Origin of the sequence: Micromonospora terminaliae (genome assembly GCF_009671205.1) — a bacterium.
GTDB lineage: Bacteria > Actinomycetota > Actinomycetes > Mycobacteriales > Micromonosporaceae > Micromonospora > Micromonospora terminaliae.
Window position 1 is genome coordinate 2,221,723 of sequence record NZ_CP045309.1, and the last position, 112,511, is coordinate 2,334,233.

The window sequence follows — 112,511 nt, forward strand, 5'->3', positions numbered from 1 at the left end:
TGAGCGCGACCGGGACGCCCTTGAGCGACGACGTCACCGCGAGCGAAGGTCAGACGCGCCTTCTCGCCCACGACCCGCACCGTCGCCTCGTACGCGCCCACCTGGGTCCGCCGGCTCCCGGCGGAGTCGAGCCCGTGGTCGTCGACGGCGAGTTCCATCACCTCACTGAGTGACCACCCCCGCAGGGCGCCCAGGCGGGCCAGCGCGGACTGCACCCGACCGCGCACCGCCTTGTTCTTCACGGTCACCGCGAGCCGCGCCAAAGTCCGCACCGGCGCCTCACCGTCGCGCCCCGCGAGCAGTTGCACGGCCGCGATCGCGGTGCGCTGGGCGTGCGGGAAACCGGACGCCTGGCGGGGCGCGGCCGAGGCGGTGGCGGTGACCCTGGCCAGCAGGTCCGTCGCCGCCTCGTCCGACTCCCGCGACAGCGCCCACACCAGGCCACGGAGGAGACGGTCCGAGTCGTCGTGCACGGAATGCCGGTGGGCGGCGAACGCTTCCAGGATGCCGCGAACTGCCGTCTTCCCGTCGGTCGTGAGGAGCTCGTCGAGGAGGCGCAGCCATTTGGCCGGTGCCGCCGGCTTGTCGAGCGAGGCGCAGTGCGCCAGCAGCTCGGGCACACCCGGCGCGGCGAGGACGTCCCCCAAGGCGGCGCGCACGAGCGGACCGAACTCGTCCCCGTTGTGCAGCAACCAGGACGGCACGCGGCGACCGGTGGCGCGGTCGAGCGCCTGCCCGATCAGCACGGCGACGCGCCGCCGCGGCCCGGCTGCCATGAAGTCGTCCTCGGCGATCTCGTCGAACAGGGCCGAGAGCGCCGGCGCCAGATCGGCCAGGTCCGCGGGAGCCAGACGCACGGCGATCGTCGCCGGCAACTCCAGGTGGGCGCCGTTGTCGTAGCCGTGCCCCCGTCCGGCAACCTCCAGACACCACAGGAGATCCGCCCGGGTCCAGTCGTGCTCGCCGTCGGCGAGACTCCGCAGGACGTCGTTCAGCGCGGAAGGGATCGAGCCGGCCGCGGCCTCCAGGTGCACGGCCAGCGCGGCGCGGCGGCGAAGCTCCGCCGGCCACGACTCGGTGACGGCCCACTCGGGCGTGCGGGTCACCGACGACGTCCAGTAGTAGGTGGTTGTTGTCCGGAGCAGCGGCCGAACCTGGGCATCGGCTTCGGCGATCCCGGTCTCCACCTGCCGGCGATCCGCCGCGCTCAGCGCGGGAAGCAACCGCGTCCAGTCACCCACGTCAGCCACCCACCAGGGGAACGAGCCGCACGAAGGCCACCTCGGGATCCCCGAACAGGTCGATCTCCTCGTTCAGATCCTCGACCTGGCGGTCACCCACCAGCAGCACGAAGCCATTGCGGGCGAAGGCGGCACACGCCGCGTCCGCCTGACGCTCCCAGTCCAGCCGCCGGCCGCGACCGACCCGATAGCCGTTCAACGTCGCCTCCGCGTCGGTCGGCCGCACCAGACCCCGGAAGACGTCGGCCTGGCCGGCATTGAACCGCGCCACCTCCTCGCGGACGCGCAACCGGACCAGCTCCCGCGCGGAGATGCGCCCCGGCAGACCGGTCAACGGCCACTGATCGATCGCCCTGCCCGTCGCTGTCTCGTCCCGAACCGTCACCGTGGCCATTCCGCCGTGCTCCTTGCCTTGAGGTGAGCGGCATCATGGCACGACGGTCCGACGGAACCGTTCGTTCAGCCGCCTGGGCAGCGGGTGTCACCGCCGCTGTGTTCCACGCAGTGCCCCGGCGGGCCGGGCGTCGTCACGGCCGGCGCCGGATCGAGGTCCCGGCCGGCGAGCAGGGCGAACGGTACGGCGGGCACGGCGATCACGACGGCCAGCACCAGGAAAACGACCGCGGTGCGTACCAGCCGCAGTTGGTACGCCACGAGCGCGATGAGGGCCGGCCCGGCGGTCGCCACCAACGCGGCGACCAGCACCGCCACGTTCGCCCGACGTCTGAGGTCCTCGAACTCGCCGGGCTGGTCGCCGTAGCTGACGCTCCACTGCTCCAGGCCGATGCCCACCCACCACACGGCCGCCGTGATCAGCCCGCAGACCCAGAGCAGGAACAGGAATCCCACGATCGGGCCACCCCGTCGACCTGTGCCGACCGCTTCAGACGTCATGCGGTCAGCGTGGACGGCCTAACCCCGGCCGAGCATGAGTCGGCGTACTCAGGTTCGCTCGGATCCCGGCCACTGACCCGATCTTCACCACAACCTGCTTCCACTCGTCCCGGAGGGGTTGCCCGGTCGCAGCGTTGTGCTGGTCGCTCACTGCACGGCGCTCGAAGCGCGGGCCGAAGCTCAGTACATCAGTTCCCAGCCTGGCTGGTGCACTCCTGGCGGCCAAGATGGCCGGCCACCCGCACGTGATTACCGACGGCACGCTGATCGAGACCGACCGCTGCCAGACCCTTGGCCCGACCCCCGGAGTCGACCTGTGGTGGCCGGGCGAACACAACAACCACGGCGGCAATGTGCAAGTACTCACCATGCCCGACGGATGGCCACTGTGGACCTCCGACGTATGCCCCGGCCGCGAACACGACACCACCTGCCTGCCCGCCCACACCGAACTATTGCCGTCCATCCAGGCCTGGGTCAGCGAGGACCTGGCCACGCTGAGCGACCTCGGTTACGAAGGCGAAGCCGACACGATCACCGTGCCGATCAAGAAGCCACAGGGCGGCAAGCTCACCGAGGATCAGAAGGCTCACAACCGTGACCACAGCCGCAAACGCGGACCGGGTGAACGCGGAAACTCCCTGCTCAAGATGACCTTCAAGGCACTGCGCAACGTCAGCGTCAGCCCGTGGGACATCGGCGACATCACCCGCGCGGCGCTCGTGCTCCTGCACATCGAATACGGACGAACCGCATGATCACGAACCGTCACCGAGGAGTTTGCTCGGAATAGCTCACTGCTTCGCGGCCTACAGAACTCGTCGTGTTGATCTAGGGTGATGCGATGACCGCCAAGCCCGTGACGACAGTACTGTTCGACTTCGCCTGGACTCTGTTCGCCAGCGACTCGAAGCGCTGGGTGGGCAACGCGGTGGCGTCGATCGACCGGACATTGGCTGCCGGCGAGGCGCACCGTATTGCTGGCGACTTCGCGGAACTGTTGCGGGCGACGGCCACGGATCCGGCCCACATCGCCCGGGATCTGGATCCGCGAGTCTGGGATCGGGCGATCCTCGCCGTGCTGGAACAGATTCCTGGGGTGGACCAGGCGCTGGCATCGGTCTTGCACGAAACACGCGCCGAAGCGATCGAGCCGTACGCCGACACCGTCGCCACCCTGTCCGCATTGCGTGATAGCGGTGTTCGCATCGGCGTCGTCAGCAACGTCGGCTGGGACATCCGCAAATGCTTTGCGCGGCACGGACTCGAAGGCTATGTCGATGCGTTCGTGCTGTCCTACGAGGTCGGCTTCGTCAAACCGGACCCTCGGATCTGGGGCGCCGCCCTCGAAGCCCTCCATGCCGCACCGGGCCAGACCCTGATGGTCGGTGATCATCCCGCCGGCGACGGCGGATCGGTTTCCGCCGGCATACCAGCGCTGATCCTGCCAATGGTGGATTCGCCCGCGCAGAAACGCGGCTTCGAATGCGTGCTCAGGCTTGCCCAGGTTGCGTCCTGACAGGTCTGTCGCTGGCATTCACGTGAAGCTCCTTGTGAAGTTGATCTCTCGGCAGAGACCTTCTTCATTTGGGAGCTTCACTCATATCTGTTGCAGCCGACCACGTCGGCGTGTCGTGATAGGACATCCAAGAGCGTCACAGACCGCGATCACCACGTTGCGCGGAAAGGCTACTTCCTCGCCGAAGGCACGGCGCTGGCCTTGCGAGCACACTTGCTTGCCACGGCTCGCCCGGAGCTCCTGGTAGCCGCAGACGTGAAGCGACACGGCGGCCCCGGACCTGGTGTGCTGGCAGTGGCAGCCCGGCCAGGTCTGGGTCTGGCAGCTCCGCTACCTGCACGACCCTGGAACACCACAGCACTGGCCCCCCGCCGCTGTGCTCGCCGCAGTTGTCGCCGACCCGCTGTCGGCCGGCCTCGAGCTCGACGAAGCCTCAGCTGCCGTCCACGAGGCCGAGGCCGGCCTGCCGCGCCCGAATGATTGCCTGGGCCCGGTCCGCGACCCGCAGTTTGGCGAAGATGTTCGTCACGTGGTTGCGGACGGTCTTGTCGGACAGGTTCAACCGCCGGGCGATTTCCCGATTTCCGAGCCCCGCCGCGATCAGGTCGAGGACCTCCCGCTCGCGATCGGTGAGCATCGGGAACGGTCGGCCGGGCCGGTCCCCGCGGCGGTGGGCTGCGAGGACGCGCAGGACGCCGGCCGCGATGCCGGAGCCGAATAGCGCCTCGCCGGCCGCCACCGCGCGGATCGCGCCCACGATCCGATCTCCGTCCGCACCCTTGACCACATAGCCTCTGGCACCGGCGCGCAGCGCCGCGATGACGGACTCGTCGTCGTCGAACATCGTCAGCACCAGCACGGCGACCTCGGGTGCGGCGGCAACCAGTCGTCGGGTCGCCTCGACGCCGTTGACGACCGGCATGTGCAGGTCCATCAGCACGACGTCCGGACGCAGCCGTACGGCGAGGTCGAGGGCGTCAGCTCCGTGCTCGGCTGCGGCGAGCACCTCGATGTCGGGGGCGTCCTCGAGCACACCGGTCAGGCCCGCACGGAAGACCGGGTGGTCATCGGCGATGAGTACGCGGATCACGATGCGACCACCGGGAGGACTGCCTCCACCTGAGTTCCCTGCCCCTGCCGGAACGTCACTGTGCACCGCCCGCCCAACTCCTCGGCGCGTTCCCGCATGGAGGCCAGACCGACGCCGAACGCCGCCGGAGCCACCCCGCTGCCGTCGTCCCAGACAGTGATGAGCAGCGCGTCGTGCTGGCTGACCGAAACCCGGCAGGTGCGGGCACCAGCATGCCGGACCGCGTTGGTCATCGCCTCCAACGCGATCCGGTAGGCCGCCACCTCCACTGCGGCGGGAAGCCCGTACGGCCTTCCGGGCAGATCCTCCTCCACCAGCACGGTCGGCGCCGTGGTGGCCGCGTTGAACACCTCGGCGTGGCGGCGCAGCGCGTCGACCAAGCCGCCCTGGTCAAGGGTGGGCGGGCGCAGATCGGCAACGATCCGCCGGACCTCCTCGACGCACGCCGCGCACTGTTCCCGCAGCTCCGCGAGCAGGGGCCCCGCTTCGGGCCCGTCGCGGTGCGCGCGCCGCGCCGCGGTCTCCAGGCCGAGGGTGATGCCCGCCAGCGCCGGCCCCATGCCGTCGTGCAGCTCGCGACGGATGCGCAGGCGCTCCTCCTCGCGGGCCATGATGACCCGCTCGCGGGAGCGGCGCAGGTCCCGGGTCACGCGGACGCCGTGGGCGGCGACCCCGGCCTGGCGGGCAAACGCCTCCAGCAGCCGCCGGTCCGCTGGCGACAGGTCCTGCTCACCACGGCGAGGTCCGACAATGAGTACGCCGACCGGCTCGCCGGAGTAGGTCAGCGGGAACTCGACGGTGCCGGCGATTGGCTCGCCGGCCGTGTAGGCCGGGGTCGCCTCGGCCGTCAACCGCACGGCCGCGTACGGCAGCCGCAGCGTCGCCCGTACGGTGTCCACGACCGCCGGCAGCACGGCATCGACGTCCATCGTCTGGGCCAGCCGCTCCCCGAACGACGTCAGGGCGGCCAGCGGGTCGTCTCGCCGCCCGTACAGCAACCGCTCCACCGCCAACTGCACCCGGTGCCGCACCCCGGCCAGCAGCAGCGCGGCGACCGCCGCCACCAGGGCCGGCCCGACACCGGGGCCCAGGTTCGCCCCCAACGCCGCCGCGGCCAGCAGGTACGCCGCCAGAGCCACACCGGTCAGCAGTGCGTAGACCAGCGCGCGGGACAGCACCGTCTCGATGTCGAAGAGTTGGTGCCGGACGACGCCCACCGTCAACGCGGCTACCGCCGCGACGTGCAGGGCGAACGTCACCACGTCCGACCACGGGCCCTGGGTGGCGGTCAAGATGAGGGCGAGCGCTGCGACGAACCATGCGTCCTGGCGCCGCCGCGCCGGCTCGGCGCGGCGCATGCCCAGCACGACGGCGACGACCGCCACCGCCCCGACCGCAACCGCCACGAAGAACGCCACCAGCACGACCGTCAGCTGCGGCCCGTCGGGTAGCGGAAGGTCGAGCGGATTGTGGTACGCCCCGCCCGTCTCACCGGCGACGACCTGATCGACGGTGGCGATTCCCACGATGGCCACCGTGCCGCTCGTAAGCGCCACCGCGGCCGGCGCCCGCCAGCCTGGCGAGCGTAGCCGTCCGTCCGGGAACAGCAGCGGAAGCGCGACCACCATCAGCAGGAACGCGGGCAGCCACAGCCAGACGGCCAGTGCGGCGACGCCCGCGCCGGGCAACGCGCCCGGCCGGGTGAACAGCGTGTACGTGACGTACTCCGCCGCCGTCGAGCTGGCAGCCGCGCACAGCCCGGCGGCCCCGAGCACCCAACCCAGCCGGTTGGCCGGCTGGCGACGCAGCACCAACGCGCCGACCACGCCGAACGCCAAGCCGGCCACCCAGGTGTTGGCCTGGTTTCCGGACAGGAACGAGGCTAGCCGGCCATGGCTGCTCCAGACCCCCCACAGGGTCATCGTGGAGAGCATGACCGTGACTCCCGCGACGACGGCGGGAGCCACCAGCGGACGTCGCAGCCTCATTGTTTCCTCATTCTGCCGCGCGGCGCGTCCGCGTAGCTAGGCGCTCCGGCGCCGCTCGGGCGCTGTCCTGGCCGCAAGTCGGGACCACGCTCCCTGTAAACCGGGACACGAGGCGACAGACGCTGCCCCCGTGAACCCCAACAGATGACCCGGACGCAACGAGCGCGCCTGAAGCTCGTGCCGCGTGCCGAACCGGGTCAGGCTGAAAACCGAGTCGGTCACATGCCGGCGCGGGACCTCGGCAACCGGTACCCGGGACAGGGGCTTACGCAAGCTCACTAACGGTTCTTATCGTCCGGAGGAGCCGATAATGATCAAGCGACTGTCCACGCTCGCCGCCGCCGTGCTCGCGGCGGCGGTGGCGACCCCGTCCATCGGGGCACACGCCGATGGACGGGGAAGCGCCCAACCGACCCTGCTTGGTCGCGCCGTGCTGCCGGTCGAGACGTACGCTCCCGGCCCGCCCTCGGGGACCCTCTTGCCTCCCGGGACCGTCAACGGGATCACGTTCCCGCTGCCTGCGCAGCCGGTCGAGGGGTTCTCGGCAATCGTCGACGGCCGACACCCGGGGGAATACCTCGCCATGCCAGACAACGGGTTCGGCGGCAAGGCGAACTCGACGGACTTCCTCATCCGCGCCTACTACATCCGGCCGGACCTGAGGACCGCCAAGGGCGGGAGCGGCGAGGTCGAGGTCGATTTGAACGAGTTCATTGAGTTCCGTGACCCGGACGGTCTGATCGGCTTCCCGCTTGTCAATGAGGGGACGACCCAGCGGTTGCTGACCGGCGGTGACATCGATCCCGAGTCCCTGCAGCGCGGCAGAGATGGGGACCTGTGGGTCGGCGACGAGTTCGGGCCGTGGGTCCTGCACTTCGACGCCACCGGCAAGCTGCTCGATCCGCCCTTCGCGGCTCCGGGGGGCCTTCGGTCGCCCAACAACCCCCACCTCGGCGGGGCGGCGGCAACCCAGCCGAACAGCCGCGGCTTCGAGGCCATGGCCATCAGCCCGGACGGCAAGTACCTGTATCCGGCTCTGGAGGGCGCGACGGTAGCCGAGCTCGGTACCACGCGGCGCTACATCTTCGAGTTCAGCGTGCGCGACGAGGCCTTCACGGGGCGCGTCTGGCTGTACCAGACCGAGCAGCCCGGATACTTCGTCTCTGACATGGCTGCCCTCGACCGGCACCACCTCGTGGTGATCGAGCGTGACGGTGGTCTCGGACTGAACGCGCTGTTCCGCACGGTGTACGCCGTCAACCTCGCCGATGCCGATGCCGATGCCGGCGGGTCTCTGGTGAAGACGGAGGCTGTCGACCTGACGGCCGTGCCCGACCCGGACCTGCTTTCCCTGCCCCCAGTCCACGACGGCGACGTGGGACTCGGCAACCCGTACCGCGTGACGTGCGAGTCGATCGAGGCCATCCATCAGATCGCCGGCAACCAGTTGCTGCTCGGCTGTGACAACAATTTCCCCAACGTAGGCCGCAACCCTGGCCGCGCAGACGACAGTGAGTTCATTGTGGTGAAGCTGCCGGGCCTCCGCGGCGAGTAGAGAGAGCAGAGCTCGCAGGTCCTCGGGCAGGCAGGACGCTGCCGGGACCGGTGACGGTCCCGGCGGCACCATCTCATGAGGGGCGTAGCGCAGAGACAGACCAATCGCCATCGATTGCGCTCGCAATTCTTGGTGGCGCGTTCGCTTCGCCGAAAAGGAGGCAAGTCATGCGGTTCAGCCCACTGATCACAGTGATTCTCCTCGCTCCCATGGCAGCGCTCGCGGGCGCCGTCGGCAGCGGTCCCGCCGACCACGAGGAGACTCTGCGGCTGCTGGACACCGGTGCCACCATCGACGCGTTCCTCAACGGTGGCGAGCCGAGCCACACCGGCGACCGGGAGGTCTTCCGCGACACGCTTGTCTGGGCCAAGGATCAGAGTCCTGCGGGCAAGGCGGAAGGCCATTGCACAGTGATCGAAGCTTCCACCGCGACGACGACCTGCACGATCGTCACCACCTTGCAACATGGCACTATTACCACCGAAGGTGTTGGCATTTTCGTGCCAGGCGCCACCAGCATCGCGGCGGTAACCGGGGGCACCGGCGCCTACGAAGGCGCCAAGGGCCATGCCACCTTCCTGTTCAACCCGGCCGCAAATTCGCCGGTGACCTTCGTGCTGTCCCGGCGCTGACTGGGTTCACCGCGTATCGCAGTCCGGGCCGACCTGTGGCTCCGCACGCCCATCGGCAGGTGTGGCACCGGATGAAGAAATGGCCGCCGCAGCGGCACAGCCACCGGTCGCGCAGCGGCGTGGTCGTCGAGCCGCCGGCGTAGCCGTGCCCGTTGTGGCATCCCCGCGGCCTGTCGCCGACCAGCTCGCGGACCTGGTCAGGCCACCCCGTTGTGGATCGGCTGGGGTTCGGCCGGTAGGTGATCGAGAGGATCGCGGAGTTTTGCGCAACTGGCGGCGACGTGGCCGGCCCTGGCGTGCGGATCGACGCGGACGGCTCGCTCGTCGCCACGGCGACCGCCGAGCAGGTGTGCGGGAGTGTTGGGTCGGCCGATCAACGAGGCATCCGACATAGACGGCAGCCTCACCGCCGCCGGGACCAACCACATCCGCGCCGACCTGCGGCAGAACAGCGACAGCCCGGGTTCTCCGGGCTGCCGCTGCTGTCGCCAGTCACGCAGTTCGCGGCCGAAGGCCGGTCACAGGGTGACGACCGCGTCCTCGGCGAAGGTGAACAGGCCGGCGTCGAAAGTGATCGTCTTCAGCTTCGTGCCCTTCGGCACGTCGAAGTAGACGTTCGCCTTCACCGAGTTGCCAGGGTTGATCTCGTCGAGGAAACCCTGCCCGTCGGTGTTGCCGTAGATCCCGGCCTCGCCGTCAGCCTCGTACTCCCGGCCCGTGGCGTCCTCGGCGGTGAGGGTGCCGTCGGCGTGGAAGGTGTGCGCGCTCTTCGTGACGTTCTTGACGGTCACATTGACCTTGCAGAAGGTGCCCTGCGCCTTGGTGTTCAGGAACTGGCTGCCCACCTGGGAGATCCCACACTTCACGCTGTTGACCGTGAACTCGAAGTCACCGCCGCGCACCTTGTCGCCGACGCCAAAGGTCTTCGGCTTGGCGGAGGCCGGCGCCGCAGTCGTCTTCGCCGGCTCCGGCTTGACCGATGCGGGCGCCGACATGCTCGGGGCGACGGCCGCAGGGGCGGAGGTGCTGGGGCTGGCAGCGGGGATGTCACTGCTGGCGGACACACCGGACTTCTTGTCGTCGCCGCTGACCAGGCCGATCACCATCGAGCCGCCGCAGCACAGCACCACGAACGCGCCGACGCCGATGAGGGTGGGAATCAGCCAGGGCCGCTTGCGGGCGGCGGGCGCCTGCGCGCCGGGCGGCGGCGGGAACTGGCCGGGCTGCTGAGCGAACTGCCCGGGCGCCGGCGGCGGGAAGTGACCGGCCGGCACCTGCGGGAACTGAGCGGTGGGCGGCATCGGCTGCTGGCCGGCCGGCGGCTGGTTCTGGGCAGGGTCGTAGGGGGTGGTCATTGAGTGGTGTTCTCCCAGGTCTTGATTCGCGCTGCCCCGTTAGTTGAGCGCAATAATTTCCACCCTGGCACATTTTGCCTCAGGCAACTGTCCTCCGGCTGGCCTGACCCACACGCCCGGTCAGCGCGAGAAACCCCCGATCTTGGTGACCCGGTCGTCAGCCGTTGAGCCACCAACTTGTTCACGCCCCGGCCGCGGCGTCCCCGGTGGCTCGGGTCGGTCCAACTGCCCGCTCCAGCTTGCGGGCAGCGGCTGTGGCCAGGAATGCGCGATGATGCCCCGGAGCTGTCGGGACAGCAGCGGCACGCCCCCCGACGCGGGGCGCCGCCAGCGGGTGGGTGCGGCGCATCCGGATGAAGACGGGCGCTGACCCCACGATCGGGGATGCTCAGGATCGAGACCCCAGCGGCCCTGGTGCTTCTGACACATAAGTCCGGGTCGTTGAGTTGCCCGAGCTGCACGCCGCAGCGAGACCAGGTCCACCTCGGGGCCGTGCCGCGGCGGTGAACCTGGTCGTCGCGAGGCCGAGTTCGGACCGCCGCTTCCGCCGAACGAGCAGCCGGAGATCCACGGCGTCCTCGTCGGTCCGCCGGTTCCTTGGGCCGGCCTCGACGCCTGACTTCAGGGCGCTCGGGTCGTGCACGGGTTGGTTCGGGCGGATGGAGGCGCCTCGGATGGCCGCCCCGCTAGAAGATCAGTGGAGACGGGCCCGTAGGTCGGCGATCCGATCCGCCGCTGCGATGAAGCCGGCGGTGTCGAGCTTGCCCCCGGTCTGCGCGTCGACCAGGGCGGCCGTGGCGGCTTCGCCCTGACTGACATCACGGGCGGAGCACAGGATGAGATCCATGCCGGCGGTCGCGGCGGCGACCGCGCGCTGGCCGGTGCTGCCGTAGGCAGCCAGCGCACCGGCTTCCAGGGCATCGGTGACGGTTACTCCGGTGAACCCGATGCGACCGCGCAGTTCCTGCCTGACCACGGTCGGCGACAGGCCGGCCGGGCGGTTCGGGTCCAACGCCGGGTAGACGGCCCAGGACAGCATGACGAGGTCGACGCCGCTGGCGACGGCGGCCGGGTACGGGAACTCGTCGGTGCCGCGCATCGTGCCCAGCGACTGGGACAGGGTGACCGGCCGGGTGTCGGTGTTCTGTGCCGTTGCCGCCCGCCCGAGTCCGGGGAAGTGCTTGGCGGTGGCGGCCACGCCGGTGCGCTGCTGGGCGGTGATGAACGCCCGCCCCAGGTGCGCGACGGTGGAGGGGTCCGCGCTGTAGGAGCGCTGATACTGGTCGATGAAGTTGCCTGCAGTGGCATAGACGTCGAGAACCGGGGCGAGGTTGACGTTCATGCCGACCGCGGCGAGGGTGCGGCCGGCTCCGGTGCCTGCCGCGGTCGCCGCGGCCACCGGATCGGCGGACTGGCCGATCCGCTTCGCCGACAGCGCGGGCGCCCCCGGTAGCCGCCGGATCAGGCCACCCTCCTGGTCGACCATCAGCAGCAGCGGCACGTGGACCGGGCTTTGCGCCTGGGCTCGTCGTAACTGGGCGATCACATTGCTGATCTGGGCGATGCTGGCGATGTTCTCCCCGAAGAAGATCACCCCGGCGGCCTCACCGGCGCGGATGATCCTCAACAGGCTCGCCGGTGGTGTCAACCCGGGATAGGAGTAGATGATCCGCTGCCCGGCCAGTTGCCGCCTGGTCAGGCCGGCCGACCTGGTCGGCGCCGGCACGGACGGTACCGGCGCGGGGGACGCGCCCGGGGCCGTCGTGGGCGGCGTGATCGACATGGACGGCGATGCCATCCGTCCACCACCCGACCCACCAGACGCGGACCAGGTGGAGCGTGCCGCATCAGGGGCGGGCGGCCCCGGCGTGGGGGTGCGCGAGGACTGGCAGGCGACCATGGCAAGGCCGAGCGTCCCGGCCGCGAGTACGACGCGCACCTTCGCCGCTGGGTACATGGCCACCTCCCCACAGCCCACACCGATCCCGGCGCGCCTGACAGGAACCGGCAACCAGTCGACGGTGACCAGTCCGCGGTGTCCCGATCTCATCCGCCGGCGACGATGAACGGTGCATCCGCTCCCGCGGCGATCGCCAGCGATGCGCCTGCCGGTATGGGTGCCTCCCTGCGTCACCGGACCTCGTGCGGCGGCTCTATCAGCAGTATGTGCGCGACATTCGTCGGTGACTAGTCGCCCACATCATCGCGCGACCGGCCATTGACTAACCTTCCCCCGGCTCCGGACTCTTTGGCGATGACGGCCCTCTGGCCTGCGATGATGGGGGCGAGCGGGCCTGCATCACCTTCCAGAGAAGACCGAAGAGGTCACCGCGCGGACCGCGTCGGTGCAGCTGTCGGCTGTACACCCGCCTCGGACGCGGTACCGGCGGCGCCGCGCGGTGGGCAGGCCGACCTCCAAACGTGGTGCGCCCTGGGATTACGTGGTGCGCGCACATGTCGTCGACCGCGCGCTGCGATCCGTCAGGGTCGCGCGGACTGCGCCGCCCGTTCGTGTCGAGGTGAGCGTGCCGCGATCTCGAGCGCCGGACACTAGATTCACTCCATGTACTCGACCCAGGTATCCCAACTCATCAAGGCACCGCGCTCAGCCGTCTATCGGGCACTGCTGGACCCGGCCGCGGTCGCCAAGTGGCGCGTCCCAACCGGCATGAGCGGGCATGTTCATGAGTTCGACGCGCGCGAGGGTGGCAGGTTGCGCGTCTCGCTCACCTACGAGGCACCGGACAACACCGGCAAGTCGACAGCACACACCGACAGCTACCACGGCAACTTCGTCAAGATTGTGCCCGACCAGCAGGTGGTCGAGGTGATCGAGTTCGAGACCGACGATCCTACGTTGCGTGGCGCGATGACCATGATCACGACGCTCACCGACGTGGACGGTGGCACCGAAGTCGTCGTTGTGCATGACGGAATTCCCGACGCCATCCCGGCCGAAGACAACGAGATGGGTACGCGCATGGCCCTGGCGAACCTCGCCAGCCTCGTTGAACTCGGCTAGGGCCCGTGTCAAAGGCCCAGCCGGCCGGGGCGACGATGTGCCAAGCGCCTGGCCACCGAGGTTGGCGGGCAGGGACAGCTCCAGCTGCCCCGACCAGACGCCGGCAATGGCTCCGGCCACGGATGCACCACCACCATCACCCCGAGACCTACGCCGACTGCTCCGTCGCCGGCAGCCTTCTTGTCGACCAGCCGCTTGTCCCGCCGTGCTAACCAAGAGGCGTAGGCGCTGGCGCTGAACGGATCGGGTACTGCGGCTGGCCTACTTCCCGAAGGGCTGGTGGTACCAGGTGAGAGCAGTGGTGTACGACCGGTACGGGCCCCCGGATGGGTTGCGGATCGAGAACCTCCCCAAGCCTTCCCCTGCTGCCCGACAGGTGCTGGTCAAGGTTGCGGCGACCTCGGTGAATCTGAGCGATTGGGAGACTCTGCAAGGCTCGCCACTGTATTCGCGCATCGGTGGGCTGCGCTCCCCGGCACACCGGACCCTCGGCTCGGACATCGCCGGATGGGTCGACGCGGTGGGTCCCGCCGTCACTCGGTTTCGACCCGGTGACGAGGTGTACGGCGACAACCTCGTGCTCAAGGGCGGTTTCGCCGAGTACGCGATCGCGCCCGAATCGGTCCTGGCCCGCAAGCCCGCCGCCCTGACCTTCGCCGAGGCGTCGGCGATCCCGCAGGCGGGCGTGATCGCCCAGCAGGGCACCGCGGGCGCCGCAGCTGGCAGCCGGGTCCTTATCAACGGCGCCGGCGGGGGATCCGGCGCATTCGCGATCCAGCTAGCCAAACGACTCGGCGCTCAGGTAACCGGCGTCGACAACGCGAGCAAGCTCGACTTCATGTGGTCCGCCGGCGCGGATGAGGTGATCGACTACTGGAGCCGGGACTTCACCCGCAGCGGCCCGTACGATCTCATCCTCGATCTGGTCGCGCACCGATCGGTGTTCGCCTACCGCCGGGCACTGGCCCCCGGCGGCCGCTACCGGTGCGTCGGCGGATCGGTCCCGGCGCTGCTGCGCGTCCTGACGATCGGCGCGGTGGCCGGCCGGCTCACCCACCGCCGGCTCGGCGTGCTCGCCGTCCGGGAAGGCCCGACCCACTTCGAACCGGTGGCCGATCTCTGCGTGGCGGGTGACCTCGTCATCCACATCGACCGGGCCTTCACGCTCGACGAGACGCCCGAGGCGTTGGCCCACGTGGGTAAGGGACGCGCCCTTGGAAAGGTCGTCGTGAACGTCAACTGACCAGCGACCGCAGATTCACCGCGGCCGGTGGAGTCGACGGGCGTTAAGGCGCCGAGCGGGCGCCCGGCGCGGTCGCTGCTCTGCAATGCTCTTGTACCGTGACTTCTTTTCGCCGCTTGGTGACTTCAGGATCACCGCTGGAACCGGAGATCGGCTTCTCACGCGCCGTGCGGATAGGGCGGTACGTATCCGTGGCCGGCACCGCGCCGATCGCGGACGACGGTGCCACGGCCGGTCCGGGAGATGTGTACGCGCAATCCGTGCGTTGCCTGGACATCGCCGAGCAAGCGCTGCGCGAGGCCGGCGCAACGCTGGCAGACGTCATCAGAACCAGGGTCATGCTTGTTGACATCGCCCGTTGGCGAGAGGCGGCGCGCGCACATGGCGAACGGTTCTCTCAGGTGCGACCGGCGTGTACCTTTGTAGAAGTATCGCGTTTCATCAATCCAGAGTGGTTGGTGGAGTTCGAGGTCGACGCCGTCGTCGCAACAACCGACCCGGGAGACTCCGTTACTCACGAAGGACCGTGAGGCGGTCGTGCGGATTGGTGTCTCGAATCGTGTCGCGCCAGCATCCTGATGTGCCGCCTAGCGCTCGTCACGCAAGGTAACCAGTTCACGGTGCACCACTGTCGGGTCGGCGCGCACCATCGCCAGTTCCTCGGCCGACAATCTGCGTCCGATCAACACCATGCCCACGCAGCGGTCCTCTTCCCGTCGGGGGTGTGCCGTTCCGCGCTCACCGTTTTCGTGACGCGGACCGTGCCGCAACCGGCTCTCCGCCGGGGTCCGGCTGTCCTGCTGGGCTTCGTTCTCAGGGTTGCAGAATGCGGAGCGGGCCGGCCGGGACCGGCGGGTGGCCGTCCCGACCGGCCGTCGACTCAGCTCACCTGCTCAGGAGTGGTTGCCAGCCGCCGCGGTAGCGCAGGCCGCCAGGTTGCAGCCGGATCTGGTCGTGCACTGTTCCGGAGACCCGCTCGGTTCGTATCGCCTCGGGCCGGTCCACCACGACGCAGACGTCCTCGCCGGGCCACCACCAGCCGCAGGAGCGAGCCAGATCGGCCCAGGCGTTGAGGTGTTCGGCCTCGTCCGGCCCGTACCGGGCAAGGCCGAGCCGGTGCAGCACGTCGTAGTAGGCGATCCAGGAGGCGTCCTGCTGCCCGTACCAGCACACGGGTACCGGGCCGTCACCCGCGAGCGCCGCACGCACGGGCAGGTAGTACCCGTGTGCGAGGCTGCGGTGCAATGCCGTGCGTACGCCCTGGTGCAGCACGACAGCGAGCGGGACGCCGCTGTCGAGCCCCTGCAGAGGCGCCAGTTCGGGCCATGGCTCCTTGGTCTTGCTCGTACGCACGGGTGACAGCTCGGGATCGCTGTAAGTGACACCCGCACTCAGCGCGCCGCGCAACCGGGAGGCGATCATGGCGATGTCGCTTGCCAGCGGTGGCATCCCGCGCGGCCGCGGATCCCGGATGCACTCGTAGAGCTGATCGAGGGTGGGCCAGCCGGTGATCAGGGGGCGCGCCTTGTCGGGCGAGTCGACCCATTCGAACCGGGGTCGCGGCCGAGACGCTCTGGCGTAAATGGCGGTCAGGACGCGCTCGGCGGTCGACTTGTCGGCCGGCTGCGTGGACAGGGCGTGGTCGAGCCATTCCTGGCGGATCGGGATGGCCTGCTGCCACAGGTCGTGAGGCTTGCCGCTGCGACCGGCCTGGGAAGATGTCGCGGCGTCGTTGCGCCGCGCGGGGGCGCTCATCGCGCCAGGGCGTCGCCGCCCTTCCGGTACGAGATCATGGAACGACTATGGCCCTCACCGCGGCACCGGCGCAAGGCAGTTCTCCAGCTGCAGCGCCTCACTAGCGGCGTGACAGGACGCCGAGGCGCTGGTCACTGGTCGTCGACCGATCCCGATCGCTTTCGAGAGCAAGCGGGCGAGAACCACGTCCCGCTGACCGACCCCGGACATCACCGACAGCACAGAGGTGGCCCGGCTCCGGCGGGATCCTGACGCGGGCTCCTACGGCCCGGTTTGGCGCGCGCCGCGGTAGGGAAGGTTCGCGGTCACTTCGATGAAGGAGGCTGTATGGAGACGTCCGCTAGCGTCGGGCGCAGTTACCGACAGTCGACACGCCTATGCGGGGCTGCGCCCGTTGCAGCGCCGACCGCGAGGGGGCGAGCCTGATGGCTCGCGTCGGTCGCTACGGAATCCCAGGGTTCGTGTGGTTCCTGATCTGGCTCGTCGTCTGCATCTTGATCGTCATCCTGTTGGCAATGGTCATTCACCACTTCGGAGGCGCCTCGCTCTCGCTCAAGCTCGGCCACTTCTACCTGAACATCGGGGTCACCTGACCTGCCGCGTCGTCGACACTTCGGCGCCGGTATTGCACAAGCCGGGTTGGCCGTCACCGCCGGTGACGGCCAACACCGCTTGGAAGCGAGCATGGGTTGGCAAAGAAGTGTTGGCCAAGATATGTTGGCTACATGTCGTCCGGTCAGAAGAAGCAACTCACCGATCCGCAGGCGCTGCGGGCGCTCGCCCATCCCATCCGGCTCAAGCTTCTCGAACTGCTCACTGTCGACGGTCCGGCCTCCGGGCGACAGCTGGCCGACCGGACCGGCGAGTCCACGGCATCCATCAGCTATCACATCGGCCAGCTGGCCAAGTGGGACCTTGTCGAGCCCGCACCCGAACTGGCTGAGGGACGCGAACGGCCATGGCGAGCAACCAGCCGAGGGATCACCTGGTCAGCGACCGGTGACGGCTCGCCGGAGTTCGTCGCCGCCTCCCGGGCGCTGCGAGAGCAGTTCATCGCCCAGCGGCTCGCCGCCCTCGACGCCTACCAACGCCACCAGGCGGACTTCGACACCGCCTGGCAGGAAGCGGCCTGGGTCGGCGAAGACATCGGCTACCTCGACCCCGACGAGCTGGTCGAAGTAACTGAGCGCATCAAAGCCCTCATCGGCGAGTACACCGCCACCACACGGCCTCGCACGGCGAACGCCCGCCGCGTCGCCTTCTTCGGCTACGCCGTCCCCACGCCCGACGGTCCGAGCTGATGCTGCGCACACCAGGACTGCTCGCCCTGTTCGTCGCGAAGTTGTTGTCCACCTTCGGCTCCTGGCTCACCCTCCTGGCGCTGCCGTGGTTCGTTCTGGTGACCACCGGTTCGCCGGTGAAGATGAGCGCGGTCCTGGCCGCAGAGTTTCTTGGGGTCGTGACCCTGGGCCTGCCCAGCGGCAGGGTCGTGGCCCGGCTGGGCGTGCGGCGCACCATGCTGATCTGCGACGCGGCGCGCGTACCGTTGATGGCGCTGATTCCGCTGCTGCATCAGGCGGGATGGCTGAGCCTGCCGGCCCTGCTGGTGGTCTCGTTCAGTCTCGGTGTGTTCACTGCCCCTTATGTCTCCTCGCAGCGGCTGATCCTGGCCGACCTCCTCGGCCCGACGCGGGGCACCGACGAGAAACTTCTCGCCCGGGCCAACAGCCTGATCGACGGTGCGACCCGGGTCGCGGCCCTCGCCGGACCCGCCCTGGGCGGCCTACTCATCGCCCTGCTCGGGCCGGCCCAGGTCCTCTGGATCGACGCCGGCACCTACCTCATCTCCTACCTCATCCTGGCCTTCTTCGTCCGGCCGCCCGCTCCTGTCGTGGCCGATACGAACAGGGCGTCTCCTCGTGCGAGCGACGAGCGGGCTGCCACGTTCGCGGGCCTACGCCACGCGCTGCGCCATCGAGCACTTCGGCTCTTCGTGCTCGCCCTGACGTTGGTGACCACCTCGGTCCCCGCCGTGTTCATCTGCCTGCAAGTGCTGGTCATGGATGAGCTGGGAGGCGATCCTCGAACGCTGGGCCTACTCACCGGGGCAAACGGCGCCGGCCTCGCCATCGGCAGCCTGGTGGCCGTCGCTGGCCTCGGGCGGATGAACAACACCGCCCTCACCGGAGCCGCCATGCTGCAGTGCGCCCCGCTGTGGCTGCTACTCGTCGATCACGCCCTCGCGGTGGCCGGCGGACTGTTTCTGGTCGGACTGGCCACGCCGTTGCTAGCCGCAACTGTCAACACCCGCGTCACCCTACGCACCCCGGCACCTATCCGACCTCACGTGATGACCGCAGTGACAACCACCGAAAACCTGGCCGCATTCGTCGGATACACCGCCGCCGGACCGGCGTTGCAACTCAGCGGGCTGCGCACCGTCCTCGCCGTCATCGCAACCCTGGCCGCCCTCGGCGCGATCACCTTCGCCATGGCCCTACGCGCCGACGACTCGCCACCGGCCTTGCCGAATCAGCGCCCCCGGGAGCCCAGACGACACCGTCGCACCCCGGCGATCCACGAACCCGCGACCGGGACGGAACGCAATCCATGACCCGGCACGACGCCCGCACCTGCGAGGGTAGTGGTTCGCGTCGCCGCAGGTCCCTTGCCGTAACGGCGTATGCCCGTCAATCGATCGGTGTCACGGCCGTGCCGTGAGGAATCGCGTGATTGCCGCAGCGACGGCCTGGTGGTCCTCGAGCATCGGTAGGTGCCCCGTGTTCAGGTCGTTCTGCCAGGTGGCGTCTAGTCGCTGGGCGCATCGCTGTTGCAGCGTCATCGGCAGCTGATGGTCGTCGGTGGTCCGCAGGTAACCGCGCCACCCGCTCCACGAGCGGTGCGCGGTCCGGTCTCGGTAGAGGGCGGGGGACTCGGGGGTGAAGTCGGCGATGATGCGGTTCGCGACCTCTTCGTTCAGTCCGCGGGTGAGGCCACGTCTGATCGCCGAGTCCGGCGGCCGGGTCCCGGCGATTCGCATCGCGGCACTGAGCGCCCACCGGTTCGGCGCCGGCATCGCCGAGATGAACGATCCTCCCGGCTGCGGGATCACGGCACTGATCGCCAGGAAGGCGCTGACGCGTTCGGGCGCGAGCCGGGCAACTTCGGCGCCGATCACACCGCCGGCCGAGTGAGCGACGATCACGTAGCCGCCCGGCGGTGCGGAGTCGATGACCGCCTGGGCGTAGTCGCGCAACCGGGCTCGGCCGCTCTGCGGTCGGGAGGCGACACAGGTCTGCTGTCCTTCGCCGAGGTCGCGGCGGACGTCATCCCAGATCCAGGCGGGAAGCCCGGCGCCGCTGAGGAACATGATCGGATCGCGTGACGTGCTCATGACACCATCGTCACCCCCACCGATGTCACCGGCATGTCACTATTTATTGGATGAACCGCACCGACCGTCTCTACGCCCTACGTGAGGAACTACGGCGCGCCGGGCCTGCCGGGCGCACGGCGGAGCGACTCGCCGAGGTCTTCGAGGTCAGCGTCCGCACGATCAAACGAGACATTTCGGCCCTGCAACACGGCGGCTTCCCGGTCTGGGCTCGACCCGGCCCCGGGGGTGGCTACGTCGTTGACGCCGCCGCGACCCTCCCACCGGTGAACTTCACCGACGCCGAGGTCTCCGGCCTCGCCGCCGCCGTGGCCGCCCACCGCGGACAGCCCTTCGACAGCCACGCCCGCGCCGCCCTCGTCAAGGTACTCAGCGTGATGGACACCCGCGCACGAGAAAACGCCACCGCGTTGAACGGTCGTGTCTGGATCGATCACACCGACACACCCGGCGACGCCCGGACTCGACGCGCGATCGAGCAGGCACTCCACGCACAACGCGTCCTCGTCGTGGACTACCGCGACCGGCATGGCACGCCCACCACCCGGCAACTCGATCCCGTACTCCTGGCCCGCACCCGTGGAAACTGGTACCTCATCGCGCACTGTCGCACCCGTCAAGCGATCCGCTGGCTCCGCCTCGACCGCGTCAGCGCCGCCCACCTCACCACCCAGCCCGCCGCTCATATCCCCATCGAAGCCATTGGCACACCGCCCACCACCGCCGAAGCCATCGCCGACCTGTGACGCCACCCGCCATCGCCGACCGGCGGCCGTGGCCGTCGCCGAAACCCATTGGCCCGAGCCGTCCGGCTGTTCATCGCCGAGGACCTGGACCTAGTGACCGGCCAGGTCGGCTACGTCACCGGCGGCCCGCACGGCTGACCGCGCACGCTGCTCAGGACGCACGGCCCGCTCCGGCCGGCGCCGGGTGGCGATGGCGTAGCCCGTGGTGGTGACGCCCAGTGCCACTCCCCAGCAAAGGAACACCAGCAGGGTGCCGGTCACCGCCCACCCCTCACGCACCTGCGACCAGTGCGTCTCGCCGCGGAGAACCTGCCGCACGAGCACGGCGACGCTCAGGATGCCGTAGGTGACCAGCGCGAGCGCCACCACCCCGGCGGGGACCACCGCCAACAGCGGGGGAACCCGTCTGTCGCGCAGCCCCGGCAGCCAGTGCGGGAACCGCTGCCCCCAGCGCTGCACCAACCCGAGTACGAGCAGGCCGGCCAGCGGCGGGACGAGGGTGATCGCCACGCCCGTCCCCGTCGAAAGGCTCCGGTGGATGTCGTCCAGCTCCCGCTGCGGGATCCCGAACGGAACGCCAAGCGCCCACAGCCCGTGCGGCACCGCCCAGCCGGCCACCGGCAGGGCCACCGTCACGTACGCCCAGCGGCGGGTCCACCGCGGCACCGGCTGGTAGCCGGCCGCCTGCGCACCGCGCCGCGGAGCGCAGGCGTTCGTGAGCCCGGCGAACAGCAGACCGCCGGTCGCCAGCACGAGGCGCGCGCCGAGATCGCGCCAGTCCGAGGGGCGTCCCACCAACGCCGCAGGGATCTCGAAGAGCAGATGCAGCGGGAAGGACAGGACCAGGAGCAGCGCCGCGGCCGCCCCACCACCGGCGACCGAGTAGCGGCCGGGGAACCGGACCAGCCACACGACCAGCACCGCGAGGACGGCGCCCACTCCCACCGCTCCCCACCCCGCCCGCAACGGCAGCGTCTCGACCAGATCCGCGCCGCACCCGCCGGTCGGGTCGACCAGATGGGTGCGGTCGCAGGCCGTGTACCCCCACCGGCCCCCCGAGATCCAGTACGCCCGCACGGTCACCTCGACGACGACGAACACGACGCAGGCCACCGCCCACCGCCGGACCCGAGCAGCGGCAGCCGAACGGGAGGAACGAGCCGAAAGACCGGACCTGCCGACCGCCTGCGGAGCGGCGCGGCGACGTGCGGGACCGGTTGCCACGCCGTCCGGGACCTGGACCCGCTGGGGCCGTTGCCGCCACGTCATCGCGTGACCCTCTCGGCCACGGCCGGTGTGCGCAGCCCGGGACGGACCGGACAAGGCTTGTTGCTCATGAGGCCATGCTCCGTGCCGACCCGCGGGGCTGTCCTCCCACCGCGGCGGGACCCCGTTCCCTCCACCGGGGGAGTGCACACTGTTAGGAGGTGCAGTCCGGTGCGAGCGAGCAGATCGCCGCGGACATGGTCATGCCCGGGCCGACGTGGCCGGTGCCGCCCAGCCGGCCGAGACCTACCTGCGCCGCGCCGCCCAGGTGGAGCCGGGTTCGGGCACCAGGAAGATCCGGTTACGGCGATGTCGAGGGCTTGGCCTTCTGCGGATGGATGGTCTCGTGGCGGGCCAGCATGGCGACGAACTCGGCGATCTTCCGCTGGCGGGTCTCTGCTCGTTTGACGGCGTTGACGCGGTGGATGAGAGAGAACCGGTTGGTCTTGGTGAGGACGTCGAACATGGCCTGGGCGTCGGGGTCGGCGGCGATGGCGGCCAGCAGGTCGTCCGGCACCTCGGCTTCCGACGGCGGGGCGTAGGCGGCCGCCCACCGCCCGTCCGCCTTCGCGGCTTCCACCGCGGCGCGACCCGGCGGCAGCATCCGGCCCTCCGCCTCCAGGCGGGCCACGTGGGCGACGTTGCGCTGCGACCAGGAACTGCGGGCCCGGCGCGGGGTGAACCGGATCCAGGAGGTCTCCTGGTCTCCTCTCCGGGCCTGACCGTCGATCCAGCCGAAACACAGGGCCTCGTCGACCGCCTGCTGCCAGGTCAGCGTCGTGACCGTGCCGCCCTTCTTGGTCAGGGCCAGCCAGACACCGGGCGACGTGTCGTGGTTGGCCGACAACCACGCCCGCAGCGCGTCGGCATCCGCGACGATCAACTCATCCAGTTCGGCGCTCCCCATGACGGCAGGCTACCGCCCGGCCGTTGCCGTGGCCTCCGCCTGTCGCGCACAGCGTCGACCCTCGGCCGGACCGGCTGGTGAACACCGTCAGCACAGCGGGGGAGTGTCGTGCTTCGGCCGGGGACCGACGGCGGGCGTGGCTACCGGAATGCGGGCCAGTGCTCCGGCCTTCAGGCCGGGGGTGAGGGCCCGCGCTGGGAGGGCCGCTGGGCCCGAGCAGTGCCTTGACCGGGACGGTTCTGCTGCTCGATGTACTGCTTCACGACGCTCAGCGGTGCCCCGCCGACGGACCCGGCGAAGTACGAGCCCGACCACAGCTTGTTGGCCCGGTAGTAATGATGCACGAGGTCGGGGAACTCCTGCCGCAGCCGCCGTGAGGAGACGCCCTTGAGGCTGTTGACCAGCCGGGCCACCGCGACTTTGGGTGGGAAGTTGACCAGCAGGTGCACGTGGTTGTTCTCGCCGTTGAACTCGACCAGCTCCGCCTCGAAGTCGGTGCACACGTCCCGCATGATCGCCTCCATCCGGGTCAGATGCCGGTCGGCGAACACCTTGTGCCGGAACTTCGTCACGAAAACCAAGTGGACGTGCATTGCGAAAACGCAGTGCCTGCCAGTGCGAATGCCTTGAGATTCGGCCATAGCCCAACATGATACCGTGTGCCTTTGTGCAGCTCCGTTACCAGTTCCGCGTGTATCCGACGCCCGGCCAGCAGATCGAGCTGGCTCGGGCGTTCGGGTGCGCGCGGGTGGTGTTCAACGACGGGCTGCGTGCACGGCAGGAAGCCCGCGAGCAAGGCTTGCCGTACGTCTCGGACGCCGAGCTGTCCAAGCGGGTCATCACGCAGGCCAAGGCGACCCCGGAACGGGCGTGGCTGGGCGAGGTGTCGGCCGTGGTGTTGCAGCAGGCTCTCGCGGACCTGAACACCGCGTACCGCAACTTCTTCGCCTCGATCACTGGCAAGCGCAAGGGCCGCAAGATGGCCCCGCCCCGGTTCCGGTCCCGCAAGGACAACCGGCAGGCCATCCGGTTCACGAAAAACTCCCGGTTCAAGGTGCTCGACAACGGCCGCCTGCGGCTGCCGAAGATCGGCGACGTGACGGTGCGCTGGTCCCGGTCGCTGCCCTCGGACCCGTCCAGCGTGACGATCATCCGGGACGCGGCCGGGCGACACTTCGCCTCGTTCGTCGTCCAGACCGGGGACGAGCTGCTGCCCGAGCTGGACTCGGAGGTCGGGATCGACCTGGGCCTGACGCACTTCGCGGTCCTCTCGGATGGCACGAAGGTGGCCGCTCCGAAGTTCCTGCGCCGCGCGGCCCGCAAACTCAAGCGGCTGCAACAGGACTTGTCCCGCAAGCAGCGGGGCAGCAGCAACCGCAAGAAGGCCGTCGTGAAGGTCGCCAGGGCACACGTCCGCGTGGCCGACACCCGGCGCGACTGGCAGCACAAACTGTCCACGGCGATCATCCGCGAGAACCAAGCGGTGTACGTCGAGGATCTGTGCGTCGCCGGTCTCGCCCGGACCCGGCTGGCCAAAAGCGTCCACGACGCCGGGTGGGCCAGCTTCACCGCCATGCTGGAGTACAAAGCGGCCCGGCACGGGCGCACCTTCGGGCGGGTGAACCGATTTTTCCCGTCGACCCGCATGTGCTCCCAGTGTGGCCGAATCAACGACAAGATGGCACTCAACGTCCGAGCGTGGGACTGCCCCTGCGGAGCAGCCCACGACCGAGACGCCAACGCCGCCATCAACGTGCTCGCCGCCGGACAGGCGGAGAGTCGAAACGACCGTGGAGCGCAGGTAAGACCGGGTCTCCTCCCGGCACCGCGTGGCGAAGCGGTAACCCACCCGGATGCCGCGCGGTCCACGCGCAGCATGGAGGGAATCTCCGCCCTTTAGGGCGGAGAGGATGTCAAGATCAGCCGGTCGCCGGGGGTCACCGGCACGAGGGAGGCCACGTTGAGCCCGAGCACCGCGCCGCGGACGGTGGGAGACGCGCGGCGCGCCGGCCGGGACTGGCGACGCCAGGTGCCGCGGGCCTTCGCGACGCTTCTCTGGGTGGTCGCGGTGGTCTGCGCGCTGGCCGCGCTGAGCAGCGCCGTCCGCTCCGACATCCAGCCGGTCCGCACCGCCATCGACGCCCTGCTGCTGCCCGCCCCGGCGAACCTGGCGTACGCGGTCTTCCTCGGCACCCTCGCCTCGGCGGTGCTGCGCCGCAAGCGGCTGGCGTACTGGGTGCTGCTCGTCTACTTCACCCTCACCCTGGCCGTCGGCGTGCTGGCCGGCGTGCTGCTGCTGGTGATCGGCAGCAACGACCTCACCGACGACGCCGGCGAGCGGCTGTTCACCTCGCTGGAGACGGTCGGGGTCTGGGTCGGCATCGCCTTCGCCGCCGGGGCGCTGGCCCTGCTGCTGGCCGCCCGCCGGGAGTTCTACGCCCGGGTGCGCAGCGGCAGCCTCTGGCGGGCCCTCGGGGTCTTCCTCGGGCTGGCCGCGGCCGCGGTCGGGCTCGGCTACCTGCTGCTCCTCGTCGAGCCCGGCAGCCTGCGCACCTGGGTGGACCGGCTCGGCTACGCCGTCGAGAAGGTGTTCGGCGGGGCCGTCACCCTGGACGTCACCCGGCAGGGACAGGCGCCCGGCTGGGTCAACCTGCTGCTCGGCGCCTTCGGCGGGATCGCCTTCGTCGCCGGCCTGTTCACCCTGCTCCGGTCGCAGCGGGCCGCCGCCGTGCTGCACCCCGACGAAGAAGAGCGGATCCGGGAACTGCTCGCCCGGCACGGCGGGCGCGACTCGCTCGGCTACTTCGCCACCCGCCGGGACAAGGCGGCGATCTTCTCGGCCAGCGGCAAGGCGGCCATCACCTACCGGGTGGTCAACGGGGTCAGCCTGGCCAGCGGCGACCCGGTGGGGGACCCGGAGGCGTGGGGGCCGGCCATCGAGGCCTGGCTCGAACAGACCGGCGCGTACGCCTGGACCCCGGCGGTGATGGGCGCCAGCGAGGCGGGCGCCAGGGCGTACCACCGGCACGGGCTCAAGGTGCTGCACCTGGGCGACGAGGCGATCCTGCTGGCCCGCGAGTTCGACCTGGACGGGCGGGACATGCGCCCGGTCCGCCAGGCCGTGCACCGGGTGGAGCGCGCCGGCTACACGGCCCGGGTGCGCCGGCACGCGGACATCCCGGCGGGGGAGCTGTCCGAGCTGGCCAGGCTGGCGACGACCTGGCGGGACACCGAGCACGAGCGGGGCTTCTCGATGGCACTGGGCCGGCTCGGCGACCCGGCGGACGGCGACTGCGTGCTGGTCGAGGCGCGGGACGCGGACGGCCGGGTGCGGGCGTTGCTGTCGCTGAGCCCGTGGGGCGCCGACGGGCTCTCCCTGGACCTGATGCGCCGGGACCGGTCCGCCGAGAACGGGATCACCGAGTTCCTGGTGGCGGCGCTGATGGGTGAGGCGCCCCGGCTCGGCGTCGAGCGGGTGTCGCTGAACTTCGCGGTGTTCCGGTCGGTCTTCGAGCAGGGCGCGAGGATCGGCGCCGGCCCGGTCATCCGGCTCTGGCGGCACACCCTGCTCTTCTTCTCTCGCTGGTGGCAGCTGGAGTCGCTGTACCTGTCCAACGCCAAGTACCAGCCGCACTGGACGCCGCGCTACCTGTGCTTCGGTGAGCGCCGGGAGCTGGCCCGGGTGGGCCTCGCCGCGGCGGTCGCCGAGGGCTTCCTCGCCTTGCCGGGCGGCCGCCCCACCCCGCTGCACGGCGTGCCGCCGGCCGGCGGCGCGGTGGGCTACGTGCCGCCGGCCGCCGCGACGGTCCGGGCCGTGCCGCCGGAGCCGGCCGCGACGCAGCCGCCCGAGCAGATCCGGGTACGCCTGGAGAAGCTCGACCGGCTGCGCGCCGAGGGTGTCGACCCGTACCCGGTGGGCTTCCCGCGTACCGACGACTGCGCGGCGGTGCGGGCGCGGCACGCCGGGCTGGCCCCGGACACCGGCACCGGGGAGACCGTGTCGGTGGCCGGCCGGGTGCTGCTGGTCCGCGACCACGGGCGGATCTGCTTCGCGACGATCCGCGACGGCAGCGGCGACCTCCAGCTGGTGCTGGAGCACGACCTGGTCCGGTGGCGCGCCACCGTCGACATCGGCGATCACGTGGGCGCCACCGGCGAGGTGTACGCGACCCGGCGCGGCGAGGTGTCGGTGCGGGTGGCCTGCTGGCAGCTGACCGCCAAGTGCCTGCGCCCGCTGCCGGACAAGCACCACGGGCTCGCCGACCCGGAGGCCCGGGTCCGGCAGCGCTACCTCGACCTCGCCATCGATCCGGAGGCGCGGGACCTGCTGCGGGCCCGCGGCACCCTCCTGCACAGCCTGCGGCGCTCCCTGGCCGACCGGGACTTCCTGGAAGTGGAGACCCCGATCCTCCAACGGGTGCACGGCGGCGCCAACGCCCGCCCGTTCGTCACCCACAGCAACGCCTACGACCTGCGGCTGAGCCTGCGCATCGCGCCGGAGCTCTACCTGAAACGGCTGGCCGTCGGCGGGATGGAGCGGGTGTACGAGCTGGGCCGAGCGTTCCGCAACGAGGGCGTTGACCACAGCCACAACCCGGAGTTCACGGTGCTGGAGGCGTACCAGGCGTACGCGGACTACCACGTGATGCGCGAGCTGGCCCGTGAGCTGATCGTCGCGGCGGCGGTCGCGGTGCACGGGTCGCCGGTGGTGCGCCGCCCCGGGACGCGCGACACCGTGGACATCGGGGGCGAGTGGCCGGTCCGTACGGTCAACGAGGCGATCTCCGCGGCGCTCGGCGAGGAGGTCACCGCCGACACCGACCTGGCCGCCCTGCGCCGGCTCTGCGACACCGCCGGGATCGCGTACGACCCGCGGTGGGAGCGCGGCGCGGTGCTGCTGGAGCTGTACGAACGGCTGGTCGAGGCGCGCACCGACGAGCCGACGTTCTACCTGGACTTCCCGGCCGACGTCTCGCCGCTGACCCGGCAGCACCGGAACGACCCGCGGCTGGCGGAGCGGTGGGACCTGGTCGCGTTCGGAATGGAGCTGGGGACCGCGTACTCGGAGCTGGTCGATCCGACCGAGCAGCGGCGCCGGCTCACCGCGCAGTCGTTGCACGCGGCCGGCGGCGACCCCGAGGCGATGGAGCTGGACGAGGACTTCCTCACCGCGCTGGAGTACGCCATGCCGCCCACCGGCGGCCTGGGCCTCGGTGTGGATCGGCTGCTCATGCTGCTCACCGGCCGGTCGATCCGGGAGACGCTGCCCTTCCCGCTGGTCCGGGACTCCTCGTGAGCCGCGCCCGGGCGCTGCCGGGGCTGACGCTCGCACTGGCCGGAGTCCTCTACGCGTCGTGGCTGATCGGACCCCTGCTGAACCCGGCGTTCGGCCTCCTCGACGGGTACGCCAGCGAACTGGCCGCCCGGGACCAGCCGTACCACCTGGTGTTCGGCCTGGGGGACCTGGTCGCCGGCGCGCTCGCGTCGGCGACCGGGCTGGCGCTGGCCCGCCGGGCTCGGGGCGGGCCGCGGTGGGCGTGGTGGGCGCTGGTCGCCTTCGGCGTGGCCACCGCACTGGACGGCACGGTGAGCTCGATGGACTGCGCGCCCTCGGTCGACGCGCGGTGCGCCCGGCTGGCGGAGGCGGGCGCGCTGTCGTGGCGGAACCAGTGGCACTCGGTCAGCTCGGCGCTGGCGATCGCCGCCGCGCTGGCCTCCCTGTTGGCGCTGCTGATGAGCCGGCGCGGTCGCCCCGCCTCGTTCCGCTGGGGGCTCGCGGTGGCCGGGGTGCTGCTGGTGGGCACGGCCGGCACGCTGGCCGAGCTGGTCCACCCGGACGCGGCGCTCGGCGCCTGGCAGCGGGTGCAGCTCCTCGGCCTCTCCGGCTGGCTGCTCTACGCCAGCGGCATCGTCGTCACCCAGGGCAACTCCGCGTCCTCGGCCGGCACCCGGCGGGCGTCGAGTGCCGAACCCGGCCAGCAGCGTGGGGCTGCGTGACAGGGTGCCGGTCTGCCGCCAGGGCCGCTGCCTTCATGGTGGCCGACGAACAGGGCGCCGTGGTCACTCCCCGCGCCCGCCGGGCGGTTCGCAGCCACCACCACCGATTTGCCCGGTAGGACGAGGGGGAGATCAGTCACCCGAGTATCCACAGAAATGGATGTGGTCGGGCTGGCCGTCACGGTAACTGAGCACATATGTGCCGAACCAGCGCTCCGGCCGCCATCTTCGCGAAACTCCGGGTCACCCCGTCCGACGACGCCAACCGCCGGGTGCTGGCCGTGCTGGGCCACCTGAGACGCTGACCGGTCAGCAGCACCCCGGGCCGGCGGGATCACCCCAGCTCACGCCGGTGTGTAGGTGTTCACGACGATGCCGCACGCGTACGACCTGGAGCGCACAAGTGTCAGCCGCAGCCCACCGGTCACGGAGTGGAACAGCGACTGCCCGCGGCCCACCGCCGTCGGATTGACGTAGAACTGGTACTCGTCGACCAGGCCCGCGGCGGCGAGAGCGGCGGCGAATCCGGTGCCGCCGAAGGCGATCATGTCGCCGCCCGGCTCCGGCTTGAGACGCGCGATGGTCGCCGCGAGCCCGCCGGCTGCCGGTCGGGTGCGCGGCCATGGGAACTGGCCGCGTTCGCCGGTCGAGAACACGATCTTCTCCACCTCGCCGATCCGGCGGGCGAACGCGTAGTCGGGGTCGTCGGGATGATCCGCCGCGCTCCGCGCCCAGTGGTCGAGGTAGCCCTCCTCAACCATTTTGCGGCTCAGGAGGATCCGGTCGACCGCGCGGAGCGTCTCGTTGAAGTCCCGCCTGAGCTCGTCGTCCCATGACCAGTGCTGCCCCCAGTCCCAGACCGCCCACCGCACCGCCGGGTCGGCCGCTTCGACGTAGCCGTCGGCGGACGTCTGCATCTGAACGATGAGCCTGCTCACGCGGGATCACCGGCCAGTGCGACGCGCGCCCAGTCCCGCAGCCAGGTGGGGGTGGTGGCTTGAGCGATGACGACGTACGTGCGGCGGCTGCTCGACTGGTAGTTTTTCAGCACCAGTTCACGGTAGAGCTGACTGGTAGGAAAATGCAACCGGTATGGAGGCGTGGAATGTCCCTGACGCGGCGGTCCCTGTGCCCGATCAGCCAGGCGTTGGAGCTCGTCGGCGACAGGTGGAGCCTGCTGATCGTCAGGGACCTCGCGTTCGCCGGAAAACGCCGCTTCCGCGAGCTGCTGCAGTCCGAGGAGGGCATCTCGACCACCGTGCTGTCGGACCGGCTCGCGCGGCTGGTCGAAGCCGGCGTGCTGACGCGGCACGGCCATCCCCACCACCGGCAGATGGCCGTGTACAGCCTGACGCCCATGGGCGTTGACCTGCTCGATGTCGTGGTCAGCCTGGGCATCTGGGGCAGGCGGCATCTCGCGGTGACGGATGCGAGCGGCACCCCCGTCGCGGACCTGGAGCGGGGCGGACAAGCCGCCCTGGAAGAGCTCAAGCGACGGACGCTGCAGGAACACGTGGTGAACAGCTCCGCAGACGGGACCTCCGAGCCCTGACGTGGTCGGCTCAGTGCGGAGCCGTCACTCGCAGATCCGCCAGTCGCCGTCTTCCTTGACCAGGGTGAGCACCTGGGTCCCGCCGGCGCCGTCGGGTAGGAGCCAGCGCACGTCGGCCCGCCCGCCGACCCGGCCGTTGCTGTTGGTGACGTTCACGCCGACGATCTCGTAACCGGTGGAGGTGAACTGCGCGGACTGCTGGCGGACGAAGTCGGCCTGGCTCTGCCGGTCCCGCAGCCGGCGGCAGAGTTGCCCGTAGGCCGTCGGGAAGTCCCGGGCGACCATCGCCGCGGCGAAGGTGTCGACACGCTCGTGCGCCGGCCCCCTGGCCTCCCGGGCCAGGTTCCACAGCAGGCCGCCGCCGATGAGCCCACCGAGGCAGCAGAGGGAGAGCACCAGACCGACGACGATGAGCACCGTCCGTCTCGTACGCGGGTTCTTCGGTGGCACCATGACCGGCTCGTATGCCATAGCCCGCACGGTAGGAAGACCGCGCAACCGGGCGGACGTTGACGCGCGCCCGGACGGAGGGCCTCAGTGGGCACGACGGCGGCTCATGCCGGTGACGCCGCGCGCGCCCGGGCGGCCGTGGGTCGTCCGGCGTCGGCAGCGAGGTCGAGCGGCCGCAGGATGCTGTGCGTGACGACGACTTCCGCACCGCCACGCCGGCGCAGGTCGCCGACGGCGCGGTGCAGCACCGTCAGGCTGGCGGCCGAGAGCCGGACGATGGCGTCGATGTCCGCGGCGATCCACCATGCGTCGACCGCGCAGGCTCGGCTCGCAGGTACTCCAGCAAGCGGCTGCCGGGTGTAGCCGCGGTCAGCCGGACGCAGACCAGCGCTTCGTGCCGCCGCTCCGGCCCGTCGCTGGGCGACGCCGGGGCTGCGGGCGAGGTCGGGTACGCGGGCAGCGCCGAGGACGGCGGTGTCGAGGATGGGGCACCGGGCGTGACCTCGGGTGTCCACCGGTACGGCCGTCTCTCGATCACGGTATCGGTCCGCGATTCCACCGCCTCAACCGTCGTAACGTCATGTCGCCATCGTGGCGAGTCGGCCTCGGCGAATCCGGTACCGATACCGTGATTTGACGGTGCCCCGGCCGTTCTTGACACGTCGTTGACGGGCAGGCGGCGGTGCCCGGGTGCTACGGATACGGCCGTGGATGTTGCTGCCGCCGCTGCTGGTCGTCGGGTAGTGCCCGATGCGCCGGGTCGGTGTTGTCGTCGGCGCACCAGTCTCCGCTGGCGCCCCCGTTGCGGCTGGTGTCGATGACCTCGCGTTTGCCCGGGATGCCCATGCCGTTGAGGGCGGGTTCGTGGCCGGAACTCGGGCGGGATCTGGAGGTGAAACGGCCGCCCCTGCTGCCCGCCCGAAAGCATGACCGTGGCCCGATCCGGGCGCCCGGCGGCGTGCTGCCTGTCATTCTTAGCGGGCCAGAGCCTGCCACCGGTCTTCGGCGCTCTGCTCGGCGCTCAAGGAGGGGCCGGATGACCGGTGCGGCGGAGCAGTTCGATCTCCTCGTGGTCGGCGGTGGGAAGATCAACACGGGTACGCGCCCCCATCTGCCCGCCATTCCAGACGATGGCCGAAGGGCTCACCGACCCCCGTACCTGAGGTCCGACCGCACGCCGCGCCAGGCGCCGGCCGGACGCGGTCGCCGCGCGCCGGAGCGCTGCGATGCGTGAGGCGACGATCAGCGATCACGGGTTCCTCGCCGACGGACACAGCGCCGTGCTCGTCGACCGGACGGGCTCGGTGAACTGGTGGTGCCCGCAGCGCTTCGACGCACCGTCGGTGTTCGGCCGGCTCCTCGACCCCGAGGCCGGACACTGGTCCATCCGCCCCGTGCACGACGCGCGCACCGAATGGGCGTACCTGCCCGACACCCTGGTGCTGCGAACGGTGCACACCACGGCGCAGGGCGCGGTGGCCGTGCTCGACGCCCTCGCGTTGGAGCCCGGCGCCCGGGGACATGACGTCGGCCTGCGCTCTCCCCGCCTGCTCGCCAGGATCGTGCACGGGCTCTCCGGGGCCGTGTCGATGCGCCTGCACTACCGGCCCCGCTTCGAATACGGCCGCGTCGTCGCCTACCTGCACGAGCAGGACGGCGTGCTGATCGCCAGCGCCGGCGCCGCCCGGCTGACGCTGCGCGCGAGTGTCCCACTGACCTGCGGCGAGGGCGAGGCACACGCTGACTTCATTGTGCGCAACGGGCAGACGGAGACCTTCACCCTCGCCTACGCGCCGGCCTACGACACCGACCCGCAGGCCGAGCACGACGCCCAGGACGTCGTCGACAACGCCGCGTCGGGGTGGCTGTCGTGGCTGAACCTGCACGAGTACCAGGGCCTGTATCGAGAACAGGTCCGACGGAGCGCCCTGGTCGTCCAAGGCATGACCTACCGTCCCAGCGGTGCGGTCGTGGCCGCGGCGACCACCTCCCTCCCTGAACAACCCGGTGGTGAACGGAACTACGACTACCGCTTCGTCTGGGCGCGCGACTTCAGCTTCACTCTCGAGGCGTTGTGGCGGGCGGCCTGCTCGGACGAGGTCAACAGACAGTTCGCGTGGCTGGGCAGGGCGATCGGCCGGATCGGCGACGACCCGGTGCCGATCATGTACGGGGTGGCGGGCGAGCGGGACCTCACCGAACACCGCCTCGAGCACCTCGCGGGCTACGCCGACAGCCGACCGGTCACGATCGGCAACGATGCGTGGCAGCAGCGCCAGACCGACGTGCCGGGTGAGGCGCTCGGCGCGGCGTGGCTGATGCGCGAGCACCTCGACGACCCACTGCCCGCGGACGTGCGGCAACTGCTGCGGGCGCTTGCCGACCGGACGGTGACCGATTGGCGGCGTCCCGACGCCGGCATGTGGGAGGCCCGCGACACGCAGCGGCACCACCTCTCGTCGAAGGTGCTCTGCTGGACGGCGCTGGACCGGGCGGTGCGCTTCGGTGCGCGGCTCGGTGAGCCGGCCGACATCGCCCGCTGGGCGGACGCCCGTGACCAGGTGCGCGACACCGTGCTGACCCGTGGCTGGAACGCATCTCTCGGCGCCTACGCGGGCACCCTGGACGGCGACGACCTGGATGCCTCCGTGCTGCTCATGCCGCTGGTCGGCTTCCTCGCGGCAGACGCACCCCGGATGCGCTCCACCATCTCGGTGGTGGAGCAACGGTTGGCCCACGAGGGACTGCTGCGCCGCTGGGAGGGCGACCCGGCCGGCTTCGTCATCTGCTCGTTCTGGCTGGTGGGCTGCCTAGCCCTGTCCGGTGAGCGCGACCGGGCGCAGCGGCTGTTCGAGGACCTCGTCGGCCGGGCCAACGACCTGGGACTGTTCGCCGAGCAGATCGACCCCTACACCGGCGAGCAACTGGGCAATTTCCCACAGGCCTTCTCGCACATCGGTCTCATCAACGCCGCCGGAGGGCTGAGCGACCTGGTGGGCAGCACCGCCGGTATGGGCGCACCACCGGACCACCGCATCCCCAGGGACTGACCGGGCCGCCGGTCCGGGCGGAGGCCCATTCCGGCAGCCGGCTCTCCGCCACGCATCCGCACCGCGCTCTCCGGACGAACCACCGGTAGGAACCGCATACCCGGGAGTGCGACTGGTGCTGAAGACTCCGATGCCGTCCGAGGCCGTGGAGACGGCGCGCAAGCGCCTCACCCTGGCCGCCGAGGACCTGAACGCCGACCGCGTCGCCGCGCTCGTCGCCGACCTGACGGTCGAGTGGGGGGTCGCGGGGCCGTGGGAGCAGGTCTGCGTACCGGCGCTCACGGCCCTGCGCGGCCACACCGCCGCGGAGATCGCCGTCGAGCATGCGCTCTCCGAGGGGGTACGCGTGGGGCTCGACGTGTTCCGGCGCGACCGGCCGACAGCGGCCCACGGTGTGCTGCTCGCCGGCGCGGAACACGAGACGCACAGCCTCGGCCTGCACGCGCTCAGCGCCGCGCTGCGGGAGCGTTCCGTCGGCAGTCTGCTGCTCGGCCCGGCCCTGCCCTGGGCCGCCCTGGCGGACGCCACGTACCGGACGCGGCCGCGGACGGTGGTGGTCTGGTCGCAGACGCCGGTCACCGGGCGCGCGTACCGTCTCGTGCGCTTCGCCCGGGACTTCCCCTCGCTCCGGGTGCACGGCGCCGGCCCGGGCTGGATCGAGCCGCTGACGCGTCCGGTGAGTCACCTGGCGTCACTGCCGGCTGCGGTCGCCGCCTGCCTTCCACCCGCCGAGCGCGGGTGACGCCGCGACCCATATGTGGGCGGCGCTGGCGGCCGACGACCGGGCGCAGTTGCCCACGGCACCCGGTGCGACCGTGACGCGCGGCGGACCGGGTCAGCGGAACTGGAGCCGGTTGACCGCGTCGAAGACCCGGGCGCCGAGCAGCCGGCGGGTGTGGACCATGGCCGAGGCGGCGGCGGTGACCAGGTAGCGGGTGCGGGGCCGGCGGGCGGTCACGGCCCGCTCGATCACGCGGGCCACCGTGTCCGGCGTCGCCGACAGCAGCTTGTTCTCGTACGACCGGGCCATCACCGTGTCCACGGTGGTCACCATCTCCCGGTAGGGGCCCGACGGGTCGGCGCCGGCGCCGAGCGACGACGAGGCCACCGCGCCGAAACCGGTGCGGATCAGTCCCGGCTCGACGATCGCCACATCCACGCCGAACGGGCGGACCTCCTGGCGCAGCGCGTCGGAGATCGCCTCCACGGCGTACTTGCTGGAGTGGTAGTAGCCGCCGCCGGGGAAGACGAGACGGCCGCCCATCGAGCTGACGTTGATGATGCGGCCCCGGCCGGCCCGGCGCATGCCGGGCAGCACGAGCTGGGTGAGCCGGGCGAGCCCGAAGACGTTCGTCTCGAACTGGGCGCGCACGCGGTCGAGCGGGGTCTCCTCGATCGGGCCGTACTCCCCGTAGCCCGCGTTGTTGACCAGCACGTCGACGTGGCCGTGCGCGGCCTCGACCGCGGCCACCGCGGTGCGCATGGAGTCCTCGTCGGTCACGTCGAGGGGGAGGAGCCGGGCGCCGGTGTCGGCCAGGTCGGTGATCGCGTCGAGCTTGCGGGCGGTCGCGTAGACGGTGAGGCCGGGACGGCGGGCGAGCCGGCGGACGGTGGCCCGGCCGATTCCGGAGGAGGTGCCGGTGATCAGGACGGTGGTCATGCGGGGTCTCCCAGCTGTGCGGGCAGGCCGGCGACGAGCAGCGCGACGCCGTCGCGCAGCCGCCGCCGGGGCAGGTCGGGGTCGGTGAGGTCGGCCTCCAGGCCGCGGGTGAGCGCGACCAGCACGTCGGCCACCGCGCGGGCCCGCGGCCCGGCGGCGTCGGCCAGCGCGCCAGCCACCACGTCGGTCAGCTCCCGGGTGTACGCCTCGACGAGGTCGCCGGTGAGCTTGGCGCTGGTGTCGAGCAGCTCGGTCGCGTGGGGGCTCTCCCGGTGCAGCTTCAGGGTGAGTTCCAGCTTGGCGGCGAGCACGTCGTGCAGGCGGTGGGTGAGGTCGTCGCCGGGGGTGGCGGCCGCCTGGCGGGCCTGGGCGAGCGAGCCGTCGAAGAGCCGCTCGGCCAGCCGCCGGTAGGCGTCGTCCTTGTTGCGGACGTACTGGTAGACCGCCGGCCGGGACATGCCGGCCGCCGCGGCGATGTCATCCATGGTCGTGCGCCGCATCCCGTGCCGGGTGAAGCACTCGTACGCCGCGGTCAGGATCGTGTCGAGGCGCTCAGCTGACATGCTGACGATTGTTGCACATACTGTCAGCTGACACCGGACGGACCCCGTTGTGAGAGCGCGCGGAGCGGCGCCCGGCGGATGCCGGACGCCGCCCCGCCGCGCGTCAGGGCAGGTCGATCGGGCGCAGCACCCGGTCGACCGCGTGGGCGATCTGCTTGTTGCCCTTGTTGATGTCGTAGCGCACGACCCGGGCGTCGCGGTCGCTGGTGTCGGCGTCGACCAGCCGCACCTGCCGGCCGTACCAGCAGTGCCTGACGTCGACCTCGACGGTGGCGCCGAGCGCGGTGGTCAGCTCCGCCCCGTCGGCCTTGAGCGCCGCCTTGCGGTCGATCGTGGCGCCCGGCACCACGTGGTAGAGCAGCACGTCCTCCACGGTGTCCGTGCCGAGGCCGGCGACCGCGTCGAACGCCGCCCGCTCGCGGGGCAGCGTGCGGGCGTGGGTGATGTCGCGGACCAGCTCGCGGAACGCGTGGTCGTTGGGCACGAACGCGGTCAGCGGGACCGACCCGTCGGTCAGCACCTTGACCGGCGAGTCCGGCTTCGCCTGCAACACCGCGAGCACCGCCGCGGTCAGCACGTCGAAGTCCCGCGGGTTGCGGTCGAAGCCGCTGGTGTCGGCCGTGAGCACGGCGGCCAGCGAGCGAGTCCCGGACGGCGCGGTGGCCGCCTGCGCGGGCGCGGCGAGGGCGGTGGTGGCCATGGCCGCAGCCGTGGCGCCCACCGCGACACGGGCGGCGACGCGAGACATGTTCATGGGTTACGCCTTTCGTCGATGGACCCAAGCGGTGACTGTCGTCACGACCCTTGTTCGCCGCGCGGGACCCGGACGGATGCACCCGAGAGAGCGTCACCGCCGCCCGCACCATCGCCGGGGCCGCCGCCGGCCGCTGCCGTACCTTGACGGCATGGGACGACTCGAGCGGTGGCGCCGGGCCGCCGCCGCGCATCCGACGGTCGTCGACGCGCTGCCGGCCGCCGTGCTCTTCGCGGCGAGCCTCCTGCCGGTGAACCCACCCGGCGGCCCTCCGCGCGCCCCGCTCACGGCCGGCGCGGTGCTCCTCGCCCTGGTCGGCTCCGCGGCCCTGGTCCTCCGGCGCCGGCACCCGCTGCCGGTCCTCGCCGTGGTCACCGTCGTGGCGGCCACCGCGCTGCTCGCCCAGCAGGCCCGGGGACCGTTGGTGCTCACCGTGGCCCTGGCGGCGTACACGGTGGCCACCCGGACCGATCGGCGGACCGCCGTGGCGGCCGGCGCGGCCAGCGCCCTCCTGCTCGGCGCCTGCGCCGTCGTCGCGCTGGGCGTCGGCTGGCTCGATCCCGCCGTGGTGGTGCTGGTGCTCTGGTTCGGCGTGGCCGTCGCCGCCGGCGACGCGGTACGCAGCCGGCGCGCGTACGTGGCGGTGCTGGAGGAGCGGGCACGGCGGGCGGAGCAGACCCGCGAGGCGGAGGCCCGCCGCCGGGTCACCGAGGAGCGGCTGCGCATCGCCCGGGAGCTGCACGACGTGGTGGCCCACCACATCGCGGTGATCAACGTGCAGGCCGGCGTGGCGGGGCACGTGCTGCGGCAGCGGCCGGACGCGGCCGAGGAGGCCCTCGGGCACGTACGCTCCGCCGCGCGGACCGTCCTCGACGAGATGGCCACCCTGCTCGGCGTCCTGCGCCGCCAGGAGGAGCCCGAATCCCCGACCGAACCCGCCCCCAGCCTGACCCGGCTCGACACCTTCGTCGACGGTTTCGCGGCCGGCCAGCCGGTGCGGTGGACGCTGAGCGGGCAGCCCCGCCCGCTGCCCAGCGCGGTCGACGTAGCCGCGTACCGGATCATCCAGGAGTCGCTGACCAACGCCCATCGGCACGCCCCGGGCGCCCCCGTCATGGTCCACCTGCGCTACGCCCCGACCGGGCTCACCGTCGAGGTACGCGACCAGGGCGCCGGCGCGGGATCCGAACCGGGCGCCGGCCTCGGCCTGCTCGGCATGCGGGAACGCGCCGAGGCGGTGGGCGGCGCCTTCCACGCCGGCCCGCACCCCGACGGGGGCTTCGTGGTCCGCGCCGACCTGCCCGTCCCGCAGGACAAGGAGAACGCATGACGGTCCGGGTGCTGCTCGCCGACGACCAGACCCTCATCCGCGCCGGATTCCGGGTGCTGATCGACTCGGCGCCCGACCTGACCGTGGTGGGGGAGGCGGCCACCGGCCGGGAGGCGGTCGCGCGGGCGCGCACCACGCGCGCCGACGTCGTGCTCATGGACATCCGCATGCCCGACCTGGACGGACTGGCCGCCACCCGCGAGATCACCGCCGACGAGGACCTGGCGGGCGTACGCGTGCTCATCCTGACCACCTTCGAGGTCGACGAGTACGTCTTCGAGGCGCTCCGCGCCGGCGCCAGCGGCTTCCTCGGCAAGGGCGTGGAGCCGGGCGAACTGCTCGACGCCATCCGTACCGTCGCGGCCGGCGACGCCCTGCTGTCCCCGAAGGCCACCCGAGGGCTGATCGCTCGGTTCCTGGCCCAGCCCGAGCCGGAGCCGCCGGCCAGCCCGGACCGGCTGCGGGCGCTCACCGACCGGGAACGGGAGGTGCTGACGCTGGTCGCCACGGGGCTGAGCAACGAGCAGATCGCCCAGCGGCTGGTGGTGTCCCCGCTCACCGCCAAGACCCATGTGAACCGGGCCATGGCCAAGCTCGGCGCGCGGGACCGGGCACAGCTCGTGGTGTTCGCCTACCAGACCGGGCTCGTCCGGGCGGACCCGCCGACGCAGTAGGGCGACGGTCGGCGTACCGCGGCCGCGGTACGCGCAGGTGTCCGCGCCTGGCCGACGCGGCGGCCGACGTACGCGGGCGACGGTTGGTCACATGATCGAAGTGACCGGACTCAGCAAGCGCTACGGCGACAAGCTCGCCGTGGACTCCCTGACCTTCCAGGTCAGACCAGGCACCGTCACCGGCTTCCTGGGCCCCAACGGGGCCGGGAAGTCCACCACCATGCGGATGATCCTCGGCCTGGACGCCCCGACCGCCGGCACCGCGACGGTGAACGGCCGGCCCTACGCCGACCACCCCGCCCCGCTGCGGGAGATCGGCGCCCTGCTGGAGGCGAAGGCGGTGCACACCGGCCGATCCGCCCGTAACCACCTGCTCGCCCTGGCCGCGACGCACGGCATCGGCCGCCACCGGGTCGACGAGGTGATCGACCTGGTCGGCCTGCACGAGGTGGCCGGCAAACGGGCCGGCGGCTTCTCGCTCGGCATGGGCCAGCGGCTGGGCATCGCCGCCGCGCTGCTGGGCGACCCACGCGTGGTGATGCTCGACGAGCCGGTCAACGGCCTCGACCCGGACGGCATCCGGTGGATCCGCGACCTGCTCAAGGGCCTCGCCGCCGAGGGACGGACCGTCTTCGTCTCCTCCCACCTGATGAGTGAGATGGCGCAGACCGCCGAGCACCTGATCGTGGTGGGCCGCGGCCGGCTGATCGCCGACGTCTCCCTCGCCGAGTTCACCCGCCGGGCCTCCCGCGCCACCGTCCGCGTCCGCTCGCCGCAAGCCACCGCGCTGCGCGACGTGCTGGCCGGGCCGACGGTGGCGATCACCGGCGGCGAGCCGGGCCTGCTGGAGGTCACCGGCCTGACCCGGGAGCAGGTCGGCGAACGGGCGGCGGCGGCCGGCCTCACCCTGCACGAGCTCTCCGCCACCGAGGCCTCCCTGGAGGAGGCGTTCATGACCATGACCCGAGACGCCGTCGAGTACGCCGGCACCTCCGAGGGGAACCCGCGATGACCACGACCGCCACCCTGCCCGCCACCATCCCCACCGACGCCCGGGTCACCGGCCTCCGGGTGGTCCGCGCCGAATGGATCAAGTTCCGTTCACTGCGGTCCTCCCTGATCATGCTGGCCGCCACCGTGGTCGTCTTCGCCGCGCTCGGCCTCGGCTTCTCGGCGTTCCTGGCCGACGCCACCATCGAGCCCGGCACCCCCGCACCGCCCGGCGGGCCGTCCTCCCTCGACTCGCTCGGCGCGAGCCTCGGCGGAGTCAACCTCGCCCAGCTGCTCATCGGCACCCTGGGCGTGCTGCTGGCCGCGGGGGAGTACTCCACCGGCATGATCCGCTCCTCGCTCGCCGCGGTACCCCGGCGCTGGCCGGTGCTCGCCGGCAAGGTCACGGTCCTGGCCGGCGTGTCCCTCACCGTGCTCGTGCCGACCGTGCTGCTCACCTTCCTCGGCGGGCAGACGCTGCTGGGCGACAAGGCCATCTCCCTCGCCGACGACGGTGCGCTCCGGGCGGTCCTCGGCGCCGCGGCCTACCTGACCGGGGTCGGCGTGCTCGGCCTGGCGCTCGGCTCGTTGCTGCGGAACACCGCCGGCGCGCTGACCAGCGTGGTGGCCCTGCTGCTGGTCGTGCCCGGGGTGGTCTCCCTGCTGCCGGAGACCTGGTCGGAGGCGGTCTCGCCCTACCTGCCCTCCAACGCCGGTCAGGCGGTGATGACCGTCGGGGCCCACCCGGACCTGCTGACTCCGGGAGCCGGGGCGGCCGTCCTCCTGGCGTGGCTGGTGGCTCTCGTCGGCGCCGCCGTCGTCCTGCTGCGCCGCCGCGACGCCTGAGCGGTGGAAGGTGGCGGGTCGCGTACGCCATCGGTCGTTCGATCATTGTCGACGCCGGCCCGCTGCCGTACGCTCGTGCTCGGCCCGCCCTCACGGTCCTGTGAGGAGCAGTCATGCCCTTGAACCGCCTGCTGACCCTGGGGGTCGGCGTCTGCGCGGTCGCCACGCTCACCCTACCGGCCGCGTCCGCGTCGGCCGCACCGTCCACCCATCGCACCGGCGGCAGCCTGGTGCTCGTCGGCGGCGCCCTCGCCGACGACAACAGCGAGATCTACGGCGACATCGTCCGGCTGGCCGGCGGCCCCGGAAAGGCCCGCATAGGCATCGTCACCGCCGCCGCCCCGGTGCCCGCCGAGGACCCCGACGCCGACACCCCCGACTGCAACAACAGCGTCTGCAACGGCGACTACTACGCGGACCTGTTTCGGACCTACGGCGTGGCCGACGCCCAGTGGATCCCCATCGACCTGGACCACCCGGCCGCGGCCGACGACCCGGCCGTGGTCCGGCAGATCGAGTCGATGACCGGCTTCTTCTTCGGCGGCGGAGACCAGTACCGCTACGTCACGACCATGACGCGCGGTGCGCCGCAGCGCGACAGTGCGGCGCTTGCCGCCATCCGGCGCAAGCTGCGGCACGGAGCGGTGGTCGCCGGCACCAGCGCCGGCGCCCAGATCATGGCCGGTCGGGACATGATCACCGGCGGTTCCACCGAGCCGGGACTTCGCGACGGCGCGAAGCCCGGCTACTTCGACGACCCGGGCGTGCTCGGCTACCTGCCGCACGGCGGGTTCGGCTTCTTCACCGCCGGCCTGGTCGACACCCACTTCTCCCGCCGGGGCCGGGAGGCGCGCTCCATCCGGCTGGCCTCGGACACCCACCACCAGCGGGTGTTCGGGCTCGACGAGAACACCGCCCTGGAGGTCACCGGCGTCGGCGGGCGCGCCCAGTCCCTGCGGGTGCTCGGGCAGCGCGGCGTCAGCGTGCTCGACCTGCGCCGCGCCCGGGTGACCGACCACGGCGGCGTGTGGGGCATCGAGGGCGTGCGGTGGAGCCGGCTCACCGCCGGGGACGCCTACCGGGCCGCCGGGTGGCGCACCGTGGTGGCCGCCGGCAAGCCGGCCGTCACCCCGGCGGACGGGCCGTGCGATGTCGCGCCCTCGACGGACGTCTTCTACGACTACGCCATGGTCGGGCTGGTCGAGGGGCTGGCCGCGCGGCGCGGCTGCGCGTCGGTCGGCGGCACCTCGTACGAGAAGAACCCGCAGTGGGAGGCCCACCTGACCCCGGGGGCCGGCTTCGCGGCGTACCGGGGGCAGACGGCGACCACCTTCACCGGCGTGGTGATCGGTATCGCCCCCGCCTGACCGGACCGACCTCCGCCGTCCTGACCCGGCGGCGCGCTCCCGCCCCCGTTGCGGGAGCGCGCCGCCGGGTCGGTGTCGTTCCGGCCCGGATCATCGTCGGCCGACGCGGAACTGTAACAGAGGTTACTTATTGAGACTTGTGATTAACAGCTGTAACTTCTGTTTCATCGATCCGTGGCCCCCCGGAGGTGCCCATGTCCCGTGCCCGCAACCCCCGCCGACTCACGCTGGTGGCGGCCTCCGCCGCGCTCCTCACCCTCGCCCCGATCGGGGTCACCGCCGCCCACGCCCAGGTCACCCGGGTCCGGCAGGGCAGCGCCACCGACGCGAGCCGGACGGCCTGGTCCGGCCCGGCGTACACCATGAACGGCTCGGGCGGGATCGTCACCGCGACGATGAGCCGGGCGGTCGACGCCATCCGCGGCGGCACCGGCGCGATCGACGTGGTGGTCGTGGCCGGCTCCGGCTCCGGGACCCCGGAGTGCGACGTCATCACCCCGCTGACCGGCGTCAACTCCTGCACGACGCTCACCCTGACCGCCGCCCGGGACGGCAACGACAGCCAGGTCAACACCGACATCCGCAACGCCGAGTTCGTCTACTTCGCCGGCGGCGACCAGTGCAACTACGTGGCCTGGAAGGGCACGGCGCTGGAGGTGTCGGTGGAGTCGGTGGTCGCCAAGGGCGGCGGGGTCGGCGGCGGCAGCGCGGGCCACCACGTGAACAGCGACATCGTGTACGACGCCTGCACCGCGAGCGCCACCTCGGCGACGGCGCTGGCCAACCCGTACGACCGATCGCTGACCTTCACCACCGGCATGTTCCGCTGGCCGAACTACGCCGACACGATCAACGACTCGCACTTCGTCACCCGCGACCGGATGGGCCGCACCATGGCGTTCGTGGCGCGGGCCGTGAAGGACGGCCGGACCAGTGGCGGCAGGGCCTGGGGCGTCGGCGTCGAGGAGGGCGCTTCGCTCTACATCGACCGCAACGGCCTGGCCACGTTGAGCGGACCCAGCGCGTACGTCGTGCTCGGCGACCACCAGCCCGAGGTCGCCGTCTCGGGCCAGCCGCTCACCTACACGAACTTCAAGATCTGGAAGCTGACCAGTGGTCAGACCTACGACTTCGCCAACCGTCCCACCTGCGGCTACTACCTCAAGAGCGTGCGGGCCGGGGTGCCCGACGGCAGCCTCTACAGCGGCACGCCGGTCACCGACTGCTCGTCGACGCCGCCACCCTCCGGCGGGTCCGCCTACGCCGAGGTCGAGCCGAACGACTCGCGCACGGCCGCCAACGTCATCACCGCGCTGACGTACCCGGCGACCGTCACGGGCGACATGAAGAGCAGCACCGACCGGGACTACTTCGCCCTGACCCTCGCAAGTGGGCAGACGCTCACGGCCGCCTGCGCGATCCCCACCGCCTACGACGCCGACCTCTACCTGCTCAGCTCCAACGGAAGCACGCTGACCCGGTCGGTGAACGACGGCGCCGGCACCGACGAGTCGGTCACCCTGACCCGGACGGCGTCCGGCTCGGCGACCTACTACCTCGACCTGGAGGCGTACTCCGGCTCCGGCGCCGCCGACTACTCCTGCACCCTCACCCGGTCCTGACCCGGCATCCCCCATCGGCCGTGGGGCGGGGCACCGCCGTCCCGCCCCACGGCCTTGCCGTCCCGGGCGCATCCCGGGACGGCCGTTAGGCTCGGCGCGTGTCGAATCCCGATCCTGTCGAGGAACCCCACGGCGTGGGCGTCGCCGCGCTGGTCCGCCAGCGGCTCGGCGAGTGCAGCCCGGCCGAACGCCGGGTCGCCCGCGCCCTGCTCGCCTCCTACCCGGCCGCCGGGCTGGGCACGGTCGCGGCGCTGGCCGAGCGTGCCGAGGTGAGCGCCCCGACGGTGCTGCGCTTCCTGTCCCGGCTCGGCTTCGGCGGCTACCCCGAGTTCCAGCGGGCGCTGCGGGAGGAACTGGCCGAGCGGGAGACCTCACCGCTGACGGCGTACCGGGCGGCCGAGCGCACCGGCGCGCCACCGGAGGGCGCGCTGCCCCGGGCCGCCGCGACGCTGCCCGAGGCGGTGGCCGGGACGCTCGCCGAGCTGCCGCAGGGTGAGCTGGACGCCGCCGTACGCCTCTTCGCCGACCAGCAGCTGCGGGTCACCGCGGCCGGCGGCCGTTTCTCCGCGCTGCTCGCCCACTACCTGGTGCTGCACCTCATGCAGGTACGTGGCAACAGCCGGCTGCTCCCGGCCAGCCCCGTGGAGCGCACCGACATGCTGGTCGACGTGGGGCGGCGCGATCTGGTCGTGCTCTTCGACTTCCGTCGCTACGAGGAGGCGACCCTGGCGCTGGCCCGGAACGTCACGGCGCGGGGCGCCAAGGTGGTGCTCTTCACCGACCGGTGGCTGTCCCCGGTCGCCGGCCTCGCCGAGGTGGTGCTGCCCAGCCGGGTCGACTCGCCCTCGCCGTACGACAGCTTCGCCCCGACCCTGGCGCTGGTGGAGACCCTGGTCGCGGCGCTGATCGACCGGCTCGGGCCGGTGGCGGGCGCCCGGCTCAAGGCCATGGAGGCGGCGCAGCAGGCCTTCGGGGAGGACTGACCCCGACGTTACAGAAAATTGTAATCTCGCCGAGACCGTAACGTCAGTTACAGTCCGGGGGCTGGTTGACACCTGGCCCCCGGAAGGACACCCCCATGCGCATCCGCCAGTTCGCCCTGCTCGGCGCGACCGCGGCGCTGCTCGCCGCCACCGCCGCCTGTGGCGGCTCCACCTCCGCCGCCGATTCCGCCGCCGAGAAGATCAAGCCCGTCTCCGTCAGCATCGAGGGCGTGGGCGCGGTCGCCACCGACAACGACCTCGCGAAGAAGGTGCCCGCCGACGTGCGCGGGCGGGGCGGCATCACCGTCGCCACCAACGCCCCCTACCAGCCGTTCATCGACTTCAAGGTCGAGGGGAAGACCGACGAGTTCAAGGGCCTGGACTACGACCTGTTCCAGGCCGCCTCGGCCCGGCTCGGGCTGACCGCGACCTTCTCCCAGCAGCCCTTCGACGGCCTGGTCCCCGGCCTCCAGGCCGGCAAGTACGACGCCATCGCCGGCGGCATCACCGACAAGAAGGAGCGCCAGCAGGTCGCCACCTTCGTCGACTACTCGGCCTCCGGCACCGGCTTCCTGGTCGCCACCGGCAACCCCCTCGGCGTCAGGACCGTCGCCGACCTGTGCGGGCGCAAGGTCGCCGTGCAGAAGGCCAGCAACCAGGCGAAGAACCTGACCGCGTACGCCAAGGAGAGCTGCACCGGCAAGGCCGTCGAGGTCAAGGAGTACCCGGAGAACCCGCAGGCGGTGCAGGCGCTGATCGCCGGCAACGTCGACGCGGTCGCCGCCACCAAGGTCAACCTGGTCGACACCGCCGCGTCGCTCACCGGCAAGGCCGAACTGGTCGACGACCCGGCCGCGCCCAACGGCTGGCTGGCCAGCCCGAACGGCTTCGGCTTCCTCAAGGCCAACAAGGAACTCGCCGAGGCGTACCGGGCCGCCGTGCAGTCGCTGATCGACGACGGCACCTACGACAAGATCCTCGCCCGGTGGAAGCAGACCCCCATCGCCGTCAAGCAGGCCACCGTCGACAAGGCCATCGACTGACCCCGGCGGACCACCACCCCTGATCCGCGGTCGTCGGGCGCCCTCCACTTCCGTGAGGGCGGGCCCGGAGAGGCGCCCGGCGACCGCCGCCACCTTCCTCCGCAGGAGGCACCGCAGAATGACCACCGACACCCCGGCGGTGCGAGTCGTCCCCGTCCGCCACTACGGGCGCTGGCTGACCGCGCTGATCGTGTTCGGACTGACCGCCCTGTTCCTCCGGGCGCTGCTGAGCAGCCCCAACCTCGAACCCGGCACCATCGCCCATTACCTGTTCAAGGACTACGTCCTCGACGGCGTCGTCACCACGCTCTGGCTGACCCTGCTGGCCATGCTCCTCGGCACCGCCGGCGGGATCCTGCTCGCCGTGATGCGGCTGTCGGAGAACCCGGTGCTGCGCGGCGTCTCCTGGACCTTCATCTGGATCTTCCGGGGCACCCCGCTGCTCGTGCAGATCATCTTCTTCGGCTTCCTCGGCGCGCTGTTCCCCCGCATCACCCTGACCGTGCCGCTCACCGGCACCGTCCTGTTCGACCGCCCCACCAGCGTGGTGGTCACCGGCACCGTCGCCGCCGTGCTCGCCCTGTCCCTCAACGAGATGGCCTACGCCGCGGAGGTGATCCGCGGCGGCATCCTCGCCGTGGACGGCGGGCAGACCGAGGCCGCCGCCGCGCTCGGCATGAGCCCCACGCTGACCCTGCGCCGCGTGGTGCTGCCCCAGGCCATGCGGGTCATCATCCCGCCGATGGGCAACGAGACCATCACCATGCTGAAGTCCACGGCCCTGGTGTCGATCATCGCCGGACGCGACCTCATGACCGCCGTGCAGACCGTCTACCAGAACAACTACAAGGTGATCCCGCTGCTCGTGGTGGCGGCGATCTGGTACCTCGCCCTGGTCAGCCTCCTCTCGGCCGGCCAGTGGCTGATCGAGCGGCGCTTCGGCCGCGGCTTCGCCCGAGGAGGCGTGCGATGACTCCGATGGTGCGTGCCGAGGGCGTCACCAAGCGGTTCGGCACCGTCGAGGTGCTCAAGGGCGTCGACCTGACCGTCCGGCCCGGCGAGGTGGCCTGCCTGCTCGGCCCCTCCGGCTCCGGCAAGTCCACCTTCCTGCGCTGCATCAACCACCTGGAGCGCATCGACGGCGGCCAGCTCTGGGTCGACGGCGACCTCGTCGGCTACCGCCGCCAGGGCGACAAGCTCCACGAGCTCAAGGCCCGCGAGGTGGCCGTGCGCCGCCGGGACATCGGCATGGTCTTCCAGCGGTTCAACCTCTTTCCCCACCTCACCGCGCTCGGCAACGTCATCGAGGCGCCCGTCCGCGTCCTCGGCACCCCCCGCGACAAGGCCCGGGAGCAGGCCATGCGGCTGCTCGACCGGGTCGGGCTCACCGAGCGCGCCGGCAACTACCCGAGCCAGCTCTCCGGCGGCCAGCAGCAGCGCGTCGCCATCGCCCGGGCCCTGGCCATGCGCCCGAAACTGATGCTCTTCGACGAACCCACCTCCGCGCTCGACCCGGAACTGGTCGGCGAGGTGCTGGACGTCATGAAGGGCCTCGCCGCCGACGGCATGACCATGGTCGTGGTCACCCACGAGATGGGCTTCGCCCGCGAGGTCGCCGACCAGGTCGCCTTCCTCGACGCGGGCGTGGTCGTCGAGGCCGGCACGCCGGCCGAGGTGCTCGGCAGCCCGCGCCACGACCGCACCCGCGCCTTCCTCGACAAGGTGCTCTGATGGACCCACTGATCGCGGCCGCCGGCGACCGGCTGGCCACCTACCACGACCGGCTCGCCCGACTGGTCGCCGTCGACACCGGCTCCGGGCACGTCGACGGTCTGCGGGCCGCCGCCGACCTGGTGCAGACCTGGTGCCTGGCCGCCGGGCTGGCCGTCGAGCGGGAGCCGGTCGCCGACCCGGCCGGAACGCCGCTCGGCGACGTGCTCATCGCCCGCCGCCGCGGCACCGGCACCCGCCGCATCCTGCTCGCCGGGCACCTCGACACGGTCTTCCCGGCCGGCACGGCCACCGCCCGGCCGTTGCGGGTCCACGACGGCCGGGCGTACGGGCCCGGGGTCAGCGACGACAAGGGCGGCCTGCTCGCCGGCCTCGCCGCCGTCGAGGTGCTCACCGCGCTGAACCTCGACGGGTACGGGGAAATCGTGCTGGTCTGCACCCCGGACGAGGAGATCGGTTCGCCGGGCAGCCGGCCGCTGCTGCGTACCCTCGGGGCCGAGGCCGACGTGGCGCTCTGCCTGGAGTGCGCCCGCGACAACGGCGACCTGGTGTCGGCGCGCAAGGGGGTTGCCGACCTGGAGGTGACCCTGCGCGGGCGGGCCGCGCACGCCGGCATCGAGCCCGAACGCGGCGCGAACGCCCTGCTGGCCGCCGCCCGGCTCACCGTGGCGCTGGACCAGCTCAACGGCCGCTGGCCCGGGGTGACGGTGAACGTCGGGGTGCTGGAGGCCGGCGGCCGGCCCAACGTGGTGGCCGACCGGGCCCGGATGCTCGTCGACCTGCGCGCGTGGCACACCGGCGAGTACGAGGCCGCACTCGCCGAGATCCGCCGGCTGGTGGCCGCGCCGTCGGTCTCCGGCGTCCGCGCCGAACTGGCTGTGCACGCCCCCACCCCGCCCTGGGAACCCGGTCCGGCCGGGCGCCGGCTCATCGAGCTGGCCGCGAAGGTCGGCGCCGGAATCGGCGTGCCCGTGTCGCACACCGCCACCGGCGGCTGCGCCGACGCGAACCTGCTGGCGGAGGCCGGGGCGGCGGTGCTGGACGGGCTCGGCCCGATCGGCGGCGCCGATCACAGCCCGGGGGAGTGGCTGGACCTCGACTCGGTGGTCCCGCGGGTGGCCCTGCTCGCGGGCCTGATCGACATGGTCGGCGTGGCCGACCGGCCCTGACGCTCGGCGCTGGGCAACAGAGTGCGCCGTCCGACGGCTGTCACCGAGCAGTGAACGACAGGGGCCACGCCGTGTGGGAATTCCGGTGGCCTTGACAGCCGCCGGAACCAGAGGGGGTGCGCGATGCCGCATGCCTCTCCGCCCGATGTGCTCTCATGTCTGGGGCGGCATCTTTGGTCACCTTCTTCGCCGGGTCGGCGGAGTTCGTCGGGCCCGCCGCCACCGACATTGCGTTGAGCGCCGTGCAGCGAAACGGAGGTGGTTGTGCAACCGACGTGGCTCGTGATGCTCGCGTGGGCCTCGCTCCTCGTGGTGCTGGCCAGCACCGCCGTTGTCGCTGTTGATCAATTTGTCCTTGGCTATCGTCAGCCAGCCAAGATCATGGAGATAGTCTGGCCGGCAACCGCCCTCTACCTCGGCCCGGCAGCCGTCCTGACCTACCGAAAATGGGGGAGACCCCAGTCTCGCCGGTGGCTCGACCGGCACGGCAAGCCGCCCAGGACGTCGCGCCATGCTCCCACGACAATCCAAACTTATCATTGCGCGACGCACTGCACTCTGGGTGTCATCATTGCTACGCCCATCATCTACGGCATAGGCCTCGAGATCTTCGGCAGCACACTGTGGCCTGAAGTCGTCGGCGACTATCTAGGCGCAGTGGCCATCGGTATCGCATTTCGCTACTCCACCGAGGAGCACACCGGCGGTCGGCGAGCGTGGGCCGCCGTGCGGAAATTCCTCCGCGGCGACCTGCTGACGGTGTCCGTCTTCGAGCTCGCCCTATTGGGTTGGCTGGCGCTGATGCATCTTCGCGTCTTCCACGAGACCCTGCGGCCTGGTAGTCCCGTTTTCTGGTTCATCATCCAGGTCGGGTTGATCATCGGCTTCTTCGCCGCGTGGCCGCCGACCTTGTTGCTGATCCGCCGTGGTGTCAAGACCGAATTGCTGGGCACGCCGAAGTAGGTGGCGATGTACACGATGTTCAGGACCGACTCGGCCGTCGTCTACACGGCTGAGAGGTTCCTGCCGCCGGCGTGAACTGGATCAGGTGGTGTCCAGATGACCGCGCTGGTGCAGGACGAACAGCAGCGCCATGGCCGGAACGACGAGCAGGAGCGCCGCGGCGGCGACGACGCTGAGCGACGCCAGGGTCGCGTCGGGTGCTGCGGCCTCGTCGATGCGTAGCTGGGTGCCCAGCAGGTACGGGTACTGCGCGACGCCCCAGCCGACCACCACCGTGCCGGCCGCGCCGACGGCGAGCGCCTGCAGTAACCGCGGCGCCGCCCGATGCAGCAGCGCGAGGCTGGCCAGCCCGCATGCCGCGGAGATCAGCACCAACGGCAGGCCGCGCCCGGTCAGCCCGTCGAACAGACGCCCGGCGTCGGCGTGCAGGATGGCGATCCCCGCCAGCGCCACCGCGCCAGTCACCACGGCGCTGGCCCGGGCCCGACGGCGGAACCAGACCTCCAGGCGGGCGTCGGCGCGCGTACGGGCTTCGGCGGTGAGGAACACCGCGGCGACGAACGCGCACACCCCGACCGCGAGCACTCCGCCGAGCAGCGACGTGGGGTTGACCCAGCTCGTCACGGGATCGCCGTGCCCGCCGGCGGGCACCCGCCCGGAGGCGATCCCACCGGCGACCGTGCCGAGGAAGAACGGCGTGATCACCGACGAGGTGGCGAACGCCGCCCCGGTCGCCCGCTGCTGGTCGGTCCTCACCACCACCTTCCGGAACGCGAAGCCGCTGCCGCGGACCACGATGCCCAGGGCGGCGAGGCCCAGCGGAATGTAGAGCGTGGTCGTGATGGCGGCGAACGCGGAGGGGAAGCCGGTCCAGAGCATCACCAGGCAGAAGATCAGCCACACGTGGTTGGCCTCCCACACCGGCGCCAACGTCTGATCGATCAGGTGCCTCGATTCGCGCCCACGTCGGGCACCACCGGCGGTGAGATCCCAGAACCCGGCGCCATAGTCGGCGCCCCCGAGCACGGCGTAGGCGGTGACCCCGATGAACAACACGACGGCGGCGAACGTGCTCATGGCTGCCCCGCCGCCGGCGTGGCCTCCGGGCCCCGGGCCGGGCCGTACGGCACGTCCGTCTCGGCCGCCCCGCCCTGGTCGCGCCAACGGCGGCGCAGCAGCCGCAGGACGTACACGGTGGTGGCGCCGACCGCGACGTACAGCGCGAGGGTGGCGGCGAAGAACAGCCACAGGTTGCCGGACGTGGTGACCGCGTCCCGGGTGAGGAGGTGACCGGTGACCGTCCACGGCTGCCGGCCGACCTCGGTGACCACCCACCCCGCCTCCAGCGCCACCACCGCGAGCACACCACTGACCGTCGTCGCCCGCAGGAACCATCTGCTGCGCGGCAGGTCACGGCGACGCCACCAGGCCAGGGCGTACCAGGCGGAGAGGCCCAGCAGTGCCGTGCCGATGCCGACCATGGTGTCGAAGCTCAGGTGGACGATCGCGACCAGGCGGTCCGGTGGTCGCACCTCGGCGGGGATGGCGTCCAGCCCCTGGATTCGGGTGGACGGCGAGTAGCCGGACAACAGCGACGCCCCCGAGGGAATCTCGATGCCGCCGTGCACCTTCCCGTTCGCGTAGTAGCCGCCCAGCACCTCCGGCACGTGGGTGCCCGTGGTCGGGACGGCCTCGATCGCGGCGAACTTCGCCGGTTCGTTCCGGTAGACCTCGCGCGCGGCGATGTCGCCGACGAAGATCTGCAGCGGGGTGACCAGCGCCGCGACGGTCAGCGGTATCGCCAGGCCGAGCCGGTGGTACCGGTCGCGGCGACCGCGCAGCATCCCGGCGGCGTACACGCCGGCGACGACGAACCCGGCGACCATGTACGCGGCCAGCAGCATGTGGACGGCCTCGAACCCGAAGGCCCCGTTGAAGATCACCTCCAGCGGGCGGACCTCCACGATCTCGCCGTCCCGCATGGTGAATCCGCCCGGCTGGTTCATCCACGCGTTCGCCGCGACCACCGACAGCGTGCCGCCGATCCCGGAGAGCACCACCGGCACACCGGTCCAGAAATGCGGCCATGGTCGCATCCGCTGCCACCCGAAGACGTAGATCGCGACGAAGATCGCCTCCAGGAAGAAGAACAGACCCTCGATCGCGAACGGGATGCCGAACGCCGCGCCGTAGGTGCCCATCAGCCGCGGCCACAGCAGCCCGAGCTCGAACGACAGCACCGTCCCGGACACCGCGCCGACGGCGAACAGCACCGCCGCCACCTGCGACCAGCGCCGGGCCAGCAGCAGCGCCGTCTCGTCGTTGCGACGGATGCCCCGGGCGTTCGCGATGAGCATCAGGAAGGTGAAGGCCACCCCGAACGGCACCAGGATGATGTGGAAGCCGAGGGTGAAGGCCATCTGCTCGCGGGCCGGCAGCAGCTGCGCCGGATCGGCCGGCACCAGGCTGGCGCCGACCGTCACCAGTGACAGTCCAGGCATGGCCGGTGTTACCCGGTCAGGGCGGCTGGAAACGTACCTGTGGGGTGAGAATCAGGCAGAGGGGTACGGGCACCGGCGGCAGTGACTAGTCGGCGACGTGGATGACGACCTTGCCGCGGCGTTTGGCCGTCTCGAGCGCCTCGTAGCCGGAACGCGTCTCGGTGAGGGGCAGCACCCGGTCCAGCACGGGCCTCAACCGGCCGTTGTCGACGAGCTCGGCGATGGAACGCAGTGCGTTCTGGTCGGGCTCGACGATGAAGTACACCCCGCGGACGCCGTGCCGGGCCGCTTCCTGCTCATCCGGTGGGGTGACGAGGGTGACCAGCACACCGCCCGGTTTCAGGACCGACCAGGACCGCGACTGCGTGGCTCCTCCGACGAGATCGACGACCACGTCCACGTCGCGGACGTGATCCTCGAAGCGGTCGTGGGCGTAGTCGATGACCTGCTCGGCACCCAGACCTTCGACGAATTCCCGGTCGGCGGCCGCAGCCGTGGCGCTGACGCGAGCACCCAGACCAGCCGCGAGCTGCACCACGTAGATCCCCACGCCGCCGGCGCCGCCCTGCACCAGCACGTGCTGACCGGCCTGCAGGTCGGCGTGGTCCACCAGGGCCTGCCACGCACTCAACGCGGCCAGTGGGAGCGCTGCGGCGTGGTCGTGGTCGACGCTGGCGGGCTTGGCGGCCAGGACGGCCGCGGGCAGGGCGACGTACTCGGCGGCCGCGCCATCGCTGGTGAACGGGATCAACCCGTAGACGGCCTCTCCCTCGGCGGGGCTCTCCACCCCCGTCCCGCACGTGGCGACGACTCCGGAGAACTCGTGCGACGGGATGATCGGCGTGCGCTCCGGCCCTGACCCGTCGGAGCTGTGCGTCCACGTCTGGGGCCAGGTGAGCTCGGTGGGTGTCATGGAAGCAGCCTTCACGGCCACCAGCACCTCACCGGGCCCCGGCTCAGGCCTGGGAGCCTCCTCGTACACGAGCTGCTCCGGCCCGCCTCTGGTGTGAGCTCTCACGGCGTGCATCGTGCTCATGCGAACTGCTGCCTCCTCCCGGCCGCATGTGGTCAGCGCCGCCGCCGTCCCTGGGGAGTAACTGCAGGCTGACTCCCGCATTATCTGGCGGTTCGGCAGCTCGCCCGTGGGACTTCCGTAACCCTTGCCCCTTCGGTTCCCCAAGCGCGCTGCGCTGGCCCTCCGCACCGTCGATGGGACGGCAGCGTGGTGACGAGCGCCCGCCCTCGGTGCGTGTCGCGAGCCCGAGCGGGTAATGGTCCCCAGCACGCCGACCCTTGACACCGCGACGAGGAGCGAGCGATGGGCACACGACACGCCTCGGCCGATGGCCTCGCCTCCGTAGGCCACTCGGTCCTGCGCTCCGCCCTGGCGACGAACATCCTGTGGATCGGCGCCCTCAAGTTCAAGCAGTACGAGGTCGAGAATGACGAGCCCCTGGTCACCTCGAGTCCGCTGTTCTCGCGGTTCCGCGAGAAGCTGGGCGCCCAGAAGCTCAACCGGCTCATCGGGATCACGGAGCTCACCGTGGGTTCTCTGATCGCCGCGAAGCCGCTGGCGCCCAGAGCGTCGGCACTCGGTAGCTTCGGAGCGGTCGGGATGTTCCTCACCACGCTCAGCTTCCTGGCCACGACCCCGGAGGTTCGGCAGGAAAAGCAGGGGATCCTGAGCCTCTCCCTGCTGGGGCAGTTCGTGTTGAAGGACACCGTGCTCCTCGGTGCCGCTCTCCTGACAGCTGCCGACTCGCTGCGCGCCGCCCGCCATCGATAAGTTCCGGGCTGTGCACGCCCGACAGCGACAGTGCCCGGCTCCTACGACTCGCGGGTCTCCGGCGCGCCGTCCGTGGTCGCAGCCACGGCTTTTCTGAGCGCCGACTCGGCGGCAGCACGATCGGAGTAGCCGGGGTGCCGGGCGTCGATCAGATCGGCATAGACGGTCGTTCGCGAGAGGTAGTCGACCACGAAGGGGCAGATTGCGGTGACGGTGCCCTCGCGGGAGCGGATCTCGTCGAGTACCCGCCCCACCATCGCGCCCGCCACGCCCTGGTGTTGATGACCCGGCTCGACTTCCGTGTGCCGGAGGGCGTACCGATTGGGCCTGAGGTGGGTGTAGTAGAGCCAGCCGACCAGCTCGCCGCCGCGGAAGAGCTCAAAGCGGCCATGAGCCACGCTGTCGACCAGTTCCTCGGCCACCTGTGCCTGTCCTTCACTGCTCATCGACTCACCCGTCCACATGTCGTTACGCACGTGATCAAACAGTCTGACTCTGGACTTCGAACTCACCATGCTGGCTGTTCCTGACTGTGCCGACGTGCGGGTTGCGTGCGGCAAGGACGGTGAGCAGGGCGGCGACGAGGGCAAGTGCGCCGTATCCGACGACGATCTGCGACAGCGCGAAGGTGTTCGAAAGTTCCCCGGAGATGAGGCTGGGGAAGGCGGCGCCGCTGTAGCAGAGGACGTAGATGACGCTGAAGATCGGTGCCCGATCGGCCAGTGTGCTGCCGTGCAGCAGGCCGCGGGTGGCGGCGCTGATGGCGATGCCCTGACCGGCGCCGGCGACGATGGTCGCGGCGATGAACACCGCCAGCGTCCCGATGGTGATCGCGGTGATGATGCCGATCCACCCGGCCAGGAAGACCATCATGCCGATGCGCTGGGCCGCCGCGGAGGTGAAACGGCCGCCGAGGGGAGCGCCGAGAACGCTGGGGGCCATGTAGGCGGCGAACACCAGTCCGAGGACGAGCGGGCTGTGGGTGTGGAGCCGATCGTCGACCAGCGCGGGCACGAACGCCTGGTAGAAGGCTCCGGTCGCCCAGGTGGCCAGGAACACCGCTGCCGCGACGGGGAGCAGATGCCTGACCCGGCCCGGCACGCGGACCTGCGGTAGCAGTGATCGCCACGCGCCCGGCGTCGGCTTCGCGGTTTCCGGGCTGATGAGGACGAGTGCGGCGGACAGTACGAGGAGACCGGCGCAGACCAGGTAGACGAGGTCGCGTGGCCAGGGACCGAATTGGACCAGGGCGCCGGAGGCGATGGCACCGAGGGTGAGGCCGAGCATGGGTCCCTGGCTGGAGGCGACGGCAGCCAACCACTCCGGCCTGCTGGGTGCGGCGTCGACGATGTAGGACGTGAGGCTGGTGCTGGCCAGGCCGGAACCGACCCCCATCAGTAGCCGACCGGCCAGCAGGGTGCCGATGGCGTGCACGTTCAGCAGCAGCAGACAGCCCAGCAGGAGCAGGCCGAGGCTGGCGATCGCGGTGGGCCGCCGGCCCAGATGACTGGACAGTCGCCCCAGCACCAACAGTGCGGCGATCGTGCCGACAGCGGTGGTGACGACGGCCATCGAGATGCCGGCGTTGGTGAACCCTTCCTCAGCCCGGTAGACGTTGAACAGGGGGATCGGCGCGGCCGACGCGGCAAACGTGGCCACCAGGGAGACCACCGCGGACAAGAATGCCAGCCGGAGCGTCCCGCCCCGGCGAGCCTGTTCGATCACTGGTGCCATGTGCTGCATCGATACGTGCCTTTTCCTTGTGGTGAACCGGCCCCGGAGTCTTGGAGGCCCAGGTGGCTGATGTTGATCCGGGCGGGCCCGATTGCTGGCCCCGGGTCCTCACGGACGAACGCGGATGACCGTCTTCCCCTTGGTCCGCCCGGTCGGGTTGAGGGCGGCCACGGCGTCATCGAGGGCCGCCACGCTGCCGATGTTCGTCCGCACCCGGCCGTCCCGGACCCGCTGGGCGACCTCACCCAGCTGGGCGCGGTCGGACACCACGACGAAATCGATCGCCAGGCCATCCGTGGGCCTCGCCTGCGGCGGCCCGGTGACGGTCACCAGCGTTCCTCCGGGTCGAACCAGACCCGCGGACCGCTCCTGGATGTCGCCGCCGATGACATCGAAGACCAGATCGACTGCGCCGACGTCCTCCAGGGCGTCGTTGTCGAGGTCGACGAACTCGTGCGCACCGAAGTCGACCGCCGCCTGCCGGGCGCCCGCACGTCCGGTGCCGATGACGTAGGCGCCGGCCTCACGGGCGAGCTGCGCCGCCATCGAACCGACTGCGCCGGCCGCGCCGTGCACCAGGATGGTCTGCCCCTCCCGGAGGCGGCCGTGATCGAACAGCCCCTGCCACGCGGTCAGGCCCGCCATCGCGACGCCAGCGCCCACCGTGAAGTCGACGTCGCCCGGCAGCGGCGCGAGGTTGCGCGCCTCGACGACGACGTACTCCGCCAACGTGCCGTCGCGAGTCCAGTCCGTCAGGCCGAACACCCGCTGTCCCACGGACAACCCCGTGGTTCCGTAGCTGAAAGCGGTGACCACCCCGGCCACCTCGTGGCCGGGAATCGACGGCGTCCGGTCCCGGCCCAGGCGATCGATCCAGGTCGAGGGCCACTCCAGCTCGTTCCCGGTGAATCCCGACGCATGTACGGCAACGAGGACATCGCCGTAGTTCGCGCCCTCAAGGCTGGCGAGCCTCGCCGTGTCCGGCTGGGGCCGCTCCACGAGCCTCATCCCCGCCGTTCCCGCGGCCCGGTCCGTCACCACGATGGCTTTCATCCGACTACCTCTCTCAGTAAGGGCCCTCGTCCATCCGCGCGCCCACACGGACGGGACCCGATGATCTTCTTGCGCCACAGGCCTTCGGTCGCGCCCGTAGGTGCGGTCCACCCAGGTCGCCGGCATCAGGGCAGGTGGATGTGCCCCTGGGTTGCTCCCGGGTGCTCGCGGTCGACGAGGTCGGCGTAGCCGGGATTGTGCGCGATGAAGGTGCGCACGACCGGGCACGTGATGGTGACCGTCTTGCCGTGCACACGCACGTCGTCCAGGACGCGCCGGATCAGCGCCGTGGCGATGCCCTGCTTGCGGAACTCGGGGATCACCGAGGTGGCCAGCAGCACGAGCCGGTCGTCGCCGGCGACGTTGTAGGCCAGCCCGGCCACCTCTCGGTCCCCGACGATGGCCTCGTAGGTGCCGAGTTTCTCGTCGTTGACAACCCTGAGGTCGAGCGCGGGGGCGTGGGACTCGCCACCCACCTCGTCGATGAGCACGGTCTCGTCCTCGTTGAGGGTGCCGCCCTCGTCGGGGTGTCCGGCCTCGGCGAAGTGTGCAGAGGCGGAGCGGGTCGGCTCGGCAGCGCCGGTCCTGGCGGGTGCGCCGTCGCTGATGGTCATCGGATCACTCCCGGGTCGTGGCGGTAGTCGTGATCGGCCAGTCGGATGTCGTCGACGGGAGGCGAAGGCCGTCGACGCACCTCTCGCTCCGGAGTCCTCACGAGCGAACGCGGATGATGGTCTTTCCCTTGGCCCGCTCGGTCGGGTTGAGGGCGGCAACGGCGTCGTCGAGGGCCGCGACGGTCCCGATGTTCGTCCGCAGCCGACCATCCCTGATCCGCTGGACGACCTCGCGCAGTTGCCCGCGATCGGCCTCGACCACGAAATCAACCGTCCGGCCCTCGGCCGGCCGCGCTTCGGGCGGGCCGGCAATGGTCACCAGCGTTCCTCCGGCTCGGACCAGACCCGCGGAACGCTTCTGGATCTCGCCGCCGATCACGTCGAAAACCAGATCGACGCCGCCGACGTCTTCCAGGGTCTCGTTGTCGAGGTCGACGAACTCCTGCGCGCCGAAGTCCAGCGCGGTCTGGCGGTCTGCGGAACGTCCGGTGGCGACGACGTGGGCACCGGCCTCTCTGGCGAGCTGGGTCACGATCGAGCCGACTCCACCGGCCGCACCATGTACGAGGACGCTCTGCCCCGCCTGGAGGCGGCCGTGCACGAACAGTCCCTGCCACCCGGTCAGGCCTGAGATCGGCAGGCTCGCGCCCACCGTGAAGTCGACGTCGCCGGGCAGCGGCGCGAGGTTGCGCGCCTCGACGGCGGCGTACTCCGCCAGGGTGCCGTCGCGGTTCCAGTCCGTGAGGCCGAACACCCGCTGTCCCACAGACAGTCCCGTCGTGCCGTACCCGAGAGCGCTGACCACTCCGGCCAGCTCGTGTCCCGGGATCGACGGCGTCCGGTCCCGGCCACGTCGATCGGTCCAGGTGGAGGGCCAGGTCAGCTCACCCGGAGTGAAACCCGACGCATGAACCCGAACAACGACGTCGTTCAGGGCCGGTTCCGGCTCGGGCCGCTCCACCAGCCTCATCCCGGCCATCCCGGCAGCCTGGTCCGTCACCACGATCGCCTTCATGGGAACTGTCTCCTCGGTCATTTGTCTTCTGATGCGGACGTTTCAGGCAGGGAAGGCCCGTTTCGGCATCGGATGCCATGGGTTACGGGACGCGGTGGGCCGGTCTGGACAGCGCCGGCCCGCCACGGACATTCGATGGGCGCGGGTCGCTCACGACGAACGCGGTTGGTGGCTTTCCAGCCGGAGGCCCCGAACCTAGCCCCGGCGAAACTGGTCCGTCAAGTCCAGTCTGAGGACAAGCGGGTACTACGGTGGGAGCCATCTTTCCCAGGTAGTATGGCCGCTGTGACGGTTCCGCTCCCACCGCTTCCGGACACTTTACCTGGACCTTCTGGTCCACGCGGCGTGGGGCCGGCGAGAGTACAATCGGCGCACCGAGTGCGCTTCACCCGATGACGAGTAGGGGAGACGACGTGACCACCGAGAAGGCGATCCTCGCCGGCGGCTGCTTCTGGGGGATGGAGGAGCTGTTCCGGCGTCAGCCCGGCGTCGTTTCCACGCGCGTCGGCTACAGCGGCGGCGACGTCCCGAACGCCACCTACCGCAACCACGGAACCCACGCGGAGTCCATCGAGGTCGTCTACGACACCGAGAAGACCGACTTCCGCGCGCTGCTCGAGTTCTTCTTCCAGATCCACGACCCCTCGACGAAGAACCGCCAGGGCAACGACATCGGCACCAGCTACCGCTCGGCGATCTTCTACACCAGCGACGAGCAGAAGCGGGTCGCCGAGGACACCATCGCCGACGTCGACGCCTCGGGCCTGTGGCCCGGCAAGGTCGTCACCGAGGTCACCCCGGCAGGCGACTTCTGGGAGGCTGAGCCCGAGCACCAGAACTACCTGCAGACCTACCCCGACGGCTACACCTGCCACTTTCCCCGCCCCGGGTGGAAGCTGCCGAAGCGGGCGACGGCCTGACACCTCCGGCGCGCGGACCCCCGTCCGCGCGCCGACCCGAGGGCCGAGGTGTGCGTGACAGCACGAGCGGATGCCGCGCCGGCCGGAGCGGTGGCGGCGGGGCGAGGACCGAATAGTCCCGAAAGACTCGCCGTCGATGATCTCCCGAACGTGGCGTCCCGGTTAGGCAAGCGGGCCGCGGGCGCACTCGTCATTCACCAGGCCGTGGATGCCGCCCGCGCCGGATGGACTCCAAGGTTCCATTTTCCCAGGGGCTCAGCTGGCGGCGCTGGATACACTTGAGCGATGAGCGACGAGCAGGTGGCTGCTGCGCCGACGAATCGGCGGAGGATCAGTCAACGGGGCCTCGCCACGCGGGAGCGGATCCTCGAGGCGGCGAACCGGCTCATGTTCGTGCGCGGAGTGAACGCGACGACCCTTGACGACGTCCGCGAGGCAAGCCAGACCAGCAAGTCACAGCTCTACCACCACTTCGCCGACAAGCAGGAGCTCGTGCGAGCCCTGGTCAGATATCGAGGCGCGCTCGTGCTTCAGCGCGAGCGCGGAGGGCTCGAGCGACTGAGATCGTTCTCCGGGCTGGTCCGGTGGCGCAACGCGTTGGTCAAGGCCAACTCGCTGAACAACGGCAGATACGGGTGCGGCCTCGGGTCGATGGCGGTCGAGCTGTCCGATCAAGATGAGCAGGCTCGATCGATGCTGCTGGAGACGTTCGCGGCGTGGGAAAAGCTGATCAGTGATGGTCTGCACCGGATGCGGGACAGCGGCGCCCTGCGCCAGGACGCCGACCCGGAGAAGCTGGCCACGGGGTTGATGGCAGCTCTGCAGGGCGGCTACCTGCTGGCGAACGCCGCACACAACGTCGCACCCATGGAAGTTGCGCTGGACATGGCGCTGGAACACATCAAGTCGTACCTCACGCAGCCGTCCGGCGAGCCGACCCGCTGATCCAGCCCCTGTGTGCCACCCCGGTTCGTGCACGACGACAGATCCTAGCGAAGAGCGGACCCGCAAGTCCAGTTTCGGGTATGCCGTTGATCGAGCCCAGCAGAAATGCTCCTTGTTCCAGGCTGTCTGACGGCCGTGGTCTGAGCGATCAATTGGACGATATAGTCCATCGGAGGCTAGCCTGCGGAGGTACCCGGTCGCGGGGGTGACACGCCCGGCCAGAGCTTCCGCCCACACGGCGCCTCGGGCTGCTGCTGATCCGCGTCGCTGGACCCTCACTACCAGGATCTACAGGAAGGCGCGGCTGATGAAAACCGACCAGGATCGTGTCGTCGCATCCGCTCGGGCTGTCCTGCCGGCAACCGAGCGCCGGCGCACGGACATGACCACCCGCGGCTTCACGTTCGTCGCCGATGAACCGCACAACGGCGCGGTCGGCGACGGCCCCACACCGACGGAGTACCTGTTGATGGCGCTCGCGTCGTGCACGGCTCAGACACTGCGGCAGTACGTCGACTACAAGTACGACACCGCCGGTGACATCACCGTCGAGATCGACTACCACGAACCCGAGCAGGAGGGCGCAGAGCGGTACCTGCAGCGCACCATCACGCTCAGCGAAGAGCCTGACCCGGACGACTTGAAGGTGATGCACGACATCGCCGAGAAGTCCCCGGTGACCCTGCTGATCCAGTTCGCGTGGAGCGTGCGGACCGAGTTCGTCGGGCCGCGCTGACGTCAGGCCGGGCGCTGCTCGGCGATCAGGCCGAGCAGCACGCGGCCGCAGCCGGGGCAGCGCGATCAGTACTGAACCGAGCGGTCGGCTGCCGCCTTGCGGCACGTGATCCGGCTGTCCCTGCTGACAGGGCCAGCGCGCCGGAAGGTGACGTGTGACCGGAACCAGGATGAGCGGCCGAACGATCTGGAAGCGGAATCCAGCGGCACCGCTGCGAGCCTTTCTGCGGACCGAGTCCGGCAGCGCCGGCGTGCTCGTGGCCGCCATCGTCGCCGCACTGCTCTGGGCCAACATCGACCCCGGCTCGTACGAGGCCCTCTGGCGTACCCAACTGTCGCTACGCCTGGGACACCTCGAGCTCTCTCGCGACCTGCACACCTGGATCAACAGCGGCCTGATGACGCTGTTCTTCCTGGTCGTCGGCCTTGAGACGCGGCGCGAGTTCGACCTCGGCGACCTACGCGACCGGCGCCGTTTCGTGCTGCCCGCCGTGGCCGGCGTGATCGGCATGCTGATCCCGGTGCTGATCTTCCTGGTGATCAACCACGGCGGGCCGGGCGCCCATGGCTGGGGCGTGGCCATGTCGACCGACACCGCCCTCGCGCTGGGCCTGCTGGCACTGCTCGGCCGCGGCGTGCCTGACCGGGTCCGAATCTTCCTGCTCACCGTGTTCGTGGTCGACGACGTGATCGCACTCGTCGTCATCGCCCTGGTCTACAGCGACGACATCAAGACGACGCCCATCGTGGTGGCCGTAGCGGCGTTCGCGGTCATGCTGGCCGTCCGCGCGGCAGGCGTCCGACGTGGTGCGGCGTACGTGCCGGCCGCCATCGTGATGTGGGGCGCGCTGTTGGTCAGCGGAGTCGACCCGGTGGTGGCCGGCCTGGCCATCGGGCTGGCCGCGTTCGCCTACTCTCCCGGCCGCGCCGAGCTCGAGCAGGTCAGCGGGCTGTTCCGGTCGTTCCGTGAGCAGCCGACGCCCAAGCTCGCGCGTACGGCTTCGATCGGCCTCGCGAACACCCTGTCGCCCAACGACCGCCTTCAGCGCATCTACCACCCCTGGTCCAGCTACGTCATCGTGCCGCTGTTCGGCCTGGCCAACGCCGGCATCGGCATCGACGGGCCGTTCCTGGCCCAGGCGTTCGCGTCGCCGGTCACCTGGGGCGTGCTGCTCGGGTACGTCGTCGGCAAGCCGCTCGCCGTGATCGGCACCTCGGCCGGGCTGACCTGGATCTCACAGGGCCGCATCCGTCCCGCCGTGGGCTGGGCGGGCGTGCTCGGCAGCGGCACGATCGCCGGTGTCAGCTTCACGGTGTCGCTGCTGATCGCCAGCCTGGCCTTCACCGGTGACCAACTGGCCGAGGCCAAGGTCGGGGTGCTCAGCGCCGCGATCGTCTCCTCGGCGCTGACCTGGGCCGCGTTCCGCCTCACCAACAGGTTGCCCAGGGACAGGCGGACCCGGGCGCTCTTCGGCGACATGACTGAGCTGACCGACCTCGTCCCGGACGTCGACGAGAAGCGGGACCACGTCCGCGGCCCAGCCGATGCGTCGGTCACGCTCGTGCAGTACGGCGACTTCCAGTGCCCGTACTGCGGGAAGGCCGAGCCGGCCGTCCGGGAGTTGCTGGGCCACGCCGACCTGCGTTTCGTGTGGCGTCACCTGCCCCTGCCGGACGTGCACCCGCAAGCCCGGCTGGCAGCCGAGGCCGCCGAAGCGGCGGCCGCTCAGGGCAAGTTCTGGCAGATGCACGATCTGCTGCTCGACCACCAGGACAAGCTGAACCTCACCGATCTGATCAGGTACGCCGGCGACCTCGGCCTGGATCAGGAACGCTTCCACGACGACCTGAAACGTCACGCCCACGCCGGCCGCATCGAAAGCGACATCGACTCGGCCGACGACAGCGGAGTGTCCGGGACCCCGACGTTCTTCATCAACGGCCGCCGCCACTACGGCGCCTACGACGTCACGACCTTGACCGCCGCCGTTCGTATGGCCCGAGCCCGGGCCCGCCTCGGCCGTGACGCGCCAGCGACCCGTGAAGAAGCCCGTTCCGTCGACCCGACAGCACGCCGGTAGCGTGACATGTCTCCGGACGTGGGTGACGTATCCGGCCAGCTACTGGATGCGGGTGACCAGACCCGCCCACGGGTCGGCGAGCAGGAGGTCCAGTCGGCCGTCGCCGGTGATGTCGGCGGCCGCGAATCCGTACCTGCTGATGTCGGCGGCCGAGTACGGCTGGTAGATGACCTGGCGTCCCAGCCAGCCGTCCGGGCGTTGCAGTATCCCGCCGACGCCGGGGAACCCGGTGTGCGTGGTCAACACGTCCAGCAGGCTGTCACCGTTCATGTCGGCGAGCAGCACGCCCGCGGGGTTGTCCCGGGACGGGTACACCCGCCACGTGCCGAGCGTGCCCGCCGCATCCCGGGTCAGCATCTCCAGGCGACCGGAGGGACTGTTCCCCCCGACGCTGACCACCAGGTCCGCGCGGCCGTCGCCGTTCACGTCGCCCGCCGCGAACGAGCCGATGAACTCCCACGGGTCCGGGGGTACGGCGTACTCGACCGGTGCCGAGAACTCCCGCGGCGTGAGCTGGGTGAGCACCGAGATCACGTGATCGCGGAGGACAGCGACGTCCGGCCGGTCGTCTCCGGCAAGGTCCGCGACCACCACCTCGCCGTACTGCGGGAACAGACTGACCGGTCCGCCGAACGCCCCGCCGCCGGTGCCGTAGCGCACCATCGCGCCGGCGGCCCCGCCGACGACCAGATCCCGTACGCCGTCACCGTCGAGGTCGAGGACACGGGCGGAGGTGACCGAGGTGCCGAACGACACCGGTGTCGGGGCGGCCAACCCCTGCGGGGTCTGCCGGTAGACGTCGACGCCGTCCCCGCCGGTCATCACCAGGTCCGCTCGGCTGTCCCCGTCGACGTCGGCGATGGTCGGCGTGAGGCCGCCCCCGCTCGGCGAGATGGCGTGGTACCGGGGCGCCGCCAGGGTGTGATCGGCCTGCTGCACGAACAGGTCGAACCCGACCTCGTAGGACTGCTCCACGGTCCGCTGGCTGGTGACCACCACGTCGTTCAGGCCGTCACCGGTCAGGTCCCCGCCCGCCAGGGCTATCGCCTGCCCGGTCACCGCCCGCGCCTGCGCCGGCTGTAGCGTCAGCGACCCGTACGCCGCATGGGCGGTGGAGGTGACCGGTCCTGACCCGCTGGCACCCGTCACCGGCAGCACGTCACCCTGGTGCTGGGCCGAGAACGTCAGCGACTGCGCGCCCATCTGCACCACATGCTCTGCCCGGCCGCTGCCCAGCTCAACCTGTTTGAGCCAGGAACCGTTGAGGTAGAAGTCCACCGGGCCGGTCGGTCGGGAGCCGTCGGCGTTGCGTACCTCGGCGCTGAGCAGCACCCACTGTCCCGGTTCCGCATTCGGCGGGTACACCGTGAAGTCCATTTTCGTCGCCGGACCCGCGTGCCCGGAGACGTCGGGGGAGGTCCCGGTCGCCCCGTTGGGCGCCACGGCACGAACTGAATATCCGTAGTGGCTGCCGCTGACGACGTTCTCGTCGCGGTACATGGTCGCCGTGGTCGAACCGATGGCCGTCCAGGTCTCGTACGGTGCGACCCGTAGGACCTCGTAACGGGCGGCGCCCGGCACCGCCTCCCACCGCACGTCCATGGAAGATCCTGTGGCGTTGACGTACACCCCGGCCGGCGCGGTGAACGCCGTCACGGCGTTGGCCTCCGTCGAGTAGGCCGACAGCTTCTTGCCGTATCCCGACTGGACCACGTAGAAGTACCGGGTGGCCGGCGTGAGGGCGGTGTCGGTGAACGACGTCGTCGGGACCGTGCCGACCACGGTGTACGGGCCGCCGGACACGGTGGCGCGCAGCACGCGGTAGAACGAGGTCGACGCGGTCGAGTTCCACGAGATCACGGCGGTGCTCGTGCCGGTGGCACGGGCGCTCACGCCCGCCGGTGGTACCAGGGAACCGGCCGCCGCGGCCGGTGGTGCGCACACCAGTGTCAGCGTCGCGCAGGTGATCATGGCGGCAACCAGGGCACCGGACCGCCGGCCCGGGGAGAACTTGAACCGGATCATCAGTACCCCCCGTTGCCGGCGTTCGCCCAGTGTCTTGTTTGTACCCTCACCGCGGCCGCACCGCGAGTCCTGCCGCTGACGGCGCGGCGGTAGCCGCGGGAGAGGACGGCCCGGCGCGGAGAGTGGTCCTCCGCGCCGGGCCGGGGGGATCGGGTGGGCGTCAGCTGGCCACGCAGGTGGCCGTCGCGCCCGGGCCGGTGCCGGTGCCCTGGAAGCCGAAGTTGGTCGACTGCCTGGCCCCGACGTGTCCGTTGTAGCTCACGTTGGTGAACCGGACGGTGCCGCTGGTGCCGCTGGCCTGGGCGTTCCAGGCGCCGGTGATCGCGGCGCCGCCGGGCAGCGTGATGGTCACGGTCCAGCCGTTGATGTCCGCGGAGCCGGCGGTGACCGTCACGCTCGCGGTGAACCCGCCGGACCACTGGTTGACCGCCACCGACGCGGAGCAGCCGTTGCCGGTCGGCGGCGTGGTGGTGGGGGGAGCGGTGGTGGGCGGCGTGGTTGTCGGCGGCGCGGTGGTGGGCGGGTTGGGCGCACCGTTGGCCAGGCTGTAGGCGAGGTCGGGCTGGAACGAGCCGGCCGTGTAGCGGCAGCCGTCCGCTTCCCCGGGCGGCTTCACCCAGAGGTACGCGTCGATGTTGGCGTCGCCGGTGCTGGTCGTCGGGTACTGCCCGATGCGCCGGTCGGTGTTGTCGTCGGCGCACCAGTCTCCGCTGGCGCCCCCGTTGCGGCTGGTGTCGATGACCTGGCGCTTGCCCGAGATGCCCATGCCGTTGAGGGCGGAGATGACCGCCCGGCCGAAGTTCGCCTCGCCGGAGGTCGAGTTGAAGTTCGACACGTTGGTGAAGAAGCCGTCGGCGTACTGTACGCCGGCGGCCCGGAGCCGGTTGGCCGTCTCGCTCGCGCTGTTCCAGGTGGAGTGGCCGCCGTCGAGGTACACCTTGGCGTTGGGGTTGGCCGACTTGATGGTCTGGGTGGCCGTCGCGATCGCCTGGTTGCGCGCGCTGATCTCGCCGCTGCTCAGGCACGTCTGCAGGGCGAGCGAGTCGGTTTCCAGGATGATCAGGACCGTCTGGTTGCCGAGTCCTCTGGCGAAGTTGGACACCCAGGTCTGGTACTGGTTGAGGTCCGGCGCCCCGCCTGCGCTGGCCCCGCCGCAGTCCCGGTTGGTGATCTCGTACACCGACAGCACCGGGATCTGCTGCGCCGCGTTGGCGGCGCCGATGAACCCGGAGACCTCGGACTGCACGGTCGACGGGTTGAAGTTGGCGAACCAGCGGGCCTGCGGCTGACTCGCGATCTTGTCCCGGATGACGGCGGCACGCGAGTCGCCGGGGTTGGCGGCGACCCAGCGGACGACGGCCGAACTCGGGTCGCGGTAGAGCGATCCGGACACCGTGCCGGCGGACGCGCCGCCCACCGCGAGGCAGACGCCGGCGGCGGCGGTGCCCGCGATCGCCGCCACACTGATGGCCGCCGATCTGCGGCGCCGGGGGGAGAGGATAGCCACGACGTGTTTCCTCCTGATCACATAGATGTGTCTAAGTTCATGGGAGCGTTCCCATGGACGGTAGCGGAGGCGCGCCCCGCTGCCAAGATGTGAAGACTCGTCGATGAGGCTGGCCGACGGCCGAACCGTCCGGAGGATGATCACGTGCGAGACAGGGGAGAGTGGACGGCTGCGACCGCAGGCGCGACGATCGAGTTCCTGCCGGGTCAGGGCGACGACCCCGCGTCGGTGGAGAACATCGATGCCCGCATCTACCGCGACGACGGCGTGTGCCACCACGCGACCTTCATGACGCCGGACGAGATCGCCCGCGTCCTGACGCGTTGGGTGCGGGCCGACCCGGGTAGGGATGATCGATTGCCGGCGGGCGGCGAGCCGGACGCGGTGTAGGGTGCGCGACGGTTGACGTCACGCGCGTTGGTGGTCTGACGCGTTCCCGCGCGGAAGGTGGAGTCGCACGGTGCTCAGGATGGTGCTGTGGAGGTCGGTCGCGGTGGTCGCCGTCTGTGTGGCGACCGCGTGCGACTCGTCAGCTGCCCGCCCGGCGGATCCGCCAGCGGGCGCGACGACTCCCTCCACCGCGCAGGCGACCGCCTCGGCCACCACCACGAAGGCAGCTTCCCCGGCAGTTCCGGCGACCGGTGGATCCGGCTACTCCCCGGCGCTGTCCATGCGCCTGGTGACCACGGACGCACTGCCGGCCGGGTTCACCGTGGAGGGGATCGCGACAACCATGCCGCGCGATGCCGGAGACCAGCGCCCGGCCGCCGACGTTCCCTGTTCGGACATGATCCCGCTGTTGTCGGGCAGGCGGCTGACCGGGACCCCGTCGGCGATGGCCGCAGTCACCGTCAGCCATGACGCGGAGCCCGGCTGGCCCTGGGTGGCGAACGAGGTCCTCAGAACCTACGCCGATGACGGCGCACGTCGAGCCATGACCGACCTGCGAACCTTCGTCGGCCGTTGCCCCACCGTCGTGGCGTCGTCCGGCGACAGGTACCGCTACGCGGTGGCGCCAGGACCGCGGCTGGGCGACGACAGTGTTCACCTCAGCAGCCACACCTCCGGTGCCGAGACGCTGGAATGGGACAGCATCCTCGTCCGGACCGGAACCGCTCTGGTGGTCGTCCATGAGGAGGGGAACAGACCCGGCGGCGACACACACCTCACCCAGCTCGCCGAGGCCGCGCTCCGCACCTACCAGGCGACCGGATCCTGAGGGCCTCAGGTGCTGGTGGTGGCCGAGGGTTCGTACCCATGACGGCGCGCAGGTCGGTGCTGCTGGCCGTGTGCGGCGCGGCCGCTGCCGTGCTGCTGGCGGTCGTCGGGTGCGCCACAGCGGGATTCCTGCTCAGCGGTGACGATCCGACGGACCCGCGCACGTGCCAGGAGTCCGTGCAGGTCGCGGAGGCGAAGGTCCGCACCGGCCGGTGGGACCCGCCCACCGACCTGCCGGACCTCGGCGACTACCCGGAGATCCACTGGCAGCTGCGCGCCCCAGGGAACCCGTGTTCGAGGATGCCCGGCCCTACCGACTTCGCGTACCAGGGCGTGGTCCGGCTGCGACCGGGGGACGCGCAGGCATTGGCGAAGCGGTACGAGTTCGTGCCGTGGGCATCAGTCAAAAAGGATGAACTTCCGCACGGCAGCAGCCCCGCGGACGTGTGGCCGGCGCTGGTGCCGTTCCTGCCGAGCGAGCCGCGGTGGCTGCACAGCAGGTCCTACAACGAAACCCCTCCGTCGCCGCGGTGGCGGGTCGCGTTTCTCGATGTCGAGCACCAGACGCTGTTGTTCATGCTCAACGACCACTAACCGGCGCCTGCCCAGCCCGCGCGGCTACCAGGGCCGAACGTAGGGCGACGGATCACAGATTCGGCTCGATCCGGTCCCCGGGCCGATCGGTGCACTCGGCGGTCCGGCGCCTGCTCCTAAGCTCTCCAACGTGCCCCTCAAGATCTCCTCACTTCTCCGGCTGCCGAGCTACGACCTCGTCGACCACTACCCCGATCTCGCGCCGCTGCGGCGCGCGCTGCACGCCGAGGACTGGCCGGCCGTCGTCGCCTTCTTCGACCAGTTGCCGGAGCACGACGACCCGACAGTCGCCACCGCGATGGTCGCCGAGACGAAGGGTGTGGAGACGTTCCTGCGGACGGCGGGAGGCGGGCCGGCCGGGTCGACCCTGGCCGGTACGTTGCTCGGCGCCCGGTTGGTGTGGATGGCGTGGCAGGCCCGGGGGTCGGCGCGGGCCCGGTACACCAGCAACCGCCAGTTCGCGTCCTTCCACGAGATCCTCCGCGAGGCCGAGCGGGTGCTCGGCGACGTGACCGCGGAGGAGCCGGGCAACATCGCCGCGTGGACGGCCCGGCTGCGTACCGCCCGGGGCCTCCAGATGGGGCAGGCGGAGGCGAACCGGCGGTACGAGCGCGCCGCGAAGGCACGGTCCGATCCGTTCTATGCCCAGCTGACCCACGTCCAGCAGCTGTGCCCGAAGTGGGGCGGTTCGCTGGACCAGCTGCTCGGCTTCGCGCGGCGCTGCGCCGCGGCGTCGCCGCCCGGGTCGCTCAACGCGGCGGCCGTGGCCGAGGCCCACCTGGAGTTCGCGTACGAGTCGGGCATCGCCCACCTGCGTTCGCCGGCCGTGCTCGACGAGATCCGGGACGCCGTGGCCAGGTCGGTCGGGCACCCGGACTACCGGCCCGTGCACGGTTGGGTCCAGGCCGAGTGCAGCTTCTCGTACGTCCTCTGGCTAGCCGGTGACCGGTCCGGCGCCGCCGCCCGGCTGGCTGCGCTCGGCAACCGCATCACCATCTACCCCTGGGGCAGCCCCCGGGAACTCCGCAGCGTGCGGCGGAAGCTCCGCGGGGCCGACGCGCGGTGATGCGGCCCGCGGTCGACGGCGTACCCGCGCTGTTCGTCGTCGCGGCAGACGGGCCGGGATGGCTCGACGCTCCCGGCGGCTCGCCTCGCGGTCGGGTCCTGTGCGGCCGGCGGCGGCGCGGCGGCTAGGCTTCCCGGATGCAGGAGGCGGTGTCCGGAAGCGACCTCGATGGCTGACGCGGACGACGTCCGTCACCTCGCGCTGGCGCTGCCTCACGTGGTCGAGATCGACAGTGACGGCTTCGACTTCCGGGTCGGCGGCAAGGGATTCGTCTGGTCCTACCCCGAGCGCAGACCCGGCTCGCCGCGCCGCATCCGGACCGACATCGCGGTGCTGTACGTGGGCGACGAGGCGGAGAAGCAGGCGTTGCTCCTCGGCGAGCCGGAGGTCTTCTTCACGACGCCCGCGTACGACGGCCTGCCCCTGGTCATGCTGCGCCTGACACAGGTGAGCGCCGACCGGTTGACGGAGCTCGTCACCGACGCGTGGCGCATGCGTGCCCCCGACTCGCTCGTCGGTGACCTCGATGACGGCGACGGCCACCCGTCCACCTGAGCGCGGAGGGCCCGGTCGGGCAGGGCTCAGAGCCAGGGTGGTGGGCCCTCGAAGGCGAGAGCGTAAACGTCGAACAGGACCGCCGCCTCCACGCCCAGCGCCGGCCCGCCCTGACGGGCCGCCCAGGTCAGGAACGGCCCGGGCTCCGGTCCGGCCACTCCCAGGCCCTGGGTGTATTCCGCGTGCGCGGCCAGCGAGGCGATGCCGCGCCGCAACGGTTCACCGGTGACGTCCACGCCGTGCGTGGGACGCTCGGCGCCGCCGAAGCAGACGTAGCGCACCCCGCCCCAGGGCGGCAGCCCCTCGTCCACCAGCTCCGGGAAGATCCACCGGTTGCCGGCGTCGCGGGCGGCGTCCAGCGTGGCCAGTCCCACCGCCCGGTGGTCGGCCTGGTTCGTCATACCGCCCACCATGCGGACGGTGAACGCGCCCGAGACGATCACCTCGGGCCGGTGGCGGCGGATCGCCCGCACGATGTCGCGGCGCAGGTCCGGCCCGTACTCGACGACGCCGTCGCGGTGGTCGAGGAACTCCACGACGTGTACGCCGACCTCCCGGGCCCCGGCGCGCTCCTCCTCCTCGCGCAGCGGCCCGGCCTGGTCCGGGTGCATACCGTCGATCCCCGCCTCGCCCCGGGTGGCCAACAGATAGGTGACCTGCTTGCCCTGAGCGGTCCAGCGGGCGATCGCCGAGGCCGCACCGTACTCGATGTCGTCCGGGTGTGCGACCACCGCGAGGCAGCGGTCCCAGTCCTCCGGCAGCGCCGGCAGCAACTCGTCCACGGTCCCGACCGTAACGGCCCGGTCACCCGTCCGGTACCGCCGTGTCGGCGACACCGACCTCCGCCGGGCCGGTGATACTGACCGGGTGGACCCCAACCGGCTCCACCCGCAGGCGCGGGCGGCCATGCGAGTCCAGCAGCGCGTCCCGCTCACCCGGGCCAACCTGCCGGCCGCACGGCTCAGCATGGTCCAGGCGACGCCCGCCGAGGTGGGCACCGGGCCGGCGATCCGGTCCGTGACGACCGTCGACGCCGGTGGCGTGCCCGCCCGCCTCTACCGCGACGGCGACGACGACGCGAAGCCGGTGGTCCTCTACGCGCACGGCGGCGGCTGGGTGATGGGCGGTGTGGACACCCACGACGGGCTCTGCCGGCACCTGGCGGCCGAGTCCGGCTGGGCCGTGCTGTCCGTGGACTACCGGCTCGCGCCCGAGCATCCGTACCCGGCGCCGGTGGACGACATGGTGCGCGCGCTCACCTGGCTGCGCGGGCCCGAGGCGCCCCGGCACGGCCTCGACCCACACCGGACAGCGGTGGCCGGTGACTCCTCGGGAGGGCACCTGGCGGCGGTGACCGCCCGGCGTGCCCGGGACGCCGGAATCCGGCTGGCGGGACAGCTCCTCGTCTGCCCGGTCATCGACCCCACGGCGGACTACCCGGCGCTGGACGAGTACGGCCTGGACCGGGAGGAGATGCGCTTCTTCTGGGACGCGTTCGCCCCACCCGGCGTGGACCGTACGCAGCCGGATCTGAACCCCCTGCGGGCCGACCTCAGCGGCCTGCCGCCCGCCGTGGTCGTCACCGCCGAGTTCGACCTGCTGTCCGCCGAGGGGGAGCGGTACGCCGCCGGACTGCTGGCCGCGGGCGTTCCCGTCACCGCGACCCGCTACCAGGGGCTCATCCACAACTTCCCGCGGAAGCTGGCCCTGTTCGACGCCGCCCACGTCGCCCTGGCGCAGCTGGCCGCCGCGCTGCACCGCTGGTCCGAGGAGGAACCATGAGCACCACCGAACGGCACGGCCCCGTGAAGGCCGGCATCACCGTGTCACTGGACGGCTACGTCACCGGACCCGACGATCACGCGGGCCAGGGCCTCGGCATCGGCGGCGAGCGGCTCCACTACTGGGTGATGGGCGGGCCGTGGACCTACGACACGGAACGCGAACCCGGCGCCGGCATGACCGACGCGGACCGTGCCTACTTCGACGCGCTGCTCGACGGGACGAGCGCCGGCCTGTGCGGCCGGGGCATGTACGACAGCGCCGGCGCCTGGGGCGGCCGGAACCCGTTCGGCGGCACCATGGTCGTGCTCACCCACCGCACCGCGGACCAGCCCGACCCGAGCACCGGCTTCCTCATGGTCGACGGGTTCGAGGAAGCCCTCGCGGCGGCCCGCCGCGCGGCCGGGGGCGGCGGCGTCGCCATCGGCGGGGGCGCCGACGTCATCCGGCAGGCGCTCACGGCGGGAGTGGTCGACGAACTCGGCATCACCACCGCCCCGGTCGTCCTCGGCCGGGGGAAGCGGCTGTTCGAGGGCTTCGACCGCGACATCGATCTCGAGATCCTCTCGGTCCACCAGTCGCCGTACGCCGTCCATGTGCGGTACGCCGTCGTGCGGTGAGCCCGACTCGACCGTTCGCCGTTCGTCAGGCACCGCTCGCCGCAGTGGACCGACCGTTCCCGGCCACTGGGCCGTCGCTCAACTCGCGGCCATGACCAGCGAGAACTACAGTCGGCTGGAGCACCCCCGGATAGATCGCGACACATATCACGGTGAGGAGCGAGTCGATGGCCAACCCTGCCGGCATCGAGGTCACCGGGCCCATGCACCCCCGGTACGACGAGATTCTCACCCCCGAGGCCTTGAGTTTCCTCGCCGACCTGCACCGCGCCTTCGACGCCCGCCGCCGCGAGCTGCTCGACCGGCGCAAGCGGCGCGAGGCCGAGCTCGCCTCGGGCGCGCTGTTCGACTTCCTCCCCGAGACCCGGGAGATCCGCGAGTCCGACTGGCGGGTCGCCGACCCCGCGCCGGGCCTGGTCGACCGCCGGGTGGAGATCACCGGCCCGACGGACGCCAAGATGACCATCAACGCGCTCAACTCCGGTGCGAAGGTGTGGCTGGCCGACCACGAGGACGCCAACACCCCGCTCTGGGAGAACGTCATCGCCGGCCAGCTCAACCTGCGCGACGCGATCGACCGCAAGCTCGACTTCACCTCACCGGACGGCAAGCAGTACGCCCTGCACGACGGTGAGCTGGCCACCATCGTGGTCCGGCCGCGCGGCTGGCACCTCACCGAGAAGCACATCCTGGTCGACGGCGAGCGCACCTCCGGCAGCCTGGTCGACTTCGGCCTCTACTTCTTCCACTGCGCCCGCCGGCAGCTCGACCGCGGCGCCGGGCCCTACTTCTACCTGCCCAAGATGGAGAGCCACCTCGAGGCGCGCCTGTGGAACGACGTCTTCCTGCTCGCCCAGGAGCGCCTCGGCATCCCGCGCGGCACCATCCGGGCCACCGTGCTGATCGAGACGTTCCCGGCCGCGTTCGAGATGGACGAGATCCTCTACGAACTGCGCGAGCACTCCGCCGGGCTGAACGCCGGCCGGTGGGACTACATGTTCAGCGTGATCAAGAAGTTCCGCACCCGGGGCGCCGACTTCCTGCTGCCCGACCGGAACTCGGTGACCTTGACGGTGCCGTTCATGCGCGCGTACACCGAACTGCTGGTGCGGACCTGCCACCGGCGCGGGGCCCACGCCATCGGCGGGATGGCCGCGTTCATCCCCAGCCGCCGTGACCCCCAGGTCAACGAGACGGCGCTGGCGAAGGTCCGCGACGACAAGACGCGGGAGGCGGGCGACGGGTTCGACGGCTCCTGGGTCGCCCACCCCGACCTGGTGCCGATCTGCCGGGAGGTCTTCGACCGGGTCCTCGGTGACCGGCCCAACCAGCTCGACCGCACCCGCGACGAGGTCCGGGTGACCGCCGCCGAGCTGCTCGACGTCCGGTCCACCCCGGGGCAGCACACCGAGGCCGGGCTGCGTAACGCGGTCAGCGTCGGCGTGCAGTACCTGGCCACCTGGCTGCGCGGCTCCGGCGCGGTGGCCATCTACAACCTCATGGAGGACGCGGCCACCGCGGAGATCTCCCGCAGCCAGGTGTGGCAGTGGCTGCACAACGACGTCAGCCTCGACGACACCGGCGAGCGCGTCACCCGGGAACTGGTCGAACGGATCGCCGACGAGGAGATCGGGAAACTGCCCGGCGCACCCGGCGACTACGCCGAAGCCCGCGCGCTGTTCATGGAGGTCGCCGTCGCCGATGACTTCGCCGACTTCCTGACCGTGCCCGCGTACGAACGGATGCCCTGACCGACGACCGACGCGACGGTGGAGGTGGCGATGAGCACGACCACGACGGACCTCGACGCTCTCGCCGCCGCCCTGCGGGCCGCCATCGGCGCCGACCGGGTGATCACCGATCGGCAGGAGCTGCGCACCTACGAGTGCGACGGGCTGGCCCAGTACAAGGTGATCCCCGCGCTGGTCGCGCTCCCCGCCGACGCGGAACAGTGCGCCGCCGTCGTGCGGGCCTGCGTCGCCGCGGGTACGCCGTTCGTGGCCCGCGGCTCCGGCACCGGGCTCTCCGGCGGCGCCCTGCCCCGCGCCGACGGCGTCCTCGTGGTCACCTCGCAGATGCGCGACATCCTGGAGATCGCGCCGGACGACGAGCGGGCGGTGGTGCAGCCCGGCGTCATCAACCTGGCGGTCACCCGCGCGGCCACCCCACACGGCTACTACTACGCGCCGGACCCGTCCAGCCAGCAGATCTGCTCCATCGGAGGCAACGTCGCCGAGAACTCGGGCGGCGCGCACTGCCTGAAGTACGGCTTCACCACCAACCACGTCCTCGGCGTCGAGCTGGTCACCCCGGACGGCGACCGGGTACGCCTCGGCGGCCGCGCCCCCGACGCCCCCGGCTACGACCTGCTCGGCGCGTTCGTCGGCTCCGAGGGCACCCTCGGCATCGCCACCGAGGTGACCGTCCGCCTGACCCGGCTGCCCGAGTCGGTGCGTACCCTGCTCGCCGCCTTCTCCACGACCGACCAGGCCGGCGCGGCGACCTCGGCGATCATCGCGGCCGGAGTGGTGCCCGCGGCCGTGGAGATGATGGACGCCCTGGCCATCGAGGCGGCCGAGGCGGCCGTGCACTGTGGCTACCCGCCCGGCGCCGGGGCGGTGCTGATCGTCGAGCTGGACGGACCGGAACCGGAGGTCGCCGCCCAGTTCGCGCAGGTGGAGAGCCTGTGCCGGGACAACCGGGCGTTCGAGATCCGGATCGCCGCCGACGACGCCGAACGGGCGCTGTTCTGGAAGGGCCGCAAGTCCGCGTTCGCCGCCGTCGGACGGATCAGCCCGGACTACATCGTCCAGGACGGGGTGATCCCGCGCACCGCCCTGCCGGAGGTGCTGCGCCGCATCGGCGAGCTCTCCGCCGAACGCGGCATCCGGGTGGCGAACGTCTTCCACGCCGGCGACGGCAACCTGCACCCGCTGGTCCTCTTCGACGCCGCCGTCGACGGCGAGACCGTCCGCGCCGAGGAGGTCTCCGGCGCGATCCTCGACCTCTGCATCACCCACGGCGGCTCGATCACCGGGGAGCACGGCGTGGGCATGGACAAGGCGAAGTACATGCCCCGCATGTTCACCGACGACGACCTGGACACCATGCAGCTGCTGCGCTGCGCGTTCGACCCCGACGGGCTGGCAAACCCCGGCAAGGTCTTCCCGACACCCCGCCTCTGCGGTGAGGTGCCGGGCCGGCGCAAGGGGGCCCACCCGGCGCAGGAGGCCGGCCTGGCGGAGGTGTTCTGATGCCCGCCGACCGCACCCTCGACCAGCTCCGCGCCGCCGCCGAGGTCGTCCGTACCGCCGGCGAGCACGACACCATCGACGGGGTGCCGGCCCGCTACGTCGCCGCGCCCCGCGACACCGGCCAGGCCGCCGCCCTGCTGCGGGCGGCAGCCGCCCTCGACCTGGCCGTCACGTTCCGCGGCGGCGGCACCAAGCAGGACTGGGGGAGCCCACCCCGTCGGCTCGACCTGATCCTCGACACCACCGCCCTGACCGGGCTGGTCGAGCACGCCGCCGGCGACCTCATCACCGTGGTCCGGGCCGGCACGCGCCTCGACGAGCTGCCGGCCACCCTGGCCGGCGCCGGGCAGCAGCTCGCCCTCGACGCACCGCTGCCCGGCGGCACCGTCGGCGGCGCCGTCGCCACCAACACCAGCGGTCCCCGCCGGATGCTCTACGGCACGGTCCGCGACCTGCTCATCGGGGTCACCCTGGTCCGCGCCGACGGGGTGGTGGCCCACGCCGGCGGCAAGGTGGTCAAGAACGTCGCCGGCTACGACCTCGGCAAGCTGGTCACCGGCGCGTACGGCACGCTGGGGCTGATCACCGAGTGCGCGTTCCGGCTGCACCCGCTGCCCGCAGCCGCCGCATACGTCTCCCGCGCCGTCGACGACCCGGCCGAGGCCGGCCGCCTGGCCGCAGCGGTACGGGCGGCCCAGCTCGTACCCACCGCGCTGGAGGTGGACGCCCCGGCCGGCGGGCCGGCGACCGTCACCGTGCTGCTGGAGGGCACCCCGGCCGGGGTGACCGCCCGGGCCGCCGCGGCCCGCCGGCTGCTCGGCGCCGACGCCACCGCCGCCGACCAGCCACCCGACGGCTGGGCACGCTACCCGTGGCGGGACGGGGACGTCGGCCTCAAGCTGACCGCCGCGCTGTCCGGCGTACCCCGGCTGCTGAGCGACGCCCGCGCGGCGGCCGACCGGCACGACCTGCCCCTGGCGCTGCGCGGCTCGGCCGGCGTCGGTGTCCTTTACGCCGGCCTGCCCGGCGCATCCGACCCGGAGCGGGTCGCCGCCCTGGTGGACGCGCTCCGCGCGGCGACCGCCGCCCTCGGCGGGCACACGGTGGTGCTCACCGCGCCCGCGCCCGTGCGGGACCGGGTCGAGCTGTGGGGACCGGTCCACGGCCTGGAGCTGATGCGCCGGGTCAAGCAGCGCTTCGATCCGGACGCCCGGCTGGCGCCCGGCCGATTCGTGGGAGGGATCTGATGAGCATCCCCCAGCAGCCCGGCCCGACCCCGGTCACCTCACCCGGCGGCAGCCGGCCGGCCAGCGGCCCCCGCGACGTGCTCGGCGCGGCCGCCCAGCCGCCCGGCGCCGGCGCCTTCGACGAGCACCACCCGCCGCCCGCCGAGCTGGTCGGCGACTGCGTGCACTGCGGCTTCTGCCTGCCCACCTGCCCGACCTACGTGCTCTGGGGCGAGGAGATGGACTCGCCGCGCGGGCGGATCTACCTCATGAAGCAGGGCCTCGAGGGCGAGCCGCTCACCGACTCCATGGTCACCCACTACGACCGCTGTCTCGGCTGCATGTCCTGCGTGACCGCCTGCCCCTCCGGCGTCCAGTACGACCGCCTCATCGAGGCCACCCGCCAGCAGGTCGAACGCCGGCACCGCCGCAATCCCCGGGAACGGGCGCTGCGGGCGGCGATCTTCGCGCTCTTCCCGTACCGGAGGCGGCTGCGGCTGCTGCGCGGGCCGCTGCGGGCGTACCAGGCCACCGGCCTGCCCCGGCTGGTCCGCCGCAGCGGCCTGCTGCGCCGGCTGGCACCCACCCTGGCGACGGTGGAGTCCCTCGCACCCCGGCTCGGCCGGGCCGCCCGCCCGCCCCAGCGGGTGCCCGCCGCCGGCGCCCGGCGGGCCGTGGTCGGCATGCTCACCGGCTGCGTGCAGGGCGCCTTCTTCCCCGAGGTCAACGCCGCCACCGCCCGGGTGCTCGCCGCCGAGGGCTGCGAGGTGGTGATCCTGCCCGACCGGCAGGGCTGCTGCGGAGCGCTGAGCGTGCACAACGGACGGGAGGAGGAGGCACGCCGCTTCGCCCGCCGGATCCTGGACACCTTCGCCGCCGCCGGCATCGACTACTTCGTGGTCAACGCGGCCGGCTGCGGCTCCACCCTCAAGGAGTACGGCGACCTGCTGCGCGACGACCCCCGGTACGCGGCGCTCGCCGCCGACTTCGCCGGCCGGGTCCGCGACCTCTCCGAGGTCCTGGTCGAGCTCGGCCCGGTCGCCACCCGCCACCCGCTACCGGTGACGGTCGCCTACCACGACGCCTGCCACCTGGCCCACGCCCAGGGCGTCCGCGCGCAGCCCCGCCGGCTGCTGCACGACATCCCCGGGCTGCAGCTGCGGGAGATCGCCGACCCGGAGATCTGCTGCGGCTCGGCGGGCATCTGGAACATCCTGCACCCCGGGCCGGCCGCCGAACTCGGCGACCGCAAGGCCCGCACCGTACTGGCCACCGGGGCGGCGCTGCTCGTCACCGCCAACCCCGGCTGCCTCATGCAGGTCGCCGCCTCGGTGACCCGCGCCGGCGGCGACATCGCGCTGGCACACACCGCCCAGGTCCTCGACGCCTCGATCCGCGGACGAGGTGCCGAGGAGTTGCTGCACCAGCGAGCCCCGTCCTGACGGCGGGATCCACCGTCACCGCTGACCCCCGTCCCCCCACACAGCGTCGAGGTGACCCATGTTCGACCAGTTCACCGTCGTCACCGAACCCGTCGGTGACTCCGTCGCGCTCTCGGCCATCTTCGCGGTCCTGCCCCTGCTCACCCTCTTCGTCCTGCTCGGCGTCCTGAAGGTCAAGGCCTGGCTGGCCGGCGTGATCTCCCTCGCGGTCGCCCTGATCGTGGCCGTCGCCGTCTATGCCATGCCGATCGGGCAGGCCGTGCTCTCCGCCACCGAGGGCGCCGCCTTCGGCTTCTTCCCCATCCTCTGGATCGTCATCAACGCGATCTGGGTCTACAACCTCACCGTCGAGAGCGGACACTTCGACGTGCTGCGCCGCTCCTTCGAACGGGTCAGCCCGGACATGCGCATCCAGGCGATCATCATCGCGTTCTGCTTCGGTGCGCTGCTGGAGGCCCTCGCGGGCTTCGGCACGCCGGTGGCGATCACCGTGGTGATGCTGATGGCGCTCGGGTTCCGCCCCATCCACGCCGCCTCGGTGTCGCTGCTGGCCAACACCGCCCCGGTGGCCTTCGGCGCGCTCGCCACCCCCATCGTCACGCTGGCCAGCGTCAGCAGCGGCGCAAACCCCGACCCCCGGCTCACCGTCGACACCCTCGGCGCGATGGTCGGCCGGCAGACCCCGATCCTCGCCGTGGTCGTACCGCTGATGCTGGTGGCCCTGGTCGACGGGCGGCGCGGCATCCGCCAGACCTGGCCGGCCGCGCTGGTCGCCGGGGTGAGCTTCGGCCTGGCGCAGTTCGTCGCGGCGAACTACATCTCCGTGCCGCTGACCGACATCGTCGCCGCGCTGGTCTCGGCCGCCGCCGTGGTGCTGCTGGTCCGCGTCTGGCACCCGGTCACCCCCGCCGACCTCGGCCGCGAGCCGGAGGCCGCCGCCGTGCCGGCCGCCCGCGGGGCAGCCGACGCCGAGCTGGCCGGCCCCGGCACGGTCCGCGCCGCCGCGGGCGCCCGCGCCGACACGACCAGCACCGCCGCGCCCGGACTGGGCGGTTCCGGTGGGCAGACCCCGCCGGGTGATCCGCGCATCGACGAGACCGCTCCCGTCGGCCGGCACCGCGGCGACGACGACCCGGAGCCGCGGCCCACCGATCAGGTACGCGCCGCCACGGCGGGCGGCCGGCGGATCGCGGACACCCCGGCCGAGGTCGCCCGGGCGTACGCGCCCTACCTGATCATCATCGCGATCTTCTCCATCGCCAACCTCGGCCCCGTGAAGACAGCCCTGGCGAAGGAACCCTGGACGGTGAAGTTCGCCTGGCCGGGGCTGGACATCCTGGGCGGCAACGGCAAGCCCCTGTCCTCGGTGACGTTCACCCTCAACTGGCTGCCCGCGGCGGGCACCCTGATGATCCTCGCCGGCATCCTGACCGCGCTCGTGCTGCGGGTCTCGGCGGGCCGGGCGCTGCGCGCGTACGGCCGCACGTACGCCGAGCTGCGCTACGCGATCGTTACGGTGATGGCGGTGCTCGCCCTGGCGTACGTGATGAACCAGTCCGGCCAGACCAACACCCTCGGCGCGTTCCTCGCCGCGGCCGGCGGGGCGTTCGTCTTCCTGTCGGCGATCCTCGGCTGGATCGGCGTCGCGGTGACCGGCTCGGACACCTCCGCCAACGCGCTCTTCGGCGCGTTGCAGGTGCAGACGGCGGCCCGGGCCGGGCTGGACCCGCTGCTGCTGGCCGCGGCCAACTCGTCCGGGGGAGTGCTCGGCAAGATGATCAGCCCGCAGAACCTGGCGATCGCCGCCGGCGCGGTCGGCATGGCCGGCCGGGAGGGGGAGATCTTCCGGAAGGTGTTCGGCTGGAGCCTCGTGCTGCTGCTGTTCATGTGCGTGCTGGTCGCGCTCCAGGCCTCCCCGGTCCTGAGCTGGATGGTGCCCTGACCGCAGGTCCGACCGCCCGGGCGCCACGGATCGCGTGGCGCCCGGGCTCGTGTCGCCGCGGATTCGCCGGCCCCGGGACCTGCTTCGCCCGCTGGCGGTCGCCCGGTCCTCCGGCAGGCTCGCGGGGACGACCGTCGCCGCTGGTTAATCGATGTCGCCGGAGACGTCCGACCGCTACGAAGATCCCGTGCCCTTCCTCGCGCTCTTCGCCGCCATCCTCCTGCTCGGCATCGCGGACTCGATGGTCAATTCCTACATCGTGCTCTTCGGCGCCGAGGTGGCGGGACTGACGCCGCTCCAGATCGGCGTGTGGGCCTCGGTGTTCGCGGTCGGTGGGATCACGATCAGCTGGTGGCTGGGACGGTTGTTCGACCGCCGGCCCGCGCGAACGTACGTGATCGGCGTGATCCTGGTGGGCTCGGCGGGTTATCTGCTGCTGCCGCGGGTGTCGAACTTCCCGGTGCTGCTCCTGATGGCGGCAACGGTGCTCGGGGCCCTGGGGGCGGCCTTTCCGCAGCTGTTCGCCCTGGCCCGCGCCGTGCTGGGCGAGGGTGCCGCCGGGCAGCGTTCCGCGCCGCTGCTGCGCTCGGCCTGGTCCCTGGCGTGGGCCGGCGGGCCGTTGCTCGGCGCGCTCGTGCTGTCCCGGGGCGGTTATCCATGGCTGATGTGGTCGGCTGCCGGGGTGTTCCTCGCTTCGGCGCTGACCGTCCTCGTCGTGCCGCGGCCCGGGCCGGTCGTGGCTGCGAGCTCGTCGCCGGGCGGTACCCCGGTCCTGCTCACCGCGAGCGTCACCCTGTTCTTCACCGCGATGTTCGCGGGCGGTGTGGCGCTGCCGTTGTTCGTCACGCGCGCCCTGCATCAGCAACCTGCGTCGGTCGGCGTGCTCTTCAGCGTGTGCGCCGCGGTCGAGGTGGTGGCCACGCTGGGGCTGGCCGTCGTCCCCGCCCGGTTCAGCCAGCGGGCGGTGATCCTCGGCGGCTTCGGCTTCCTCGTCTGCTATCACACCCTGACGGTCGTGTCTTCGGACCTGCTGATGCTCGTGATCAGCCAGGTCTTCCGTGGCGTGGGGATCGCGATCGTCGGGGCGGCCGGCATCCGCTACTTCCAGGACCTCCTCGCCCCGGCGACCGGTCGCGCCACCACGCTCTTCGCCAACGCGTCCACAGCCGGCCTCCTGGTGTCCGGAATCCTGACCGGCGTGGCAGTCGAGCACGTCGGCTACCGGACGACCCTGCTCCTCTGCGGGGTGGCGGCTGCGCTCGGCGGGGCGGCCTTCACCCTCGGTTCCGCCGGGCCGACAGCCGGCACGCGGGAACGGTGTGCAGCGGCGCCAGATCGCGTCGACCAGGCCCGGTGAGCGGCGGAGGTCACCCTCACGCGCGGCGTGGGAGCGGGTAGCGTCGGCGGAGCACAACGATGCTCGTGGCCGCCGGCCTGGTTGATGCTGTTTCGCGCCGGCGTGGTCACGACGGACCGGGGGAGCGCATGCAGACTCGCACGGATCTCATCGAGGACCTGATGGGGCGGTTCCCGCACATCCCGCGGGAGGCGGTCATCAAGGAGGACCTGCTGCGTGGCGGCATGGCCTTCGACGACTCGGCGCTGACCGACAACGAGAACGGCGACGTCAAACCGAAGTCGTACTTCATCTTCTCCTTCGACCATCGGACCTTGCCGGAGCTGGGCACCGCGGCTCTGCGCCGGCCACCGGAGGAGATCGTGCTCACCGGCGGCCCGTACGGGTTGCGGCGCACCGTCGTTTCGGTACGCGTCAATCCCGACTCGCCGTACCGGGTGAAGGACGACGGAAGCGGCGCCCTGCAGCTGTTCCTGGACGACCGGCCGATCGCGTACGTCGGTCTGCCACCGATGCCGGAGTACTACCGGCACCGCCTCGCCAACGGCAAGTCGGTCATGGAGGTCGCGCCGACGATCCAATGGGGCTACCTCGTTTACCTGACCGTGTTCCGGGTGTGCCAGTACTTCGGCGCCAAGGAGGAGTGCCAGTACTGCGACATCAACCACAACTGGCGCCAGCACAAGGCGGCCGGCCGGCCGTACACCGGGGTCAAGCCGATCGACGAGGTGCTGGAGGCGATGGAGATCATCGACCGGTACGACACGGCCGGGGCCTCGCGCGCGTACACCCTCACCGGCGGCAGCGTCACCTCGAAGGTCGACGGGCTGGCCGAGGCGGATTTCTACGGGCGCTACGCCAAGGCCATCGAGGAGCGGTTCCCGGGCCGGTGGATCGGCAAGGTCGTCGCCCAGGCGCTACCGAAGGACGATGTGCAGCGCTTCCACGACTACGGCATCCGCATCTACCACCCGAACTACGAGGTGTGGGACAAGCGGCTCTTCGAGCTCTACTGCCCTGGCAAGGAGCGGTACGTCGGACGCGAGGAGTGGCATCGCCGGATCCTCGACTCCGCCGACGTCTTCGGGCCGCGCAACGTGATCCCGAACTTCGTCGCCGGGGTCGAGATGGCCGCCCCGTACGGATTCGCGACGGTTGACGAGGCGATCGATTCGACCGCCGAGGGCCTCGAATATTTCATGTCCCGCGGTATCACCCCGCGGTTCACCACCTGGTGCCCGGAACCCACGACGCCGCTGGGCCGCACGAACCCGCACGGTGCCCCGCTGGAGTACCACATCCGCCTGCTGGAGGTCTACCGGGCGACGATGGAGGCAAACGGGCTGTCCAGCCCGCCGGGCTACGGCCCGCCCGGTGCGGGCAACGCGGTCTTCTCGGTCAGCTCCTTCATGGACAGCCTCCCGGCCGAGGAAAGCCCGGCAGCCACCCCGGCGTAGCCGTCCTCGGGGGGAGTGCTCGGCGGACCTACGGCACACGTGTCCGCGCAGGCACTCCTGCCCGTGGCGGCGTCAGCTGCTGGCGGTGACCGATGACCGCAGGCGCCGCAGAGCCTCGGCTCGCACCCCGGCCAGGACCGGTTCGCTGGTGACTGCGGCGGGCCGGACGGACACCTGTCGCGGCATCGGTGCGATCGCCGCGCGGATGCCGTCGATCAGCGCCGGACCCCAGGAGCCGCCGACGACGACCTCCTGTGGGTCGGCGAGCGCGACCACGGCGGCGACGACGCCGCTGACCGCCGTGCCGATGGTCTCGTGCGTGGCGGCCGAGCTGCCGAGCAGCCGCTCGGTGTCGATCGCCGTGGATCCGCCGAGGCGCAGACCCAGCTCCTCGAACAGCTCGATGAACCGGACCGCGCGGCCGCCCGGCCCGGCCGTCACCACATGGGCGATCTCACCGGCCAGGCCGGCGCGCCCGCGCCGGACCGCACCGTCGTTGACGATCGCGCATCCGAGCCCCTCGCCCAGATAGAGGTACGCGAAGTCGCGGAGTTGCTCCGCGCCGACACTGTCCCGCTCGGCCAGGGCCGCCCAGTTCACGTCGTTGTCGACCACGACCGGCCCGTCGGCGTACGGCGCGAGGACGTCCACCGGATCCAGCTCGCCGACCAGGAAGGGCGCGTCGGGCAGTTGCACGAGCCGGCCGGTGACACGGTCCACCGGGTCGGCCGCGCCGACGACGGCCAGGCGGGCCGGCTGCCCGGCGGCAGCGCCCGCCTCCGCGGCCGCGGACCGCACCGCCGACGAGACCTTGCTGGGCCGGGCGGGCCGGTCGATCGGGCGGACCGCTCGGGCCACGGTGTCGCCGTAGACGTCCACGCACTCCGCCACCACGCCCTCCGGGGCGATGGTTACCGCCAGCGCCACCCCCACGGTCGGCGCCAGCGCGTAGTACGAACCCACCCGGCCACGGCCGCGCCCGCCGGGCGTGCGTTCCCCGGTGTCGGCCACCAGTCCGAGTTCGGTCAGCCGGCGCACACTCTCCCCGGCGGTGGGCTTGGAGATGCCGATCTCGACGGCGAGTTCGGCCCGCGTGAGGCGGCGGTGTCGCATCAGTGCCCGCAGCACGTGCTCGTCGGTCAGCGACCGGACCAGATCCACTGACGGCTTGGCGGATTCCACGCCGCGATTCTAGTCAGGGCCCTTGCCTTGAAGCGAGGAGAGCGCCTACAGTCCTTCAAGTAAGCAAGGCTGACTTGAAAGGAGCCGCCGTGTCGCCGACTGCCGCGCTGCCGCACTGGGAGGAGACACCCACCGACCTGAAGGCCGCGACCCGCGAGATCAAAAAGGCACTGCGGGAGCGGATCGCCGCCTCCGGCCGGACCGTCGAGGAGGTCTTCTCGGTCGTCGAGCAGCGCGTCCAGGCCGCGGTCGACGACATCTCCGCGGCCCGCCGACGCGGCGAGACGATCTGGCCGGTCATCGAGTACGCCGACATCGCCGCCGGCACCGTCCCGGACGAGCAGGCCGCCCTGCTGCGGCGCCGCGGCTGCCTGGTCGTGCGTGGCCACTTCGACCGTGCTCAGGCCCAGGCCTGGGACCGGGACATCGTCGACTACGTCGAAAGCAACCACTTCTTCGAGAACTACCGCGGTCCCGGCGACGACTTCTTCGGCAGCGTGGGCTCCAAGCCCGAGATCTACCCGATCTACTGGTCGCCCGCACAGATGCAGGCCCGGCAGAGCGAGCGCATGGCCACCGTCCAGGCGTTCCTCAACGGCCAGTGGAAGCACGAGTCCGACGGCGTGCAGTGGTTCGACCCCCACCGCGACTCGCTCTACCCCGACCGCATCCGCCGCCGACCCGAGGGCGCCGACTCGGCCGGCCTCGGCACCCACCTCGACCCCGGCACCCTGGACCTGTGGATGACCCAGGCCTACCAGAGGGCGTTCCGGCACCTGTTCGACGGCAGCGTCGAGCAGTACGACCCGTGGGACGCGGCCTACCGCACCGCCGGACCGCAGTACCCCGGCTCGACCATGTGCTCGGCCTTCCGCACCTTCCAGGGGTGGACCGCCCTGTCCGACATGGACCACGACCAGGGCGTCCTGCACACCGTGCCGATTCCCGAGGCGATGGCCTACCTGATGCTGCGGCCGCTGCTGGACGACGTGCCCGACGACGACATGTGCGGGGTCACCGTCAACCAGGTCTTTCCCGCCGGCCACAAGTGGCATGCCCCGCTCATGGAGGCCCTCGCCGGCATCCCCGACGTCCGGGCCGGCGACTCCGTCTGGTGGCACTGCGACATGATCCACAGCGTGGCTCCCGTCGAGGACCAGAAGGGCTGGGGCAACGTCATGTACATCCCCGCCGCGCCCTGGTGCCCGCGCAACGAGCGGTACGCGGCGAACGTACGAGAGGCGTTCCTGACCGGGTCGAGCCCCAGCGACTTCCCGGCCGAGCACTACGAGCGCGACTGGCCCAACCGCTTCCGTCTCGAGGACCTCAACGAGATCGGCCGCCGCGGTCTCGGCCTCGATTGACCCGTGACCACGATCGGCGAGGAGCAGACCGTCGACAACTCCGACACGGTCACCCTGTGGCGGCCGACCGGGCAGGCCGAACTCGACCTCGTGGCGGCGTCGGGGTGGCGGGCATGGCCACCACGCCTGCCGGACCAGCCGATCTTCTACCCGGTGCTCAACCGCTGGTACGCCACGAAGATCGCTTCCGGCGCGGCTGGCTGAGCAGCGGAGCCTACGTCTGGCTCAATTCACCACGCGAGATGCGCGAACTGCACGACGCCTGGGACGGAGCCGCCGATACGCACCCGGGCATCGCGATCATCGGCGGTGACGGCTCCCGTGAGCTGCTCGTGCTCGACCTGCGCCGCGAGCCCGCGCCGGTGCTGCTGGTCGACATCACCAGCAGTGGATGGGACAGCGCGATCCGGCAGGCGGACGATGTCCGCCAGCTGATCGACCGCATCGAGGCGGGCACCTTCGAGTTCGACTTCGAGGACTAGCGGACCTGGGCGAGGCCTGATCGACCGCTCGCCAGGTCCGCGCACTCCCGGGTGTCGAGATCCTGACGGGCGGACGGTCAGAATGGCGTGTGATCCGTCGAGTCTCAGCAGCCGATGTCCGGCTCTTCGAACGCGCCATGGGCAGGTTCGGGGCGGTGCCGGGCGGCGGCCCGGCCTTCCTGCGCAGCCCGGGTGCGCTGGCCTTCGTGGCCGCCGACGGTGCAGAGATCGTCGGATGGTGCTGGGGCTACCGGCTGGTCCGGCCGGACACCTCCTCGATGCTCTACCTCCACCGCCTGGAGGTGGCGCCGGAGCACCGGCGGCGGGGGATCGGTGCGGCACTGCTGCGCGCGTTCATGTCGGCCGGCGTGCAGGCCGGCGCCAGCAGGATGTTCCTGACGGCGGGCGAGGCCAACGGCCCCGCCCGGGCGCTGTACGAGTCGTTGGGCGGTGGTCTGGCCGCGCAGGGTCCCACGGTCAGCTACTGGTTCCGGTTGACGCCGGAGGCAACGGCTCTCCGGGACACGGGAGCGGTTCACCGGCCCGACTGTCGAGCCTTGCTGGTCACCGGCGTCGCCGGGGTGGGGAAGTCGACCGTGGCGGACGCGGTCGGACGACTGCTGACCGGAGCCGGCCACGTCACGGCCGTCGTCGACACCGACCTGTTGGCGCAGTTCGGGCCGCCGCCGTCTCCCGGCGGACGAATGTACGACGAGCTCAAATACGCCAACCTGGCCTCGGTGTGGGCGAACTTCAGGGCTGCCGGGGCGCGGTTCGTCGTGGTGGCAGCCGTCGTCGACAGCATGGCGCAGCGGGAACGGTACGAGGAGAGCCTCACGGGCTGTGCCGTCACTGTGGTCGAGTTGATCGCTGACAGCGACACCGTTCGCGACCGGCTGCGGCGACGGGACACGGGAGCGAAGCTCGAACGGCACCTGGAGGCGCTGGCCCGGCAAGCGCCGGGCATGACCACCGTCGGGGACTTCCCGATCACGAACGACCGCACCCCCGCCGAGACCGCCGCAGAAGTTCTCGGCCGAGTGGGGTGGGTGGATGCTGGCTTCTGACTTGTGCAGCTGCGCAAAGTCGTTCTTGTGTCGGTGGTGACACCGCGGTGAGGGTGAGCGAATCCCGTGCCGCAAGGAGCCGGCCGGGCGCTGGAACACCTTGCAGGAGCAACAGATGCGCAGACTCAAGGCACCACCGGCCCTCGCCGTCCTGGCGACGGCCGCCCTCCTCGGAACCACCGCCCAGGCCGCGAACGCGGCGCCGACGGGCACGACGACGCCCGTGGAGGCGTCCGTCCCGGCCACCGTGGCGCCGGCTACCGACACCCCCGCGCTCGTGGACGACCTGGCCGACCCGGTCGACGCCACGATCGCACCGGACAAGGCCGCCAAGGCCCACCTCACCGGCCACAAGGACCGCTACCGGATCGCCGACCCGGCCGGCACGCTCACCACGGCGAGCGTCGACACGCAGGGCGCGCGGGAGACGGTCCGGCTGAACCAGAAGTACAAGGGCCTGCCCGTGTTCGGCGCCCAGTACGTGGTGCGGATGGAGAAGAAGGCCGGCAAGCGTGCGGTGACCGGCACGTCGGGCACCTACTTCACCGACCTCGACGTCGACACCAGCCGCACCCCGATGCCCGCGAACGTCGCGATCTCCCGAGCGGTCGAGGACGTGCGCAGGAGCCTGCACCCCGGTGCGGCCGTCGTGGCCGGCGCCCCGCGGCCGGGCACGACGCCCGACGCGGCCCACGCCGACCTCACCGGCACCGACCAGGGGCTCGTGGTCATGCCGACCGGCACCGGCGTGCTCGCGCGGCGGGTGCTCGTCAAGGGCAAGGACGTCGTCACGGGCCAGCCCGTGCTCCGCGACGTGTACGTGGGCGCGACGAACGGGGTGACGCTGCTCAGCGTCAGCCGGATCAAGCCGTTCGTCACCGCGCAGCAGGCCGCCGCCCTGGCCGCCGGCGGGACCGCCGTCGCGCCGCGGGCCGCCACGAAGGCGTCCCCGTCGGGCGACGGCACGACGCCGGTCGTCGGCGAGGGCAGGAGCCTGCACGGCGCCACGGTTGCGCTCCCGCTCGTCCGGGTCGACGACGCCGACTCCTACCTCATGATCGACCGGACCCACACCCTCCCGGACGGCCGCACGGTGCCGATCACGACCTGGGACGCGCGGGGCCGGGACTACTACGAGCTGCTCGACGGCCAGTTGCCCGAGGGCGTCGGGCCGTTCGCGTCGCCGTCGAGCACGCTCGGCGCGGACCTGACCGACGCCGGCGCCGTGGACGCGGCCTGGGACGCGGCGAAGGTGTTCGAGTGGTTCCAGGCGAAGCTCGGGCGCAACAGCCTGGACGACGACGGCATGGCGATCAACTCGATCGTCGGCATCACCTACGGCGGCTACCCGTTCGTGAACGCGTACTGGGACGGCACCCGCATGGTGTACGGCAGCGGCGACGACGAGTACCTGCCGCTGGCCGCCGACCCGGACGTCGTGGGCCACGAGATGACGCACGGTGTGGTGGAGAACTCCGCCAGCCTCGTCTACGCCGGCCAGCCGGGCGCGCTCAACGAGGCGATCGCCGACTACTTCGGCAACGCCATCGACCTCGACGCGGCGGGCACGCCGATGTCCGACCCCGAGGCGAGCCTGATCGGCGGCGACCTCTGCCGGACGCTGACGCCCACCCGGTGCGCCCTGCGCAACCTCGACGACGGCGCCACCACGGCCGACTTCCAGCACCTCATGGACACCCCGCAGATGGACGACGGCGGCGTGCACCTCAACTCGACGATCGTGTCCGGGGCGCTGTGGGACCTGCGTCAGGCGTTCGGCGGCCCGGTCGCCGACAAGATCGTCTACCGCGCGCTCACCGACTACCTCTCGCCCATGTCCGACTTCGTCGACGCCCGCGACGCGGTGCTCGCCTCCGCCAAGTCCTTCGGCCTGAGCAACAAGGACCTCAAGGTGGTGCAGGCGGCGTTCGACTCGCGCGGGATCACCGCGAAGTGGAAGGCGAACCTCTACGGCAAGAAGACCGACCTCCTGGTCGACCGGCTCAACACCGGGATGTACGTCGACATGACGGCGAGCATGGCCGGCGGCTGGTTCACCGTGCCGCGGTCGGACGCGAACCGCACCCAGCCGCCGTCGATCTGGGTGGGCCGCATCGACGGCAAGGTCGCGCCGTACCGGATCTCCCCGAACGACGGGAACCCGCACAGCTTCCCGCACACCGACGGCAAGCGGGTCGTGTGGCTGTCGATCGAGGCGGACCCCGACTCGCCGACGTGGGAGATCAACCGCATCCTGTCGGCGCCCGTCGGCGGCGGCGACGTCGAGGAGCTCTACCGCTCCCCGTACCGGATCGACGGCCTGGGCTTCGACGGCGACGTCGTGGCGTGGAGCCAGTACGACCCGGAGCAGGGATACCGAGACGTCGTGCGCTACCTGCAGGGCAGCTCGCGGACCGTCCACACCCTCGCGCACCCCGACTGGCTCGGCAACGCGACGGCGCCGAGCGTCCGGAACGGGAAGATCTCCTACGTCCGGTACGAGGACTACGCGCAGCCCAACCCCGACGGCACCTGGTGGTCGCTGGGCGTCGAGGTGTACGACATCGCGACGGGGAAGACGACCTTCGCCGGCGGTGACCCCGGCGCCGAGACGATGAGCTACCCCCAGGTGTCCGGCACCGGCGTCGCCTGGGTGATCAACCGGGACTACGGCAGGTACGTCGACGGGGAGTGGAGCAAGGGGACGTTCAACGACTCCGTGCGGCTCTTCGACTTCGCCACGGGCACCAGCCACCTGCTCTTCGAGGAGAACTCCCCGCAGGCGATCCGCGCCGACGTCCTCACGCTGTCCGACACGACCATCACGGTCACCGAGGAGGCCCCCGCGGACCTCTGGCTCGAGACCGGTGGCTACCCGGACAACGCGCTCAACCCGAAGCTCAAGCAGTACACCTTCGACGGGACGTACGTCGGCCCGGCATCCTGCAGCCCGGGCGCCCAGATGTTCGCGACCGCGGGCGCGGGACGCGAGGTGATCTACATGGACTCCGCGGCGGCCGGTTTCGGCCTGGCGTACGCGAAGGGAGCCAAGTCCTGCACGTGAGCCCCGGCTAGGCGGCACGACGACGCGCCGGGACCCCTCAGGGCGGTCCCGGCGCGGCGTCGGCTTCGGGACCTGCCCCGGTCACCTCCCCACCGACTCCTTGAGCCACCCCCGCTCCGCCGCCAGCAGCGCGATCTGGAACCGGGTCCGGGCGCCGAGCAGGGAACCCGCATCGCTGACGTGTTTCTGCACCGTACGGCGGCTCACCTTGAGCACACGGGCGATCGCCTCGTCCTTCATCCCGCTCGCCATCATGTGCAGGATCTCCCGGGTGCGCCGGTCCGGCCCCACGGTCGTCGGGCCGCCCTTCGGGGCCGACCCGTCGTGCCGGCTCGCCAGCGACACCGGCTCGGCGCGCTCCCACACGCTCTCGAACAGCGCCACCAGCGCCACCACCAGCGCGGGGGAGTGCACCACCAGGGAACCCGCCGCCGGGCGGTCCCCGCGTACCGGTAGGAGCGCCGCCGCCCGGTCGAACACCACCAGCTTCACCGGCAGCCCCGTCGCCAGCCGCAGTTCCCCGCCCTGACCCGTCCCGCGCAGCGCCGTCTTGAGCGACACCGCGTCGGTGAAGCCGTTCGTCTCGTACACCGACCGCAGCCGCACCCCGGGCGCCACTCCCGACTCCGCGCCGGACGCCTGCCCGGCCGTCACGTAGGGCGGCTTGGCCAGGTGCAGTATCTCGACCGAACTGCCCTTCAGCAGCTGGCCGTAGCGCGCCGGCACCTCGTCCTCGCGTTCCAGCACCTCCACGAGGTGCGCGGCGCGCGGCCCGGACACCGCCTCGTACACGTCGTGAAGCTGCTCCACGATGGCCTCGACGCGGGCGAGTTCGGCCCGCCGCCGGGCCAGCAGGGCGCTGAGCGACGACCGTGGAGGACCGGCGGCCCATCGCGGTGTCGTGTCGTCGATCCGCAGCGCCAGTGCGGAGTCGGCAAGGTGCCGCAGTGCCCGTTCCGCCTCCGCCGGGGACACCCCGACGGCCGCCGCCACCTCGGTGCCGTCCGCCGACGGCACGGTCACCAGGTGCTCCAACACCCGCCCGGCCAGTGGGTCCAGGCCGGTCACCGCCCACGGGCTGCCTGTACTTCCGTCCATCCGTTCTGACACTCCTGTGCTCTGAGCTCGTACCGCTCGGCGGACACCATCGGTGGTGGTCAGGCCGCCGGGGCGGCCTCGTAGTCGGCGGGACTGCGGTGGCCCAGGCTGCGGTGCAGCCGGTGCAAGTTCTACCAGGCCGCCGCCGATCCTGAGCATCCGCAAGGGCTGAGCTCAGGTCACGGGTGGCGCCCAGGTAGGGCGTCTGATCAGGCAGAACGGGTGGCCGGCCGGATCGGCGTACACGTGATCGCCGGGCAGCGGCCGCGCGCCCAGCGCGAGCACCGCCTCCGCTGCCGCGGCCTGGTCGTCGACCATCACGTCGAGGTGCATCTGCTGCGGCACCGCCGGCTCCGGCCACGTGGGCGGCGTCAGGTCGACGGCGCGCTGAAACGCCAGCCCGGACGCCGACGTGCTGGCCGACACGACGACGAAGTCCTCGTCCGCGTAGGTGATCGGGTCGCCGAGGACCGCGCTCCAGAAACGCGCCTCGACCATGGGATCGGGGCAGTCGACGATCAGGTGGTGGAGCCGACCGAGCGGCACAGCGGCCACCTCCTTCCTGGTCCGGCGCTCAGTATCGCCGGAACGGGCGGGCGCCGGCTCGGCCGAGGGCCGCCACTCCCGCCGGATCAGCCCGTAGACCCACGAGTCGGAGACCTCGCCGTTCACGACGCAGTCCTCCCGCAACGTGCCTTCACGCACGAACCCGAGCTTCTCCAGCACCCGGGCGGAGGCCACGTTGCGGGTGTCGGTCTCCGCCTGGACGCGATTCAGGTCCAGCGTGTCGAAAGCCCACCGCAGCACCGCGTGTGCGGCCTCCGTGGCGTAGCCGTGGCCCCACGCCGCCTCGTCGAAGCAGTAGCCCAGCGATGCGCTGCGGTAGTCCGGATTCCACCGGCTCAGGCTGCACCAGCCGATGAACGCCCTGTCGGCGTCGCGATCCACGGCCAGCCGCGCCCCGGTGCCCTCGTCCGCCATCTGCCGGCACGCCGCGATGAACCGTGCAGCGCGCCCGCGATCACTCCACGGCGGCGCGTCCCAGTAGCGCAGCACGCGGGCGTTGCTGTGCAGCGCGAGGAGGTCGTCGGCGTCCGCGTCGTCGAAGGGACGCAGCCGGAGGCGAGCGGTGTGCACCGTGGGGGTGGGCAGCGGCACGGGCGTCATGGTCCCTCCGGTGGTTGGTGGCCGCTCCACCAGACAACCGGCGCCGGCCACTCGCAACGGGTTTCTCGGCGGGCGGGTGCGTACACCCGGACGTGCTCGCTCCTCGGCACGTCCGGGTGTACGCACCCGGTGGTCACCTTCGCCGCCGGTATCGGGCCGGCCCCGACAGTGGTTCGCGTCCGGTCAGAAGCGACCGCGCGCGGACCGCCGCGTGCTGCAGCCCGGTACGAGGCCACCGGGCTTCTCGCCCCGGGTCAGGCCCGCGGCGGCGACTCATTGCCCGACGAACGAGAGCGGGGTACCGATCTTGGCGCGGCGCGGCGAGCCATTCCCCGCACGGGCCCCACTCCACCGCGACCCGGCTGCTCCGGGCGGGCGGCGGATCGAGAAGGAACGCGAGCAGGGGAGGGCGCGGGGGCCGACGGGTGGAGGACAGCACGTGGTGAGGACGCGTAGACATGAGCTCTCTCAGGACCTGACGGAAGACACGGGAAAAGAGCCGACGGCGACGTCGGCGACCGATGCGTGGAAGGTGTCAGGTCTAGAGAGCAGGCGGGGTCACGCGCGTGAAGTCCTCTGTGCGTGGGACGAGAAGGAGGTGCAGTTACACGGTAGGGAGGGACGGGCCGGGGAGGCCAGCCATTTCGCCCTGGTGCGGAGCGCTGAATGCCGGGCGGCTACGGCTCGAACCTCTTCCACTGCCCCTCGGAGACCACCTCGACCGAGCCGTCGACGACCGCGATGGCCGTCTGTTCGTCGATGGCGTAGGCCGGGACACCGATCTCGGCGGCCCACCGCTCGGCGTCGGCCAGGGTGTTCGTCGGGAAAAGGTCCAGGTGCGGGAAGATCGAGAAGTCGACGACTCCCAGGGTGCGGTCGTCCGGCGCGGACGGCCACTCGACGAAGTACGTGCCGATCCGGGGCGTCATCACCATGCTTCCGGCACTCACTCCCACCCAGACCGTGTCGGTCAGCGACGGCAGCAGGTCGGCCAGCCCGGACTGCCGCATCCAGTGGCACAGGTACGTGGCGTCGCCGCCGTCGACCAGGAGGACGTCGGCCTCCCGGACCCAGGGGACCCATCGCTCCGCGCCGATGGTGGGCAGTGCGGTGAGTTCGAGGACACCGAGCGACGCCCAACCCAGGCCGGACAGGTACCGGAACGTGGGCTCGGCGGCGACGAAACCCCGCACCGATTTCGGACCGCACATCGGGTGACCCCACTGTGCGGTGGGGATGCAGAGGGCGTGGCACTCGGCGATCGGCTTACCGAGGAGCTGCACGAGCGCCGAGTGGATGCGCGGGTTCGTGACGCCGCCTGACGTGAGCAACAGCTTCAAGGTGCCTCCAGATTCGCGCGCGGCGGGTGGATGTGCCTGAGCCCCGATTGCCCATCGATCCTCCACCGGTCCTACCCGCGCTGCACGTGCAACCGGCCGAGACACCCGGGATGCGCATGTCCCGGCGACCGCTCATCGGCACGTCCCGGGGTGGAACCGGTTGCGCCGCGGCGGGAGATTTCTTCGGGGCCACGTCGATCCGCGGGCCGCTCGTTCGACGTTAGGGTGCGAGGGCCGAGAGGCGGCCGCGCCGACCGAGGAGAACGCCATGCCGAAGTACCTGCTCATCATGCGGGGCACCGACGAGTCGAACGCGGCCATGATGGCCGACATCGACGAGATGATGGCCACGACTCGCCAGTTCATCGAGGAGATGGTCAAGGCCGGCGTCCTCCTCGCGGCGGAAGGCCTGGACGATCCGGCCCGGAGCGTCGTGGTCGACTTCAGCGGCGAGGCCCCGGTCGTCACGGACGGGCCGTACGGCGAGACCAAGGAACTGTTCGGGGGCTTCTTCCTGCTCGACGTCGCCTCGAAGCAGGAGGCGGTCGAGTGGGCCAAGCGGGTCCCCGCCGCCCGTGGGTCGAAGATCGAGGTCCGGCGGGTGCCGGGGAGCGACGAGGTTCCGCAGGTCGGCGAGTGACCGTCCGGGGCCGGGCCGGGCGCGTGAGGAACGGCCGGAACTGATGGGTACGCCCGATGTCGAGGCCGTCTGGCGGATCGAGTCGGCGCGGATCGTCGCCGCGCTGACCCGGTTCACCGGCGACTTCGGGCTGGCCGAGGACGCAGCCCAGGAGGCGGTGGCCGAGGCGCTGGTGTCGTGGCCGCACGCCGCTCCGGCGAATCCGGCCGGCTGGTTGACGGCCACGGCCCGGCGGCGGGCGATCGACGCGATCCGCCGCCGGGCCGCCCTCCAGGACCGGTACGCCCTGCTGGCGGCCGACCTGGCGGTCAACTCGGCGGCCGAGGAAGGCGTCGACCCCGACCGGATCGACGACGACGTGCTCGCGCTCATGTTCGTCAGCTGCCATCCGGTGCTCTCCCCGGAGGCCCGCGTGGCCCTGACCCTGCGCGTGGTCGGCGGCCTGTCCAGCGAGGAGATCGCCCGCGCGTTCCTGGTGTCCGTGCCGACCGTGCAGGCCCGCATCACCCGGGCCAAGAAGACGATCGCAGCCGCGCGGGTGCCGTTCGAGCTGCCGGCGGCCGGCGAGCGCCGGGAACGGCTGGCCGGCGTGCTCAGCGTCCTCTACGTGATCTTCACCGAGGGGTCGACGGCCACGTCGGGCGACCGGCTGCTGCGCCCCGACGTCGCGTACGAGGCGATCCGGCTGGCCCGCACGCTGGCCGCGCTGCAACCGGACGAGCCGGAGGTGCACGGCCTGCTCGCGTTGTGCGAGCTGACGGCCGCGCGGTTCCCGGCCCGGACCGCCCCGGACGGCTCGCCGATCCTGCTCGAGGACCAGGACCGGCGACGGTGGGACATCTCGGCCGTCCGCCGTGGGCTGGCCGCGCTGGCCAGGGCCTCGGCTCGCGGCCTCGGCCCCTACGGCCTGCAGGCCGCGATCGCCGCCACCCACGCGTCGGCGCCCTCGGTCGAGGCAACCGACTGGGACCGGATCGTGGTCCTCTACGAGGCACTCGGCCGGGTCGCGCCCTCGCCGGTGGTCGAGCTCAACCGGGCCGTCGCCGTGGCCATGGCCTCGGGTCCGGCGCGAGCGCTGGCCATCGTGGACGAGCTGATCGCCGCCGACCGGCTTCCCGGTTCCCATCTCGTGCCGACCGTACGCGGTGAACTGCTGGCCCGGCTCGGACGGCGACCGGAAGCGCGCGCCGAGCTGGAGCTGGCGGCCCGGCTGTGCGCCAACCAGCGTGAACGTTCGGTGCTGTTGCGCAAGGCGGCCGCGTTGAGCTGACCTCTCCACCTCGGCGCCCGGATCCGAGCGCGCCGCGCCGGGGCAGGTCCCGTGGAAGGCTTTTCGGGCATAGCGTCGGATCCGGAGCGGGCCGTTCGTAGCGCAGGTGACAGGCGGCTGCCGGAGAAGGCCGCCGGGACGAGGGAGTCAGCAGATGACGCGGTACCTGATCTCGTTCAACGACGGCGCGATGGACCACATCCCGCCGAGGAGCTGCCTGACGTAGGCAAGGCCTCGCACGCGGTGATCCAGGAGGCCGTCGACGCCGGTGTGTTCGTCTTCGGCACCGGACTCGAACGCCAGCAGGCGAGCATCGTGGCCACGGACGGGATGGCCACCGACGGCCCGTACCCGGAGACCAAGGAGGTCATCGGCGGGTTGGTGGTCGTCGACGTCGCCACACGCGAGGAGGCGCTGGCGTGGGCGGCCAAGATCGCCGCCGCGTGCCGCTGCGCTCAGGAGGTCCGCGAGGTCCTGCCCGACCCCGAGATGGACGAGATGCTTCGCCGGGCCGAGGGTCGATGACCACGCTCGACGGCGATTGATCGACGGGAGCGCTGCGCTTCAGGGGGCCAACAACTGCTGGCTGGTCGGTGGTCAGGAGTGCTCAGCAGTCTCCTATGGTGACGGTGTGAACTTGAAGGAATGGGCGGCGGCCACCGGTATCTCGTACGCGACCGCGCGGCGGCGGTACGAGTCGGGAACGCTGCCCGTTTCCGCCTACCGGCTCGGTCGGCTGATCATGGTTGGTGAACCAGTGGCCGGCGTGGCGCCGGATGCCGGGCAGGTTGTGGTGTACGCGCGGGTGTCCTCGGCCGATCAGAAGCCGGATCTGGACCGGCAGGTCGCCCGGGTGACCGTGTGGGCCACCGGTCAGGGACTTGCCGTCGATCGGGTGGTGACCGAGGTCGGCTCGGCGCTCAACGGGGACCGCGAGAAGTTCCTCTCCCTGTTGCGTGACCCGGCCGTTTCGACGATCGTGGTCGAGCACCGGGACCGGTTCGCCCGGTTCGGTGCCGAGTACGTCGAGGCTGCGCTGTCCGCGCAGGGCCGCCGGCTGTTGGTGGTGGACCCGTCCGGGGTCGACGACGACCTGGTGGGTGACGTGACGGAGATCCTGACGTCGCTGTGCGTCCGCCTGTACGGCCGACGCGCCGCCGCGGATCGTGTCCGCCGCGCGGTGGAGGCGGCCACCGGGGATCCGACGTGAGGACGGTCCAGGCGTACCGCTTCGCCCTCGACCTCACCCCGGGGCAGGAACGCGCCGTGAACGCGCACGTCGGGGCTGCGCGAGTCGTGCACAACTGGGCGCTGGCCCGGGTCAAGGCGGTCATGGACCAGCGCGCGTTGGAGCGCTCCTATGGGGTGCCCGATGAGCTGCTGACGCCGTCGCTGCCGTGGTCGCTGGCCGGGCTGCGCAAGGCGTGGAACGCCGCGAAGGCCGAGGCGGCGCCGTGGTGGGGCGAGGTGTCCAAAGAGGCGTTCAACACCGGACTGGACGCTCTGGCCCGCGGCCTGAAGAACTGGGCTGACTCCCGCAACGGCGGGCGGGCCGGCAGGCCGGTCGGTTTCCCCCGCTTCAAGTCGCGCCGCCGTGCCACACCGTCGGTGCGGTTCACCACCGGCGCGATCCGCGTCGAGCCTGACCGCAGGCACGTGGTGCTGCCGAGGCTGGGCCGGTTGAAGCTGCACGAATCCGCCCGTAAGCTCGCCCGCCGGGTCGATTACGGCACCGCGCGGATCATGTCCGCCACCGTGCGCCGCGACGGCGGACGGTGGCATGTCTCGTTCACCGTTGAGGTGCAGCGGGCCGACCGGCAGCCAGCCCGGCTCGGCTCGGTGGTGGGTGTGGATGTCGGGATCAAGCACCTTGCGGTGTTGTCCACCGGCGAGCTGGTCGACAACCCGCGCCACCTCGTCGCCGCGCAGGCCCGACTGCGGGCGCTCGGTCCGGCCTGCTCGCGAAAGTCCGGGCCCGACCGGCGCACCGGCTGCCGCCCCTCGAGGCGCTGGCAGCGCGCCTCGAACCGACTGGGGCGTGCCCACGCTCGCGTCGCGAACCTGCGCCGCGACGGGCTGCACAAGCTCACCACCAGGCTGGCACACGAACACGGCAGCATCGTTGTCGAGGACCTGAACGTCGCCGGCATGCTCCGCAACCGGCAGCTGGCCCGGCGCATCGCTGATGCCGGGTTCGCCGAGATCCGCCGTCAGCTGGCATACAAGACCGGGTGGAACGGCGGCCGGTTGCTCGTGGCCGACCGTTGGTATCCGTCCTCGAAAACCTGCTCGGGTTGTGGCGCGGTGAAAGCCAAGCTCGCCCTGCACGAGCGTGAGTACGACTGTGAGACGTGCGGGCTGACCCTGGACCGGGATCTGAACGCCGCACGCAACCTGGCCGCCCTGGCGGCCGAGCTCAACACCGCCGGGAGTGGCTCGGTGGCAGCACGTGGAGCCGACCAGAAGACCCGCGCACGCGGGCAGGTGGCTGTGAAGCGTGAACCCGGCACGGCATCCGCCGGCAAGACCGGGACCGTCCCCACCGCAAGGCGGGGCGACCGATCGTGTGCTCACTAAAGCGCACTGAAAGGTAACGGCGGAAAACCCCCAGGCGGAGTTGGATGGTTTCCGGCTTCTGACCGAAGGCGGCGCTGCCTAGCGTCGTTCGTATGATCGAACTACGTGAGCTGACGAAACGCTACGGCGACCGGGTCGCCGTCGACGGTCTGAGCGTCCGGGTGCGACCGGGGGTGGTCACCGGCTTCCTCGGCCCCAACGGATCCGGCAAGTCGACGACGATGCGCATGATCCTCGGCCTGGACTCCCCGGACCACGGCGAGGCGCTGATCGGCGGCGCCCGGTACCCGGACCTGAACTGGCCGTTGAAGACGGTCGGCGCGCTCCTCGACGGCGGGGCGTTCCACCCCGGCCGCAGCGCCCGGGCGCATCTGAGCGCGCTGGCCGCGAGCAACGACATCCCCGGTTCCCGGGTCGAGCAGGTGCTGCGCATCGTCGGCCTGTCCGACGCGGCGAACCGGCGCGCGGGCACGTACTCGCTCGGCATGCGCCAGCGGCTCGGCGTCGCGGTGGCCCTGCTCGGCGACCCGGGTGTCCTCCTGCTCGACGAGCCGGTCAACGGACTGGACCCGGAGGGCATCCGCTGGATCCGGGACCTGCTGCGCGCGCTCGCCGCCGAAGGCCGGACGGTGTTCGTGTCCAGCCACCTGATCGCCGAGATGGCCCTGACCGCCGACCGGCTCGTGGTCATCGGCCGCGGCCGGCTGCTCGCCGAGACGACCGTCACCGAACTCGCCGCCGCCGGCGACAGCCTGGAGGACGCGTTCTTCCGGCTCACCTCGGAGGCCACCGACTACCGCGGAGTGGGAGCGTCATGAACAGGTACGGATTCCGGCACGCGGCCCGGATGGAGCGGATCAAGCTGAGCAGCGTCCGGTCGACCTGGTGGCTGGCGACCGCCGCGGTGGTCTCGATGGCCGCGGCCGGAATTGGGGTGGGGCTCGGGTACCGATCGCACACCCCGGTCGCGACCGCCGCCCAGATCTTCAACAACAGCCTCGGCGGCGCCATCCTGGCCCAGCTGCTCCTTGGCGCGCTCGGCGTCCTCATGGTGACCGGCGAATACGGCAGCGGAATGATCCGTTCGACGTTCGCCGCCGTCCCGCGGCGCCGGACCGTCCTGGCCGCGAAGGTCGCCGTGTGCGGCGGCGCGGCCCTCGGCGTCGGTCTGGTCGCCAGCTTCGCCGGCTACCTCGGCGGACAGCTCGCCATCCGCGGCACCGCCATCCCGGCCGCGTCCCTGACCGACCCGGCCATCCTGCGCGCGGTCGTGCTGACCGGCCTGTACCTGGGCGTCACCGCGCTGATCGGGGTCGGCATCGGCACGATCGTGCGGCACTCGGGCGCCGGGATCGGCACGCTGTTCGGCCTGATGTTCGTACCGATGATCGTGGCCGGCCTGTTCGGCGAGAGCGGAATCCAGGTCGGCCGCTTCGTCCCGCTGCTGATGCTGCTCAACTCGATCGCGGTGACCACGCCGGTGCCCGGGCTGTTCGCCGGCTGGATCAGTGCGCTGCTGATGTGCGGGTACGCGGCGGTGGCGATCCTGTGCGGCGGAGTGCTGCTCCGCCATCGCGACGCATGAGCGGCGACAATGGCCTGATGACCGCGCTGCGCGCTCCGTTCACCACACTGGCCCTGCGCCGGGCGGTGTTCTGCCTCGCCGGCGTGCTCGGAGCGGCCGCGGTCCTGGGCGTGCCGGTGCTCCTGCCGGCCCTCGGCGCCCTCGCCCTCTGGGCGAGCGGAGCCACTTCCCGGCAGCCCGCACCCGCCGTCGCACCTCTGTTCCTGGTCCTGCTCCCGCTCACCGTCGCGCTCCTGATCGTGCTGGGCGCCCCGATCGGCCGCGCGATGGGAACCGTGCACCGCTCACTCGCCGATCGGCTGCTCGACGTGCACGTGGACGCCCCACCGCCGCGGCTATCGAGGCGGATCGGCGCCCTGGTCTCCGACGGGCCGGGCTGGCGGGCCGTCGGGTACGGCCTGCTCAAGGTGCCACTGGCCATCCCCGAGGGCTACGGCGCGTTCTGCTACGTGTTCGGCCTGGTCAACCTCAGCTACCCGGTCTGGTGGCCGCTGTTCCGCAACCACCCGCCCGGAACGCGCCTCGGCCCGGTGTGGGCGCTGACGCCGTTCGGCGCCATCGGCGCGCGGACGTTCGCCGGGGCGTTCCTCATCGCCGCGGCCGGCCTCGCCATGCTGCTGGTCGCGCCGTGGCTGCTGCGGGCCGGTACGGCACTGGACGTCGCCGCGATGCGTTGGCTGCTCGGTCCGCGCCGGCTGGCCGAGCGGGTACGCGAACTGCAGGTCACCCGGGCCCGCGCGATCGACGACGCGGCCGCCATGATGCGCCGGCTGGAACGGGACCTGCACGACGGCGCCCAGATCCGGCTGGCCACGCTGGCCATGAACCTCGGCATGGCCGCCGAGAAGCTCGGTGCCGACGGCCCGCCACCCGACCTCGCACAGGCCCGCGAGCTGGTCGCGCTCGCCCACCGCGGCGCGAAGGACGCCCTCACCGATTTGCGCGACCTGGTGCGCGGGATCCACCCGCCGGTCCTCGACAACGGCCTCGGCGACGCCCTGGCGACGCTCGCGACGAGCAGCGCCGTCCCGGTCGCGGTGACCGTCGAGCTGCCCGGCCGCCCGGCGCCCGCCATCGAGACCATCGCCTACTTCTGCGCCTCCGAGCTGCTCGCGAACGCGGCCAAGCACAGCCGGGCGACCCGGGTCGGGCTCGGCGTCGCCGCATCCGGCGCGGGCCTGACGCTGACCGTCACGGACGACGGCATCGGCGGGGCGAACCCGGAGGGCCCCGGCCTGTCCGGCCTGGCCCGCCGCATCGCGGTGGTGGACGGCCGGATGCGCGTGCACAGCCCGGCCGGCGGTCCGACCCGGGTCGAGATCGACCTGCCCACACACGTGTGAACGGAGGCGACGGTATGCGGGTGGTGATCGCGGAGGACGCCGCGATGATGCGCGAAGGACTCGTCCGGCTGCTCACGGACCGCGGTTTCGAGGTGTGCGCGGCGGTGGCCGACGCGGAGGCCCTGCGGTCCGCCATCGCCGCCAGCACGCCGGACGTGGCCGTCATCGACATCCGCATGCCGCCGACGCACACCGACGAAGGACTGCGCGCCGCCATCGACATCCGGCGCGAGCACCCCGACGTCGGTGTGCTGGTGTTCTCCCAGTACGTCGAGACGCGCTACGCAACCCGCCTGCTCGCCGACCGGCCCACCGGCGTCGGGTACCTGCTCAAGGACCGCGTCGCCGACGTCGCCGACTTCGTGGACGCGCTGACCCGGGTGGCATCCGGTGGCACCGCGCTGGATCCGGAGGTCGTCGGCCACCTGATGCGGGCCGGGCAGGAGACGGCCGGGGTGGCGTCGCTGACCCCCCGGGAGCGCGAGGTGCTGTCGCTCATGGCCGAGGGACGATCCAACGCCGGGATCGCGGCGGCTCTCGTCATCACCGCCGGAGTCGTGGAGAAGCACGTGGCGAACATCTTCGCGAAACTCGGTCTGCCGTCCTCGGACAGCGACAACCGCCGGGTCCTGGCCGTCCTGCGCCACGTCAGCGGCGTCCGACACCTCCGGTAGCTCCATGGTGGGATGGTGACCGGTCAGGCGGCCAGGCGGCGCGCGACGGCGGGGATCACGATCGCGGCCGCGACCAGGTGGGTGAGCATCAGCAGCACCTTGGTGGTCGCCTCGGCGTCGACGATCACGTCCGGCACCAGCGACAGAACCGTCAGCACCACCGTCGTGCGGACGAAGGCGCGCCGCGGACGCCGGGCGAAACGGGACAGCAGCGCCGCGATGACCACGCCGACCAGCGAGAAGACGACGGTCAGCACGCCGAACCCGGTCACCGGAATCGGGGCGCCACCGACGTCGAGGCCGACCCCCGCCGCGTTGCCGGCGGCGGCGACGGCCATGGTGGCGGCGCTCGCGGCGACCGCGGCGATGACACCGGTCCGGATCAGCGCACCGAAGGTCGAGGTGGTGGCGTGGGTCGTGTTCGTGGTGGTGGTCATCATGCCCTCCAGCGGGTGAATGGACCGGCTCGGTGCCGGGCTCTCACCAGGACGACGAAGAGGCCCCACCGCAATCGACAGCACGCCCAGATCTTTTTTCGATGACCATGGTTGATCATTGAGCGGTGACGAACCCCGCCGTCCAGCCGTCCGGTCCCGATGCGTTCTCCTTGGCGGTTCCGCCGCTGTTCGCCGCGCTGGCTCCGGCGCGGAGCATCCTCATCGCCGGAGCGGGCGGAGGGTTCGACGTGTACGCCGGCCTGCCCCTCGCGTTCGCGCTGTGGCGTGGCGGCGCACAGGTGCACCTGGCCAGCCTGTCCTTCTCCGAGCTGGAGTTGGTCGACCGGGAGGCGTGGGTAGCGGAGCACGTCGCGGCGGTGCGGCCGGACACTGCCAGTCCCGACTGGTACTTCCCCGAACGGACGCTCGCCCGGTGGCTGGCGGCTCAGGAACTCCCGTCGACCGTGTACGCCTTTCCGCCGCTCGGTGTCCAGCCGCTACGGGCGGCGTACCGGCATCTGGTCGAACACCTCGACGTCGACGCGGTGGTGCTGGTCGACGGAGGCACCGACGTCCTGCTGCGCGGCGACGAGAGTGATCTCGGCACCCCGGTGGAGGACATCACCAGCCTGGCGGCCGTGGCCGCGCTGGACGTGCCGGTCAAGCTGGTGACCAGCCTCGGCTTCGGCATCGACGCCCACGACGGCGTCAACCACGTCGAGGTGCTGGAGAACCTCGCCGCGCTCGACCGCGACGGCGGCTACCTCGGCGCCCTGTCCATTCCCGGTTCCAGCCGCGAGGCCGCGCTGTACCGCGATGCCGTCGCCGACGCCCAGGCAGCCACCCCGGACCGGCCGAGCATCGTCCAAGGTCAGATCGCCGCCGCCACCAGCGGCGCGTTCGGCGACGTCCGGTTCAGCCGGCGCACCGGCGGCGGCGACCTGTTCGTCAACCCGCTCATGGCGATCTACTTCACCGTCGACCTCGACAAACTCGCCGCCCGATGCCTGTACCTCGACCGCATCGAGAACACCATCGGCAGGCGACAGGTCATCACGCGCATCCAGGCGTTCCGCGACGAACTCCTCAGCGCACGCGTCCCCCGCGCGTTTCCCCACTGAGCCCCGAGCCGTCAGCGCAGGAGGAGGTGGTTCGTCTCGGCTCTGCCGATCTCGAGGCCGTCGCGATAGAGCACCGCACGGGCGTAGGTGGTCGAGCCGCCGGCCACCAGGATGTCCGACCAGTGCACGTCGAAGCAGTACCGGCAGTGGAAGACCTGTTCCGCCCGGTCGTCGACGCGGTGCACGGAGACGGCGACGTCGATCGATCGGGCGTTCTCGACGTTGTCCAGCGCCGCCGTCCCGGTGAAACGTCCCCACACCGCCGAGCGGCCCGGTGAGTACCTCAGCTCGACGACGCCGAGGTGAACGTTGCCGTAGCCGGCGGGAACGTGGCTCGTCCAGATCAGCTTCCGGGCGTGCATGGTGCGCTTGTCGGGCACGCAGCCACACCGCTCCGGGTCGGCGCCGTCGACCACCGGTTCCGGTGGCAGCGGCGGGTCGGGATGCGAGCCGCCCGGCCCGGCGCCGTCGCCCTCCCAGCGAGGCCGCCAGATCGCCGGGTCGTCGCCACACACCTGGGTGAACGCCTCGACCAGCGTCCAGCTGGGATGGCGGCGGCCGTTCTCGACCATGGACAACGCGGCGATCGAGTACCCGGACCGCGCGGCGAGCTGCCGCAGGCTGAGCCCGCTGCGAAGGCGCAGGTCCCGCAGGCCGAGGGACAGCGTCGGCGCGCCGTCGTCGGAGTGTCGCCGCATCCCGCCCCGATCACCCACGAAGAACCCATCGCTCGTTGTGGGCCCGGCACCGTTCACTGCTGTTCACATCGCCGGGGCAACCCTTTACCGGTCGAATCCTAGTGGGCGAACCTGATCCGGCAGGCGACGCTTCGCGCCGACAGACCCTGGAGGAGCCGATGACCGCCGAACCTGAACCCAGCCCGGATGCCCGGCGGCTCGAACGCACCTACGACGCTCCGGCAGAGCGTGTCTGGGAGCTGATGACCACCGCGGCCGGCCTGGATGAGTGGTGGGCGCCGGATGGCTTCGAAACCCGGGTCAGCGAGGTCGACCTCAAGCCCGGTGGCCGGCTGCGGTACACCATGACGGCGACCGCCCCGGAACAGGTCGCCTTCCTCGACCGCACGGGCAACCCGGTCTCGGTCGAGCTGCGGAAGACCTTCACCGAGGTCACCCCGCCGGCGCGCCTCGCCTACCGGTCACTGATCGACTTCGTACCCGATCAGGAGCCGTACGAGCACCTGACCGTCATCGACATCGAGCCGGTCGGCGACCGCACGAAGGTGATCATGACGCTCGAACCGCTGCACGACGACACCTGGACACAGGGCTACTGCGCGCACCGGGCCGAGGAACTCGCCAACCTCGAGGCGCTGCTCCGGCGAGTCCCGGGTTAGCCACGCTCATGTCACGAAAGGCACGGACCACCCGACGAAAAGCCGCGGCTCCTCCCGGTGCCGAACCGCCCAGGTTCAGTCCCGCCTGGCTGGCCGAGGGCTACCGGCGGTACCGCCTCATCGGAGCGGTCGTCGCGGCCCTGCTCCTGGTCGGGGCGGCGGTGGGTAAGGGTGCGCTCGACGCGGTCAGCGACAAGGCACGCCAGGCCGTGACCTCGGCGCTCGACCAGCCGTCCCGAGCGTCAGCAGCGGATCCGCTGCGGATCACCGTCCGCACGGCCGCGGGCAGCGCCGAGTGCCCGCGGACCAGCTTCCTCCTGCCGAGCCTCGCCGCGCTGCGCGGCTCACCGTCTCCCTCGTCCGAGTACGGCTCCGAGGAGTGGATCCACGCGCACGGCGGCGTCCCGGCCGTCGGCGTCGTCTACTTCACCGTGCAGACACCGTCGGCCAGTGCCGTGCTGCTCACCGGGCTGCGCGCGGTGGTGGATCGGCGGCAGCCGGCCAGCGGCGTTCGCGTGGGCCTGACCAGCCAGTGCGGGGGCGAGGTCGACAGCCGGTACTTCGCCGTCGACCTCCAGGCGGCCAGTCCACGGGTGGCTGCCCGGCCAGGGGTGGACGGGTACACCGGCACGACGGTCGCCCCGGCGGTGACCTTCCCCTTCAAGGTCTCCGCGACCGATCCCGAGGTGTTCGTCGCGAACGTCGGCGACGTCACCGGTGACCTGACCTGGCACCTCGAGTTGGACTGGGTCGCCGACGGCAACCCGGGTCACTCCCGCCTACCCGAGCGTGGTGCCTTCCGCACCAGCTCCGGCCCCGAGAAGACCGTCGAACGATTCGGACAGCTGCTCGACGGGAGCTGAGCACGCCCGAACAGCGCCCGGGTCGCGCCGTCACGCGTACGAGGGCCGCTGCGGGTCCAGCAATTCGGTGACGCGACCGCGATCGAGCACCTCGATGAGCGCGTCGGTGCCGCGTTCCACCTTGACCGCCATCTCGTCCGGGTGCAGCGGGATCAGCGCGAGCAACGCGATCCGGACGCCGTCAGCGACGTCGATCGCCCGGGCCTCGGGCGCCACCCGCAGCATCGGCGCGACGACGACCCCGGCGAACGGGCTGCCCTCGGCGTACGGCTGCGCGGGGTCACCGTTCGGCACGGAATGCCACTCGCCGATCCAGGTCCCGTACTCGTGCGGCAGCCGGGCGACCTCCTTGAGGACGCGCAGCGGCCACCCGGTCGCATCGTCGAGCCCGGCCACCGCGTCCAGCGGCCAGTCCGCAGGCAGGCTGAGCATCAGTTCGGCGTACGGGCTGATGCCGTGGCCCTCCGGCACCGTCATGGGCAGCTCGCTCATCCCGGACGTGATCAGCGTGCGGTACGGGCGTTCCTCGGTCGGTGCCACGACATAGACGTGCACGCCGACCAGGTGCGAGACGATCTCGTGGTAGACGAACTCGACCGGCCCGAAGTGTTCCTCGATGTGCCGGTCGATCGCGTCGGCGAAGGCCTGCTGCGGGCCCTGCGCCGGCACGAACCCGTCGTGCAGCGACTCATGACGGAGGACACCTGACCCGCGCGGTTCGTTCATGACGACGCAGCCTAGTGCCTTGACCAGGGCACTAGATCATACGGCGGCGCACCCGCCATACCACCACACCGATCAGGACCGCCGCGACGGCGACGAACAGGGCCGCCTCAATGAGTTGGAACGTCCAGAACCGGTCGGCCGGGTGGTAGACCCCGAACTGCTGGATGCCGCGCGCGTGCAGGAACTGGTTGAGGTTGGTGCCGGCCCGGTTGGCGGCGGCCTCCAGCTCGTAGTACTCGGTCCAGCTCAGCCTTCGGCCGGTGGCGTCCGCGTAGCCGTGTTCGATCCTCCAGTCAGCGAAGCTGGGCACGGGCCAGTGCCCCGCCTGGTCCGTCGAGCCGCTGACGGGGACCGGCTCCATGGTGGTGAGCGGGGTGGCGTACGCGGGACGGGCCAGCAGCGCCACCGACATCCGGGCGGCGAGGAACGCTCCGAACGCGACGCCGAACGCGGGCAGGCTGCGCCGCAGGATCGCCCCCGTGGCGGTGGCGACGCCGAACGCGAACAGCGCGTACGCCAGCGGAACAAGTCCCTCCAGGTCGAAGGCGTCGTACTGGAACCGCCCTTCCCACGCGTCGAAGGGCTGACGGAACCAGGTGAGCACCGCGGTGAACATCCCGGTGAGCGCGACGGTTACGCCGGCCAGTGCCGCGAGCTTGGTGGCCAGCCAGCGCATCCGCGGCACGGCCTGCGTCCAGGCGAGCTGCCAGGTGCCGCCCTCCAGTTCGCGCGCGAGCAGCGGCGCACCGAGGAACGCACCGATGACGATGGGGACCAGATAGAAGCCCGCCAGGAGGTTCTCGACGTACCCGTACTCCTCGTCGAGCCGGCGGAAGGAGGCCGCGCAGCCCTCGTTGACACCGGCCTCTCCCGCACACCGGGCGGGACCGCCGGGGAACAGGTCGTGGGCGTGCGTCCCGAGCACGAGCAGGGCGATGCCGAACATGCCGACAAGCAGACCCAGGACACCGACCTCGGCCCGGTGCTGGCGCCAGATCAACCACGTCATGCCGCCACCCCCGACCTGACCGCGGGGCTCGGCTCGGTCGGCCGGCGCAGGTACGCCAGCACCAGGTCCTCCAGCGCCACCGGCTGGGCCTGCCAGCCGGGCGCGGTGGTGATCGCGCCGTCGCGTACCAGCAGGGTCGTGTGCCGGTCGCTGTGGACGGCCTCCACGACGGTGCCGGCGCGGTCGAGGTCGGTGTCCGTGCGCGGGCCGACGAGCAGCCGGTGCTCGGCGAGGAGGGTGTCGATGTCACCCGTGAGCGTGACCCGGCCGTGGTTGAGCACGATCAGGTGATCGCAGACGCGCTCCAGCTCGTGCACGAGGTGGGAGGAGAACAGGACGGTCACCCCGCCTTCGGCGACCGCGCCCATGAGGATCTGGAGGAACTCGTGCCGGGCCAGCGGGTCGAGACTGGCCACCGGCTCGTCGAGGACGAGCAGGTCCGGTCGCTTCGCCAGGGCCAGGGCCAACGCGACCTGCGCCTGCTGCCCGCCGGAGAGCGCACCGGTTCTGCGGTCGAGCGGGATGCCGAGCTTCGCCAGCCGGCGTTCGGCCAGCCCCTGGTCGAACCGCAGGTTGCAGGCCCGGCCGAAGCGGAGCATCTCGGCGACGGTGAAGCGCTTGTACAGCGGATGGTCCTGGGCCAGGAACCCGACCCGGGACAGGGTGTGCGGGGTGCTGGCGGTGACGTCGTGGCCGAGGACCTCCACGGTGCCGGTGCTCGGCGCCAGCAACCCGACGACCAGGCGCAGCAGCGTGGTCTTACCCGCGCCGTTCGGCCCGACCAGGGCGATCACGCCGCCGGCCGGCAGGGTCAGGGTGCAGTCGCGCAGCGCCCAGCCCTTCCGGTATCGCTTGCCCACACCGTCGGTGCGCAGCGCGACCTCGGTCTCTGTCACGCCACGTCCTCATTCCTGGTCTGCTGGTGGACGGAGGTGAAGAGCGCGTTGACCGCCTGCTCGTCGAGGCCGGCGCCGTAGGCGCGGCGCAGCCAGGTCGCCAGGGCGCGGCGCAGCGACGTGTACGTCGATGCCGGCATCGCGGCCACCTGCTGTTCGTTGACGAATGTGCCCTGGCCGGGCCGGCCGGTGACCAGGTTCTCCTGCTCCAGCTGCCGGTACGCCTTGGCGACGGTGTTCGGATTGATCGCCAGGTCCTCGACCACCTCGCGGATGAGCGGCAGGCGGTCGCCGGGTTGGAGGAAGCCCAGCAGCACCGCCTGGCGGACCTGCTGGACGAGTTGCAGGTACGGCGGCACGCCGGAGTGGGCGTCGAGCCGGAAGACGAACACAGTGCCCCCTTGCTGCTTTACTAGGAAGGTAGTAAAGCAGCAGGTTGGCGGTCAAGAGAGCCGGCGCGCCCGCAGGACACTCGGCCGATGTGGCGTGCGACTTCTTCGCCTAGGGCTCGAGCGTGGCGGGCATGCCGAACGCGGCGACGTGACGGGCGCCGATGAAGGCGTTGCTCTCCACGATCTTCCCGTTCTCGATCCGGAGCACGTCGACGACCAGGGCCTCGTAGTGCGGGCAGCCGGGCCGGCGGAGATAGTTGATCAGCGCCGGGCGCCCGTTGGCCGAGGTCGGGAACGTACGCCAGTCGAGCGGCCGGCCGAGGAACTCGGAGGCCGCGTCGATCCCGACGACCGCAGGCTCGGGCGGCATCGTGATCCGTACGTCCTCGGCGAGCAGTGCCCGGATCGTCTCCGGGTCCTTCGCGCTGGTAGCGGCGCAGGATCTCTTCGTCCTCGCTGGTGAGCTGCGGGCGGCGCCAGTCCTTCGGGTCCGACGGAGCGCGCCCCCGGAGGGTGTGGCGGGCCCGCTGGAGGAGGCTGTTGGCGGCCGCTACGGCGGTGCCGAGCGCGGCGGCGATCTCCGGTGGCGTCCAGCCGTGGACGTCGCGCAGCACGAAGGCCGCCCGCTGCCGCGGCGGCAGGTACCTGAGCGCTGCGATCAGGGCCAGCTCGACGGTCTCCCGGGCGGCGACACCGGTCTGCGGGTCGTCGGCCAGCAGGGCGTCGGGATAGGGACCGAGCTCAATGGACCACTCCAGCGGGTCACCATACGGCACCGTCCGGTGACCGGCCGCCTTGCGGCTGTCGAGGAAGACATTCGTGGCGATCCGGTAGAACCAGGTGCGCGCCGACGCCCGGCCCTCGAAGCGGTCGCGAGCCCGCCAGGCACGCAGGAAGGTCTCCTGCACCAGGTCGTCCGCGTCGGCGACGTTCCCGGCGAGGCGGTAGCAGTGCACGTGTGTGGGCGGCACCGCTAACCGATCCGCCGGTGTCCGCCGGACCTGGCATTCTTGGGGGCATGTGCAGGAACATTCGCGTGCTTCACAACTTCGAGCCGCCGGCGACCGAGGACGAGATCGAGGCCGCCGCCATCCAGTACGTGCGCAAGGTCAGCGGCTCGACCCGGCCGTCCACGGCCAACGAGGAGGCGTTCGACGAGGCGGTCCGCGCGGTGACGGCGGCCACCCGGACCCTGCTGGACAGCCTCGTGACGAAGGCGCCTCCCCGCGACCGCGAGGTGGAGGCCGCGAAGGCCCGGGCGCGCGCCGCCGAACGGTACGGCGTCCGAGGGGCGACGGCGGGCTGACGGCCGCCGCGCACTGGTCACGAGGTCTCGTCCGCGACCTGGATGATCGTCTTGCCGGGCGTGCGGTGGCGGCGGGCGAACGCGGAGACCGTCTCGGACAGCGGTCGCACGGCGCCGACGATGGGCTTGAGCCGTCCGGTACGGACGCGCTCGGCCAGGTCGGCCAGCTGGGCGCGGTCGGGTTCGACGACGAAGAAGACGGCTCGCCCGTCCTTGGGCTGCACGCTGGGCGGCGCGGCGATGGTGACGAGGGTGCCGCCCGGGCGTACCAGCTCGGTCGATCGCGCGAGGATGTCGCCGCCGATGACGTCGAACACCACGTCCACCTCGCCGGCCTGCTGGAGATCGTCGGCGTCCAGGTCGAGGAAGGTCTGCGCCCCGAGGCGGAGCGCGACCTCCCGGTCGTCGGCCCGGCCGGTGCCGATGACCCGGGCGCCCGCCTCCCGGGCGAGTTGCACGGCGATCGATCCGACGCCGCCCGCGGCGCCGTGGATCAGGACGGTCTGTCCGGTCCTGAGGTGGGCGTGGTCGAACAGCCCCTGCCAGGCGGTCAGCCCCGAAATGGGCAGGGCGGCGGCCACGGTGTGGTCGATGTCGGCCGCGAGGGGAGCGAGGTTGCGGGCCTCCACCGCGGTGAACTCGGCCAGGGACCCGTCACGGGCCCAGTCGGTCAACCCGAACACCCGCTGGCCCACGGTGAGGCCGGTGGTCCCGAAGCCGAGCTCGACCACGACTCCGGACAGCTCGTGCCCGGGGATGGTGGGTGTCCGGTCACGGCCGGCGCGATCGGTCCACGTCGCCGGCCAGTCGAGTTCTCCGGGGGTGAAGCCCGCGGCGTGCACACGCACGATGACGTCGTTCTCCGCCGCGTGCGGGTACGGCATGTCGGTCAGGGTGAGCCCGCCGACACCAGCGTCACGGTCTCGTACGGTGATCGCTCGCATTCTCGAAATCCTTCCAGGAAACGTCGTCGGTACGGGCCGGCTCGGCGATCACGGACCCCGTCAGCTCGGCCAGGGCGAACCGAGCATGCGCTCGACCGTCGTCACGCGGTGGAACCCGGGGAGGAAGTGTTCGAGCACGTCGGAGTTCACGGTGCCGTTCGTCGTTTCGGGGCGGTTCTTCAGCCCGTCGACGTAGGTGCGCAGGAACTCGTTCTTGAAGTCCCCTCGCGGATGGGCGGCGAGGATCTCGGCCAGCTGATCCTGTTCCAGCTCGTCCAGGCCGAGGCCGAGCACGTCGGTCAGGACACCGAGGTATGTGGTCGCGATCTCCGGCGCCATCCGGTGGGGGATGCCCGGCGTGGTGTGCAGCGCGATCGCCGTCCAGACGGTCTCGGCGGCGGCCGCCGAGAAGCCCCGGTCCAGGAGGAACGTGCGCGCGTGGTCGGCGCCGTCGACCTCGAAGCGCTGCTCGACGTCGGAGAAGGAAGTCAGGAGACCGGTGTCGTGGAACATGGCCGCCAGGTAGAGCAGCTCCGGGTCCGGCTTCACGCCGAGCTGGCGAGCGTGCATGAGGCCGAAGAAGAAGACCCGTCGGGAGTGGTGGTAGATGAGGGGGCTGGTCGTGTCCTGGATGCGCCTGGTCGCTTCGGCGACCGCCGCGGTCTCCGGAATCTCCAAGCCCGCGATGACCTCTGGCATGATCTCCGACCTTCCGGCAGGGGTGTGTCCGGCCTCCATGCTGCCCACCGATCGTCGTACGGCGCCGCCTTCGTCCGGCCAGGAATCACCTATATCCGGACAGGGCGTCGCCCGTCGCGGCCCGCGCCCGTGGTCGTAACGTGGGTGACCGGGGATCGGGCGGGAAGGGATCGGAATGGTGGAAGGTAACCCTCACCGCGTCGCGATCTTCGTGTACGACGGGGTGACGTTGCTGGACGTCGCCGGTCCCGCGGAGGTGTTCAAGGAGGCGAACAGGTTCGGCGCCGACTACCGGATCGTGCTGCTGTCGCCCACCGGCGCGGACGTCACGTCGAACCTCGGGGTCCGGATCGCGGTCGACGGCGCCGTCTCGGCGGAGCCGGCTTCCGACACGCTATTGGTGGCCGGCTCCGACCGCTATCCGCGCGCCCCTGTGCCCGCCGAGCTGGCGGACGCCGCCCGGGCACCGGCGGCGGTGGCGGGCCGGGTCGCGTCGATCTGCACCGGGGCGTTCGTCCTCGCCGCCGCCGGCCTCCTCGACGGCAAGCGCGCGACCACCCACTGGCAGGTCGCGCACGAGCTGGCCGCCCGGTGTCCGACGTGCCGCGTCGAGCCCGACGCGATCTACGTCCGCGACGGCACCACCTACACGTCGGCCGGGGTGACGGCCGGTATCGACCTGGCGCTCGCTCTCGTCGAGGACGACCACGGGCCGGATCTGGCGCGCGACGTCGCCCGTGCCCTCGTGGTGTACATGCAGCGTGCGGGCGGCCAGTCCCAGTTCTCGGCGCCGCTGCAAGGGCCGCCGCCCCGCTCGCCGGCTCTCCGTACCGTCACCGATTTGGTCACGGCGAACCCCCGCGGGGACCACTCGCTCGGTGCGCTCGCGAAACATCTCAACGTGAGCACCCGGCAGCTCACCCGGCTCTTCCACGACGAGCTGTCCACGACACCGGCCCGCTACGTCGAGAACATCCGATTCGACATGGCCCGGGCGCTTCTCGACCAGGGACACACCGCGACGCAGGCCGCTACGCTCGCCGGGTTTCCCAGCTACGAGAGCATGCGACGGGTCTTCGCCCGGAAACTGTCGATCAGCCCCGCCGCCTACCAACGCCGGTTCAGCAC

Annotated in this window: 108 protein-coding genes and 3 pseudogenes (2 of these 111 only partly in view); 68 read left to right on the forward strand and 43 right to left on the reverse strand. The window is 71.4% G+C overall.

Annotation, left to right across the window (positions count from 1 at the left end):
* The 3 genes from GCE86_RS09710 to GCE86_RS09720 all read right to left on the reverse strand — a co-directional run.
* Positions 1-37, reverse strand: the 5' end (the start) of a protein-coding gene (locus tag GCE86_RS09710) for a DUF4132 domain-containing protein (RefSeq protein ID WP_154226636.1). 1,187 nt of this gene lie to the left of the window's left edge; only the first 37 of its 1,224 coding nucleotides appear in the window; its start codon is at positions 35-37; its stop codon lies beyond the left edge, outside the window.
* 1,205 nt (positions 38-1,242) lie between these two features.
* Positions 1,243-1,635, reverse strand: coding sequence for a hypothetical protein (locus GCE86_RS09715; protein ID WP_154226637.1), 393 nt, complete (start codon positions 1,633-1,635; stop codon positions 1,243-1,245).
* 65 nt (positions 1,636-1,700) lie between these two features.
* Positions 1,701-2,135: a hypothetical protein gene (locus tag GCE86_RS09720; RefSeq protein ID WP_154226638.1), complete on the reverse strand. Its 435-nt coding sequence runs from the start codon at positions 2,133-2,135 to the stop codon at positions 1,701-1,703.
* 179 nt (positions 2,136-2,314) lie between these two features.
* Between GCE86_RS09720 and GCE86_RS09725 the strand changes: the two are divergent.
* Both GCE86_RS09725 and GCE86_RS09730 read left to right on the forward strand, forming a co-directional pair.
* Positions 2,315-2,893 (forward strand): annotated as a pseudogene (locus GCE86_RS09725) (transposase family protein); the annotation flags it as partial.
* Positions 2,894-2,979: 86 nt separating this feature from the next.
* Positions 2,980-3,654 (forward strand): HAD family hydrolase, encoded by a 675-nt coding sequence (locus GCE86_RS09730; RefSeq protein WP_154226640.1) that lies wholly within the window; start codon positions 2,980-2,982, stop codon positions 3,652-3,654.
* 433 nt (positions 3,655-4,087) lie between these two features.
* Here GCE86_RS09730 and GCE86_RS09735 read toward each other — a convergent pair whose 3' ends face one another.
* Positions 4,088-4,744, reverse strand: a complete 657-nt coding sequence (locus GCE86_RS09735; protein ID WP_208818082.1) for a response regulator — start codon at positions 4,742-4,744, stop codon at positions 4,088-4,090.
* The gene (locus tag GCE86_RS09740) at positions 4,741-6,732 is read right to left on the reverse strand and encodes a GAF domain-containing sensor histidine kinase (protein WP_154226641.1); all 1,992 of its coding nucleotides are present in this window, start codon (positions 6,730-6,732) and stop codon (positions 4,741-4,743) included. Before GCE86_RS09740 ends, GCE86_RS09735 begins: the two co-directional genes overlap by 4 nt.
* A 310-nt stretch (positions 6,733-7,042) precedes the next feature.
* Here GCE86_RS09740 and GCE86_RS09745 point away from each other — a divergent pair, with 310 nt between their 5' ends.
* Entirely contained in the window at positions 7,043-8,287 is a 1,245-nt protein-coding gene (locus tag GCE86_RS09745; protein ID WP_154226642.1) for an esterase-like activity of phytase family protein, read from the forward strand.
* 167 nt (positions 8,288-8,454) lie between these two features.
* Positions 8,455-8,919, forward strand: coding sequence for a hypothetical protein (locus GCE86_RS09750; RefSeq protein ID WP_154226643.1), 465 nt, complete (start codon positions 8,455-8,457; stop codon positions 8,917-8,919).
* A 518-nt stretch (positions 8,920-9,437) separates the two neighbouring features.
* Here GCE86_RS09750 and GCE86_RS09755 read toward each other — a convergent pair.
* Both GCE86_RS09755 and GCE86_RS09760 read right to left on the reverse strand, forming a co-directional pair.
* Positions 9,438-10,274 (reverse strand): DUF4352 domain-containing protein, encoded by an 837-nt coding sequence (locus GCE86_RS09755; protein ID WP_154226644.1) that lies wholly within the window; start codon positions 10,272-10,274, stop codon positions 9,438-9,440.
* A 694-nt stretch (positions 10,275-10,968) separates the two neighbouring features.
* Complete coding sequence (locus GCE86_RS09760) at positions 10,969-11,868, reverse strand: glycoside hydrolase family 3 N-terminal domain-containing protein (protein ID WP_208818083.1); 900 nt, start codon at positions 11,866-11,868, stop codon at positions 10,969-10,971.
* A 969-nt stretch (positions 11,869-12,837) separates the two neighbouring features.
* Between GCE86_RS09760 and GCE86_RS09765 the strand changes: the two genes are divergently transcribed.
* The 3 genes from GCE86_RS09765 (at position 12,838) to GCE86_RS09775 (ending at position 15,069) form a co-directional block, all read left to right on the forward strand.
* On the forward strand, positions 12,838-13,296 hold the full coding sequence (locus tag GCE86_RS09765) for an SRPBCC family protein (protein WP_154226645.1): 459 nt from the start codon (positions 12,838-12,840) through the stop codon (positions 13,294-13,296).
* Positions 13,297-13,594: 298 nt separating this feature from the next.
* Positions 13,595-14,539: an NAD(P)-dependent alcohol dehydrogenase gene (locus GCE86_RS09770; RefSeq protein ID WP_244317249.1), complete on the forward strand. Its 945-nt coding sequence runs from the start codon at positions 13,595-13,597 to the stop codon at positions 14,537-14,539.
* Positions 14,540-14,730: 191 nt separating this feature from the next.
* A complete protein-coding gene (locus tag GCE86_RS09775) occupies positions 14,731-15,069 on the forward strand; it encodes a Rid family hydrolase (protein WP_244317250.1) in 339 nt (112 codons plus the stop codon).
* A 355-nt stretch (positions 15,070-15,424) separates the two neighbouring features.
* Here the strand turns inward: GCE86_RS09775 and GCE86_RS09780 are convergent, their stop codons facing one another.
* Entirely contained in the window at positions 15,425-16,294 is an 870-nt protein-coding gene (locus tag GCE86_RS09780) for a DUF6745 domain-containing protein (protein WP_154226647.1), read from the reverse strand.
* Positions 16,295-16,755: 461 nt separating this feature from the next.
* On the opposite strand from GCE86_RS09780, the gene GCE86_RS32335 reads away from it, so the two are divergent.
* From GCE86_RS32335 to GCE86_RS09790, 3 genes are all read left to right on the forward strand, one after another.
* Entirely contained in the window at positions 16,756-16,887 is a 132-nt protein-coding gene (locus tag GCE86_RS32335; RefSeq protein ID WP_275587137.1) for a hypothetical protein, read from the forward strand.
* Between the two features lie 132 nt (positions 16,888-17,019).
* Positions 17,020-17,595, forward strand: a complete 576-nt coding sequence (locus GCE86_RS09785) for an ArsR/SmtB family transcription factor (protein WP_154226648.1) — start codon at positions 17,020-17,022, stop codon at positions 17,593-17,595.
* Positions 17,595-18,908 (forward strand): MFS transporter, encoded by a 1,314-nt coding sequence (locus GCE86_RS09790; RefSeq protein WP_154226649.1) that lies wholly within the window; start codon positions 17,595-17,597, stop codon positions 18,906-18,908. The genes GCE86_RS09785 and GCE86_RS09790 overlap by 1 nt, the downstream gene beginning before the upstream one ends.
* 90 nt (positions 18,909-18,998) lie before the next feature.
* On the opposite strand, the gene GCE86_RS09795 is transcribed toward GCE86_RS09790, so the two are convergent.
* A complete protein-coding gene (locus GCE86_RS09795; RefSeq protein WP_154226650.1) occupies positions 18,999-19,688 on the reverse strand; it encodes an alpha/beta fold hydrolase in 690 nt (229 codons plus the stop codon).
* Between the two features lie 50 nt (positions 19,689-19,738).
* Between GCE86_RS09795 and GCE86_RS09800 the strand changes: the two genes are divergently transcribed.
* The gene (locus GCE86_RS09800; protein ID WP_154226651.1) at positions 19,739-20,434 is read left to right on the forward strand and encodes a helix-turn-helix transcriptional regulator; all 696 of its coding nucleotides are present in this window, start codon (positions 19,739-19,741) and stop codon (positions 20,432-20,434) included.
* Positions 20,435-20,524: 90 nt separating this feature from the next.
* Here GCE86_RS09800 and GCE86_RS09805 read toward each other — a convergent pair whose 3' ends face one another.
* The 3 genes from GCE86_RS09805 to tnpA all read right to left on the reverse strand — a co-directional run bounded on the left by GCE86_RS09805 (position 20,525) and on the right by tnpA (position 23,248).
* Entirely contained in the window at positions 20,525-21,547 is a 1,023-nt protein-coding gene (locus GCE86_RS09805; RefSeq protein ID WP_154226652.1) for a hypothetical protein, read from the reverse strand.
* Between the two features lie 454 nt (positions 21,548-22,001).
* Entirely contained in the window at positions 22,002-22,607 is a 606-nt protein-coding gene (locus tag GCE86_RS09810) for a YdeI/OmpD-associated family protein (protein ID WP_154226653.1), read from the reverse strand.
* Positions 22,608-22,777: 170 nt separating this feature from the next.
* Positions 22,778-23,248 carry an IS200/IS605 family transposase gene (gene tnpA, locus GCE86_RS09815; protein ID WP_154226654.1) on the reverse strand — a complete coding sequence of 157 codons (471 nt, stop codon included), beginning with the start codon at positions 23,246-23,248 and terminating at the stop codon, positions 22,778-22,780.
* Between the two features lie 26 nt (positions 23,249-23,274).
* On the opposite strand from tnpA, the gene GCE86_RS09820 reads away from it, so the two are divergent.
* The 3 genes from GCE86_RS09820 to GCE86_RS09830 are packed head-to-tail and all read left to right on the forward strand — an operon-like array spanning position 23,275 to position 28,604.
* Positions 23,275-24,507, forward strand: a complete 1,233-nt coding sequence (locus GCE86_RS09820) for an RNA-guided endonuclease InsQ/TnpB family protein (protein ID WP_154226655.1) — start codon at positions 23,275-23,277, stop codon at positions 24,505-24,507.
* 60 nt (positions 24,508-24,567) lie between these two features.
* Positions 24,568-27,903: a bifunctional lysylphosphatidylglycerol synthetase/lysine--tRNA ligase LysX gene (gene lysX, locus GCE86_RS09825; RefSeq protein ID WP_204342159.1), complete on the forward strand. Its 3,336-nt coding sequence runs from the start codon at positions 24,568-24,570 to the stop codon at positions 27,901-27,903.
* Positions 27,900-28,604 carry a DUF998 domain-containing protein gene (locus GCE86_RS09830; protein ID WP_154226656.1) on the forward strand — a complete coding sequence of 235 codons (705 nt, stop codon included), beginning with the start codon at positions 27,900-27,902 and terminating at the stop codon, positions 28,602-28,604. The genes lysX and GCE86_RS09830 overlap by 4 nt, the downstream gene beginning before the upstream one ends.
* Positions 28,605-28,948: 344 nt before the next feature.
* Here GCE86_RS09830 and GCE86_RS09835 read toward each other — a convergent pair whose 3' ends face one another.
* Positions 28,949-29,521: a dihydrofolate reductase family protein gene (locus GCE86_RS09835; protein ID WP_204342158.1), complete on the reverse strand. Its 573-nt coding sequence runs from the start codon at positions 29,519-29,521 to the stop codon at positions 28,949-28,951.
* Between the two features lie 188 nt (positions 29,522-29,709).
* Here GCE86_RS09835 and GCE86_RS09840 point away from each other — a divergent pair, with 188 nt between their 5' ends.
* Entirely contained in the window at positions 29,710-30,156 is a 447-nt protein-coding gene (locus GCE86_RS09840; protein ID WP_154226658.1) for a winged helix-turn-helix transcriptional regulator, read from the forward strand.
* Between the two features lie 24 nt (positions 30,157-30,180).
* Here GCE86_RS09840 and GCE86_RS09845 read toward each other — a convergent pair whose 3' ends face one another.
* Positions 30,181-30,627, reverse strand: a complete 447-nt coding sequence (locus GCE86_RS09845) for an Rv0361 family membrane protein (RefSeq protein ID WP_154226659.1) — start codon at positions 30,625-30,627, stop codon at positions 30,181-30,183.
* A gap of 164 nt (positions 30,628-30,791) precedes the next feature.
* On the opposite strand from GCE86_RS09845, the gene GCE86_RS09850 reads away from it, so the two are divergent.
* The 3 genes from GCE86_RS09850 to GCE86_RS09860 all read left to right on the forward strand — a co-directional run bounded on the left by GCE86_RS09850 (position 30,792) and on the right by GCE86_RS09860 (position 34,398).
* Positions 30,792-31,238, forward strand: coding sequence for a hypothetical protein (locus tag GCE86_RS09850; protein WP_154226660.1), 447 nt, complete (start codon positions 30,792-30,794; stop codon positions 31,236-31,238).
* Between the two features lie 594 nt (positions 31,239-31,832).
* On the forward strand, positions 31,833-33,656 hold the full coding sequence (locus tag GCE86_RS09855) for a glycoside hydrolase family 15 protein (RefSeq protein ID WP_154226661.1): 1,824 nt from the start codon (positions 31,833-31,835) through the stop codon (positions 33,654-33,656).
* Between the two features lie 115 nt (positions 33,657-33,771).
* Positions 33,772-34,398 (forward strand): transcriptional regulator, encoded by a 627-nt coding sequence (locus tag GCE86_RS09860; protein WP_244317251.1) that lies wholly within the window; start codon positions 33,772-33,774, stop codon positions 34,396-34,398.
* A 93-nt stretch (positions 34,399-34,491) separates the two neighbouring features.
* Here the strand turns inward: GCE86_RS09860 and GCE86_RS09865 are convergent, their stop codons facing one another.
* The 3 genes from GCE86_RS09865 to GCE86_RS09875 form a co-directional block, all read right to left on the reverse strand.
* Positions 34,492-35,316, reverse strand: a complete 825-nt coding sequence (locus tag GCE86_RS09865; protein ID WP_154226662.1) for an oxidoreductase — start codon at positions 35,314-35,316, stop codon at positions 34,492-34,494.
* Positions 35,313-35,879, reverse strand: coding sequence for a TetR/AcrR family transcriptional regulator (locus GCE86_RS09870; protein WP_154226663.1), 567 nt, complete (start codon positions 35,877-35,879; stop codon positions 35,313-35,315). The genes GCE86_RS09865 and GCE86_RS09870 overlap by 4 nt, the downstream gene beginning before the upstream one ends.
* A gap of 103 nt (positions 35,880-35,982) precedes the next feature.
* Positions 35,983-36,633: a fasciclin domain-containing protein gene (locus GCE86_RS09875; protein ID WP_154226664.1), complete on the reverse strand. Its 651-nt coding sequence runs from the start codon at positions 36,631-36,633 to the stop codon at positions 35,983-35,985.
* A gap of 151 nt (positions 36,634-36,784) precedes the next feature.
* Here GCE86_RS09875 and GCE86_RS09880 point away from each other — a divergent pair, with 151 nt between their 5' ends.
* The 12 genes from GCE86_RS09880 to GCE86_RS09935 all read left to right on the forward strand — a co-directional run bounded on the left by GCE86_RS09880 (position 36,785) and on the right by GCE86_RS09935 (position 49,351).
* The gene (locus GCE86_RS09880) at positions 36,785-37,963 is read left to right on the forward strand and encodes a sensor histidine kinase (protein WP_154226665.1); all 1,179 of its coding nucleotides are present in this window, start codon (positions 36,785-36,787) and stop codon (positions 37,961-37,963) included.
* Positions 37,960-38,637 carry a response regulator gene (locus GCE86_RS09885; protein ID WP_154226666.1) on the forward strand — a complete coding sequence of 226 codons (678 nt, stop codon included), beginning with the start codon at positions 37,960-37,962 and terminating at the stop codon, positions 38,635-38,637. The genes GCE86_RS09880 and GCE86_RS09885 overlap by 4 nt, the downstream gene beginning before the upstream one ends.
* A gap of 91 nt (positions 38,638-38,728) precedes the next feature.
* Positions 38,729-39,649: an ABC transporter ATP-binding protein gene (locus GCE86_RS09890; RefSeq protein WP_154226667.1), complete on the forward strand. Its 921-nt coding sequence runs from the start codon at positions 38,729-38,731 to the stop codon at positions 39,647-39,649.
* Positions 39,646-40,473: an ABC-2 transporter permease gene (locus GCE86_RS09895; protein WP_154226668.1), complete on the forward strand. Its 828-nt coding sequence runs from the start codon at positions 39,646-39,648 to the stop codon at positions 40,471-40,473. Before GCE86_RS09890 ends, GCE86_RS09895 begins: the two co-directional genes overlap by 4 nt.
* A gap of 113 nt (positions 40,474-40,586) precedes the next feature.
* On the forward strand, positions 40,587-41,840 hold the full coding sequence (locus GCE86_RS09900; protein ID WP_154226669.1) for a cyanophycinase: 1,254 nt from the start codon (positions 40,587-40,589) through the stop codon (positions 41,838-41,840).
* 194 nt (positions 41,841-42,034) lie between these two features.
* Positions 42,035-43,462 (forward strand): hypothetical protein, encoded by a 1,428-nt coding sequence (locus GCE86_RS09905; protein ID WP_154226670.1) that lies wholly within the window; start codon positions 42,035-42,037, stop codon positions 43,460-43,462.
* Positions 43,463-43,560: 98 nt separating this feature from the next.
* Entirely contained in the window at positions 43,561-44,445 is an 885-nt protein-coding gene (locus tag GCE86_RS09910; protein ID WP_154226671.1) for a MurR/RpiR family transcriptional regulator, read from the forward strand.
* Between the two features lie 95 nt (positions 44,446-44,540).
* Positions 44,541-45,488 carry a transporter substrate-binding domain-containing protein gene (locus tag GCE86_RS09915; protein WP_154226672.1) on the forward strand — a complete coding sequence of 316 codons (948 nt, stop codon included), beginning with the start codon at positions 44,541-44,543 and terminating at the stop codon, positions 45,486-45,488.
* 118 nt (positions 45,489-45,606) lie between these two features.
* The gene (locus GCE86_RS09920) at positions 45,607-46,461 is read left to right on the forward strand and encodes an amino acid ABC transporter permease (RefSeq protein WP_154226673.1); all 855 of its coding nucleotides are present in this window, start codon (positions 45,607-45,609) and stop codon (positions 46,459-46,461) included.
* Positions 46,458-47,219, forward strand: coding sequence for an amino acid ABC transporter ATP-binding protein (locus GCE86_RS09925; protein ID WP_275587136.1), 762 nt, complete (start codon positions 46,458-46,460; stop codon positions 47,217-47,219). Before GCE86_RS09920 ends, GCE86_RS09925 begins: the two co-directional genes overlap by 4 nt.
* The gene (locus tag GCE86_RS09930) at positions 47,219-48,388 is read left to right on the forward strand and encodes a M20/M25/M40 family metallo-hydrolase (RefSeq protein ID WP_154226674.1); all 1,170 of its coding nucleotides are present in this window, start codon (positions 47,219-47,221) and stop codon (positions 48,386-48,388) included. The genes GCE86_RS09925 and GCE86_RS09930 overlap by 1 nt, the downstream gene beginning before the upstream one ends.
* 264 nt (positions 48,389-48,652) lie before the next feature.
* Positions 48,653-49,351 (forward strand): DUF4396 domain-containing protein, encoded by a 699-nt coding sequence (locus GCE86_RS09935; RefSeq protein WP_154226675.1) that lies wholly within the window; start codon positions 48,653-48,655, stop codon positions 49,349-49,351.
* Between the two features lie 81 nt (positions 49,352-49,432).
* On the opposite strand, the gene GCE86_RS09940 is transcribed toward GCE86_RS09935, so the two are convergent.
* The 3 genes from GCE86_RS09940 to GCE86_RS09950 all read right to left on the reverse strand — a co-directional run bounded on the left by GCE86_RS09940 (position 49,433) and on the right by GCE86_RS09950 (position 52,792).
* Positions 49,433-50,428, reverse strand: coding sequence for a cytochrome d ubiquinol oxidase subunit II (locus GCE86_RS09940; RefSeq protein WP_154226676.1), 996 nt, complete (start codon positions 50,426-50,428; stop codon positions 49,433-49,435).
* Positions 50,425-51,852: a cytochrome ubiquinol oxidase subunit I gene (locus tag GCE86_RS09945; protein ID WP_154226677.1), complete on the reverse strand. Its 1,428-nt coding sequence runs from the start codon at positions 51,850-51,852 to the stop codon at positions 50,425-50,427. Before GCE86_RS09945 ends, GCE86_RS09940 begins: the two co-directional genes overlap by 4 nt.
* Before the next feature lie 85 nt (positions 51,853-51,937).
* Positions 51,938-52,792 carry an NADP-dependent oxidoreductase gene (locus GCE86_RS09950; RefSeq protein ID WP_204342157.1) on the reverse strand — a complete coding sequence of 285 codons (855 nt, stop codon included), beginning with the start codon at positions 52,790-52,792 and terminating at the stop codon, positions 51,938-51,940.
* A gap of 378 nt (positions 52,793-53,170) precedes the next feature.
* Between GCE86_RS09950 and GCE86_RS09955 the strand changes: the two genes are divergently transcribed.
* A complete protein-coding gene (locus tag GCE86_RS09955) occupies positions 53,171-53,638 on the forward strand; it encodes a YkgB family protein (RefSeq protein ID WP_154226678.1) in 468 nt (155 codons plus the stop codon).
* A 41-nt stretch (positions 53,639-53,679) separates the two neighbouring features.
* On the opposite strand, the gene GCE86_RS09960 is transcribed toward GCE86_RS09955, so the two are convergent.
* From GCE86_RS09960 to GCE86_RS09980, 5 genes are all read right to left on the reverse strand, one after another.
* A complete protein-coding gene (locus GCE86_RS09960) occupies positions 53,680-54,114 on the reverse strand; it encodes a GNAT family N-acetyltransferase (RefSeq protein WP_163636755.1) in 435 nt (144 codons plus the stop codon).
* Between the two features lie 4 nt (positions 54,115-54,118).
* On the reverse strand, positions 54,119-55,372 hold the full coding sequence (locus GCE86_RS09965) for an MFS transporter (RefSeq protein ID WP_204342156.1): 1,254 nt from the start codon (positions 55,370-55,372) through the stop codon (positions 54,119-54,121).
* A 108-nt stretch (positions 55,373-55,480) separates the two neighbouring features.
* Positions 55,481-56,425, reverse strand: a complete 945-nt coding sequence (locus tag GCE86_RS09970) for an NADP-dependent oxidoreductase (RefSeq protein WP_154226681.1) — start codon at positions 56,423-56,425, stop codon at positions 55,481-55,483.
* A gap of 125 nt (positions 56,426-56,550) precedes the next feature.
* The gene (locus GCE86_RS09975; RefSeq protein WP_163636753.1) at positions 56,551-57,039 is read right to left on the reverse strand and encodes a GNAT family N-acetyltransferase; all 489 of its coding nucleotides are present in this window, start codon (positions 57,037-57,039) and stop codon (positions 56,551-56,553) included.
* Positions 57,040-57,136: 97 nt separating this feature from the next.
* Positions 57,137-58,054 carry an NADP-dependent oxidoreductase gene (locus GCE86_RS09980; protein WP_154226683.1) on the reverse strand — a complete coding sequence of 306 codons (918 nt, stop codon included), beginning with the start codon at positions 58,052-58,054 and terminating at the stop codon, positions 57,137-57,139.
* 392 nt (positions 58,055-58,446) lie between these two features.
* On the opposite strand from GCE86_RS09980, the gene msrA reads away from it, so the two are divergent.
* The 4 genes from msrA to nhaA all read left to right on the forward strand — a co-directional run bounded on the left by msrA (position 58,447) and on the right by nhaA (position 62,735).
* On the forward strand, positions 58,447-58,974 hold the full coding sequence (gene msrA / locus GCE86_RS09985; RefSeq protein WP_154226684.1) for a peptide-methionine (S)-S-oxide reductase MsrA: 528 nt from the start codon (positions 58,447-58,449) through the stop codon (positions 58,972-58,974).
* A 285-nt stretch (positions 58,975-59,259) separates the two neighbouring features.
* A complete protein-coding gene (locus GCE86_RS09990; protein ID WP_154226685.1) occupies positions 59,260-59,919 on the forward strand; it encodes a TetR/AcrR family transcriptional regulator in 660 nt (219 codons plus the stop codon).
* A 307-nt stretch (positions 59,920-60,226) separates the two neighbouring features.
* Complete coding sequence (locus tag GCE86_RS09995; RefSeq protein ID WP_154226686.1) at positions 60,227-60,655, forward strand: OsmC family protein; 429 nt, start codon at positions 60,227-60,229, stop codon at positions 60,653-60,655.
* Between the two features lie 169 nt (positions 60,656-60,824).
* Complete coding sequence (gene nhaA / locus GCE86_RS10000; RefSeq protein WP_154226687.1) at positions 60,825-62,735, forward strand: Na+/H+ antiporter NhaA; 1,911 nt, start codon at positions 60,825-60,827, stop codon at positions 62,733-62,735.
* A gap of 39 nt (positions 62,736-62,774) precedes the next feature.
* Here nhaA and GCE86_RS10005 read toward each other — a convergent pair whose 3' ends face one another.
* Both GCE86_RS10005 and GCE86_RS10010 read right to left on the reverse strand, forming a co-directional pair.
* On the reverse strand, positions 62,775-64,628 hold the full coding sequence (locus tag GCE86_RS10005; protein WP_163636751.1) for an FG-GAP-like repeat-containing protein: 1,854 nt from the start codon (positions 64,626-64,628) through the stop codon (positions 62,775-62,777).
* A gap of 292 nt (positions 64,629-64,920) precedes the next feature.
* Positions 64,921-66,267 carry a glycoside hydrolase family 6 protein gene (locus tag GCE86_RS10010; protein WP_154226689.1) on the reverse strand — a complete coding sequence of 449 codons (1,347 nt, stop codon included), beginning with the start codon at positions 66,265-66,267 and terminating at the stop codon, positions 64,921-64,923.
* A 144-nt stretch (positions 66,268-66,411) separates the two neighbouring features.
* On the opposite strand from GCE86_RS10010, the gene GCE86_RS10015 reads away from it, so the two are divergent.
* The 5 genes from GCE86_RS10015 to GCE86_RS10035 all read left to right on the forward strand — a co-directional run bounded on the left by GCE86_RS10015 (position 66,412) and on the right by GCE86_RS10035 (position 69,700).
* Positions 66,412-66,657, forward strand: a complete 246-nt coding sequence (locus GCE86_RS10015) for a hypothetical protein (protein ID WP_154226690.1) — start codon at positions 66,412-66,414, stop codon at positions 66,655-66,657.
* A gap of 70 nt (positions 66,658-66,727) precedes the next feature.
* Positions 66,728-67,486, forward strand: a complete 759-nt coding sequence (locus GCE86_RS10020; protein ID WP_154226691.1) for a hypothetical protein — start codon at positions 66,728-66,730, stop codon at positions 67,484-67,486.
* A 38-nt stretch (positions 67,487-67,524) separates the two neighbouring features.
* Positions 67,525-68,079 (forward strand): hypothetical protein, encoded by a 555-nt coding sequence (locus GCE86_RS10025; RefSeq protein ID WP_154226692.1) that lies wholly within the window; start codon positions 67,525-67,527, stop codon positions 68,077-68,079.
* Positions 68,080-68,209: 130 nt separating this feature from the next.
* Positions 68,210-69,145: a hypothetical protein gene (locus tag GCE86_RS10030; protein ID WP_154226693.1), complete on the forward strand. Its 936-nt coding sequence runs from the start codon at positions 68,210-68,212 to the stop codon at positions 69,143-69,145.
* Positions 69,146-69,313: 168 nt separating this feature from the next.
* Positions 69,314-69,700, forward strand: a complete 387-nt coding sequence (locus GCE86_RS10035) for an MmcQ/YjbR family DNA-binding protein (protein WP_154226694.1) — start codon at positions 69,314-69,316, stop codon at positions 69,698-69,700.
* 26 nt (positions 69,701-69,726) lie between these two features.
* Here GCE86_RS10035 and GCE86_RS10040 read toward each other — a convergent pair whose 3' ends face one another.
* On the reverse strand, positions 69,727-70,482 hold the full coding sequence (locus GCE86_RS10040) for a PIG-L deacetylase family protein (protein ID WP_244317252.1): 756 nt from the start codon (positions 70,480-70,482) through the stop codon (positions 69,727-69,729).
* Positions 70,483-70,567: 85 nt separating this feature from the next.
* Here GCE86_RS10040 and GCE86_RS10045 point away from each other — a divergent pair, with 85 nt between their 5' ends.
* The 9 genes from GCE86_RS10045 (at position 70,568) to GCE86_RS10085 (ending at position 82,780) form a co-directional block, all read left to right on the forward strand.
* Complete coding sequence (locus GCE86_RS10045) at positions 70,568-71,482, forward strand: alpha/beta hydrolase (RefSeq protein WP_244317253.1); 915 nt, start codon at positions 70,568-70,570, stop codon at positions 71,480-71,482.
* Positions 71,479-72,102, forward strand: coding sequence for a dihydrofolate reductase family protein (locus GCE86_RS10050; protein WP_154226696.1), 624 nt, complete (start codon positions 71,479-71,481; stop codon positions 72,100-72,102). Before GCE86_RS10045 ends, GCE86_RS10050 begins: the two co-directional genes overlap by 4 nt.
* Before the next feature lie 167 nt (positions 72,103-72,269).
* Positions 72,270-73,853 carry a malate synthase A gene (gene aceB / locus GCE86_RS10055; protein WP_154226697.1) on the forward strand — a complete coding sequence of 528 codons (1,584 nt, stop codon included), beginning with the start codon at positions 72,270-72,272 and terminating at the stop codon, positions 73,851-73,853.
* A gap of 30 nt (positions 73,854-73,883) precedes the next feature.
* A complete protein-coding gene (locus tag GCE86_RS10060) occupies positions 73,884-75,356 on the forward strand; it encodes an FAD-linked oxidase C-terminal domain-containing protein (RefSeq protein WP_154226698.1) in 1,473 nt (490 codons plus the stop codon).
* Positions 75,356-76,603: an FAD-binding oxidoreductase gene (locus tag GCE86_RS10065; RefSeq protein WP_154226699.1), complete on the forward strand. Its 1,248-nt coding sequence runs from the start codon at positions 75,356-75,358 to the stop codon at positions 76,601-76,603. The genes GCE86_RS10060 and GCE86_RS10065 overlap by 1 nt, the downstream gene beginning before the upstream one ends.
* Positions 76,603-78,024 carry a (Fe-S)-binding protein gene (locus tag GCE86_RS10070; protein WP_154226700.1) on the forward strand — a complete coding sequence of 474 codons (1,422 nt, stop codon included), beginning with the start codon at positions 76,603-76,605 and terminating at the stop codon, positions 78,022-78,024. Before GCE86_RS10065 ends, GCE86_RS10070 begins: the two co-directional genes overlap by 1 nt.
* Positions 78,025-78,082: 58 nt before the next feature.
* Complete coding sequence (locus GCE86_RS10075; RefSeq protein ID WP_154226701.1) at positions 78,083-79,966, forward strand: L-lactate permease; 1,884 nt, start codon at positions 78,083-78,085, stop codon at positions 79,964-79,966.
* A 187-nt stretch (positions 79,967-80,153) separates the two neighbouring features.
* Positions 80,154-81,323 (forward strand): MFS transporter, encoded by a 1,170-nt coding sequence (locus tag GCE86_RS10080; protein WP_163636749.1) that lies wholly within the window; start codon positions 80,154-80,156, stop codon positions 81,321-81,323.
* 128 nt (positions 81,324-81,451) lie between these two features.
* Entirely contained in the window at positions 81,452-82,780 is a 1,329-nt protein-coding gene (locus tag GCE86_RS10085) for a radical SAM protein (protein ID WP_154226703.1), read from the forward strand.
* 72 nt (positions 82,781-82,852) lie between these two features.
* Here the strand turns inward: GCE86_RS10085 and GCE86_RS10090 are convergent, their stop codons facing one another.
* Positions 82,853-83,962 (reverse strand): ROK family transcriptional regulator, encoded by a 1,110-nt coding sequence (locus GCE86_RS10090; protein ID WP_154226704.1) that lies wholly within the window; start codon positions 83,960-83,962, stop codon positions 82,853-82,855.
* Positions 83,963-84,051: 89 nt separating this feature from the next.
* On the opposite strand from GCE86_RS10090, the gene GCE86_RS10095 reads away from it, so the two are divergent.
* The 5 genes from GCE86_RS10095 to GCE86_RS10115 all read left to right on the forward strand — a co-directional run bounded on the left by GCE86_RS10095 (position 84,052) and on the right by GCE86_RS10115 (position 89,939).
* A complete protein-coding gene (locus GCE86_RS10095) occupies positions 84,052-85,326 on the forward strand; it encodes a YbiU family protein (protein ID WP_244317254.1) in 1,275 nt (424 codons plus the stop codon).
* Between the two features lie 3 nt (positions 85,327-85,329).
* On the forward strand, positions 85,330-85,530 hold the full coding sequence (locus GCE86_RS10100; RefSeq protein WP_154226706.1) for a hypothetical protein: 201 nt from the start codon (positions 85,330-85,332) through the stop codon (positions 85,528-85,530).
* Positions 85,531-85,568: 38 nt separating this feature from the next.
* On the forward strand, positions 85,569-85,808 hold the full coding sequence (locus GCE86_RS10105; protein WP_154226707.1) for a hypothetical protein: 240 nt from the start codon (positions 85,569-85,571) through the stop codon (positions 85,806-85,808).
* Positions 85,809-85,945: 137 nt separating this feature from the next.
* Positions 85,946-86,875 (forward strand): GNAT family N-acetyltransferase, encoded by a 930-nt coding sequence (locus tag GCE86_RS31610; protein WP_204342155.1) that lies wholly within the window; start codon positions 85,946-85,948, stop codon positions 86,873-86,875.
* A gap of 115 nt (positions 86,876-86,990) precedes the next feature.
* The gene (locus GCE86_RS10115; RefSeq protein WP_154226708.1) at positions 86,991-89,939 is read left to right on the forward strand and encodes a M4 family metallopeptidase; all 2,949 of its coding nucleotides are present in this window, start codon (positions 86,991-86,993) and stop codon (positions 89,937-89,939) included.
* An 81-nt stretch (positions 89,940-90,020) separates the two neighbouring features.
* Here GCE86_RS10115 and GCE86_RS10120 read toward each other — a convergent pair whose 3' ends face one another.
* The 4 genes and pseudogenes from GCE86_RS10120 to GCE86_RS10135 all read right to left on the reverse strand — a co-directional run bounded on the left by GCE86_RS10120 (position 90,021) and on the right by GCE86_RS10135 (position 93,544).
* Positions 90,021-91,037, reverse strand: coding sequence for a helix-turn-helix transcriptional regulator (locus tag GCE86_RS10120; RefSeq protein ID WP_154226709.1), 1,017 nt, complete (start codon positions 91,035-91,037; stop codon positions 90,021-90,023).
* Between the two features lie 174 nt (positions 91,038-91,211).
* On the reverse strand, positions 91,212-91,535 hold the full coding sequence (locus tag GCE86_RS10125) for a VOC family protein (RefSeq protein WP_239542753.1): 324 nt from the start codon (positions 91,533-91,535) through the stop codon (positions 91,212-91,214).
* Positions 91,536-91,787: 252 nt separating this feature from the next.
* Positions 91,788-92,204 (reverse strand): annotated as a pseudogene (locus GCE86_RS10130) (GNAT family N-acetyltransferase); the annotation flags it as partial.
* 677 nt (positions 92,205-92,881) lie between these two features.
* Positions 92,882-93,544 carry a Type 1 glutamine amidotransferase-like domain-containing protein gene (locus tag GCE86_RS10135; RefSeq protein ID WP_154226710.1) on the reverse strand — a complete coding sequence of 221 codons (663 nt, stop codon included), beginning with the start codon at positions 93,542-93,544 and terminating at the stop codon, positions 92,882-92,884.
* 268 nt (positions 93,545-93,812) lie between these two features.
* Between GCE86_RS10135 and GCE86_RS10140 the strand changes: the two genes are divergently transcribed.
* From GCE86_RS10140 to GCE86_RS10180, 9 genes are all read left to right on the forward strand, one after another.
* Entirely contained in the window at positions 93,813-94,184 is a 372-nt protein-coding gene (locus GCE86_RS10140) for a YciI family protein (RefSeq protein WP_154226711.1), read from the forward strand.
* Between the two features lie 43 nt (positions 94,185-94,227).
* Positions 94,228-95,454, forward strand: a complete 1,227-nt coding sequence (locus GCE86_RS10145) for an RNA polymerase sigma factor (RefSeq protein ID WP_154226712.1) — start codon at positions 94,228-94,230, stop codon at positions 95,452-95,454.
* 243 nt (positions 95,455-95,697) lie between these two features.
* Entirely contained in the window at positions 95,698-95,979 is a 282-nt protein-coding gene (locus GCE86_RS10150; RefSeq protein WP_244317255.1) for a YciI family protein, read from the forward strand.
* A 106-nt stretch (positions 95,980-96,085) separates the two neighbouring features.
* Positions 96,086-96,664 carry an IS607 family transposase gene (locus GCE86_RS10155; protein WP_154230429.1) on the forward strand — a complete coding sequence of 193 codons (579 nt, stop codon included), beginning with the start codon at positions 96,086-96,088 and terminating at the stop codon, positions 96,662-96,664.
* On the forward strand, positions 96,661-98,031 hold the full coding sequence (gene tnpB / locus GCE86_RS10160; protein WP_154226713.1) for an IS607 family element RNA-guided endonuclease TnpB: 1,371 nt from the start codon (positions 96,661-96,663) through the stop codon (positions 98,029-98,031). Before GCE86_RS10155 ends, tnpB begins: the two co-directional genes overlap by 4 nt.
* Positions 98,032-98,123: 92 nt before the next feature.
* The gene (locus tag GCE86_RS10165) at positions 98,124-98,849 is read left to right on the forward strand and encodes an ABC transporter ATP-binding protein (protein ID WP_154226714.1); all 726 of its coding nucleotides are present in this window, start codon (positions 98,124-98,126) and stop codon (positions 98,847-98,849) included.
* Positions 98,846-99,616 (forward strand): ABC transporter permease subunit, encoded by a 771-nt coding sequence (locus GCE86_RS10170; RefSeq protein WP_154226715.1) that lies wholly within the window; start codon positions 98,846-98,848, stop codon positions 99,614-99,616. Before GCE86_RS10165 ends, GCE86_RS10170 begins: the two co-directional genes overlap by 4 nt.
* A gap of 17 nt (positions 99,617-99,633) precedes the next feature.
* Positions 99,634-100,959, forward strand: a complete 1,326-nt coding sequence (locus GCE86_RS10175; protein ID WP_154226716.1) for a sensor histidine kinase — start codon at positions 99,634-99,636, stop codon at positions 100,957-100,959.
* A 14-nt stretch (positions 100,960-100,973) separates the two neighbouring features.
* Complete coding sequence (locus GCE86_RS10180; protein ID WP_154226717.1) at positions 100,974-101,633, forward strand: response regulator transcription factor; 660 nt, start codon at positions 100,974-100,976, stop codon at positions 101,631-101,633.
* Positions 101,634-101,656: 23 nt separating this feature from the next.
* On the opposite strand, the gene GCE86_RS10185 is transcribed toward GCE86_RS10180, so the two are convergent.
* Positions 101,657-102,073 carry a DUF6069 family protein gene (locus tag GCE86_RS10185; RefSeq protein ID WP_244317256.1) on the reverse strand — a complete coding sequence of 139 codons (417 nt, stop codon included), beginning with the start codon at positions 102,071-102,073 and terminating at the stop codon, positions 101,657-101,659.
* A 122-nt stretch (positions 102,074-102,195) separates the two neighbouring features.
* On the opposite strand from GCE86_RS10185, the gene GCE86_RS10190 reads away from it, so the two are divergent.
* On the forward strand, positions 102,196-103,191 hold the full coding sequence (locus GCE86_RS10190; RefSeq protein ID WP_154226718.1) for a DUF1152 domain-containing protein: 996 nt from the start codon (positions 102,196-102,198) through the stop codon (positions 103,189-103,191).
* Positions 103,192-103,202: 11 nt separating this feature from the next.
* On the opposite strand, the gene GCE86_RS10195 is transcribed toward GCE86_RS10190, so the two are convergent.
* Positions 103,203-103,889, reverse strand: coding sequence for a helix-turn-helix domain-containing protein (locus GCE86_RS10195; RefSeq protein WP_154226719.1), 687 nt, complete (start codon positions 103,887-103,889; stop codon positions 103,203-103,205).
* Between the two features lie 158 nt (positions 103,890-104,047).
* On the opposite strand from GCE86_RS10195, the gene GCE86_RS10200 reads away from it, so the two are divergent.
* Complete coding sequence (locus tag GCE86_RS10200; protein ID WP_154226720.1) at positions 104,048-104,548, forward strand: SRPBCC family protein; 501 nt, start codon at positions 104,048-104,050, stop codon at positions 104,546-104,548.
* Positions 104,549-104,556: 8 nt separating this feature from the next.
* Positions 104,557-105,411 carry a hypothetical protein gene (locus GCE86_RS10205; RefSeq protein ID WP_154226721.1) on the forward strand — a complete coding sequence of 285 codons (855 nt, stop codon included), beginning with the start codon at positions 104,557-104,559 and terminating at the stop codon, positions 105,409-105,411.
* Between the two features lie 30 nt (positions 105,412-105,441).
* On the opposite strand, the gene GCE86_RS10210 is transcribed toward GCE86_RS10205, so the two are convergent.
* The 6 genes and pseudogenes from GCE86_RS10210 to GCE86_RS32010 form a co-directional block, all read right to left on the reverse strand.
* Positions 105,442-106,137, reverse strand: a complete 696-nt coding sequence (locus GCE86_RS10210) for a suppressor of fused domain protein (RefSeq protein ID WP_154226722.1) — start codon at positions 106,135-106,137, stop codon at positions 105,442-105,444.
* Between the two features lie 31 nt (positions 106,138-106,168).
* Complete coding sequence (locus tag GCE86_RS10215; protein WP_154226723.1) at positions 106,169-107,146, reverse strand: ABC transporter permease subunit; 978 nt, start codon at positions 107,144-107,146, stop codon at positions 106,169-106,171.
* Positions 107,143-108,042: an ABC transporter ATP-binding protein gene (locus GCE86_RS10220; RefSeq protein WP_154226724.1), complete on the reverse strand. Its 900-nt coding sequence runs from the start codon at positions 108,040-108,042 to the stop codon at positions 107,143-107,145. The genes GCE86_RS10215 and GCE86_RS10220 overlap by 4 nt, the downstream gene beginning before the upstream one ends.
* Positions 108,039-108,434: a GntR family transcriptional regulator gene (locus GCE86_RS10225; protein ID WP_154226725.1), complete on the reverse strand. Its 396-nt coding sequence runs from the start codon at positions 108,432-108,434 to the stop codon at positions 108,039-108,041. Before GCE86_RS10225 ends, GCE86_RS10220 begins: the two co-directional genes overlap by 4 nt.
* A gap of 109 nt (positions 108,435-108,543) precedes the next feature.
* The gene (locus tag GCE86_RS32005) at positions 108,544-108,840 is read right to left on the reverse strand and encodes a sigma-70 family RNA polymerase sigma factor family protein (RefSeq protein ID WP_341874579.1); all 297 of its coding nucleotides are present in this window, start codon (positions 108,838-108,840) and stop codon (positions 108,544-108,546) included.
* A gap of 157 nt (positions 108,841-108,997) precedes the next feature.
* Positions 108,998-109,405 (reverse strand): annotated as a pseudogene (locus GCE86_RS32010) (sigma-70 family RNA polymerase sigma factor); the annotation flags it as partial.
* A gap of 47 nt (positions 109,406-109,452) precedes the next feature.
* Here GCE86_RS32010 and GCE86_RS10235 point away from each other — a divergent pair.
* Positions 109,453-109,740, forward strand: coding sequence for a DUF2277 domain-containing protein (locus GCE86_RS10235; RefSeq protein WP_154226726.1), 288 nt, complete (start codon positions 109,453-109,455; stop codon positions 109,738-109,740).
* Positions 109,741-109,757: 17 nt separating this feature from the next.
* On the opposite strand, the gene GCE86_RS10240 is transcribed toward GCE86_RS10235, so the two are convergent.
* Entirely contained in the window at positions 109,758-110,684 is a 927-nt protein-coding gene (locus GCE86_RS10240; RefSeq protein ID WP_154226727.1) for an NADP-dependent oxidoreductase, read from the reverse strand.
* A gap of 60 nt (positions 110,685-110,744) precedes the next feature.
* Positions 110,745-111,383, reverse strand: coding sequence for an HD domain-containing protein (locus GCE86_RS10245; RefSeq protein ID WP_154226728.1), 639 nt, complete (start codon positions 111,381-111,383; stop codon positions 110,745-110,747).
* Between the two features lie 175 nt (positions 111,384-111,558).
* Here GCE86_RS10245 and GCE86_RS10250 point away from each other — a divergent pair, with 175 nt between their 5' ends.
* Positions 111,559-112,511, forward strand: partial view of a GlxA family transcriptional regulator gene (locus tag GCE86_RS10250; protein WP_154226729.1) — the 5' portion only. 25 nt of this gene lie beyond the right edge of the window; 953 of the gene's 978 nt are visible here — the first part of the coding sequence; its start codon is at positions 111,559-111,561; its stop codon lies beyond the right edge, outside the window.

Excerpts from the sequence above, each read along its gene's own strand:
- GCE86_RS10075 (WP_154226701.1), top strand. The coding sequence starts at position 78,083 with ATGTTCGACCAGTTCACCGTCGTCACCGAACCCGTCGGTGACTCCGTC.
- tnpA (WP_154226654.1), bottom strand. The coding sequence starts at position 23,248 with ATGGCCGAATCTCAAGGCATTCGCACTGGCAGGCACTGCGTTTTCGCA.
- GCE86_RS09755 (WP_154226644.1), bottom strand. The coding sequence starts at position 10,274 with ATGACCACCCCCTACGACCCTGCCCAGAACCAGCCGCCGGCCGGCCAG.
- GCE86_RS10085 (WP_154226703.1), top strand. The coding sequence starts at position 81,452 with ATGCAGACTCGCACGGATCTCATCGAGGACCTGATGGGGCGGTTCCCG.
- GCE86_RS09990 (WP_154226685.1), top strand. The coding sequence starts at position 59,260 with ATGAGCGACGAGCAGGTGGCTGCTGCGCCGACGAATCGGCGGAGGATC.
- GCE86_RS09855 (WP_154226661.1), top strand. The coding sequence starts at position 31,833 with ATGCGTGAGGCGACGATCAGCGATCACGGGTTCCTCGCCGACGGACAC.
- GCE86_RS09865 (WP_154226662.1), bottom strand. The coding sequence starts at position 35,316 with ATGACCACCGTCCTGATCACCGGCACCTCCTCCGGAATCGGCCGGGCC.
- GCE86_RS10245 (WP_154226728.1), bottom strand. The coding sequence starts at position 111,383 with ATGCCAGAGGTCATCGCGGGCTTGGAGATTCCGGAGACCGCGGCGGTC.
- GCE86_RS09785 (WP_154226648.1), top strand. The coding sequence starts at position 17,020 with ATGTCGTCCGGTCAGAAGAAGCAACTCACCGATCCGCAGGCGCTGCGG.
- GCE86_RS09975 (WP_163636753.1), bottom strand. The coding sequence starts at position 57,039 with ATGACCATCAGCGACGGCGCACCCGCCAGGACCGGCGCTGCCGAGCCG.
- GCE86_RS10205 (WP_154226721.1), top strand. The coding sequence starts at position 104,557 with ATGTCACGAAAGGCACGGACCACCCGACGAAAAGCCGCGGCTCCTCCC.
- GCE86_RS10125 (WP_239542753.1), bottom strand. The coding sequence starts at position 91,535 with ATGGTCGAGGCGCGTTTCTGGAGCGCGGTCCTCGGCGACCCGATCACC.
- GCE86_RS09980 (WP_154226683.1), bottom strand. The coding sequence starts at position 58,054 with ATGAAGGCGATCGTGGTGACGGACCAGGCTGCCGGGATGGCCGGGATG.
- GCE86_RS09800 (WP_154226651.1), top strand. The coding sequence starts at position 19,739 with ATGAACCGCACCGACCGTCTCTACGCCCTACGTGAGGAACTACGGCGC.
- GCE86_RS09965 (WP_204342156.1), bottom strand. The coding sequence starts at position 55,372 with ATGGCACCAGTGATCGAACAGGCTCGCCGGGGCGGGACGCTCCGGCTG.
- nhaA (WP_154226687.1), top strand. The coding sequence starts at position 60,825 with ATGAGCGGCCGAACGATCTGGAAGCGGAATCCAGCGGCACCGCTGCGA.
- GCE86_RS10115 (WP_154226708.1), top strand. The coding sequence starts at position 86,991 with ATGCGCAGACTCAAGGCACCACCGGCCCTCGCCGTCCTGGCGACGGCC.
- GCE86_RS09790 (WP_154226649.1), top strand. The coding sequence starts at position 17,595 with ATGCTGCGCACACCAGGACTGCTCGCCCTGTTCGTCGCGAAGTTGTTG.
- GCE86_RS10175 (WP_154226716.1), top strand. The coding sequence starts at position 99,634 with ATGACCGCGCTGCGCGCTCCGTTCACCACACTGGCCCTGCGCCGGGCG.
- GCE86_RS10215 (WP_154226723.1), bottom strand. The coding sequence starts at position 107,146 with ATGACGTGGTTGATCTGGCGCCAGCACCGGGCCGAGGTCGGTGTCCTG.
- GCE86_RS09930 (WP_154226674.1), top strand. The coding sequence starts at position 47,219 with ATGGACCCACTGATCGCGGCCGCCGGCGACCGGCTGGCCACCTACCAC.
- GCE86_RS10050 (WP_154226696.1), top strand. The coding sequence starts at position 71,479 with ATGAGCACCACCGAACGGCACGGCCCCGTGAAGGCCGGCATCACCGTG.
- GCE86_RS09915 (WP_154226672.1), top strand. The coding sequence starts at position 44,541 with ATGCGCATCCGCCAGTTCGCCCTGCTCGGCGCGACCGCGGCGCTGCTC.
- GCE86_RS10035 (WP_154226694.1), top strand. The coding sequence starts at position 69,314 with ATGGCTGACGCGGACGACGTCCGTCACCTCGCGCTGGCGCTGCCTCAC.
- GCE86_RS09940 (WP_154226676.1), bottom strand. The coding sequence starts at position 50,428 with ATGAGCACGTTCGCCGCCGTCGTGTTGTTCATCGGGGTCACCGCCTAC.
- GCE86_RS09740 (WP_154226641.1), bottom strand. The coding sequence starts at position 6,732 with ATGAGGCTGCGACGTCCGCTGGTGGCTCCCGCCGTCGTCGCGGGAGTC.
- GCE86_RS10185 (WP_244317256.1), bottom strand. The coding sequence starts at position 102,073 with ATGATGACCACCACCACGAACACGACCCACGCCACCACCTCGACCTTC.
- GCE86_RS09750 (WP_154226643.1), top strand. The coding sequence starts at position 8,455 with ATGCGGTTCAGCCCACTGATCACAGTGATTCTCCTCGCTCCCATGGCA.
- GCE86_RS10105 (WP_154226707.1), top strand. The coding sequence starts at position 85,569 with ATGCGCGAACTGCACGACGCCTGGGACGGAGCCGCCGATACGCACCCG.
- msrA (WP_154226684.1), top strand. The coding sequence starts at position 58,447 with ATGACGAGTAGGGGAGACGACGTGACCACCGAGAAGGCGATCCTCGCC.
- GCE86_RS10165 (WP_154226714.1), top strand. The coding sequence starts at position 98,124 with ATGATCGAACTACGTGAGCTGACGAAACGCTACGGCGACCGGGTCGCC.
- GCE86_RS09895 (WP_154226668.1), top strand. The coding sequence starts at position 39,646 with ATGACCACGACCGCCACCCTGCCCGCCACCATCCCCACCGACGCCCGG.
- GCE86_RS09925 (WP_275587136.1), top strand. The coding sequence starts at position 46,458 with ATGACTCCGATGGTGCGTGCCGAGGGCGTCACCAAGCGGTTCGGCACC.
- GCE86_RS10025 (WP_154226692.1), top strand. The coding sequence starts at position 67,525 with ATGACGGCGCGCAGGTCGGTGCTGCTGGCCGTGTGCGGCGCGGCCGCT.
- GCE86_RS10195 (WP_154226719.1), bottom strand. The coding sequence starts at position 103,889 with ATGCGGCGACACTCCGACGACGGCGCGCCGACGCTGTCCCTCGGCCTG.
- GCE86_RS09795 (WP_154226650.1), bottom strand. The coding sequence starts at position 19,688 with ATGAGCACGTCACGCGATCCGATCATGTTCCTCAGCGGCGCCGGGCTT.
- GCE86_RS09880 (WP_154226665.1), top strand. The coding sequence starts at position 36,785 with ATGGGACGACTCGAGCGGTGGCGCCGGGCCGCCGCCGCGCATCCGACG.
- GCE86_RS09920 (WP_154226673.1), top strand. The coding sequence starts at position 45,607 with ATGACCACCGACACCCCGGCGGTGCGAGTCGTCCCCGTCCGCCACTAC.
- GCE86_RS09765 (WP_154226645.1), top strand. The coding sequence starts at position 12,838 with ATGTACTCGACCCAGGTATCCCAACTCATCAAGGCACCGCGCTCAGCC.
- GCE86_RS10235 (WP_154226726.1), top strand. The coding sequence starts at position 109,453 with ATGTGCAGGAACATTCGCGTGCTTCACAACTTCGAGCCGCCGGCGACC.
- GCE86_RS09890 (WP_154226667.1), top strand. The coding sequence starts at position 38,729 with ATGATCGAAGTGACCGGACTCAGCAAGCGCTACGGCGACAAGCTCGCC.
- GCE86_RS09840 (WP_154226658.1), top strand. The coding sequence starts at position 29,710 with ATGTCCCTGACGCGGCGGTCCCTGTGCCCGATCAGCCAGGCGTTGGAG.
- GCE86_RS10240 (WP_154226727.1), bottom strand. The coding sequence starts at position 110,684 with ATGCGAGCGATCACCGTACGAGACCGTGACGCTGGTGTCGGCGGGCTC.
- GCE86_RS09845 (WP_154226659.1), bottom strand. The coding sequence starts at position 30,627 with ATGGCATACGAGCCGGTCATGGTGCCACCGAAGAACCCGCGTACGAGA.
- GCE86_RS09870 (WP_154226663.1), bottom strand. The coding sequence starts at position 35,879 with ATGTCAGCTGAGCGCCTCGACACGATCCTGACCGCGGCGTACGAGTGC.
- GCE86_RS09780 (WP_154226647.1), bottom strand. The coding sequence starts at position 16,294 with ATGAGCGCCCCCGCGCGGCGCAACGACGCCGCGACATCTTCCCAGGCC.
- GCE86_RS09905 (WP_154226670.1), top strand. The coding sequence starts at position 42,035 with ATGTCCCGTGCCCGCAACCCCCGCCGACTCACGCTGGTGGCGGCCTCC.
- GCE86_RS09835 (WP_204342158.1), bottom strand. The coding sequence starts at position 29,521 with ATGCAGACGTCCGCCGACGGCTACGTCGAAGCGGCCGACCCGGCGGTG.
- GCE86_RS09900 (WP_154226669.1), top strand. The coding sequence starts at position 40,587 with ATGCCCTTGAACCGCCTGCTGACCCTGGGGGTCGGCGTCTGCGCGGTC.
- GCE86_RS10210 (WP_154226722.1), bottom strand. The coding sequence starts at position 106,137 with ATGAACGAACCGCGCGGGTCAGGTGTCCTCCGTCATGAGTCGCTGCAC.
- GCE86_RS09875 (WP_154226664.1), bottom strand. The coding sequence starts at position 36,633 with ATGAACATGTCTCGCGTCGCCGCCCGTGTCGCGGTGGGCGCCACGGCT.
- GCE86_RS10120 (WP_154226709.1), bottom strand. The coding sequence starts at position 91,037 with ATGGACGGAAGTACAGGCAGCCCGTGGGCGGTGACCGGCCTGGACCCA.
- GCE86_RS10180 (WP_154226717.1), top strand. The coding sequence starts at position 100,974 with ATGCGGGTGGTGATCGCGGAGGACGCCGCGATGATGCGCGAAGGACTC.
- GCE86_RS10170 (WP_154226715.1), top strand. The coding sequence starts at position 98,846 with ATGAACAGGTACGGATTCCGGCACGCGGCCCGGATGGAGCGGATCAAG.
- GCE86_RS10140 (WP_154226711.1), top strand. The coding sequence starts at position 93,813 with ATGCCGAAGTACCTGCTCATCATGCGGGGCACCGACGAGTCGAACGCG.
- GCE86_RS09995 (WP_154226686.1), top strand. The coding sequence starts at position 60,227 with ATGAAAACCGACCAGGATCGTGTCGTCGCATCCGCTCGGGCTGTCCTG.
- GCE86_RS09885 (WP_154226666.1), top strand. The coding sequence starts at position 37,960 with ATGACGGTCCGGGTGCTGCTCGCCGACGACCAGACCCTCATCCGCGCC.
- GCE86_RS10145 (WP_154226712.1), top strand. The coding sequence starts at position 94,228 with ATGGGTACGCCCGATGTCGAGGCCGTCTGGCGGATCGAGTCGGCGCGG.
- GCE86_RS09720 (WP_154226638.1), bottom strand. The coding sequence starts at position 2,135 with ATGACGTCTGAAGCGGTCGGCACAGGTCGACGGGGTGGCCCGATCGTG.
- GCE86_RS09810 (WP_154226653.1), bottom strand. The coding sequence starts at position 22,607 with ATGGGGAGCGCCGAACTGGATGAGTTGATCGTCGCGGATGCCGACGCG.
- aceB (WP_154226697.1), top strand. The coding sequence starts at position 72,270 with ATGGCCAACCCTGCCGGCATCGAGGTCACCGGGCCCATGCACCCCCGG.
- GCE86_RS10070 (WP_154226700.1), top strand. The coding sequence starts at position 76,603 with ATGAGCATCCCCCAGCAGCCCGGCCCGACCCCGGTCACCTCACCCGGC.
- GCE86_RS10200 (WP_154226720.1), top strand. The coding sequence starts at position 104,048 with ATGACCGCCGAACCTGAACCCAGCCCGGATGCCCGGCGGCTCGAACGC.
- GCE86_RS09730 (WP_154226640.1), top strand. The coding sequence starts at position 2,980 with ATGACCGCCAAGCCCGTGACGACAGTACTGTTCGACTTCGCCTGGACT.
- GCE86_RS10060 (WP_154226698.1), top strand. The coding sequence starts at position 73,884 with ATGAGCACGACCACGACGGACCTCGACGCTCTCGCCGCCGCCCTGCGG.
- GCE86_RS09955 (WP_154226678.1), top strand. The coding sequence starts at position 53,171 with ATGGGCACACGACACGCCTCGGCCGATGGCCTCGCCTCCGTAGGCCAC.
- GCE86_RS31610 (WP_204342155.1), top strand. The coding sequence starts at position 85,946 with ATGGGCAGGTTCGGGGCGGTGCCGGGCGGCGGCCCGGCCTTCCTGCGC.
- GCE86_RS09945 (WP_154226677.1), bottom strand. The coding sequence starts at position 51,852 with ATGCCTGGACTGTCACTGGTGACGGTCGGCGCCAGCCTGGTGCCGGCC.
- GCE86_RS10065 (WP_154226699.1), top strand. The coding sequence starts at position 75,356 with ATGCCCGCCGACCGCACCCTCGACCAGCTCCGCGCCGCCGCCGAGGTC.
- GCE86_RS09715 (WP_154226637.1), bottom strand. The coding sequence starts at position 1,635 with ATGGCCACGGTGACGGTTCGGGACGAGACAGCGACGGGCAGGGCGATC.
- GCE86_RS09970 (WP_154226681.1), bottom strand. The coding sequence starts at position 56,425 with ATGAAAGCCATCGTGGTGACGGACCGGGCCGCGGGAACGGCGGGGATG.
- GCE86_RS09745 (WP_154226642.1), top strand. The coding sequence starts at position 7,043 with ATGATCAAGCGACTGTCCACGCTCGCCGCCGCCGTGCTCGCGGCGGCG.